Source organism: Dyella japonica DSM 16301 (genome assembly GCF_001010355.1).
Classification (GTDB): domain Bacteria; phylum Pseudomonadota; class Gammaproteobacteria; order Xanthomonadales; family Rhodanobacteraceae; genus Dyella; species Dyella japonica.
This window is the reverse complement of the sequence record NZ_JPLA01000030.1, coordinates 114,702-206,758: the sequence shown is the minus strand read 5'-3', so window position 1 is coordinate 206,758 and position 92,057 is coordinate 114,702. Positions and strand designations below refer to the sequence as shown.

At 64.9% G+C, this 92,057-nt stretch carries 73 protein-coding genes, 1 other RNA gene and 1 pseudogene (1 of these 75 only partly in view); 22 read left to right on the top strand and 53 right to left on the bottom strand.

Features of this window, described 5'->3' with window-relative positions; all coding sequences use genetic code 11:
* Positions 1-425: 425 nt before the first annotated feature.
* A complete protein-coding gene (locus Y882_RS12665; protein WP_052949978.1) occupies positions 426-1,043 on the bottom strand; it encodes a hypothetical protein in 618 nt (205 codons plus the stop codon).
* Between the two features lie 331 nt (positions 1,044-1,374).
* Here Y882_RS12665 and Y882_RS12660 point away from each other — a divergent pair, with 331 nt between their 5' ends.
* The gene (locus tag Y882_RS12660) at positions 1,375-2,187 is read left to right on the top strand and encodes an SDR family NAD(P)-dependent oxidoreductase (RefSeq protein WP_046972273.1); all 813 of its coding nucleotides are present in this window, start codon (positions 1,375-1,377) and stop codon (positions 2,185-2,187) included.
* A 126-nt stretch (positions 2,188-2,313) separates the two neighbouring features.
* Complete coding sequence (locus tag Y882_RS12655) at positions 2,314-2,727, top strand: DoxX family protein (RefSeq protein ID WP_046972272.1); 414 nt, start codon at positions 2,314-2,316, stop codon at positions 2,725-2,727.
* 62 nt (positions 2,728-2,789) lie between these two features.
* Here Y882_RS12655 and Y882_RS12650 read toward each other — a convergent pair whose 3' ends face one another.
* The 15 genes from Y882_RS12650 to Y882_RS12580 form a co-directional block, all read right to left on the bottom strand.
* A complete protein-coding gene (locus Y882_RS12650) occupies positions 2,790-5,258 on the bottom strand; it encodes a tetratricopeptide repeat protein (protein ID WP_046972271.1) in 2,469 nt (822 codons plus the stop codon).
* A gap of 116 nt (positions 5,259-5,374) precedes the next feature.
* Positions 5,375-6,712 carry a BatD family protein gene (locus tag Y882_RS12645; RefSeq protein WP_082121099.1) on the bottom strand — a complete coding sequence of 446 codons (1,338 nt, stop codon included), beginning with the start codon at positions 6,710-6,712 and terminating at the stop codon, positions 5,375-5,377.
* Positions 6,709-8,328 carry a VWA domain-containing protein gene (locus Y882_RS12640; RefSeq protein ID WP_046972269.1) on the bottom strand — a complete coding sequence of 540 codons (1,620 nt, stop codon included), beginning with the start codon at positions 8,326-8,328 and terminating at the stop codon, positions 6,709-6,711. The genes Y882_RS12645 and Y882_RS12640 overlap by 4 nt, the downstream gene beginning before the upstream one ends.
* Position 8,329: 1 nt before the next feature.
* On the bottom strand, positions 8,330-9,352 hold the full coding sequence (locus Y882_RS12635) for a vWA domain-containing protein (protein WP_046972268.1): 1,023 nt from the start codon (positions 9,350-9,352) through the stop codon (positions 8,330-8,332).
* Positions 9,339-9,839 carry a DUF4381 domain-containing protein gene (locus Y882_RS12630; RefSeq protein ID WP_052949974.1) on the bottom strand — a complete coding sequence of 167 codons (501 nt, stop codon included), beginning with the start codon at positions 9,837-9,839 and terminating at the stop codon, positions 9,339-9,341. Before Y882_RS12630 ends, Y882_RS12635 begins: the two co-directional genes overlap by 14 nt.
* A 3-nt stretch (positions 9,840-9,842) precedes the next feature.
* Positions 9,843-10,793, bottom strand: coding sequence for a DUF58 domain-containing protein (locus tag Y882_RS12625; RefSeq protein WP_046972267.1), 951 nt, complete (start codon positions 10,791-10,793; stop codon positions 9,843-9,845).
* A 16-nt stretch (positions 10,794-10,809) separates the two neighbouring features.
* The gene (locus Y882_RS12620) at positions 10,810-11,790 is read right to left on the bottom strand and encodes an AAA family ATPase (RefSeq protein ID WP_046972266.1); all 981 of its coding nucleotides are present in this window, start codon (positions 11,788-11,790) and stop codon (positions 10,810-10,812) included.
* Between the two features lie 28 nt (positions 11,791-11,818).
* Positions 11,819-14,341 carry a fused MFS/spermidine synthase gene (locus tag Y882_RS12615; RefSeq protein WP_169748745.1) on the bottom strand — a complete coding sequence of 841 codons (2,523 nt, stop codon included), beginning with the start codon at positions 14,339-14,341 and terminating at the stop codon, positions 11,819-11,821.
* A gap of 202 nt (positions 14,342-14,543) precedes the next feature.
* Complete coding sequence (locus Y882_RS12610; protein WP_052949972.1) at positions 14,544-16,214, bottom strand: arylsulfatase; 1,671 nt, start codon at positions 16,212-16,214, stop codon at positions 14,544-14,546.
* A gap of 99 nt (positions 16,215-16,313) precedes the next feature.
* Positions 16,314-17,351: an HAD family hydrolase gene (locus tag Y882_RS12605; RefSeq protein WP_244466338.1), complete on the bottom strand. Its 1,038-nt coding sequence runs from the start codon at positions 17,349-17,351 to the stop codon at positions 16,314-16,316.
* A gap of 355 nt (positions 17,352-17,706) precedes the next feature.
* Positions 17,707-19,143 (bottom strand): DUF1254 domain-containing protein, encoded by a 1,437-nt coding sequence (locus Y882_RS12600; RefSeq protein WP_052949967.1) that lies wholly within the window; start codon positions 19,141-19,143, stop codon positions 17,707-17,709.
* A 108-nt stretch (positions 19,144-19,251) separates the two neighbouring features.
* The gene (locus Y882_RS12595; RefSeq protein WP_052949965.1) at positions 19,252-20,781 is read right to left on the bottom strand and encodes a CehA/McbA family metallohydrolase; all 1,530 of its coding nucleotides are present in this window, start codon (positions 20,779-20,781) and stop codon (positions 19,252-19,254) included.
* 77 nt (positions 20,782-20,858) lie between these two features.
* A complete protein-coding gene (locus Y882_RS12590; protein ID WP_244466337.1) occupies positions 20,859-23,657 on the bottom strand; it encodes a TonB-dependent receptor in 2,799 nt (932 codons plus the stop codon).
* Between the two features lie 129 nt (positions 23,658-23,786).
* Positions 23,787-24,902: a FecR family protein gene (locus Y882_RS12585; RefSeq protein ID WP_046972265.1), complete on the bottom strand. Its 1,116-nt coding sequence runs from the start codon at positions 24,900-24,902 to the stop codon at positions 23,787-23,789.
* On the bottom strand, positions 24,895-25,410 hold the full coding sequence (locus Y882_RS12580) for an RNA polymerase sigma factor (RefSeq protein WP_082121098.1): 516 nt from the start codon (positions 25,408-25,410) through the stop codon (positions 24,895-24,897). The genes Y882_RS12585 and Y882_RS12580 overlap by 8 nt, the downstream gene beginning before the upstream one ends.
* Before the next feature lie 183 nt (positions 25,411-25,593).
* Between Y882_RS12580 and Y882_RS12575 the strand changes: the two genes are divergently transcribed.
* Positions 25,594-26,139, top strand: a complete 546-nt coding sequence (locus Y882_RS12575; protein ID WP_211259172.1) for a gluconokinase — start codon at positions 25,594-25,596, stop codon at positions 26,137-26,139.
* 553 nt (positions 26,140-26,692) lie between these two features.
* On the top strand, positions 26,693-28,405 hold the full coding sequence (locus tag Y882_RS12570) for a phospholipase D-like domain-containing protein (RefSeq protein WP_046972262.1): 1,713 nt from the start codon (positions 26,693-26,695) through the stop codon (positions 28,403-28,405).
* 84 nt (positions 28,406-28,489) lie between these two features.
* Here Y882_RS12570 and Y882_RS12565 read toward each other — a convergent pair whose 3' ends face one another.
* The 13 genes from Y882_RS12565 to Y882_RS12510 form a co-directional block, all read right to left on the bottom strand.
* Entirely contained in the window at positions 28,490-29,041 is a 552-nt protein-coding gene (locus Y882_RS12565) for a cytochrome b (protein ID WP_046972261.1), read from the bottom strand.
* A 342-nt stretch (positions 29,042-29,383) separates the two neighbouring features.
* Positions 29,384-29,953, bottom strand: coding sequence for a single-stranded DNA-binding protein (ssb, locus tag Y882_RS12560; RefSeq protein ID WP_046972260.1), 570 nt, complete (start codon positions 29,951-29,953; stop codon positions 29,384-29,386).
* Positions 29,954-30,184: 231 nt separating this feature from the next.
* On the bottom strand, positions 30,185-30,877 hold the full coding sequence (locus tag Y882_RS12555) for a response regulator (protein ID WP_046972259.1): 693 nt from the start codon (positions 30,875-30,877) through the stop codon (positions 30,185-30,187).
* Positions 30,874-33,540 (bottom strand): sensor histidine kinase, encoded by a 2,667-nt coding sequence (locus Y882_RS12550; RefSeq protein WP_046972258.1) that lies wholly within the window; start codon positions 33,538-33,540, stop codon positions 30,874-30,876. Before Y882_RS12550 ends, Y882_RS12555 begins: the two co-directional genes overlap by 4 nt.
* 546 nt (positions 33,541-34,086) lie before the next feature.
* Positions 34,087-34,656 carry a potassium-transporting ATPase subunit KdpC gene (gene kdpC / locus Y882_RS12545; RefSeq protein WP_046972257.1) on the bottom strand — a complete coding sequence of 190 codons (570 nt, stop codon included), beginning with the start codon at positions 34,654-34,656 and terminating at the stop codon, positions 34,087-34,089.
* A gap of 10 nt (positions 34,657-34,666) precedes the next feature.
* Positions 34,667-36,160, bottom strand: a complete 1,494-nt coding sequence (locus Y882_RS12540) for an outer membrane beta-barrel protein (RefSeq protein WP_156171457.1) — start codon at positions 36,158-36,160, stop codon at positions 34,667-34,669.
* 81 nt (positions 36,161-36,241) lie between these two features.
* A complete protein-coding gene (locus Y882_RS12535; RefSeq protein ID WP_046972256.1) occupies positions 36,242-36,442 on the bottom strand; it encodes a hypothetical protein in 201 nt (66 codons plus the stop codon).
* Positions 36,443-36,489: 47 nt separating this feature from the next.
* The gene (gene kdpB / locus Y882_RS12530) at positions 36,490-38,571 is read right to left on the bottom strand and encodes a potassium-transporting ATPase subunit KdpB (RefSeq protein ID WP_046972255.1); all 2,082 of its coding nucleotides are present in this window, start codon (positions 38,569-38,571) and stop codon (positions 36,490-36,492) included.
* A 24-nt stretch (positions 38,572-38,595) separates the two neighbouring features.
* The gene (gene kdpA, locus Y882_RS12525) at positions 38,596-40,398 is read right to left on the bottom strand and encodes a potassium-transporting ATPase subunit KdpA (RefSeq protein WP_046972254.1); all 1,803 of its coding nucleotides are present in this window, start codon (positions 40,396-40,398) and stop codon (positions 38,596-38,598) included.
* Positions 40,395-40,487, bottom strand: coding sequence for a K(+)-transporting ATPase subunit F (kdpF, locus tag Y882_RS19350; RefSeq protein WP_082121097.1), 93 nt, complete (start codon positions 40,485-40,487; stop codon positions 40,395-40,397). Before kdpF ends, kdpA begins: the two co-directional genes overlap by 4 nt.
* 375 nt (positions 40,488-40,862) lie before the next feature.
* Positions 40,863-41,837 (bottom strand): VTT domain-containing protein, encoded by a 975-nt coding sequence (locus tag Y882_RS12520; RefSeq protein WP_046972253.1) that lies wholly within the window; start codon positions 41,835-41,837, stop codon positions 40,863-40,865.
* Between the two features lie 104 nt (positions 41,838-41,941).
* Positions 41,942-43,681: a gamma-glutamyltransferase gene (gene ggt, locus Y882_RS12515; protein WP_046972252.1), complete on the bottom strand. Its 1,740-nt coding sequence runs from the start codon at positions 43,679-43,681 to the stop codon at positions 41,942-41,944.
* A 191-nt stretch (positions 43,682-43,872) separates the two neighbouring features.
* Positions 43,873-45,090 (bottom strand): MFS transporter, encoded by a 1,218-nt coding sequence (locus Y882_RS12510; protein ID WP_046972251.1) that lies wholly within the window; start codon positions 45,088-45,090, stop codon positions 43,873-43,875.
* Between the two features lie 136 nt (positions 45,091-45,226).
* On the opposite strand from Y882_RS12510, the gene Y882_RS12505 reads away from it, so the two are divergent.
* The gene (locus Y882_RS12505; RefSeq protein WP_046972250.1) at positions 45,227-46,228 is read left to right on the top strand and encodes a polyprenyl synthetase family protein; all 1,002 of its coding nucleotides are present in this window, start codon (positions 45,227-45,229) and stop codon (positions 46,226-46,228) included.
* Positions 46,229-46,327: 99 nt separating this feature from the next.
* Here the strand turns inward: Y882_RS12505 and Y882_RS12500 are convergent, their stop codons facing one another.
* Genes Y882_RS12500 through ubiH form a run of 3 tightly spaced genes read right to left on the bottom strand, consistent with a single transcriptional unit; the run spans position 46,328 to position 49,597 of the window.
* Positions 46,328-47,116, bottom strand: coding sequence for a dienelactone hydrolase family protein (locus Y882_RS12500; protein WP_046972249.1), 789 nt, complete (start codon positions 47,114-47,116; stop codon positions 46,328-46,330).
* Between the two features lie 34 nt (positions 47,117-47,150).
* A complete protein-coding gene (locus Y882_RS12495; protein WP_046972248.1) occupies positions 47,151-48,371 on the bottom strand; it encodes an FAD-dependent oxidoreductase in 1,221 nt (406 codons plus the stop codon).
* Positions 48,368-49,597: a 2-octaprenyl-6-methoxyphenyl hydroxylase gene (gene ubiH / locus Y882_RS12490; RefSeq protein WP_046972247.1), complete on the bottom strand. Its 1,230-nt coding sequence runs from the start codon at positions 49,595-49,597 to the stop codon at positions 48,368-48,370. The genes Y882_RS12495 and ubiH overlap by 4 nt, the downstream gene beginning before the upstream one ends.
* A gap of 145 nt (positions 49,598-49,742) precedes the next feature.
* Here ubiH and Y882_RS12485 point away from each other — a divergent pair, with 145 nt between their 5' ends.
* Genes Y882_RS12485 through Y882_RS12475 form a run of 3 tightly spaced genes read left to right on the top strand, consistent with a single transcriptional unit; the run spans position 49,743 to position 51,863 of the window.
* On the top strand, positions 49,743-50,348 hold the full coding sequence (locus tag Y882_RS12485; RefSeq protein ID WP_046972246.1) for a membrane protein: 606 nt from the start codon (positions 49,743-49,745) through the stop codon (positions 50,346-50,348).
* An 18-nt stretch (positions 50,349-50,366) separates the two neighbouring features.
* The gene (locus tag Y882_RS12480) at positions 50,367-50,933 is read left to right on the top strand and encodes a cob(I)yrinic acid a,c-diamide adenosyltransferase (RefSeq protein ID WP_046972245.1); all 567 of its coding nucleotides are present in this window, start codon (positions 50,367-50,369) and stop codon (positions 50,931-50,933) included.
* Between the two features lie 6 nt (positions 50,934-50,939).
* Complete coding sequence (locus Y882_RS12475) at positions 50,940-51,863, top strand: histone deacetylase family protein (protein WP_046972244.1); 924 nt, start codon at positions 50,940-50,942, stop codon at positions 51,861-51,863.
* Positions 51,864-51,871: 8 nt separating this feature from the next.
* On the opposite strand, the gene msrB is transcribed toward Y882_RS12475, so the two are convergent.
* Positions 51,872-52,276 carry a peptide-methionine (R)-S-oxide reductase MsrB gene (gene msrB / locus Y882_RS12470; RefSeq protein ID WP_046972243.1) on the bottom strand — a complete coding sequence of 135 codons (405 nt, stop codon included), beginning with the start codon at positions 52,274-52,276 and terminating at the stop codon, positions 51,872-51,874.
* A gap of 92 nt (positions 52,277-52,368) precedes the next feature.
* Here msrB and Y882_RS12465 point away from each other — a divergent pair, with 92 nt between their 5' ends.
* The 6 genes from Y882_RS12465 to Y882_RS12440 all read left to right on the top strand — a co-directional run bounded on the left by Y882_RS12465 (position 52,369) and on the right by Y882_RS12440 (position 59,367).
* Positions 52,369-54,855 carry an LPS-assembly protein LptD gene (locus Y882_RS12465; RefSeq protein WP_046972242.1) on the top strand — a complete coding sequence of 829 codons (2,487 nt, stop codon included), beginning with the start codon at positions 52,369-52,371 and terminating at the stop codon, positions 54,853-54,855.
* 39 nt (positions 54,856-54,894) lie between these two features.
* The gene (locus tag Y882_RS12460; RefSeq protein ID WP_046972241.1) at positions 54,895-56,247 is read left to right on the top strand and encodes a peptidylprolyl isomerase; all 1,353 of its coding nucleotides are present in this window, start codon (positions 54,895-54,897) and stop codon (positions 56,245-56,247) included.
* Positions 56,248-56,254: 7 nt separating this feature from the next.
* Positions 56,255-57,265, top strand: coding sequence for a 4-hydroxythreonine-4-phosphate dehydrogenase PdxA (gene pdxA, locus Y882_RS12455; RefSeq protein ID WP_244466335.1), 1,011 nt, complete (start codon positions 56,255-56,257; stop codon positions 57,263-57,265).
* Positions 57,262-58,047: a 16S rRNA (adenine(1518)-N(6)/adenine(1519)-N(6))-dimethyltransferase RsmA gene (gene rsmA, locus Y882_RS12450; protein ID WP_046972240.1), complete on the top strand. Its 786-nt coding sequence runs from the start codon at positions 57,262-57,264 to the stop codon at positions 58,045-58,047. Before pdxA ends, rsmA begins: the two co-directional genes overlap by 4 nt.
* A gap of 88 nt (positions 58,048-58,135) precedes the next feature.
* Positions 58,136-58,519, top strand: a complete 384-nt coding sequence (gene apaG, locus Y882_RS12445) for a Co2+/Mg2+ efflux protein ApaG (protein WP_046972288.1) — start codon at positions 58,136-58,138, stop codon at positions 58,517-58,519.
* Entirely contained in the window at positions 58,519-59,367 is an 849-nt protein-coding gene (locus Y882_RS12440; protein ID WP_046972239.1) for a symmetrical bis(5'-nucleosyl)-tetraphosphatase, read from the top strand. Before apaG ends, Y882_RS12440 begins: the two co-directional genes overlap by 1 nt.
* A 155-nt stretch (positions 59,368-59,522) precedes the next feature.
* Here Y882_RS12440 and secA read toward each other — a convergent pair whose 3' ends face one another.
* Together secA and Y882_RS12430 are read right to left on the bottom strand one after the other, a co-directional pair.
* A complete protein-coding gene (gene secA, locus Y882_RS12435; RefSeq protein WP_046972238.1) occupies positions 59,523-62,258 on the bottom strand; it encodes a preprotein translocase subunit SecA in 2,736 nt (911 codons plus the stop codon).
* Between the two features lie 243 nt (positions 62,259-62,501).
* Positions 62,502-63,431 (bottom strand): M23 family metallopeptidase, encoded by a 930-nt coding sequence (locus Y882_RS12430; protein ID WP_046972237.1) that lies wholly within the window; start codon positions 63,429-63,431, stop codon positions 62,502-62,504.
* A 30-nt stretch (positions 63,432-63,461) separates the two neighbouring features.
* Between Y882_RS12430 and Y882_RS12425 the strand changes: the two genes are divergently transcribed.
* Complete coding sequence (locus Y882_RS12425; protein WP_046972287.1) at positions 63,462-63,944, top strand: DciA family protein; 483 nt, start codon at positions 63,462-63,464, stop codon at positions 63,942-63,944.
* A 234-nt stretch (positions 63,945-64,178) separates the two neighbouring features.
* Here Y882_RS12425 and lpxC read toward each other — a convergent pair whose 3' ends face one another.
* The 17 genes from lpxC to rsmI all read right to left on the bottom strand — a co-directional run bounded on the left by lpxC (position 64,179) and on the right by rsmI (position 82,587).
* Positions 64,179-65,093 (bottom strand): UDP-3-O-acyl-N-acetylglucosamine deacetylase, encoded by a 915-nt coding sequence (gene lpxC / locus Y882_RS12420; protein WP_046972236.1) that lies wholly within the window; start codon positions 65,091-65,093, stop codon positions 64,179-64,181.
* A 461-nt stretch (positions 65,094-65,554) separates the two neighbouring features.
* Complete coding sequence (ftsZ, locus tag Y882_RS12415) at positions 65,555-66,739, bottom strand: cell division protein FtsZ (protein WP_046972235.1); 1,185 nt, start codon at positions 66,737-66,739, stop codon at positions 65,555-65,557.
* Positions 66,740-66,855: 116 nt separating this feature from the next.
* Positions 66,856-68,088, bottom strand: a complete 1,233-nt coding sequence (gene ftsA, locus Y882_RS12410; RefSeq protein ID WP_046972234.1) for a cell division protein FtsA — start codon at positions 68,086-68,088, stop codon at positions 66,856-66,858.
* A complete protein-coding gene (locus Y882_RS12405) occupies positions 68,085-68,822 on the bottom strand; it encodes a cell division protein FtsQ/DivIB (RefSeq protein WP_046972233.1) in 738 nt (245 codons plus the stop codon). The genes ftsA and Y882_RS12405 overlap by 4 nt, the downstream gene beginning before the upstream one ends.
* A complete protein-coding gene (locus tag Y882_RS12400; RefSeq protein WP_046972232.1) occupies positions 68,819-69,754 on the bottom strand; it encodes a D-alanine--D-alanine ligase in 936 nt (311 codons plus the stop codon). Before Y882_RS12400 ends, Y882_RS12405 begins: the two co-directional genes overlap by 4 nt.
* Complete coding sequence (murC, locus tag Y882_RS12395; protein ID WP_046972231.1) at positions 69,751-71,190, bottom strand: UDP-N-acetylmuramate--L-alanine ligase; 1,440 nt, start codon at positions 71,188-71,190, stop codon at positions 69,751-69,753. Before murC ends, Y882_RS12400 begins: the two co-directional genes overlap by 4 nt.
* Positions 71,187-72,260: an undecaprenyldiphospho-muramoylpentapeptide beta-N-acetylglucosaminyltransferase gene (murG, locus tag Y882_RS12390; RefSeq protein ID WP_046972230.1), complete on the bottom strand. Its 1,074-nt coding sequence runs from the start codon at positions 72,258-72,260 to the stop codon at positions 71,187-71,189. Before murG ends, murC begins: the two co-directional genes overlap by 4 nt.
* Entirely contained in the window at positions 72,257-73,495 is a 1,239-nt protein-coding gene (gene ftsW / locus Y882_RS12385; RefSeq protein ID WP_046972229.1) for a putative lipid II flippase FtsW, read from the bottom strand. The genes murG and ftsW overlap by 4 nt, the downstream gene beginning before the upstream one ends.
* 1 nt (position 73,496) lies before the next feature.
* Positions 73,497-74,597: a phospho-N-acetylmuramoyl-pentapeptide-transferase gene (gene mraY / locus Y882_RS12380; protein ID WP_046972228.1), complete on the bottom strand. Its 1,101-nt coding sequence runs from the start codon at positions 74,595-74,597 to the stop codon at positions 73,497-73,499.
* On the bottom strand, positions 74,587-75,957 hold the full coding sequence (locus Y882_RS12375; protein ID WP_046972227.1) for a UDP-N-acetylmuramoyl-tripeptide--D-alanyl-D-alanine ligase: 1,371 nt from the start codon (positions 75,955-75,957) through the stop codon (positions 74,587-74,589). The genes mraY and Y882_RS12375 overlap by 11 nt, the downstream gene beginning before the upstream one ends.
* Positions 75,954-77,426, bottom strand: a complete 1,473-nt coding sequence (locus Y882_RS12370) for a UDP-N-acetylmuramoyl-L-alanyl-D-glutamate--2,6-diaminopimelate ligase (protein ID WP_046972226.1) — start codon at positions 77,424-77,426, stop codon at positions 75,954-75,956. Before Y882_RS12370 ends, Y882_RS12375 begins: the two co-directional genes overlap by 4 nt.
* The gene (locus Y882_RS12365; RefSeq protein ID WP_046972225.1) at positions 77,423-79,234 is read right to left on the bottom strand and encodes a peptidoglycan D,D-transpeptidase FtsI family protein; all 1,812 of its coding nucleotides are present in this window, start codon (positions 79,232-79,234) and stop codon (positions 77,423-77,425) included. Before Y882_RS12365 ends, Y882_RS12370 begins: the two co-directional genes overlap by 4 nt.
* Entirely contained in the window at positions 79,231-79,494 is a 264-nt protein-coding gene (gene ftsL / locus Y882_RS12360; RefSeq protein ID WP_169748746.1) for a cell division protein FtsL, read from the bottom strand. The genes Y882_RS12365 and ftsL overlap by 4 nt, the downstream gene beginning before the upstream one ends.
* Positions 79,495-79,499: 5 nt before the next feature.
* Positions 79,500-80,423 carry a 16S rRNA (cytosine(1402)-N(4))-methyltransferase RsmH gene (gene rsmH, locus Y882_RS12355; protein ID WP_046972223.1) on the bottom strand — a complete coding sequence of 308 codons (924 nt, stop codon included), beginning with the start codon at positions 80,421-80,423 and terminating at the stop codon, positions 79,500-79,502.
* A 56-nt stretch (positions 80,424-80,479) separates the two neighbouring features.
* Complete coding sequence (mraZ, locus tag Y882_RS12350; protein WP_046972286.1) at positions 80,480-80,926, bottom strand: division/cell wall cluster transcriptional repressor MraZ; 447 nt, start codon at positions 80,924-80,926, stop codon at positions 80,480-80,482.
* Between the two features lie 312 nt (positions 80,927-81,238).
* Positions 81,239-81,605, bottom strand: an RNA gene (gene rnpB, locus Y882_RS18950) — RNase P RNA component class A.
* Positions 81,606-81,759: 154 nt separating this feature from the next.
* Positions 81,760-82,587 (bottom strand): 16S rRNA (cytidine(1402)-2'-O)-methyltransferase, encoded by an 828-nt coding sequence (gene rsmI / locus Y882_RS12345; protein ID WP_046972222.1) that lies wholly within the window; start codon positions 82,585-82,587, stop codon positions 81,760-81,762.
* 93 nt (positions 82,588-82,680) lie between these two features.
* Between rsmI and Y882_RS12340 the strand changes: the two genes are divergently transcribed.
* From Y882_RS12340 to Y882_RS12325, 4 genes are all read left to right on the top strand, one after another.
* Positions 82,681-84,534 (top strand): penicillin-binding protein activator, encoded by a 1,854-nt coding sequence (locus tag Y882_RS12340; RefSeq protein WP_046972221.1) that lies wholly within the window; start codon positions 82,681-82,683, stop codon positions 84,532-84,534.
* Positions 84,535-84,549: 15 nt separating this feature from the next.
* Positions 84,550-84,906: a YraN family protein gene (locus Y882_RS12335; RefSeq protein ID WP_046972220.1), complete on the top strand. Its 357-nt coding sequence runs from the start codon at positions 84,550-84,552 to the stop codon at positions 84,904-84,906.
* 95 nt (positions 84,907-85,001) lie between these two features.
* Complete coding sequence (locus Y882_RS12330; protein WP_046972219.1) at positions 85,002-86,495, top strand: alpha/beta hydrolase; 1,494 nt, start codon at positions 85,002-85,004, stop codon at positions 86,493-86,495.
* Between the two features lie 47 nt (positions 86,496-86,542).
* Positions 86,543-87,913, top strand: a complete 1,371-nt coding sequence (locus Y882_RS12325; RefSeq protein ID WP_046972218.1) for an FAD-binding oxidoreductase — start codon at positions 86,543-86,545, stop codon at positions 87,911-87,913.
* Between the two features lie 253 nt (positions 87,914-88,166).
* On the opposite strand, the gene rhtC is transcribed toward Y882_RS12325, so the two are convergent.
* Positions 88,167-88,790: a threonine export protein RhtC gene (rhtC, locus tag Y882_RS12320; protein WP_046972217.1), complete on the bottom strand. Its 624-nt coding sequence runs from the start codon at positions 88,788-88,790 to the stop codon at positions 88,167-88,169.
* Between the two features lie 141 nt (positions 88,791-88,931).
* Here rhtC and Y882_RS12315 point away from each other — a divergent pair.
* The 3 genes and pseudogenes from Y882_RS12315 to Y882_RS12305 all read left to right on the top strand — a co-directional run.
* Positions 88,932-90,278, top strand: a pseudogene (locus Y882_RS12315) (nucleoside permease); the annotation flags it as partial.
* A gap of 139 nt (positions 90,279-90,417) precedes the next feature.
* Entirely contained in the window at positions 90,418-91,404 is a 987-nt protein-coding gene (gene dusB / locus Y882_RS12310; RefSeq protein WP_046972215.1) for a tRNA dihydrouridine synthase DusB, read from the top strand.
* Between the two features lie 135 nt (positions 91,405-91,539).
* A protein-coding gene (locus tag Y882_RS12305) for an alpha/beta hydrolase (protein WP_244466334.1) crosses the window boundary here: on the top strand, positions 91,540-92,057 show its 5' portion. 337 nt of this gene lie beyond the right edge of the window; the window shows 518 of its 855 coding nt (coding positions 1-518); it begins with the start codon at positions 91,540-91,542; the stop codon falls past the right edge of the window.

Sequence of the window (92,057 nt, the reverse complement as noted above, 5' to 3'; positions counted from 1 at the left end):
CCGCTTTAAGTCCTCAGCGATTCGGGCGCGTTGCGCAGCGCTTTGAGGTACCCCTGTGTACCCTCGGAGGTTGTCCCCTGACGGCCTGCCTCAAGCGTTCGGGCTTATCCCAGCACAATGCTGCGGGCGTTATCAGGCCATTCTCTTTGGGTTACTTTTCTCTTGGGCCAGCAAGAGAAAAGTGACTCGAGCGGCGGCAGCCGATCGAAACGCCCGCCGCGTAGGCGGCCAGATCGCGGTAACGCGACAACCGAGCGCAAAGTCACTGGATGACCAGCCATCCGGCTGTTGAAAAGCGCCTCCTGCTTTCGCAGGAATGACGAGCAAAAGAGCCGCCCGCGTCGGGGCGACGACCAAAAAAGCCACCCCCTCCCGCGCAACCCCAAACAAGAAAGGGCCGCCAAGCGGCCCCCTCCAGCACCCTCTTACTTCGCCTTCCCCTTCGGCGTCACCGTCAACGCCAACGCCTCAACATACGTGACGACCATCATGTCGCCTACCTTGAGCTTGCTCATCTGCGCCTGACGCTCCGGATCCTTTACTTCGATCGTGCGGCTCTTGCCGTCGGGGCCGGCCACGGTGATGGTGTGATGCTTGAGGTCCACGGCGGTCAGTCGGCTCGTCACCGTGACGGTCTGGCTGGCCTTGGCGCCCGGTTCGCTGCCCTTGGGTGCGGATGACTGACCTGCCGAGTAGTCCACGCCCGGTTGTGCGCTGTCGGCCGGCATCACCTGCAAGGCCACGGCTGCCTGATAGTGCGCCGTCACCTGGTCGCCGGCCTTCACTTTGTCGAGGTTCTGCACATCGGGGCCAGCCTGCACCGTGACTTCCTTGCCCTTGGGGCCCTTCAGAGTGACCAGGCGTTTTTCCTGATCCACCGAGACGACGGTTGCGGTGATCGTCTTGTCCTCGCGGCCCAGCTCATGCACGGTGGAATTGACCGCCGATTCGTTGGCCGCCTGCTGTGCCGACGCGAACATCGGCGCCGAGATCGCCATCGCCGCGACCAGCAGGCATGCCGTGGAATGCTGGAATGTCTTCATGATGTTGACTCCTTTGGGTGTCGATCGCCGGACGGCGAGTGCTGCGTGAGTGGGTCGATGCGCTGCCTGGGCCAAGCATTGGTGGAGGGCTCGCCCGCCGTCTGCGTGACGGGGTTTCGCGCAGGTCGGACGGGCGTCCCCTCGCCCGATCATGTTCGGTCAGGACGCAGCGGCTCACGAGCGTAAAACCACCCAAGAGTGCTACGTACTTTTACGGCTCGTGCAAATGCGCTGGAGGCGTGACAGCGTCGCGCGCCGAGCGCAAGCTTGTCCGCACGCCTCATGGCGCGCCCTCGCGATCACCTCATACTTGTTTGCGGAGTCATCTCTCATGTCCGTCGCGGAACCGCTCGACACCGTCCTGATCACCGGCGCCTCCACCGGCATTGGCGCCACGTATGCCGATCGTTTCGCCCAGCGCGGCCATCCGCTCGTGCTGGTGGCGCGCAATGCAGGGCGCCTGGAAGAACTCGCCGCGCGGCTTTCCCGTGAATATCACGTGAAAGTGGACGTGTTGGTGGCCGACCTCACTTCGCACGCCGACCTCGGCAAGGTCGAACAGCGCCTGCGCGAGGACGAGGCCATCGGCATCCTGGTCAACAACGCAGGCCGCAGCGGCGGATCGGTGCTGGCGCAGACGCCGCCCGATGTCGTGCAGGCCATGATCGAGCTCAATGTCACCGCGCCCTCGCGACTGGTGGCCGCCCTGCTGCCGCGACTGCTGACGCGTGGCCGCGGCAGCATCATCAATATCGCGTCGGCGCTGGCCATTGCGCCGGAGTTGTTCGGTGGCGCCTATGCGGCCAGCAAGAGCTATGTACTGACCTACACCATCGCGCTGCACAAGCAGGTGGCCGAACACGGCATCCGCGTGCAATGCGTGTTGCCCGGCGTGACGCGCACGGAGATCTGGAGCCAGGCCGGTGGCCTGGACGCCATTCCCGCGCACATGATCATGGAAGTGGACGAGATGGTCGACGCCGCGCTATCGGGCTATGACCAGGGCGAACTGGTGACGATACCCTCGCTGCCGGATATCGAGGAGTGGAACCGCTACGACGAGGCGCGCCGGCGCATGGCGCCGGAGCTGTCGCGCGACGTGGCTGCCGATCGCTACAAGAGCGATATTCCCGAAGACGCCTGAACTGAGAACACCGGCTACGCCATTGCACGCGCGCGGGCTTATAGTGTGGTCGACCGTACCGCGTGTTGGTGCGGTCCACGCGGGCCTTCACCCGCATGCCTTGCGTAGAGTCATGGGAGAACGACCATGCGATATACGTTACTGGCAGACAGCAGGGACGGCATGCTACTGCTTGCCCGTCTTTTGCTCATGGTTCTGTTTGTTATCTTCGGATGGAACAAGATCGAGAGCTTTTCCGCGACCGTCGCCTATATGGGCTCCGTTGGCGTTCCCATGCCAGCGGCCACGGCCGGCATCGCGGTGATCATGGAGTTCGTGGTGGGCCTGGCCATCGTGGTGGGCTTCTATACGCGGCCACTGGCCCTGCTGTTGGGCTTTTATACCTTGGCTGCCGCGGTGATCGGCCACCAGTTCTGGCATATGGTCGATCCCGAACGCATCGGCACGATGATCAATTTCTACAAGAACGTGAGCATCGCCGGTGGATTGCTGTTGCTGGTCATTGCCGGCCCCGGGAAGTACTCGCTGGACAAGCGATAACGCGGGCAACGTCTCTATCGACCCTGGCGCGACGGTGCGCGCCAGGATGCAGCTGGGCCCGGTCAATGGAACACGGGCGTGCTGTCGCCGCCCAGACTCTGCAGCAGTTCGTGCGCTTCGCGCGAACGCGGAGCCACCGCCACCAGCCGCTCGGCGTACTCGCGGGCCTTGTCCGCGTGGCCTGCATCGCGCTCCGCACCGGCCAGCGCAAACAGCAGCGATGCATCGTAGGGTGAGGTGCGCAGGCTCGCTTCCCACAGCGTGCGCGCCTGCTCGCCCCTGCCTTCGGAATTCAAGGCCACGCCATAGACGTAGGCGAAGCGGGCATTGTCCGGTTCGGCGCGGTGGGCGCGCTCGAGCCATGTCATGGCCTCCTTCGTCTCGTTCTGCCGGATCAGCGACAAGCCCTTCGCATGCAGGAGGTTCGCGTTGCCGGGAACGGCGCGCAGCCCCTCATCGATGACGCCTTCGGCCTGCGCCTCGTGGCCACTGTTGCGATACATGTCGGCGAGGTTGATGTAGGCCGGCACAAAATCCGCCTGCAGCTTGAGCGCCTGGCGAAACGCCTGTTCCGCGGCCGCCGTGTCGCCGCGTTCAACGTAAACCACGCCGAGGTTGTAATGCGATTCGGGACGGTCGGCGATCGCCGCCTGCGCCTGCTGGTAGGTGGCAAAGGCGCGATCGCGTGCGCCGCGCTGGGCGACATCGAGCTGGTCATCGGGCACGCCGGCCAGCACGCGGCCCGCCTTCACGCGCACCGCGAGCACCGCATCGTCGGCGAGCGGCGCGGCCAGTGGTCCGCGCACCTGGGTGGGGAAGGCCAGCAAGGCATCGAGGGCGGCGGCGCGCAGCAGCGGATCGGTATCCGCCAGCGCGGTCTGGATGGTGGGCAAGGCATCGGGACTGGCGTAACGGTGGAGCTCGTTGACTGCGGTGGCGCGCGCGATCGCCGGCGAGCCGGCATCGGCGGCCAGCGTGGTCAGCAGGGCTGACGCACCCGGCTTGCCGCGACGCGCGGCATCCAAGGCCTCCACGAAATGCTGATAGCCCTTGCGCTCGGGACCATGCGCCTTGGCGATCGCGTCGGCGGCCCACTGCGCACCCTTGTCGGCGTGGCAGTTGGCGCAGGCATTGGGCACGCCGTATTGCACGCTCAGATCCGGACGCGGCACGCGGATCGAATGATCCGGACGTGCATTGATCACCATGTAGTTCTTCGATGGCATATGGCAGGCCACGCACTGCGAACCGGCGCTGCCTTCCTTGTGCATGTGGTGCGCCGCGGTGTCGTAGACCGCCGGGGTATGGCAGCTCTCGCACAAGGCATTGCCTTGCGCACGCGTCTTGCCGGTGTGCGGATCGTGGCAGTCGCTGCAGGTCACGCCCTTGGCGTACATGCGGCTCTGCAGGAAGGAGGCGTAGATATACACCTCATCCAGTTGCTGACCATCTGCGTGGTAGCGGCCTTCGGCCAGCAGCACGGGATCGTGCGTATCCATCAGCCGGCCGGTGGGTGCGGTGTCCTTGGCGATGATGCTGCGGCGCGAATGGCAGACCGCGCAGGTTTCCACTTCGCGATGCGTCGCCAGCGGCGCGCTGCGCGCCGGGTTGCCGCTGACAGGATTGGGAATCCAGTGCACGCCTTTGCGCTCGTCCAGCGCGATCGTGAGGCCCATCGATGGATCGGCATGCTGTGCCGCCTGCCCCGCCTTCGACCAATCGACATGGCGCGAGCCGGGGCCGTGGCAGGCTTCGCAGGCTACGTTGAGCTCGTTCCAGCTGGATTTGAAGGTATTGCTTGCCAGGTCGAAGTTGCGCTGCACGTTGGTGGAATGGCAGTCCGCGCACATGTAGTTCCAGTTCTGATTCAGGCGCGTCCAGTGCAGCGTGTCGTGCGCGTCGATGTGCTCGCCCGGATACAGGTTGAACCAGCGCTGGCCGCCTTCGGCTGCCGGACGCGCATCCCACGACGCACGCAGCGCCTGCAGGCGGCCATCGGGAAACTCGACCAGATACTGCTGCAGCGGATAGACGCCGAAGGTGTACTTCACCTCGAACTCGGTGGGCTTGCCGTCGGGCCCATCGGTCTTGACCACATGAGCGTTGCCGCGCCTGGAGAAACTGGCGACGGCCCCGTCTTGCTTCAGCGCGCCTTCGAAATGGCCTTCGATGGTTTGATCATTGGCCACCTGCATGGCCAGCGCGTGATGCGACGACTGCCAGGCCTGCGCTTCTTTCGCATGGCATGACGCACAGGCCTGCGCGCCCACATAGTGGGCCGGCGGCAACGCGGCAGCAGGTGGCGTGGGTGCGGTAGCCACGGATGCCACGGGCGTGGTCGCCACCCCCGGCGACGGCACGCGCAGCCACCAGATGCCCAGCACCACCAGCACCAGCACGGCCACGCCGAGTGGAAGCCACCAGAGCCCGCGACGCTCCTGTGTCGATACGGGCGCGCTTGCAGGTGCGGCGGGACGCGCGGATGCACCCTTACCAGAGCGCTTGCCGTGGCTCTTCCTGGAACGCCCCATGCCCTCTCCCCAAGCCTGTACGAGTGTATGCGCCGCTTCCCGTGGCGCTGTGTTTCAACAGCCGCGCGGGCATGGTAGCGGGTGTGTGCGATGACGCCGTGAATGCGCGGCACGCTTCACGCGGCGGGATTGAGCGGCGGCAAGGCCGGCGGTTGTCGCCAGCGCCAGCGGCTGCGCTTCCATTGGCTCCTGGCGTCGGCCAGTCCATCGACCAGCGCCTTGGCGGACCACGAGCTGCCGTTGGCGCCATACAGGGAATCCTGCAGCGCGTTCCACTGATCGCTCAGCGCGGCATCGCCGTAGCGCGCCATCCAGCCGCCGATACTGTCGGGTGCGCCATCGTCCGCGACCCGGCGCACCCATGCGTCGATGGTTTGCGCAAGCGCGGCAGCTGATGTCTCGCTGTGTCGACGGCGAACAGCACGGAAGGCGACGGCTTCGCGATGGCGCCACCGATATCGCCAATCCATCCAGCGCCGCCATTGCCGCGTGCACCAGGCGCGGAAATACCAGGCAAGCCCCGCCAGTACGGCCAGCATCACCAGCGCCAGCCCCGCATCGCTGGAGAACCAGCCGAGCAGACGTGGCATGAAGCCGCGCTGCGGCAACGCAAATCGCGGCTTGTTCGGGGCTCCCCACCAGGCATGGAAATGCACGGCGGGCACGCTGCTCTCGCGCCATTGGCGCGTGCGAATGTCCATCCAGCGCACGCTGATCGGCGGCAAGGTGTAGCGGCCTCGGTGGTCGATCACGTAGCTGGCGGTGTCCACGCGCGTGCCCCCGACGAAGCCGCCGTGGTTGTCCACCGCATCGCGCACCACCGGCGAGGCCGGATACAAGGTCAGGCCGTCCACCGGCGCGAAGCGGCTGGGCGGCAACATCATCGCCGGCGCACCTTCGGCGGCTATCTCGATGCGGCGGGTCAGCGTGTCGCCGACATGCAACCCGCCGTCGTCCGGCGTGATGGTCTGGGTGATCTTCAGCGAGCGGGCGATCAGCGCTTCGGTGACGCCCTGCGGCAGCACCAGGGCCTGCACCTGCAGGGACAGCGGCTGCGTCTGCACCGTGACCGGTGTGTGTTGCGCGCCGAGATGGGCGGTGATCTCGAACGAGGGTATCGCCATCGTGCCCGACATCAGCGGCGTGATCAGATAGGTGCGTGAGACACCCGACCAGGTCTGTCCGTCCACCGTCTCGACCAGGTGTCCCGGCGTCTCCGCCGACAACGACAGATAGGCGCCGTCGACGTGCAGCTCCGGCAACACCGGTGCGTCGATGAAGAAATCGGAGGTCAGCACGTCCACCACGATGCGGGCCGTTTCTCCCTGCATCAGCGTACCGGCCGGCTCCTGGTGCGCGCGCACCCGCATAGGCGGCGCCGTTGGTGCCGCTGGCTCGTCGGCATGGGCGATGACCACGCCCAGACACAGCAGGCATGCCATCAACCATTTCATGGTGGCGTTCCCCCTGCGCTGCTCGCTGGCGCGGGCGCCGGCTGGCCGTCTTCGACGCTGAACTTGGTGCGCAGGAAATCGGCGGGCGACACGCTCAGGTTGCGCATCCACACATCGGCGGGCAGTTGCGTGGGACGCTTGCCCATCACCTGCATCTGGCCTTTGCCCTTGGCGCCTTCCTTGTCCTGCTTGACCTGGTCGGGCCGGCTTTCATCGTCCTGGTCTTCAGCCGGCACGCTCTCGCGCTGCTTCATCAGCGTGACCATCAGGCGCAGGTTGGCCTCCGCTTCGGGGAAGGGATGACGCATGCGCAGCGCCTCGTCGTAGGCTTCCTTGGCTTCCTCGTACTCGAACTGGTGGGCGTAGCTGTTGCCGGTCATGAACTTCGCGTCCGCACCCGGCAGGGTTTCGAAGATCTTGCGCGCGTCATCCCAGCGGCCGTGCTGGTACAAGGCCCAGCCCTTCCAGGTGGGATCCTGGAAGCGCTGTGCCGCCTTTTCGAAATCGCGATGCTCGTAGTACCAGCGGCCCTGCTGGTCGGGAGTGAAGAACCAGTCGGCCACCTGCCAGTCCGCCGCCATCGCCGAGGTCGGATGCATCGCGAGCCCGGCAAAACCGAGCACGAACACCCAGCGCACCATCCAGCCGCGCCGGAACCAGAACAGCGCGATAAGCACCAGGGGATAGCACAGGAAGTAGCCGTACTCCTTCCAGTGCACCGACGAGTTGTCCTTGACGATCTGCAGGTGATGCACGGCCTCGCGCTGCACCCATTGCATGTCCTCGTTGCCGGAGGTGACGCTGGCCAGCGGGATATGCGCCTGGGTGGAGAGTCGCTGCAGCGCCGCGTCGTCCAGCTTGGCGTTGACGGGTGCGCCATCCGAACCCGTCTGGATCTGGCCATTGGCGCCGCGCAACGGGCCGCCCTCGGTGGTGCCCACGGCCAGCATCAATACCTGTTGTCGCGAATGTTGCCGATGTGACACGAACGCCGGGATCTGCGCATCGTCGAAGCCGCTGGTGAAGAAGACGATGGTGCCCGGATCGCTCTCCGCGTTGAGCAGCTTGTCGGCCAGGGTGAGCGCCGAGCCTGCGTTGAGTCCCTTGCCGGCGGGCAGCAGGTCGGTGCTCAACGCCGCGAGGAACATTTCCATCAGCGCCGCATCGTCCGTCGGCGGCAGCACCATGTGGGCCGAACTGGTGTAGACGATGAGGCCGGTGCGGCCGCCCACGCGCAAGGCCATCAGGTCGCGCACTTTCTGCTTGGCGCGTTCCAGCCGCGTGGGCGACACATCCATCGCGTTCATCGCCGCCGAAAGATCCATCGCCACGACGAGCGGCGCGCGATCCTCCGCGAACGGTGGCGATTCCAGTTCCCAGGTGGGGCCGGCACAGGCGATGCTGCCGAGCACGAGCACGGCGCAAACCAGATGTATGGGCCGCGGCCGCCAGCGTTCGCTGTCGCCCACCACCAGATGCGCCAGCAGATGCGGCGCAATCATGCCCTTCCAGCGCTGCAGCGGATCGTTGCGGCGGCCCCACCACCACAGCAGCAGCGGTCCCACCGGCAGCAACAGCAGCCATAGCGGTCGGATGAAATGGAAGCCTTGTTCCATCTCAGCTCTCCGACCCGCCGGGCGCCAGCTGCGACAGCGCGCGACGACGTGCCAGCGGCGCCAGCACGCCCAGCATCAGCAGGTGATAGGCGATCATCAACAGCAGGGCCGCACCCAGCGGCACGTAGTAGAGCTTGAGCTTGGGCCGATAGACCGAATGCTTCACCTTGCTCGGTGTCACGCGGTCCAGCAGCGCGTAGATGTCGGCCAGCTGCTCGCGGTTTTCGCCACGGAAACTGCGCCCGCCCGTGGCGCTGGCGATACGCTGGAGTGCTTCCAGATCCACGCGGTTTTCGCCTTTCGCGGCGGGATCGCCGATGCCGATGGTATGGATCACGATATGGCCGGCCTTGGCGATCTCGGCGGCCTTGTCCGCGGGAATGCGGCCCGCCGTATCGTTGCCGTCCGTCAGCAGGATCAGTACGCGCTCGCGCTGCTGGGAGTGCTCGGTCATCTTCACCGCCACGCCGATGGCATCGCCGATAGCCGTCTGTTCGCCCGCCATGCCCACGCGAAGTTCATCGAGCAGTTCGCGCACAGCCACGTGATCGAGCGACAGCGGCGCCTGCGGAAACGCGTTGGTGCCGAACACGATCAGGCCGATGCGATCGGTGGTGCGATGGGCGATGAAATCGTCGACCACACCCTTCACTGCGCTCAAGCGATCGATGCGCTGCCCTTGCGGATCCACAAAATCGGGTGTCGCCATCGAGCCTGACAAGTCGATCGCCAACAGCAGGTCGCGTGCCGATTCGGTGCGTTCGATCGGCGGTTCCAGATGCTGCGGTCCGGCCAGGGCCAGCACCACCAGCACCCAGCACAACGGTGCCAGCACGCGACGCAGCCAATTGCCACGCAAGACCACGGCGCCGCGCGCAGGCGTCTGCCCGGTGGCCTTGGTCAGTTCGTCGAAGAACGGCACGCGCACGGCGCGCGTGCGTTCGCCGTACGGCGGCAACAGCCACCACACCAGCAGCGGCAGCGGCAACACCAGCAGCAGCCAGGGATGCTCAAGCTGCCACATGGTCGTCGATCCAGTGATGCAGCAGTGCTATCAGGGCATGGAGTTCGTCTTTGCTGATCTGACCCGGCCCGTAAGCCAGTGCGTCGAGCTGGCGTCCGGGGCCTTGCACGAAACCACCTTGCGGATAGGTGCGATCGAGATAACGCAGCCACGCTTCGCCGCTGAGCGGCGCCACCTCCTGCCGTGGCGCCCACGACAGCACCGTGCGCTTGACCAGCGCGGGGAGCGCCGCCAGCGCCTCCTCGCGCGTGGCCGCATTGCTGGCCGCACGCTCGATGGCATCCAGTTCGGCCTGCGCTTCGCGCCGATAGCGATTGCGCCGCCACCTGCGCCAACGAAGGAACGCATACACCAGTACGCCAAACACGATCAGTCCGCCGACCACCCACCATCCGGCCGTCTGCGGTGCGTAGGACACCGGCGGCGGCGCGGGGATGTCCTTGAGATCGGCAATCGAGGCCATCGGCTTGTCGGGAAGCAGCAGCACGGCCTACCTCCCACGCCAGGCGAAGTGGCCAAGCATGTGCGCCACCTGCAGCAGCGTCGGCTGTTCGGTATCGATGGCCAGCATGGGCACGCCGCAGCGCTGCACCAGTTCCACGGTTTCCTGCAGGCGCTGGTCGAACATGGTGCTCAGCGGCTCGCGAACCGTCTTGCGATCAAAATCCAGCTCCACCTGCAACTCGCCCTCGGTGACGACGATCTTGCCCCGGTCCGGCAGCGATCGAGCGGATGGATCGAACACCAGGGCCGCCACCACATCGTTGTGCGTGGCCAGTTCGCGGATCAGCTGCAGGGTCTGTTCGTCCGCCCCCAGGAAATCGCTGACGATGAAGACCAGGTAATCGTGCGTCGCCAGGTGCAGCGCTGCCCGCAAGGCGGCATCCAGTTGCCCGGGATTGATGCGCACCGGATCGTCCGCACGCAACGCCTGGTTGCTGCGCGCCAGCGCGCCGAGCACCGCGAGCACGCGCGAGCGGCTGCGATGGGCGCGGATGCTCTGGATATGGTTGTCGTCGAACACCACCGCGCCGGCACGGTCGCCGGCCTGGAACGACATCCACGCACCCAGCGCGGCCAGCTCCGCCGCGACCACCGACTTCATCGCACGACGCGTGCCGTAGAACATCGAAATGCGCTGGTCGACCACGAACAGCGCGGGGCGGTCGCGCTCTTCCGTATACGAACGCACCAGCGCGTGACCGACGCGTGAGGAAGCCTTCCAGTCCAGATGACGAAGATCATCACCCGGCACGTAGGCGCGGATCTCTTCGAAATTCAAGCCACGTCCGCGCAGGCGCGAGGCGTGACGGCCCGCAAGGATGCTGTGGTGCGGTCGATGCGGTGTGGCGCGCAGGCGGCGCGCATCGTATTCCATCCGCGCCAGGTACGCCGGCGTGACATAGACCGTACCGACGTCTTGGTCCGCCACGTCAGCCATCGCTCAAACCTCCCGCTCAGGCCGGCACGGCCACCAGCTCCAGAATCTTGTCGATCACCTGATCGGCATGGATGCCTTCGGCGCTGGCGTCGTAGGAAAGGATCAGGCGATGGCGCAATACCGGATGCACCATCGCGCGCACGTCGTCCGGCGTGACATGGTCGCGACCTTCCAGCCACGCATGCACGCGTGAGGTGCGTTCCAGCGCAATGCCGCCGCGCGGGCTGGAGCCGACCTGGATCCAGGTGGCCAGCGTCTTGTCGTAGTTGGCCGGATGCCGCGTGGCATCGACCAGGGCCATGATGTACTGCTCGATCGCCGGCGCCACATGCATGCCATGGATCTCGCCGCGCGCTTCGAACACGCTGGCGGGTGCAATACGCGTGGCCTGCTCCGCACCCGAGCCCTGGGACGCACCCACTTCTTCGCTGCGCACCAGCTCGAGCACGCTGACTTCGCTGTCCTTGTCCGGGTAGTCCACCAGCACTTTCATCAGGAAGCGGTCGAGCTGGGCTTCGGGAAGCGGATACGTCCCTTCCTGCTCGATCGGGTTTTGCGTGGCCATTACGATGAACAGGTCGGGCATCTTGTGCGTGGTGCCGGCGACGGTAATCTGTCGCTCTTCCATCGCCTCAAGCAGGGCGGCCTGCACCTTGGCGGGCGCACGATTGATCTCATCCGCAAGAATCACGTTGCCGAAGATCGGTCCCGGCTGGAACTGGAATACGTTCTGGCCGTCCTTCTGGTGCAGCACTTCCGTGCCCGTGATGTCCGATGGAAGCAGGTCTGGCGTGAACTGGATGCGGCGCATCTCGGTGTCGAGGTTCCTGGCCATGCTTTTCACGGCACGCGTCTTGGCCAGGCCGGGCAGGCTTTCGAGCAGCAGATGGCCATTGGCCAACAGGCCCACGATCATCTGACGGATCAGTTCGCGCTGTCCGATGATGGAAGTTTCCATCTGCGCCTGCAGCGTCGCCACGGCCTCTTTCGCATTCATGTCCACTCGCTCTCCGTCGCTGGCCGCATCACGGTCCGCCGCCCGCGATCCAGCGGTAGTAGGGATTTTGACCGTCCGCGTGCATCACCAGGCCGAGTGCTTCGGACCATTGGTCGCGATCGCCCTGGTATGCCGCCAACCCTGACGCGTAGAAGGTGAACAGTACGTCGCGCTCGTGATGCATCGCATCGATGAGCTGCGGATCAGCTCCGTGCAGCGGTGGCTCGGTGCGCAACGTCGCCAGTTCCGGCAGTACGCGCACAATCTCATTACGCCGCAGCCACGAGCCATATTCGATGCTCGGCCAATCGTCGGTCACTGCGGGCGTGTTACCGGCGTAGCGCTCGAGGCCCGCCCGACCGGTGACCCACGTCGCCAGCAGCGCAGCAGGCGTAGCCACACCGACCTCGCCGAGTGCCCGTGTCACGGACGGTTGGTTGAAGCGCTGCGCGATGCGTGCCGCGTCCAGCTCGATCGGCTCGTTGGACCCGACCAACAACATCTCATGCAGCTCGGTGGTCCACAGCGTGGCGTGCGGGAAGGCATCGAGGAAGGCACGCACCATGGCGCGCGAATCCTCATCGTTCTGCGTGGCGATGGGCCACCATTGCGCGAGGATGCCGCCGGGCGCGAGGCGCCGCGATGCCAGCTGGTAGAAATCGCGCGAATACAGGTTCACCACGCCCGCAGCCGAAGGCGGCGGCGGTTCCAGCGTGATCACGTCGTAGGTCTGCGGGCTGACCAACAGCTCGCGGCGTCCGTCGCGCAGACGGATATCGAGACCCGGATCGCTGCCCGCCCGGTAGTTGCCCTTGAACTGCGCCGATGCATTCACCACGGCAGGCAGCAGTTCGGCGCACACGCGCGTGGTCAGCCCCGGATACTGCGACAGCGCACCGGCCGTGATGCCCGTGCCGAAACCGATCACCAAGGCCGAATGCGGCTCGCCGCGATGGATGAGCAACGGCAGCAAGGCCTGCAGCCGCATATAACGCTGCGAAGGCAGGGTATCGCCGGAATTGGATACACCCTGGATATAGAGCCGATGGAAACGGTTGTCGCCCTGCCCCTGCGCCAGCACGGCGACCGTGCCGCCGCGGCTTTCCTGGTAGTAGGTCAGTTCGCCGCCACGCGCCTGCGATAACAAGGTCGCCAGCTTCTGCGGCGGCGTCAGCATGGCGACCGCCACGGTACAGACGCCCACGGCGACCACGATCCAGCGCGACCGTTCGCGCGAAGCCGAACCCGCAAAGACCGCGGTCACGCCGACCACCGCCGCCGCGAGGGCAAGCAAAGCGAGCGAGCGCACCAGTCCAAACGTCGGCACCAGCACGAAGCCCGTCAAGGCAGTACCCGCAATGCCGCCCAGTGTATTGACCGCCACCGCGAAACCCACGCCGCGGCCGCTGTGTCCGGGTTGCGCACAGAGGCGCAGCACCGCGGGAAATGCCGCGCCAAGCAACAGCGTCGGCAACAACACCACCACGATGGCGGCGACGGCGAAGCGCGCGCACATCGTGGCGAGGCGACTGCCGGTGAGGCTCGTCAGCAGATCGGCTGCCTGACTCTGCAACGCCGGCATCCAAGCGCCCAGCACGCTGACCTGCAGCAAGGCCACCAGGCCTGCGAGCGCGATCAGTATGCCGAAGGCGAACCAGCCGTTGCGCACCCGATCGGCGAAGCGCGCGTGGATGGCGCTGCCCAGCATCAAGCCGAGCAGATAGACGGCCAGCATCATGGCAAACGCAAAAGCGCGCGTCGTCATGAACTGCACCACGGTCTGCGACCAGATCACTTCGTAGCCCAGCGCGATGCCGCCGGCGATGGCATAGAGCGTCAGCGCGAGGCGCGCGCCGCGAGGGGACGCTACCGGCCTTTCCTTGTTGTCCGGCGGCACGGAGGCATAACGACGATCCAGCATCCACGCCACAGCCGCAGCCAGCGCATTGACAGCGGCCGCTGCCAACGCGGTGCCCTGCACGCCGAGGGCGGGAAGCAACACAAACGGCGCGGCCAGCACGCCGGCAATCGCTCCCGCCGTATTCGCCGCGTAAAGGCGCCCGCCCGTGCCCGCCACGCTGTCGCTGGCGCTGGCACGCACCAGCACAGGCAGCGTGCCTCCCATCGCCACCGCGGGTGCGCCCACCAGCACGAAGGGAAGCAGCCACGCGAGCCAACCGACTCGTTGCTCCAGCTGCGCGAAGAGCTCGGCACTGTGCGGCAACAGCAAGGTCGCCCCAACGCCGAGCACACCGACCGCCACTTCAAGCCATGCGTATAGACGCAAGGGATGGGAGAGCCCATCGGCGGTACGTCCCCACCACGCACCGCCGATGGCCAGTCCCGCGAAGAACGCGCTCACGGCAATGGTGACGGCATAGACCTCCACGCCCACCACCAGCGAGAGCTGCTTGATCCACAACAGTTGATACACCAAGGACGCGGCGCCCGAGCCGAACAACAGCAGGGCCGACCAGCGTGCGGTGGCGGCGTTGACGGGCAACGCCACAAAGGCATGTTTTCCAACGCGTGGCGGCTTCATGGCGGGCATGGATCTCGCGCGGGATGGATTGTCTTTTGAGTATAGGGACCCAGCGCGCTGCGTAGAGCTACTTAAGTAATCGCGGGCAGATACGCCTTGCGCACCGCCCTGTCGAAGACCAGGCCATCCAAAACGCAGACTGCCCGCACGGATGCGGGCAGCCTGCCTTTGGCTTGCGAGTAGTGGCACGAAGGCCGCCCTTCGCCAGTCCTTACTTGCCCTGCTTCTGCAGCTCCATCTTCAGCTGTTCGACCGCCTTGTCGATGGTGAAGGAGTCAGGCGACTGGCTCGGCGGATAGTCCTTGAACGTCGCCAGGAACCGGGCCGCGCGCAGGTTGGCTTCGATGGCAACGTACGCGTTCTCCGTCTCCCAACGGTAATAGCCGGTGGTAGGACCGATGTCAGCGCGCTCGTACGGATCCATGCGCAGGTTGTACAGCTTGGGCAGACGCAGACAGGTGAACGGTTCCATCCAGATCTGCAAACCGCCTGGCGCGCGCTGTTCGCAGAACACGGCCTTCCACGCGTCGGGCGTGACCGCGCCCGGTGCCATGGGATCCCAGCGCACGGCGACCAGTTGCGCATCGTCGTCGAAATAGAAGAACTCATCGCGTGGTCGGGTGTTGGTCTGACCGGTCAGATACGGCAGGAAGTTGTAGCCATCCAGATGCACCTTGAACGACTTTCCGCCGATGCTCAGGCCCTTGGCCAGCTTGCTCACGATGTCGGTCTCACCGGTTGCCGCCACCAGGGTCGGGAACCAGTCCAGCCCAGACATCAGCGCATTGCTTACCGTATTGGGACGGATATGCCCCGGCCAACGGATCATCGCAGGCACGCGGAAGGCGCCTTCCCAATTCGAATCCTTCTCGCTGCGGAACGGTGTGTTGGCGGCGTCCGGCCAGGTGAAGAAGTTCGGGCCGTTGTCGGTGGTGAAGATAACGATGGTGTTCTTGGTGATGCCCGCGTCATCGAGTGTCTTGAGCAACTTGCCGACGTTCTGGTCCATCTCCCACATGCCATCGGCGTATTCATGGCCCTTGCCCAGGCCTGCCTTGCCGATGTACTCCGGACGCACATGGGTAAAGATGTGCATGCGCGTGAAGTTCATCCAGACGAAGAACGGCTGCTTGGCCTGCGCCTGCTTCTGGATATAGCCGATCGCCGCACCCGTCGTTTCGTCGTCAATGGTTTCCATGCGCTTGACGTTGAGCGGACCGGTGTCCTGGATCTTGCCATCCGAGAAGGTGTGCATCACACCGCGCGGGTTGTAGACCTTGAGGAAGGCCGGGTCATTCGACGGCCAGTAGGGACGCTCCGGCTCTTCTTCGGCATTGAGGTGGTACAGATTGCCGAAATATTCGTCGAAACCATGCTTGGTCGGCAGGAATTCATCGCGGTCGCCCAGATGGTTCTTGCCGAACTGTGCCGTGGCATAGCCCTGGCCCTTCAGCGCCTGGGCGATGGTGACATCGCGATCCTGCAAACCGGCCTTGGCGCCGGGCATGCCCACCTTGGACAGACCCGTACGCAACACGGTCTGGCCGGTGATGAAGGTCGAACGACCAGCCGTGCAGCTGTTCTCGGCGTAGTAGTCGGTGAAGATCATGCCCTCGCGGGCGATGCGGTCGATGTTGGGCGTGCGATAGCCCACCAGGCCCATCGAATACGCACTGATGTTCGACTGACCCACGTCGTCGCCGAAGATCACGAGGATATTGGGCTTGCCGTTGTCCGACTGGCCCTGCTGCTGGTCCTGTGCCGGCGGCTGTGCCTTTGCCGTGGGCGGTTGAATGGTCACGGCGGCCACGACGAGCAATGCCGTCGCGACCACCGTGGTGATTGATGTCAACAATCTGCTGCGCTGCCACGGGCGAAACATGGGAACCTCCTCATGTGCTTCACGACTGCGCAAGGCAGCCAACGGTGACCACATCGTTCATGCCGCAACGGCGTCCAATGCCCAACGCCGTCTCTTGCGCTACTGCTTTTCAGCGGGGTAGATGACTTTCCAATCCTTCTTCATGTCCACCACGGTCCAGTCCTTGGCCGTGGCCTCATCCAGTGCCTTGTCGAGCTTGCCGATCTTCGACTGGCGGTCGTACGACCACTCGCGCGCCGCGTCGGTGTGATGGACCAGGCCGGCGAAACGCGCGCCATCGCCCGACGTCGTCCACTCGAGCATTTGCTGGTCGCCGTCGGAGTTGCCGAAGGCGAAGATGGGTTTCACGCCGAGCGATCGCTGGATGCCGACGGGCTTACCCGGGCCGTCATCGATCAGCGCCACCTTGGGCAGCTTGATCAGCACCGGCTTGCCGTTCTGCAGCTCGTACTTCAGCTCACCCTGGCTGCCGACAATCTGTTCGGGTGGAATGCCGTACACCGCAGGCACCCAGGCGCGCATGAAGTCCTGCCCGCCGCCGGACACGATGTAGGTCTTGAAGCCGTTGTCGCGCAGGTAGTGCAACAGCTCGAGCATGGGCTGGTACACCATCTCGGTGAACACCCGGTGCGACTTTGGATGTTGCGCGGTGGACACCCACTGGTTCACGTTGCGCGCGAACTCATCGGTGGTCATGCCCGAATGCGTGGCGGCCACCAGCTCGAGCACGCCCTTCTCACCCGACGCCGCCAGACCCTTCATGTCGCCGGCAAGCGCGGATTTGAACGGCTCAGTGGTTTTCCATTCCGGGTGCTGGGGCGACAGGGCCTTGAGCTGATCCAGCGCAAAGAAGAATTCAAAATAGGCCGGCTGCTCCGCCCACAAGGTGCCATCGTTGTCGAACACGGCGATGCGTTTGGCCGGATCGACGAAATCGGGCGAGCCGCTGGTGGTGACTTTCTTGACGAAGCTCTCGATCTGCTGCTTGGTCGCGCCGTCGTTCCATGAAGGCAATGGGTCCTGCGCAGCCATGCAGACCTGGCTCCACGCCAGGGCACCGAGCAGGCACAGCACGGCCCAGCCGCAGGCGAACATTCTGCGCGCCGGCGCTCCGCCAGAGCGGGCTGAATCGTGCATTCCCAGTACTCCCGACATGGTCGATCCTTCGCTGCATCAGGCGGCCGCCGTGCAAGCTGACCGCTGATATCCGTGATGCGCGCGGCCCAGGCCTGGAGCACCCAGTGCACAGGCAACGTGCCAGCTATCACGGTCGCGAATTTGGCGGGGTCTGACAATCCGAGAGACTACGTACAAGGTCTACGTAAATTTACTCGGCACATGCCTTGCGACGCATCGCGCGGGACTTCCCGTCGTCGGGGCGCGGGACGCAAGAATTTGATCGCCTGTTCGCGACAGACCTCGACAATCGGGCCCTGTCCTGCGCTGGCTTGATGCGGGCGTCTGCCTGGTACCTCGTGCGAGCCGCAGGCCCTTACGGCTGAGGCTCGAGGTCCGTCAACTTCCAGGCTTTGTCGAAGAACGCTTTCTCCGGCCCATAGAAGCGGAACAGCAGTTCGAACGGACGCGCGGGATCAGTGGGCACCCAATTGGCCTCCTTTCCATTGGGCGCCTTCGCACCGAAATAGATATCCACCGAACCATCCGCATTCGTCTGCAGGCCCGGGGTATTCGAGCCGCGGCTTGCCCAGCGCATGTTGCGGATCAAGGCGTGCGTCTCGCCGTCGTACGCTGTCACCGACCAATAAAGCCTGACGGGCACCTTGGGCGGCACATGCAGGCGATAGTTTTTACCACCGTCCATGCGCTTGCCCTGCGCGTCCTTGATCGTGAGCAGATAGAACTGCCCGGTACCCAGGTGCTTGGTACTGAAATACGCCATGGAGTAAATCACGGCGCGACCATCGATCGGGTAGCTGTCGGGGTTGCTGAAGGTGGTCATCATGCCTGCCAGCGTTTCCTGCGCGGCGGGCAGCGCCCAATGCGTGTTGTCGAAGAACGGCGGCACGAACACCTGCTCATAGCCCAGGTCGATCGCCGCTTTGGCCTCCAGCGCAGCAGCGTCCAAGGCCTGCCTGGTCTCGGCGGAAGGATTGAACGGCTTGCCCTTCTCGATACCCAACGACTTGAGCATGTCGATCATCGCCTTGTCGCGCGTGGCCCAGGGCTCGGCCTGCACGAAACGATTCAATGCCTCGAAGAATCGACTGTCGTAAGGGATGGTGGCATCGAACGGTTTGTCATACACATCCACGAACTTGGTGTCGGGGCCGCCGCTCTTGTTGGCTGCCGACAACGGATAGAACTTGACGCGCTTGCCGTACGCGACGGCCTTGTCGATATCGGCGTCGCTGCCGCTCTTGAGGTTGGAGCGCAGGATCGCAAAACCGCGATACGTGTCCGACGCCATCGGGATATAGCCCGCCGGCACCTTGTCCTTGTAGCCCGGGGGAAGGATCAGATACTTGCCGCCCTTGCCCTTGTCCACGCCGGCCGGGCCGACATCTTCCAGCGCATTTTGCCAACTGTCGTCCACGCTGCCGGTAATGGAAGCGCCTTCCTCGGCCGGCGGAATTTCCATCACCACGGGGCCGATCCTGGTGTCGTAGAACGGCATGAAGTAGATGGTGTCGGGGTTGGGTGTGAGCGTCTGGTCCTTCCAGTTGACCGGCCGCGACCAATAGGCGACCTGGTTCATGCCGCCCTGCAGCTGCTCGAACGCGTCCTGCATCAACTGATAGTTGACCGCCGGCATGCCCCAGATCACCGCTTCGGTAGCGCGGCGGGCAACCGTGCGTTGCTGGATGTCCTTGGGGCTTGGCGCTTGCGCGGCGGCGTCTGCGCTCCATGCCGCCACGGGAGCAAGCGCCAAGGTGGAGGACATCGCGATCGACAGTAGCAACGCTTTCATGGCCTGGATCCTCGTCATCCAACGAGCTGCGCGTCCGGTCGTTTTAACCGAGCCGTCCGGATCGCGCCTCCGTAGTTTTACCTAGCCAGGTAGCGTCGATGCACGCCATCAGTTGAAGTAGATCGGATTGCCAACGATCAACAGGCTGCCATCGGCACCGCGGACATTGGCGCGCAGCCAGTGTCGCCCGCCATCGCTGGGCCAATCGAACGACAAGGTCTGCTTCGCGCCACCAATGACCAGCGCATCCTTCGTCTGCAAGGGCTTTCCATCCACGATGATTTGCGCATGCGCCTGGTCCAGCGCCTCGGTATGCAAAGTGATGCGAACCGTGCTGCCGGCCGGCGCGCTCAAGGCATCGCCCATTTCCGCCGAGTGGTCGCCCACGGTCGCCACGACATCGATGGCGCGGTCGCGGGTGCCTTGTACGTCTATGAACACATGCCCGGCGCGAATCGCATCGAGGATGGCCTTCATCGACAGCTCACTGGCGTGAACCACGGTGGTCGGCAGGCCGATGGCCATGCTGCCGCCGGGGAACGGCAACGCCACTTTCGCATTGTGGTTGTCGCTGCCGCCGATACCGGTGAGATGGAAGCCCTGGTTGAGCTGCGCCTCCCAGAACGGGATGCCGGTGTGCTGCGGGCTCATGGCGTCGATGCCATTGACCGCCTCGATGGCCTGCACCAGATGCATATCGACCGGCTTCGCGGGCGTCCAGCCGCAGCCCATGCAGGTTTCGTCGTTGGGGCGGATGGGATGGTTGATCGAGAACACGCCGTGCAAGGCGGTGGCCTGCGTCAGCAAGGCGTTCCAGTCAGGAACCGACTTGCTGCCCAGACGGAAATCCAGCGGCTCGGTGGTGCCGAACAGATTCGCATGCCCCTGGAAAGTGGTCACCTCACGCGCCGGTATCAGCAGCAGGTGATCGAAGTACGGCTGCAATTCGCGGATGTCGTTGGCCTGGGACACCGTGTTGTGATCGCTGAGCGCGATGAAGTCCAGTCCGCGTCTGGCCGCCTCTTCCACGGTGAAGATCAACGGACACGGTGCACGTCCGTCACCGCTCTGCGTCGGACAGCTGCCGTCGCTGTGCGCGCCGTGCATATGCAGGTCGCCGCGATACCAGGCCATCTCCTTGCGCAAGGGCGGATTGAGCACAGCCGGCAACCACGCCGGATCGCCCGGATGGCCAAACCAGATCCTGGCGGTGTATTCCGCCTTCGAGGCGGGACGGATATTGGGAATGCCCAGCAGCAGGGCCCAGCGGCCCGGCTGGATCGGCCCTGGCGCAAATGACGGCGTCGCGTCGACCGCACCCACGGTGAACAGCTGCTTGCTGCCGCCCGTCCAGCCGCGCAGGCCTTGTTGACCATGGAAACCGGTGGGATCTTCCAAACCAAGATCGATGGTGGTGTGCTCGGCGCGCCCCGTGGATTCAAACTGCACGGTGATCCGATTGACACCCGTCGGCACCTGGAACGGCACCTCGCGATAGCTGTGGTTGTCGCTGCCCGTCAACTGCCCCTGCAGCACCACATCCGGCGCACGGTCCGTGGCACACGCCACGCCCAACACGGCCAGCCACAGCGCCACCAGCGCCAGATACCCGAAACGACTGCGCGTATTCTCATTCATCGCTTGCTTCCCGAAGCAGGACAACCGTCCCGCGCGCCGCCATGCGGAGCGGCGCGCAGGACGTCCGCCAAACACAATCAGAACCGGTACATGACCGAGGCGCGGAAGGAGCGACCGAGCAGCGGTCGCGCAATGAACACGCTCTTGGTGGCGTCGCTGCTCGCCAGTTCGCCGGCACGCGGATTGCCCTCGGTCAGACCCAGCGAGTTGTTGAGGTTGTCGGCATACAGGAAGAACGAAAGCTCCGGCGTCATCTGGTAGCGCGCGCTCAAGCCGATCGTGTGGTACTGCGGCAATACGACCGAGTTGGCCGTATCCACATAGCGGCGGCCTTCGTACTCGTAGGACATCTGCAGGCGCAGCTTGTCGTCGAACAGATTCACGCCCGGCACCACGCGAAAGCTGTTCTTGGGCACGCGGATCAGCTGATTGTCGTCATAGTCGAGCAGCACCGGCGCGCCTGCTGTCACCGTCGTATAGGTCAGGCCCTTGTACTTGGGATCCTGCACGGTCGCGGTGTACTGCACGTCGAAATACTTGGACGGATAGAACGTGCCTTCCAGTTCCAGACCATAGGTCTCGGTATCGGCGTAGCCCGTCTGCGGCGTGGACACACCGGTGTTCGGGTCGAACACATAGTTGCTGAAGCTCACGTTGTTGTACTTGGTGTAGAACAGCGTGGCGTACGCATCCATGTAGCGGTTGCTGTACTTGTAGCCCATCTCCGGCAGGATCATCGTCTGCGTGATCGGCGTGGCCGTCGGCGTGGTGATGTACGAGCTCAGGTTCGGCAGGCGAAAGGTGGAGGTGTAACGCGCAAACACACCCTGGTGCTCGCTGAACTGGTAGTTCGCACCCAGCGTCCAGCCAAGCTTGCTGAAGCTGTGGTCGTAATCCACGAACTGGCCGGTGCCGGTGAGGATGTTGTTGGTCGGCGGCGTACCCAGATTCACGTTGTGCGACAGCTCAGTCCAGCCGGTGGTGTTCACCCGCTCCCAACGCGCACCGCCGTCGATGCGCAGCTGGTCGTTGATCTGCCATTCGTCGGACGCATAGAACGCATTGGTGCTGGACGTGCCGCTGGCATACGCCCACTCGTAACCGTAACCGTAGATACCGTTGTTGGTCAGCTTGCCCAATGTATTGCCGGCACCGTCCACGGCCACCACGTCGAGCAGGCGCGCATTGTCCGTCGCGGTGAGGATGGCGGTGGACGAATAGCGGTCGAAATCCTGGTTGAAGTGCGCGTAGTAGTAACCGAACGTCACATCGTGCGTCTGGTCGCCGAACTCGAACTTGCGCAGCAGGCGGGTGTCGCTGGTGAGCTCGGTCATCGGCATGGTGATGCCGCGCAAGCCGCCCGTCACGACCAGGCCGTTGTTGGGACTGGCGTTGTAGGTCTGGCCGTTGTCGACATACTGCAGCTGCATGCCGGCCGCGTTCGGGTAGTACTTGGTGAGCTGCTTCTGTGCCGTGGTGAAGAAATCGCCCGTGGTCTGCACCGCGTTCGGATAGACGCCGTTGCGCACCGTATCCGTATCGCTGTAGCGCAGGTCCTCGGCAACCTTCCAGCCATCGCCGAGGTTGTAGTCGAACTTCACCGTGAACTGCGTGCGCTTGACCTGGGTGCCGAGGCTATTGTCGAAGTTGTACAGGCTGCCGTTGCCCTGGATCATCTGGACGTGTTCGGTCTCCGGACCGGCCAGCGTGCCGTAGTTTCCATTGAAGCCCGGCACCGCCCGCAGATCGCCACTGGCATTGCGATACATCGGGATACCAAGATCCAGCGCGACCTTGTCGTCCAGGCGCTTGATATCGAAACTGAGGCTGCCGTTCTCGAACTGCTTGGACAGCGTGGCGCGCAGCTGGCCACCCTGATCGTTGGTAAAGCCCGGGCTGCGGATGCCATTGTCCTGGCGATAGAAACCACCGGTGCTCAGCTTCCAGCCGTCGCCGATCGGCGTGCCGTACCAGAAGTCCAGACGGTTGAGTCCGTAGTTGCCCAAGGTGTACTTCACCAACCCCTCGGCCGTATCGCCCACCTGGCGCGGAATGAAGTTGATCGCACCGGCCGGCGCATTCGAATAGAAGATCGACGACGGGCCACCACGCACCACTTCGATACGATCGATCGTTTCATCCAGACGAAACGCCTGGTCCGCATTGAGATAGCCAAGCGCGGGATCGTGCTGCACGGGGATGCCGTCTTCGAGCAGGTTCACCGAACCAAAGCCGTCCACCGGGATGCCGCGCGCGCGGATATTGCCGCTCGCTTCGCCACCGGACGCTTCCACCCAGAAACCCGGCACCGACTTCAGTGCCTCGGTGACGCTGGTGGGGTTCTGCATGCGCAGGCGATCTTCATCGATGGTGGTGATCGAGTAGCTGGTCTGTGCCTTGGTGCGTTCGTCCACACCCGAGCGCGCGGTCACCACGACCTGATCGAGATCCTTGGTCGTCTTGCCATTGCCGGATGCGACCGTCGCATCGCTCGTCGCTGCCGCGCCTGCACTACCGGCCATCGTCACCGCAGCGGAGGCCGGATTGCCCGCATTGGCTGCCACGTTTCCCGGGACGATCGTCACCGTGTTCGGCGTGACCAGGCGGTAGCTCAGGCCGGTGCCTGCGAGCAACTGACGCAATTGCTGCTCCGGCGGCAAGCCGGCATCGGCGCCGGGACTGCGGATGGTGTCGGAGATCTCCGAACCATAGACCACCTGCATGCCCGCCTCGTGTGAGAAGTTCTCCAGCGCCTTGGCCAGCGGCATCGCCGCGATGGCGGTGGTGTGCACGGTGGCGTTGGCTTGGGCGAACGTGGCCAGGGGAAGACTGACGCCGAGCACGAGGGCGATATGTAAAGCCAAACGATTGCGCATGAGGGGTAACAACCTTGAGTGAGGTAGACGGCTTGCCGGCGATCAACGCTCGCTGCGTTTTTTCCGGCCTATACCTTTCAAGAGCCTCGTTTTGCGCAACCGGGCACCTCCGATTGCATGAATCTTTTCTTACAGGTGCCCGGCTTTCGTGTCAGTTTGATTCGAGGCGATGATGCGCACGCGGTCGCGCTCCTCCACCACACGCACGTCCGGCAGCGTGGCCAGATAGGCCGCGAACGCCTGCGGGTTGTCCGCGTGGAAGATGCCGCTGATGCGTTCATCGGCAATGCTGCCGTTCTCGATCACCAGCGGCTTGCTGGTGTACGCATTGAAGCGCCGCGCCACGTTGCCGATGGTTTCGTGCTGGAAGCGGATCTCCGACGGCAGCCACGCGGTGACCTTGGCCACCTGCGCAGGCTGCTTGATGCTCACGCCCGATACGCTCAGTGAAATCTGCTGGCCGGTGGTGAGATCGGCGACCGGATCGGCGCTCAACAGCGCCGCGATGCCGCCCTGCTTCGATTCGTCGGCGGCATTGAGCACGCGCACGCGACCGCTGATTACCGTGAGCGTGTCGCCGCTGGCATCGCGCTTCACGTCGAACACGGTGCCGATGTCCTGCAATACATGGCCGCCCACATTCACCAGCATGGGCCGACGCATATCCTTGCCCACGTCGAACAAGGCATTGCCCTTGATGACTTCGATGCGCCTGAAGCGTTTATCGAAGTGCACATCGATCACGCTGTTGCGATCGAGCTGTACCAACGTGCCGTCGGGCAGGGTCACGGCGCGCACGGCCGCGACATCTCCCTGGAAGCTCCGCTCCACCAATCCGTTCGCATCGCGCCAGTAACCGATGCCCAACCAGGCCATCATCGCCGCCGCCGCGAGCCCGCCTGCACGCATCGCCATCCGGCGCGCACGTCCTGGCCGCGCGACATGTTCCTTGCGGATCGCGCTGCCCACCATCGGGAACATCACCACCGGATTGTCGCGGCCAGCCTGATCCACCAGCTGCTCCACCGTGAGCGTCTTCAGCGCAGCGGCGGCCTTGAAGTCGCCATGCATCTGCACCACCGCGAAGTACTCCGCGACATGACGCGGCGAAGCGCGCAGCCAGGCGAGGAAGGCCACGCGCTGGCGTTCGGTCAGTGGCTCCTGTTGCTCGATGTACCAGGACACCGCCTGCTCGGTGATGCGACGCGCCTGCCGGGCAGCGTCGAACTGCGTGGAATTATTCATAGTCGGCCATCCTTTGCCGGCACGCCGCCAGGCCTTTCACGACGTATTTCTTCACCATGCTGGTCGAGATGCTCATACGCTCGGCGATCTCGCGATAAGACATCTCATCGCGATAATGCATGATCAGCACCGCCTTGCACTTGGGCGACAGCCGATCGATCAGCACGCCGAGGCGTTGCTGGCGCAGATCGCTGTCCATGTCCGCTTCGAGATTGGTCGGCGCTGCCAGCTGCTCCACCACCTGCTCCAGCTCGTCACTGCCCAGCGGCGCCTGCTGGCGCAGCACGGCATGCTCCTTCACCAGGTTCGCGGCCACCGTGAACAGGTAGGCCTCGGGGCTGCGGATGTTCGCGGCGTCCGCCGGCTCGATCCGCAGCAGGCGCAGATAGACCTCCTGCACCAGGTCCTGCGCATCCCAGCGATGCGCCACGCGGCGCAGGAAGTACTTGCTCAGCGTCGCGCCCTTTTCCGCGAACAACGCCGACCACGCCCCATGCTTTTCCCGCACCGCTCCTCCTTCCACCGTGTTCGCCGAGGAAGGCTACGGCACTCAGACGGCACGGAGCCTAGGGTGGTGGTGTGACCGCTTTGTGACTTCGCGCGCCCGCGCATGACAATCGTGGCGCCGGTCACAGTATCCTCAGCTGGGCATCAGGCGCGAAGCGCGTGATGGCCTCCACTCCATCACAGGATGCAATGCATGCAGGAACCGATGCGCGCAATCGTCGTCATGGGCGTCTCTGGCTGCGGCAAGAGCAGCGTGGCCAAGGCGCTCAGCGAACGCATCGGCGCACGCATGATCGAAGGCGATGCCTACCATCCCGAACAGAACGTGCAAAAGATGAAGGCCGGCATCGCACTCACTGATGCCGACCGCCAGGGCTGGCTGGAGCACCTGTCTGGAGAGCTCGCCAAGGTCGTGGCCAGCGGTCACATCGCCGTGCTCGCCTGCTCGGCGCTCAAGCGCCGCTATCGCGACACCTTGCGCAGCGGTGTGGCCGAACTCGGCTTTGTCTTCCTAGACGTGTCACCGGAGGTCGCCCTCCAGCGCGTCGGCTTGCGCTCCGATCACTTCATGCCGGCCACCTTGGTCGAGAGCCAGTTCCGAGATCTGGAGCCTCCGACAGGCGAAGCACGTGTATTGCGCGCCAACGGCAACGAACCACTACAACTGATCATCGATCAAGCGCTGCACTGGTGGAACACAAGCAACGGGCCCAACCGGATCGATCGCTGACGCGATATTTCGTCCTCGGTCATTTAGACGCACCTGACCCCGCTGCTGATCCGTACCAAACCAACGCGAATAGACATGACAATGGTGGGCAATGCCGGCCCATACGACGTTGCTTCCACCTGTTTCTATAAGCCAAAGGCCTAGTGGATTTCGCAGAGTCCGGCGCCTATCGTCGACGGCGTTGCGCAGCGAGTGGACGATGCGCCCATCGTGCTCTGCGATCTCCTTTGCCACGGCCACGATGCTGCTGGGCACCGCCGCCTCGACCAACATCGCTGCTTCAACCTCGAACAGATGACAGCTGTCTGCCATTGACCGGAAAGTTACTGGCCAAGCAACCAGGCAATGTCACCCATTTGTAAGAAAAGTTGACTTAGTTCGATTCAAGAGCCCAGGCATTCGTCACGCGAACGCGCCCATATGCGGCCACGTTGGGCAGCCCGGTCTCCACGAGCGTCGCGGCGATTCAATTTTTGGGGAACCACCATTTTGGAATCGCCCGCATTGCCGGGGCAGAACCCCGCGTTGCATCAAGGAATCCAGGAGTGTCGTCATGCGCAAACGCATCTCCAAGAGTGGACTGACCGTCAACGCCATTGCCGGGTCCTACGTCGTCGTGCTCGGCCTGGACATCAGCGATGCAAAGCGGAAAGGGCTACTCGGCTTCGCAATCAAGCGAACCGACAAGACCGAGGGTGAAAGCTATTGGATGAGCGGCACCAAGACATTCGAAAGTGTCGAGCCCCATCCCGCGCCTGGCGGGCAGTATTCGAGCCATGTCCACCCGTTCCAGTCGTTCCAATGGTCCGACTACTCCGCGAAACCGAACCATTCCTACACCTATACGGTTATCGCCATGTACGGGCCGGTAACCGACCTCAAGGAAGGCGTGAGCATCGACGTCTCGGTCACCACTGAGCCAACGGAAGGTGCCGAGCACACCATCCATTTCAATCGAGGCTCCGTAGCCACGCAGGAGTACGCGAGGCGCTTTCAGAACATTCCTCCGACGCCATTGAAAAAGGGCGGACCGAGCGCGGGACAGGCGGCATTCGACTGGCTATCCCGCGGGCTGATCGAGGGAATCATCGAGTTCATCCGCCGGGCTGAAGGAGAAGGTTATGCGTTAAAGGGATGCTTCTATGAATTCCAGTGGGCGAGCGTCCTGGACGAACTACGGAGTGCGAAAGGCCGCGGCGTTGACGTGACGATCGTCTACGACGACATCGACAACGCCACTGGCCCGCACAAGAAGAACGAGGCCGCCATCAAGGCCGAAAAGGTCAAGACGCTGACGAAGCCACGCCAGAACGGCACGTTGATGCATAACAAGTTCATCGTACTGACGAAGAACGACAAGCCTGTCGCCGTGCTGTTTGGATCCACCAACCTGACATTGAACGGCTTGTTCGGTCACGCCAATTGCATACACGTCGTGGAAAACCCGGACATCGCGACCAAGTATCTGGACTTCTACGCCAAGCTGCATACTGACCCGGTGACCACTCGCGGCAACACCTATAAGCAGTGGACGATCGACCAGACCCCAGCCCCGGCGGCGGCCACGGATTTCATCGATGACATGGCACCCGTATTCTCGCCGCGCGCCAATAGCGATGCTCTTGACTGGTACGGAAGCTTGGCAGGCGCAGCCAAGAACGCACTCTTCATGACATTTGCGTTCGGCATGAGCGACGTCTTCCGCAATGTCTATGAGTTGAAGGACGAAGTGCTGCGCGTCGGCTTGATGGAGAAGGAATGGAACGGCCGCAATAAGGAGGCGCAGATCGAGGCCATTCGCAAGATCCAGGCGTTGCCGAACGTGGTCATCGCCATCGGCAACAGGATCCCGCTCAATGGCTTCGATCAGTGGCTTGGCGAGATCGACAAGATCGACAAGGATGCGCACGTGCTATGGGTGCATTTGAAGTTCATGCTGGTCGACCCGCTGTCAAAACATCCCATCGTTGTCACCGGATCGGCCAACTTCAGCGACGCCAGCACGACCAAAAACGACGAGAACATGCTGGTGATCAAGGACAACACCCGCGTTGCCGACATCTATCTTGGCGAGTACATGCGACTGTATTCGCACTACGCCTTCCGTGAGGCGGTTGCCATCTTCCTGCAGAAGAATCCTGGCGCCACCCCCGAAAACATGAAACTTGGCTTCCTGAAGGAGGATGACGATTGGACGGCAGATGCCTTCAATCCAAAGGACAGGACTGCACGCCGGGCGCGGCGACTCTATTTTGCAGGGTCGTGAGTACGAGCCCGAAACGAATGGGCGACCACCGTCATCTGTTTGATGGCAGAAGATGGTTCCGCCCCTTATTCGCCTGCGCCCCGATCACAACATCCGCTTGGCCACACCGTCGCGATTGATCACAAGATGCTTCAGTACGGCGCCCAGATGAAGGATCAGCAAGCCGCCAAGCGCCAGGGCGAGATCGACGTGAATGGTCCCGAACAGGACGCGTAGCGACTCGTTGGGTGCGAAGAGATCAGGCCAGTTCCATAGACCGAAGAAACTGACCGGATGGTTCCCCGCGACGCGATGCGCGTAGCCGGCAAGCGGCAGTATGAGCATGGCCAGATAAAGCAACCCGTGGACGCTGTGCGCTACCCACGCTTGCCAGCGCGGCATGCTGCCCGGCAGGGGAGGCGGTCGGTGGCCGACACGCCAGATGATTCGCGCTATAGCCAGCCACAGCACTACGGCGCCGATCGAGCCGTGCCAGAACAAGATGCTGTTCCACTCGGGCGACTTGTGCGAGTAGCCAGGGAAGCGCTCCATGCGCAGGCCAATGACCAAGTTGGTCAGTATGAACAGGGCCACCAGCCAATGCAGAACCTTGGCGGTGCGTGTGTAGCGCGGGGCGGCAGATACGGGAACCAGCATGGACGTAGGACCTTGTTGAATGGACTAAGCGCCAAGCCCTTCGATGCGAGGCGCTATCCACATAACTAGGCTGCGGTCCGTTTTATTCCATCAAGCGCAATCGCGGCTGAGCGCGCGTCCGTGATGGGGTCGAGTACCTACGGCGCGTGACACCTTGATAGAACGCTGGCCGTTGTAAAGGCGAGCTGCGACAGGCTCACCTGCCGCCAGCGGAACTTTCAGCCTGCATCGGAGTGAAGATCGACAGCGGCCGAACGAGCTGACGGACCAACAGTCCACAAAGAAAAAGCCCGCGAAATCGCGGGCTTTCACAACACTCAACAACGATATGGTTGGCGCACTTCAGAACGGAATATCGTCATCATCAAAGCTGTTGTTCTGCGCCGGCGGTGCCGACTGGCGCTGCTGGTTGCCGTAGTTGTCGCCGCCGCGCGGGGCGCCGCCGAAGTTGTCGCCGCCGCGGGCCTGGCCGCCACCGTAGTTGCCGCCGCCCTGCTGACGCGACTGGCCGCCGCCACCGCCGCCACCCTGGGCGCGCTGGAAGTTGCCGCCACCGCCGCCTGTGCCGCCTTCCGTGCCGCCGCCGAGCATCTGCATTTCGGCCGCGATGATGTCGGTGCTGAAGCGCTCGACGCCATCCTTGTCGGTGTACTTGTCGGTGCGCAGCGAGCCTTCGATATACACCTGGCGACCCTTCTTGAGGTATTCGCCGGCGATTTCAGCGAGGCGGCCGAACAGCTTCACGCGGTGCCACTCGGTGCGCTCCTGCTTTTCGCCGCTCTGCTTGTCGGTCCAGTTCTCGGAGGTCGCGATGCGGATGCTGGTAATGGCGGTGCCATTGCCGGTGTAGCGGGTTTCCGGGTCGGCGCCGAGGTTGCCGACGATGATGACTTTGTTGATGCCACGTGCCATGGATGGGTTTCCTCTGTGAGCCGGCGCTGCGTTCTTGGGCAGTCAGCACCGGGATGTTGGTCCGGCGGCCATCATAACCGTGCCCCGGGCGTGGAAGACAGGATTGACCTGCGCCGGGGAACCGTGAATCGGGCCAGCCTTCGCCCTGCCCCAACGTACGGGGTTGGCGAAAAACGTCCGGGAATCAGACCACTAAACACTCTCACAGGCTGCGACACCCGGTCAGGCCGCTCAGACCCCGCTGATAAAGCGGTAGCCCACGCCGGGCTCGGTCTTCAGCCAGCGGGGTGTGGTCGGATCGTCGCCGAGCTTCTGGCGCAGCTTGCCCACCACGATGCGCAGATAGTGGCTGTCGTGGGTATGGGTAGCGCCCCAGATCTCGCGCAGCAACTGCTGCTGGGTCACCACGCGCCCGGCGTGGCGCAGCAGCAGCGCGAGCACGGCGTACTCCTTGCGCGTCAGGGAGAGCTGCGCGCCGTCCAGCCACACTTCGCGACGACCGAGGTCGATCACAAGGCTGCCGTCGTCGTAGCGCTGCATCGCCTCGGGCTCACCCTGCCGGGCACGCAGCAGGGCGCGCAGGCGCGCCATCAGCTCCTGGATGCCGAACGGCTTGGTCACATAGTCGTTGGCGCCGGCATCGAGCGCCTTCACCTTTTCGCTTTCCGCATCGCGCACGGAAAGCATGATCACGGGCACGTGCGTCCATTGGCGCAGCTCGGCGAGCACGTCGTGCCCTTCGCGGTCCGGCAGGCCGATGTCGAGTATCACCAGATCGGGTGAGCGCGTGGCGGCCAGCGCCAGGCCTTCGGCCGCATTCGCCGCAAGCAGCACCTCGTAGCCCTCGGCGCGCAGGCCGATGTCGAGGAATTTGCGGATCTGTGCCTCGTCATCGATGACCAGGACACGTGCGGCGGAGGTCATACGTGGTTGGTCGGCGGCGCCGGCAGCGGCAAGGTGATGCGAATGGTGGTGCCAACGCCGTCGCCCGGCAAGGCCTCCACGCTGCCGCCGTGCGCGCCGATCATGCCGCGGCAGATGGCCAGACCCAGGCCAGTGCCCTGCGGCGCGCGATCACCGCGCGAGACGGAATAGAACATGTCGAAGATGCGGGCGCGTTCGTCTTCGGGGATGCCTGGTCCGCGATCGATCACATCGATCTGGATCTGCTCGCCCTTGGGCCGCACCACCACGCGCACGGCCTGCCCCGGCGGCGAAAAGCGCGCCGCGTTTTCAAGAATGTTGAACAAGGCCTGCTCGATCAGGGCGGGATGCACGTAGAGCAGCAAGGTCTGCGGCGGCAGCTCGATGTCGACCTTCAGATCGGGAAACAGCTTGCGCAGGCGTGTGGTGGCCGCCGCGACGATTTCGGCGGCGTCGGTCCAGTCGCGATTGAGCTTGAGCGTGCCGTGACCCAGCTTGGTCATGTCGAGCAGGTTCTGGATATAGCGGTCCAGCCGCTGCCCTTCGCCCAGGATGGCTTCCAGCAACTCCTGGCGTTCGCTGGCCGGCAACTGGTCGCCATAACTCGACAACGTACCGGCCGAACCAATCATCGAGGCCAGCGGCGAACGCAGGTCGTGCGACACGGAGGAAAGCAGCGCATTGCGCAGACGTTCGGTCTCGCCCTGCACGCGTGCGCCCTCCAGCTCCTCGGCCAGCCGCGCACGCTGCAGCGCCTGGCCGATGTCCTGCACCATGGTCAGCGCCAGGCTGCGTTCATCGGTGGCCGGCTCGCCCTGCCCCGGCGGGAGGCGCAGGGCCGCCACGCCGAGGTGGTTTTCGTCGCTGCCCAACGGCAATACCCAGCAAGGCGCCGCGTTGAGCGTGTCGGTGAAGCGGCCCGCCTGTTCCGCGTGCTTTTCGCTCCATTCGGCCGCACCCAGATCCTGCGAGGTCAGATCGAAATCGCGCGGCGATGACGCCACCACACGCAACACCTGGCTCGCGTCGCGCGCCAATACCGCCACCTCGCAGCGCATGACATGCGCCAGTGCGGCAGCGCCCACGCGACGGATGCCCTCGGCATCCGTACTGGTGGAAAGCCGCTGCCCCAGCGCGAGCAAGGCGCGCGCCTGCGCATGGGCCGTGCGCAAGGACTCGACCTGGCTGGCCAGCTTGGTGGCCAAGCGGCTCGCCACCAGGGCCGCGACGAGGAACAGGCTTACCGCCAGCACGTCGTCGAAGTTGGCAATCATCAACGTGTAGCGCGGCGGCGCAAAGAAGAAGTTGTAACCGAGGAAGCACAACAACGCCGTATAGACGGCCACCGCCATGCGCGTCCTAACCGCCACCACCAACACAGCGGTGAGGAAGATCAGCGAGAGGTTCGCGACCGACAGATAGCGATCGGCGATGAACGACAGACCGAACGCCACCAGCGTGGCGAGCGTCGCATAGATGTATTCGCCGCGACGGCCCGAGCCTCCGGGCATGCGCAGGCGCAGACGCGACTTCGCCCGCTCCGCCGGCGTGGCGATGATGGTGAGTTCCAGATGTGCGCCACGGCGCAACAACAACTGGGTCAGCGAACGGCCAAGCATGCGCGCCAGCGGGCGTTCGCGCGTACGGCCGAGGATGATCTGGCCGATGCCTTCGCGATCGGCGTGGGCGATGAGTTCATCCGCGATGGCGTGCCCTCGCAACACGACCGTGTCGCCACCGAGGCGTCGCGCAAGGCGCATGGCGGCGCCCAGCCGCTCGCTGCGGGCCTTGTCCAGCGTAATGCCGGTATCGACGAAGGCCACGCTCCAGGGCGCGCCACGTCGTTCGGCAATGCGACGGGCGATCCGGACGAGATATTCGCTCTGCGACTGGCCGTCGATGGCGGCAAGTACGCGCCGCCGCACCGGCATGGCGCCGCCGCGCGCGAGCATGTGCTCGCGCAGGTCGCTGTCCACGTGACCGGCGACGGTATCCACCGCCAGCTCGCGCAGGGCGACCAGGTTGGTCGGCGAGAAGAAGGCATCGAGCGCCGCGGCCGCCGTCTCCGGCACATAGACCTTGCCCTGCTTCAAGCGCTGGATCAGCTCGCGCGGCGGCAGGTCGACCAGCACGATGTCGCGTGCGCGATCGAGGAAGGCATCCGGTACCGTTTCGCGCACAGTGACGTTGGTGATGCGCCGCACCTGGTCGTTGAGGCTTTCCAGGTGCTGCACGTTGAGCGCGGAATACACCTCGATGCCAGCTTCGAGCAGCTCGGCAATATCCTGCCATCGACGCTCATGGCGACCACCCGGCAGGTTGGTATGCGCCAGTTCGTCGACCAGGATGATGTCGGGACGACGCGCCAGCGCCGCATCGAGATCGAACTCGGTGAAGTCGCGCCCCTTGTAGTTCACCTTGCGGCGCGGCAGCTGCTCAAGCCCTTCGAGCAGCGCGGCCGTCTCCTGCCGCCCATGCGTCTCCACCAGCCCGATCACCACATCGATGCCCTGCCGTTTGAGCTCCCTCGCCGCGGACAACATGGCGTAGGTCTTGCCCACGCCCGGCGCCGCACCGAGGAAAATCTTCAAGCGACGCGTGCGCTCTTCCTGCATGGCATCCAGCAGGGCATCGGCACGTGCTTCGCGAGTCGGTTCGGACATGGGTGTCGTTGGGGAGGTGGTGGGATAAGGGTAGGACTTGGGGTTCGGGGCGGATAGTGCACCAAGCAGATAGCAACGCTGCCGCGAGCACCCGCCCCTCACCCCAACCCTCTCCCCGCAGGGGAGAGGGAGAAGTGATGTGCACCGCACTGCACGGGGCGATGCGAAGCGAGCCTCCGCTTTAAGTCCTCAGCGATTCGGGCGCGTTGCGCAGCGCTTGGAAGTATCCGCTGTGAACCCTCGGAGGTTGTTCCCTGACGGCGTGCCTCGAGCGCTCGGGCTTATCCCAACACAATGCTGCGGGCGTTATCAGGCCATTTCTTTGGGTTACTTTTCTTTGGGCCAGCAAAGAAAAGTGACTCGAGCGGCGGCAGCCGATCGAAACGCCCGCCGCGTAGGCGGCACGCTGGCGGGAACGCAACGATCGAAGCTCACTGCACCTGGATCCCGGCCTGCGCCGGGATGACGGCAATGATGAAACGTTCCCGCGAGCACCCGCCCCTCACCCCGGCCCTCTCCCCGGCGGGGAGAGGGAGAAGTGATGGCTCATCGTCCATCCAACGCCAAATTCAGCTTAAGCACATTGACCCGTGCCTCCCCCAACATCCCAAACTGCCGCCCCGTCGTCGCCATGATCACCATCGACCTCACCTGCGACTCACTCATGCCCCGCAACCGAGCCACCCGCGACACCTGATAAGCCGCCGCTGCCGGCGAGATCTCAGGATCCAGTCCGCTGGCCGAGGCCGTCACCAGATCCACCGGCACGGCCGCCGTGTTGCCTGGATCCACCGCACGCAGCGCTTCAATGCGCTGCTTCACGGCATCCGTCAGGGCCGGATTGGTCGGCCCCAGGTTCGAGCCCGACGACGACAGCGCGTTGTTGGGCTGCGGCGAGGTGGCCGAAGGACGACCCCAGAAATACTTGGGGTCGTCGAACGACTGGCCGATCAGCGTGGAGCCGATCGGCTTGCCTTCCCTGTCGATCAGGCTGCCGTTCGCCTGCGACGGGAACAGCACCTGGGCTACACCGGTGACCACCAGCGGGTAGGCCACGCCGGTGATCACGGTCATCAGGAGCAGCATCACGATGGCGCTGCGAATCAGCTTGCCCATGGATTTCACCTTAGTAGTGGAGGATCGCGTCAACCAGCGCGATCGCCTGGTAGTTCTTCTTGCCGGCGTTGTACGCATTCACGTCGTAGGAGTGCTCGTAGCGGATCTCCGGACGGATCTCCAAGTCCGACGACACCCAGTGCGTGAGGCCCAGCGTGTGGCTGCTGTACTTGGTGGCGTAGCCGGTGCGCTGGCCCTTCTGGTCGTTGTAGAACTCGTTGCGGAACGAAATCATGTTGCTCGAGTTCAACTCGAAGTTGAGGTAGTTCACCACGCCGTACTCGCCCGCCTTGCCCGGATACGGCGAGGAGGCAACCACGCCCGGTTCGCCATCCGGCCCGAAGCCCGGGATATTGCGGCCGTACATGTAGTAGGCCTCCGTCTGCATGTGCACGCTCTGGCTGAAGCGGTGGCCCCAGGTCATCACGTACATCTGCACGTTGTTGTAGTTGTAGTCGGAGGTGTTCCAGTTGTTGACGCAGGGGTACAGCATGTCGTTGTTGTCTTTCGACACCCAGCGCACGCAGGCCTGCAGCGAGGGGCGTGCCGAACGGTTCCACGGCGCCGTGTCGTTGCTGGCGTTCACACCCAGCTGCAGCGTCCACTGCTGGCTGAGCTTGGTCGTGGTCATGATGCCGGTCTGGGTATACGGATCGACCGTGTACAGGATCGAGTGCGTGACCAGGTAGTTCTGCGGCGAGAACTGCGCTTCGATATCGGGCAGCGACAGGTAGCGGCCGATGCGCACTACCATGCCCTCGGCCACCGTAGGGATGTACAGGTCGTAATAGAACAGCATCGGATCGATGCCGTAGACCTTACCCGGCAGCGGGCCGTTCGAATTGGGATGATTCAGCAGCTGGTTGCTGAACACGCCCTTGGTCACCGTGTAGTGATAGTCGTAGCCGTACAGCGTGGAGATGTTGAAACCCCAGTCCACGTGGTCAGTCTGCACGGTATCTTCGACGCGCGTGATGTTGAACACGAACTGGTCGAATTCCACGCGATTGGGACGCGTCGCATACGACAACGGATAGTTGGTGAAGCTCGACGAACTGACATTGGCCGAGGGATTGATCCAGCCATTGACCTCGATGCGGTTGCGCTTCATCCAGTTGCCGAGCTTGGTGCACGACAGCGCTTTCTGCAGCGGATACTGACCATAGGCCACCGGCACACCGATGGGTGCGGCCACGCCGCCGAGCTGCCATTCGCCATTGGGGAACGGCGGGGAATCCAGCGGCGCATCCATCGCGCGCCGCGGAGCGGCAGGCGCGTTCGGGTCGGCCGGCTGGGCATCGGCGCGATAGGCCGCGCCCAGGCGGGAGAAGAAACCCTGCGAGCAGTCGTCGCTGCCAGCCGCCGGCGCACCGGCCGAGCCGTCATCGAGACCTGCCGCCGGCATCACGTCGGTGCCCGCCACCGGCGCCGCCGCAGCGGCCGCTTCGCCTGCGGGGGCGAGCGCCAACAACAATGCAAACGAAAGAAGCTTCTTGGACATCATGGGTGTTCCTGAAACCGGCTCGGGGCGAGCCGTCCTTTTCTGTGGGTAGAGAGGGTGGGGCCGCTGTTCCGCGGCTTTGCATCAGATGCCGGCGTAACCGCCGAGCACGTATTCGTCTTGCTCGCTGTTCGGCGTTTCGCTGCTGCGCACCGGTGCGCGCGGACGACCCTGCACCGGCAGTGCGATCACCACATCGCAGGCGGAGTCGTCTGATGAAAGACGCAGCTCCATGTCTGGGTGAGTGTCGTCGGGCAGCGAAACGGAAAGCTTGAGTACTTGCATGGCAAAGAACTCCGGAGATTCCAGTAGTGCGTCAGTAATGAGTGGACTTAGACAAGACCGCAGAGCACGAGCAACATGTCGATCAGCTTGATGCCGAGGAAGGGCACCACGATGCCGCCCAGGCCGTACACCAGCAGGTTGCGACGCAGCAGCGCACCGGCGCCCAGCGCACGGTATTTCACGCCTTTGAGCGCCAACGGAATGAGAAAGATGATGATCAGCGCGTTGAAGATCACCGCCGAAAGAATCGCGCTCTGCGGCGTGGCGAGTTTCATCACGTTGAGCGTATTGAGCGCCGGGTAGGTCGTCGCAAAGGCCGCTGGGATGATCGCGAAATACTTGGCCACGTCGTTGGCGATCGAGAACGTGGTGAGCGAGCCGCGCGTGATCAGCATCTGCTTGCCGATCTCCACCACTTCAATGAGCTTGGTGGGATTGGAGTCCAGATCGACCATGTTGCCGGCTTCTTTGGCCGCCTGGGTACCGGTGTTCATCGCCACCGCCACGTCGGCCTGGGCCAGTGCCGGTGCGTCGTTGGTGCCGTCACCGCACATCGCCACCAGGCGGTTTTCGGCCTGGATTTTGCGGATCAGCTTGAGCTTGGCTTCGGGCGTGGCTTCGGCGAGGAAGTCGTCGACGCCTGCTTCCGCAGCAATGGCGGCGGCAGTCAACGGATTGTCGCCGGTGATCATGATGGTCTTGATGCCCATGCGACGCATCTCGGCGAAGCGCTCGCGGATGCCGCCCTTCACGATGTCCTTCAGTTCGATCACGCCCAGCGCCGTGGCAGCTTCGGTGACGATCAGCGGCGTGGCGCCGCGACGCGCGATGTCCTCGGCCATGCGCTTGACCAGCGGCGGCAGGTGGCTGCCGTTGGATTCCAGGTAACGCTCCACCGCGTCCAGCGCGCCCTTGCGGATCTGGCGCTCGCCGAGATTGACGCCGCTCATGCGGGTCTGCGCGGTGAACGGCACGAACTCGGCGTGACCTTCTTCCAGCTGGCGCTCACGGATGCCGAAGCGCTCCTTGGCCAGCACCACCACGCTGCGGCCTTCCGGCGTTTCATCAGCCAGCGAAGCCAGCTGCGCGGCATCGGCCAGCGTGTGTTCGTCCACGCCCGGCGCCGGCAGGAAGGCCACCGCCTGGCGATTGCCCAGGGTGATCGTGCCGGTCTTGTCGAGCAGCAGCACGTCCACGTCGCCCGCCGCTTCCACCGCACGACCCGAAGTAGCGATGACGTTGGCGCGGATCATGCGATCCATGCCCGCAATACCGATCGCCGACAGCAGCGCGCCAATGGTGGTCGGAATCAGGCACACCAGCAGCGCCACCAGCACGGTCAGCGTGATGGGATTGCCCGCGCCCGCCGCCTGCACGCTGTAGATCGAATACGGCAGCAGCGTGGCGCAGGCGAGCAGGAAGATCAGCGTGAACTTGGCCAGCAGGATGGTGAGCGCGATCTCGTTCGGCGTCTTGCGGCGCGAGGCGCCTTCGACCATCGCGATCATGCGATCGAGAAAGCTCTCGCCCGGGTTGCTGGTGATGCGCACCACCAGCCAGTCGGACAGCACCCGCGTGCCACCGGTGACGGCGCTGCGATCGCCGCCGGACTCGCGGATCACCGGCGCGGATTCACCCGTGATGGCGCTTTCGTCGACGCTGGCCGCGCCGACCACCACTTCGCCATCGCCAGGCATCTGCTCGCCCGCTTCCACCAGCACGTGGTGACCCACGCGCAATTCGGTCGACGGCGTATAGGTGATCGGGGCGTCCTTGTACGGCGCGGACAGACGCTTGGCCACCACGTCCTTGCGCGAGCCGCGCAGCGCAGCGGCCTGCGCCTTGCCGCGACCTTCGGCCAGGGCCTCGGCGAAGTTCGCGAACAGCAGCGTGAACCACAACCAGATGGTCACCCAGAAGATGAAACCGGTGGGCGCCTCGCCGTGGCCGGTCAGCGCCTGCACCCACAGCAAGGTGGTCAGCACGCTGCACACGAACACCACGAACATCACCGGGTTGCGGAACTGCTGCTTCGGCGAGAGCTTGCGGAACGAGTCGGCGATCGCCTTGAGGATCAGGTCGCGATCGAAGCTGCGAACGCCGTGCACGGGGGTATGAGTCGTTGTCATGGATTTGCTTCCTTGGTGCGCTGATCAGCGCACCGACATCAGGAATTCGGCGATCGGACCCAGCGCAAGCGCAGGCAGGAAGGTGAGCGCACCCACCACCACCACGACGCAGGCAAGCAAGGTGACGAACAGCGGTGTGTGCGTGGGCAGCGTGCCGGCCGAGGGCGGCACGTGGCGCTTGGCAGCGAGCGAGCCGGCCATGGCGAGCATGGCAATGGCGAGCAGGAAGCGCGACAGATACATGCACACGCCCAGCAACACGTTCCAGAACGGGGTGTTGGCGGACAGTCCACCGAACGCGCTGCCGTTGTTGTTCGCAGCCGACGACACGGCGTACAGCACTTCGCTGAAACCATGCGCGCCCGGGTTGGCCACACCGGCCACGCCGGCTGGCGTCATCACCGCGATGGCCGTGCAGATCACCACCAGTGCGCACGGCACCAGCACGGCGAGACTGGCCATCTTCATTTCGTGCGCTTCGATCTTCTTGCCGAGGTATTCCGGCGTGCGCCCCACCATCAGGCCGGCAATGAACACCGCGACCACGGCGAACGCGAGCATGCCGTAAAGACCCGAGCCGACACCGCCGAAGATCACCTCGCCCAGCTGCATCAACCACATCGGCACCAGGCCGCCCAGCGGGGTGAGCGAGTCGTGCATGGCATTCACTGCGCCGCAGGAGGCTGCCGTGGTGATGGTGGCGAACAGGCCGCTGGCAGCGATGCCGAAGCGCGTTTCCTTGCCTTCCATATTCCCGCCCGCCTGGAAAGCGGAGGCTTGCTGATCCACAGCCAGTCCGTGCAGCGCAGGGTTGCCGGCCTGTTCTGCAGCGATGGCGCCCAAGCACAGCGGGACAAAGATAAGCAGCATGGTGGCGAGGATCGCCCAGCCCTGGCGGCGATCGCCCACCATGCTGCCGAAGGTGTAGCAAAGTCCCCCAGGAATCAGAAAGATCGCCAGCATCTCGATGAAGTTGCTGAACGGCGTGGGGTTCTCATACGGATGCGCGGAGTTCGCATTGAAGAAACCGCCGCCGTTGGTGCCCAGCTGCTTGATGGCGATCTGCGAGGCAGCCGGACCCATCGGCAAAGTCTGCGTGGTGACCGTGGTGGACTTGGTCATGTCCTTGCCGGCCGCATCCTTCACCGTGTTGCCGGCGGCGTCCTTCACCGTTTCCACGGCCGTGGTGTTCTGCACCAGCGGCACGTCGACATAGGCCTTGAAGTTCTGCACCACGCCCTGCGAGGACAGCAGCAGCGCAATGACCAGCGAGAACGGCACCAGCACGTAAAGCGTGGTGCGGGTCATGTCGACCCAGAAGTTGCCCACGCTGTCGGCGCTGCGACGCGTGAAGCCACGAACCACCGCCAGCAACACCGCGATACCGGTGGCCGCCGAGAGGAAGTTCTGCACCGCCAGGCCCAGCATCTGGGTCAGGTAGCTCATGGCGCTTTCGCCGCCGTAGGCCTGCCAGTTGGTATTGCTGGCAAAGCTGATCGCGGTATTCATCGCCAGGTCCGGCGACAGCGCATCGAAATGCTGCGGGTTCAGCGGCAGCCACTGCTGCAGTCGCTGCAATGCGTAGACCGCAAACAGGCCGAGCATGTTGAACACCAGCATGGCGATGGCGTAACGGCGCCAGCCCATCTGCTCATCGCTGCGCACGCCGGCGAGGCGATAGAGCAAACGCTCCAGCTTGCCACCCACGCGATTGACGCCGTTGGGGGTATCGGCAAACGCCATGGCCATATAGGCGCCGACCGGCTTGATCAGCACGAGCAGCACGCCCAGGAAAAGGATGACCTGGAAAATATCGAAGCTGGTCATTCGAACCACTCCGGCTTGAGCAAGGCCACGCACAGGTAGCCCGTCAAGGCCACCGCGATCACGGCAGCCACAATGTAGAAAGCGTTCATGGGTGGATCTCCCGCAGGAAAGACGCGCGCCGGTGACCTCGCCGCCGGAGGCGACGAGCAGCGATCAGGGACGGCGGCCGAGGCGGTCGCAGATCAGCAGAAAGCCGAGCGCCGCCGCGAACAGCACGAGGGAAAAAAGGATGTAAAGGGCGTCCATCGAAGTCCGACTCACCGTCTTGGTTAACGGGTGCTAGTGTCGGAAGGGGCGCATAAGAAAGGGGTAGCGAATTTACCCTGCCGCGTATAGAAGCCGTAAAAATTTGCCCCGGGGCGCTGCAAAACCTTTGTAGGAGCGCACCCTGTGCGCGAACGCGGCCGAACAGGCCGCCCTACGGTCGGCGATCGCGCACAGGGTGCGCTCCTACACGGCCAGGATCAGACGGCGTGGGAAATCACGTTGCCATCATTCGCCGCCGGCGCGCGATTGACCGGGTAGCCGGCCTCATCCCAAGCATCCAGCCCACCCAGCAACGGACGCACCCGTTTATACCCACGCGACATCAGCGCCTTGGCCACCAGGGCGGCCGAAGCCTCGTTCGGGCAGGTGCAATAGATCACCAGCTCCGCATCCAGCGGCACCGCATTGACGATCAGGTCGACGCTGTTCACATCGGCCAGCAGGGCGCCGGGGATGACGCGCGAATCGAGTATGCGCGCCGCTTCCGAACGCACGTCCACGATGGCCGGAGTGCGGCCCTTGTTCAATTCGTCGTTGAGTTCCTGCACGGTGATGCGCGCCATGCGCAAGGCGCGGATCAGGCGATGGCGCTGCCACCACTTCATGATGATGTAGAGCACCAGCAGGCTGCCGATCAGCATCAGCGCCACGCTGCCGGCATTGGCCAGGGTGACCAGCAGGTCATCGATCTGGGTCGAGAACACATAGCCCAGGCTCACCGCCACGCCGACCCAGAGCAGCGATCCCACACCATCGAAAAACACGAACGGTGCCGTCCGCAGTCCCATCGCACCAACCAGCGGCGGCGCCACGGTAGAGAGACCCGGCACGAACTTGGCCAGCAGCAGCACGCCGCCGCGCCAGCGCTGGAAGCGCAGCTCCGATTGCTTCACGCAGGAATCGGGCGACAAGGAGATCCGGCACAGCGTGCGCATCACCCCGCCGCCAAAATAGCGGCCCGCCGCATACCAGGCATAGTCGGCCAGCAGGCAGGCCAGCACCGCCACCGCGACCACGCCGCTCAACGGCAGGCGCTCGGTCGAGGCCAGGGCGCCGGCGACGATCATGGTCGGCACGGCCGGCAACGGCACACCGGCCTGCTCGATCAGCACGTTGACGAACACCAGCAGCAGCCCGTATTGGGCGATGAGCTCGATGATGTGGTGGGCCATGACTAACCTCGACCGATGACATCTTGCGGCCCCTCCATCATTGGGGCCGGCGCTCGTAAAAACAATCGACTCTTTCGGCTAACCGGGCTGCCCCGAGCGCAGCCTCAGTAGCCGACCACCTCGCCATCCTTGCGCATTTCGGTGGCGCCCCAGTACACCCGCTGCTTCGGGTCGAACAGGATGGCCTCGTAGCCACCGAAATTGCCCGTGCCCGGCTCGATCGTATAGCCGCGTTGTGTCAATTGCGCCTTCACATTGGCGTCAAAACCCGACTCCATCTCGACTTTGCCGATGCCGAGCGAGGGCTCGCCGGTCGGCTCGGCGTTGCCGTAGTGGCGCCAGCGCGCAGCGTCGCCGGCGTCCTGCACGTTCATGCCGAAATCGATGATATTGGTCAGCACCTGCACATGGGCCTGGGGCTGCATGTCGCCGCCCATCACGCCGAACGCCAGCCACGGCTCGCCATCCTTCATGGCAAAGCCCGGGATGATGGTGTGGAACGGCCGCTTGCCCGCGGCATACACATTGGCGGCCTTGGGCTTGAGCGAATACAGCTCGCCGCGATCCTGGAACATGAAGCCCAGTCCGTCGGCCACCAGGCCCGAGCCCATGCCGCGATAGTTGGACTGGATGATCGATACCATCATGCCGTCCTTGTCCGCGGTGGCGAAATACGTGGTGTCGCCATTGAACAGGCGCGGATCGCCGGGACCGATCGAAGGATTGGCGTGATCCAGATGGATCTCCTTGCGCCGCTGCTCGGCGTAGCCTTCGGAAATCAGGCCCTTCATCGGTACCTTGACGAAGTTTGGATCGGCGTAGAACTTGGCCAGGTCTTCATAGGCCAGGCGCTTGGCTTCAAGCATCGCGGTGATGGCGTCGGCGCTGCCCACGCCCATCTTGCGCAGGTCAAAACCCTTGAGTATCTGCAGCATTTCCAGCGCCGCGAAACCCTGCCCGTTCGGCGGCAGTTCGTAGACATCGACACCGCGATAATTCACCGACTGCGGCGTCACCCACTCGCCGTGGTAGCTGGCGAAATCGTCGTAGCGCAGGTCGCCGCCAATGCGCTTGAAATAGGCGTCCATGGTGTGGGCGATGGCGCCCTTGTAGAACGCGTCGCGGCCGCCCTCGGCAATCATGCTGAGCGTGCGGGCAAGATCGGGATTGCGAAACACCTCGCCTTCGGCGGGCGTGTGCCCGTCGATGAGATAGGTGTGGCGGGCGTTGTCCAGTTCCTCGATCAAGCCCTTCTCGCGCTCGAACGCGGCGAAGTTGCCCTTCCAGTATTTGGCCACCAGCTGGGTGATGGGAAAGCCGTCCTTCGCATAGGCGATGGTGGGCGCCAGATCGTCGGCGATGGGCAGCTTGCCGAACTTCTCGTGCAGCGCGAACCACGCATCCACCGTACCCGGCACCGTGATCGGGAGTGAGCCCACCGAAGGAATGTGATCCTTGATCGGCATGCCGGCCTTGGCATAGGCGGCCTTCACCTCGGCCTGCATCCTGGCCAGATCGCGCCCCTTGGCCGACGGGCCGGAGCCGTTATAGCCGTAGAGCTTGCGCGTCTTGGGATCCCACACGATCACGAAGCAGTCGCCGCCGATGCCGTTGAGCACCGGCTCCATCAGGCCCAGCGCAGCATTGGCGGCAATCGCCGCATCCACCGCGCTACCGCCCTTCTTGAGGATGTCGATGGCGACCTGCGAGGCGAGCGGCTGCTCGGTCGCGGCGATGCCGTGCTGCGCGATCACCGGCGAGCGCGAGGCCCAGCTGTTGCCCGAGTAGCGATCACCACGACTGATGTCCTCGGCCGCGGCGTGCCCCACGTAAAAGCTCGTCATCGCGGCGAGGACCGTGACGGCGTAAAGACGCGAACAGCGGGATGGGCGTGCGGACATGGGCGGCCTCGTCGATGGACAGATCGGGCGACGGCGGCAAGCGCAGCTGCCCCGTCACGTCAGCCCGACGTCATACACTGCCGGGCGATCCGATGCCAAGGAACGGCGCCGCATCTTTGAGTTGAGTGGGTGCGTTACGCGCCACCGACAGCCGGCGCCGCTTCCAAACCTGCCCGGCCTGCCTCGATACGGCGGGCGCCGAGCCATACCAGCGGCAGCCACACCAGGGTGAGCGCGGCCGCGCACAGGAACACGCCGTCCGTGCCCAGCCGGCCCAGGGCGATGCCGCCGACGGCGCCACCGACGAAGGCGCCCAGGAACTGACTGGTCGAATACGCACCCATCGCGGCGCCACGCATGGAGTCGGGCGCCAACTGCGACACCAGGCTGGGCAGCGCCGCTTCCAGCAGGTTGAAGGCGGAGAAGAACACCGCCGCCGCCACGCCCAGCACTGCCACGTGCTCGCCCGACAGGCCAAAGCCCAGCAACCCCAGCCCCGTCGCGACGACACATACGGCTACCAGCTTCAGGCTTTGCGCGAGATCGCGCATGCGGTGCAGACAGGCGCCCATGACAAAGGCCGCGATCACCATCACCGGCAGGTAAAGCTCCCAATGACGAGACACCGGCAAATGCAGTCGATTGGCCAACAGCAGCGGCAGACCCACGAAGCTGGCCGTCAACAGCAGGTGCAGAAAGAACACCGAACCGTTGAGCACCAGCATGCGGCCATCACGCAACATCGACAAAACGCCGGCCCAGCTGGCCGCTGCCGGTGCGGACGCCTGTTCGGGCGTGGGCACGATCAGCCACAGCAGCACCAGCGCCGCCAGGGCCAGGATGGAGGTGGCCGCGAACAGGCCGGAAAGCCCGGCCACGGCCTCCAGCGGCGGGCCGAGGATCAACGCCAGCAGAAAGGCCACGCCGATCGATACGCCGATGATGCCCATCACCTTGCTGCGGTTCTCGTGGCGGGTCAGGTCGGCAGCCAAGGCCGTGCCCGCACCCGCCACCGCGCCCATGCCCTGCAGGGCGCGCCCGATCACGATGCCCAGCAGGCCGTGCGACATGGCCGCCACCAGCCCACCGACGGCAAATACCAGCAGGCCCAGGGTGATGGCCGGCTTGCGGCCGATACGGTCGGACAGCAGGCCCAGCGGTATCTGCAGCAACACCTGCCCCAGGCCATAGACGCCCAGCGCCAGCCCGATCAGCCACGGCGTGGCGTCCGGCATCTGCTGCGCATACAGCGAAAACACCGGCATGATCAGGAACAGGCCAAACAATCGCAGGCTGATCACACAGGCCAGGGTCAGCGCGCTGCGTCGTTCGAGTGGGGAGAGTTTGCTCACCGGGGCTTCTTAAAAGGGTCGCATGAGTCACCGATTATACGTTTGACCCCAAAAAACCAACCGTGGTGCCGTGTCGCGGCGGTTTCTTGCGCCCAACTCTCTCTATAATCCCGTGATACGACGCTACGATTGCCTCATGACCACGACCCAAGCCGACACCCGCCGCTCTGCCGACTTTGCCGCCGTTCGCGGGCTCGCCGCTGCAGACATGCACCGGGTCGACTCCCTGATCCGCCAGCGCCTCTCGTCGGACGTGGTGCTGATCAACCAGATCGCCGACCACATCATTGCCGGTGGCGGCAAGCGTCTGCGCCCGATGCTGCACGTGCTGGCGGCCAACGCGGCCGGCTATCACGGCGAGCACCACATCAAGCTGGCCGCGGTGATCGAGTTCATCCACACCTCGACCCTGCTGCACGACGACGTGGTGGACGAATCGGACCTGCGCCGCGGCCGCAAGACCGCCAACGCCCTGTGGGGCAACGCGGCCAGCGTGCTGGTGGGCGACTTCCTCTATTCGCGCTCGTTCCAGATGATGGTGGAGCTCGATGACATGCGCATCATGCGCATCCTGGCCGATACCACCAACACCATCGCCGAGGGCGAGGTGCTGCAGCTGCTCAACATCGGCAATGCCGACGTGGACGAGGCCTCGTACCTCAATGTGATCGAACGCAAGACTGCCGTGCTGTTCGCCGCCGCCACCGAGCTGGGCGGCCTGCTGGGCGGCCTGCCGGTGGAACAGTGCACCGCCCTGCGCCGCTACGGCATGCAGCTGGGCTATGCCTTCCAGATCGCCGACGACCTGCTCGACTACACCTCGGACGCCGGCACCCTGGGCAAGAACATCGGCGACGACCTGGCCGAAGGCAAACCCACGCTGCCGCTGATCTACGCGCTGCAGCGCGCGGATGCCGAACAGAAGCAGTCGTTGCGCCACGCCATCGAACACGGCGGGCTGGATTCGCTGGACCGCATCATCGCCGCCATCCGCGATTCGGGTGCGCTCGAACGCACCCACGAACGCGCGGTGATGCATGCCGATGCCGCGCGCGATGCGCTGCGTGCCCTACCTGATTCACCGTGGCGCGAGGCCATGGCGACGCTGGCGGATTATTCGGTGCAGCGCAGCTTCTGAGTTCTTCGCAAGATTGAGTCGCGCACAGGGTGCGCTCCCACAGTGGTGGTGGTATCCCTGTGGGAGCGCACCCTGTGCGCGACTCGCCCCGCGATAACGTTACGGCGTGTTGCTAAACGCACCCTTCAGCCAATCGCGCATCAAACGATAACTGCGCTGCGCTGCACGCTCGTCATACGCACAACCGGCACTGTGCTGGTCGGTCTCGGTAAAGCAATGCACCGCATTGCCCAGCACCACGAACTGCCAGTCGGCCTTGCTGCCGCGCATTTCGTCCATGAACTTGTCGGCATCGGGCATGGTGCCCTTGTCGTCGGCGCCGTTCATCACCAGCACGCGTGCCTTGATGTTCTTGGCCAGCGAGGTGTCGTCGGTCTGCAGGCCGCCGTGGAACGAGGCGACGGCCGCGATATCCGCGCCGCTGCGTGCCAGATCCAGTACGGCGGTGCCACCGAAGCAGAAACCGATGGCGGCCAGCTTGGTGAGGTCGATCGGTGCGCTCTTGGCCTGCGCTTTGAGCTGATCGAGCGCCATGTTGGCGCGCTTGCGCATCAGCACGCGGTCGCCATACAGCGGCTTGATCGCGGCCTTCGCCTCATCGTCGTTCTTGGGGCGGATCTTGTCGCCGTACATGTCGGTGAGCAGGATCACATAATCCTTGCCCGCGATCATCTCCGCCTTCTTGACCGCCAGGTCGTTGACGCCATACCAGTTGGGCACCATCACCAGGCCGGGACGCTTGGTGGTGACGGCGTCGTCATAGACCAACACGCTATGGAAGGTCGTGCCGTCCTGCGTCCATTCGACCGGCTTCTCCACCATCTTCGCCTGCGCGGCGAAGGCAGCTCCTGACAGCAACAGCAAACTGCAAAGACGGGCAATGCGCATGACGTCCACTCCTGGTTGCGAGGTTTCGAACGATCTACAGGCCGGCGGCGTGTTCCGCGAGTCTGCGTTTGATGGGTGACAACTTGTCGATGAGGCGCACGCCCAGGCCGCGCGCGGCGATCAGCGGCGGTGCCTGCCACGCATAGATGCGCGCCAGCGCGTCGAAGCCCAGCGCATCCATGGTGTCCGCGCTGCGGCGGCGACGCGCATAGCGGCGCAGCACGTGCGGCGCGGCGATATCGCTGCCGGCATCGCGCGCCGCGACGAGCGTGTTGCGCAGCTCGACCACATCACGCAGACCCAGGTTCACGCCCTGGCCCGCCAACGGATGGACCGCATGGGCGGCATCGCCAAGCAGCACGAAGCGTTCGGCCTGATAGGTTTCAGCCAGCTGCAGGCGCAATGGGAAGGCTGCCCGCGCCGTGGCGCCGGTGATGCGGCCCAGGCGGAAATCGCTGGCCACACCAAGCTCGTCGAAGAACGCCTGATCATCGAGCGCGAGCACGCGTTGCGCCTCCGCTTCCGGCAACGACCACACGATCGAACTGCGCCCATCCGCCAGCGGCAGCAAGGCCAGCGGTCCGGTGTCGAGAAAGCGCTGCCACGCCGTACCTTCGTGCGCGCGCTCAGTAGTGACATGCGCCACCACGCCACGCTGCGCATAGTCGCGCCCATGGGTTTCGATCCCGGCCATCGCACGCAAAGGTGATGCAGCGCCATCGGCGGCGACCAGCAGGCGTGCAGAGATCGTCTCTGCCTCCGCGCCGTGCAGGGTCAGCTGCACGCGATCCTCGAGCACCTCGTAGCCACTGACCTGCGCCGGACACAGGCGACGCACGCCCGCGGACTCCAGCGCCTGCCACAGCTGCCATTGCACGAGATTGTTCTCGACGATGTAACCGAGCAGGTCGCGGTCCTGTTGCGCGGCATCGAAGTGAATGGCCGCGCCGCTCGCAGCGTCCCACACATGCATCTGCGCATAGGGACTCGCGCGCGAGCTGCGGATGGACGTCCACACACAAAGCTCGTCGAGCAAAGCGATGGATGATGGGGCAAGCCCCACCACGCGCAGATCCACTTCGTCCTGCACCGACCACGGCGCCGGTGCGCGCGCTTCGAGCAGAGCCGTGGCAAAGCCGGCACGCGCCAGCGCCAGCGCCGTCGCCGCACCCACCATGCCGCCGCCGACAACGGCAACGTCAAGCGCAGGACCGCGACGACGCGACTCGCCACGGGCGATCGAGGTCGCGCTCATGGCAGCCGCTCCAGTACCGCCTTGGGTGGCTCGCCGCGGAAACCCATGCCACGTCGCGCCAGCAGACGCTGCAATGGCGGCAGGCGATCGAACGCGAGCATGGCGATCGATCGCAACGGCGCCAGCAAGGGCTGCGGCAGGCAGGCCAGTTGCACCAGTCCATGGCTCATCGCCATGGTGCCCTCGCGATCCGGCGCGCGGCGAGCCGCGTAATTCGCCAGCAAATCCTCGGAACCCGGATCGGCGACATCAGTCAGCATTTCGGCCAGCGTCAGCGCATCGCGCAAGCCCAGGTTGAAACCCTGCGCACCAATCGGATGCACCGTTTGCGCGGCGTTGCCCACCAGCACGGCCCGCGTGGAAACCAGCGAACGCGCCGCCACCCGCTGGATCGCATAAGGATGGCGTTTGCCCGGACGGCTCAACCGCCCCAGCCGCCATCCGAAACGCTCTTGCGCCAGCCCGATAAAGGCATCGTCGTCCATCGCTTCGACAGCCTTGGCTTCGGCTTGCGACACGGTAAGCACCAGTCCGCATCGACGATTGGCCAGCGGCAGCAGGGCAATCGGTCCGTGATCGGCAAAGCGTTCGTAGGCACGCTGCGCGTGATCGCGCTCCGGCGTCACGGTGCAGACAAACAAGGTCTGGCGGTAATCGTGGCGTTCCGCCTCGATGCCCAGCCGATCGCGCACGAACGAAGCGGTGCCGTCAGCGCCGACCAGCAGCGGCGTTTCGATATCCACCACCTCGTCCTGGCTGTGGATGCGCACACGCCAACCGTCGGCCACGGGCTCCACGGATTCCACCCGCGCGGGTGCCAGGCGCCGCAGGCGCGTGCACTCGTCCAACCGTCGCAGCAATGCGGCGCCCAGTTCGCGCGCAGGCAAGGTCCAGCCCAGCGCATCGACGCCCTGCTTTGCCGCATCCATTTGCACGCTGCCGAACTCGCCGGCCCGCGTGACGTGGATGTGACGGATCGGCGTGGCCTGGGCCGCTGCGTGCTTCCACACGCCAATGGCCGTGAGGCCGTTGACGGTGGCGCGCGCCAGGGCGAGGTTGCGTTCGTCGTAGCTGGGCTGGTCGCCGATGCGCGGCGCCGCCGCTTCGACCATCACGGCGTCGATGCCGGCCGCGTCCAGGGCGATGGCCAGGCTCGCGCCGACCAGCCCGCCGCCGACGATGAGCACCGGCCGCGGGGCGGCAGCCTGGGAGGATGAGTTCGTCATGGCGCCGCATGATACGCGCCGGGGATGCTCTGAACTATGACGTGTGCAAGGCCAGGCATCAGCGCGCCCGGGACCCCGGGCCTGACTCCGTTCAATTGCGATAGACTTGGCGCTTGCATTTCACGCGACCTTTTTGGAGCAGCTCATGGCTAAGACGCAGACCCAGCGCCTAGGCATCTTCCTGGCCTTGGCCGTGGTGATGGCCGCGACCCGTATTCATCTCTCGCTGTTCCACCATGATGTGTGGGACGCGTCGTGGGGCATCTTCTTCCTGGCCGGTTTCTGGCTGCGCGGTTCGGTGCGCTGGGCCCTGCCCCTGCTGCTGGTCGAGGCCGTGCTGGTCGACTATCTGGTGATCAGCAACCAGGGCATCAGCTTCTGGGATCACTACTGCGTTTCGGCGGCCTACTGGTTCCTGGTCCCGGCGTACGCCAGCCTGTGGCTGGGCGGCAGCTGGCTGGCCGGCCAGAAGCTGGGCCTCAACGCGCGCAGCCTCGGCCTCACCGTGGGCGCCATGCTGGTCAGCTGGCTGGCCTGCTACGTGATCTCCAACGGCAGCTACTACTGGCTGAGCAGCACCGTGCCGCAGCCGCGCAGCTTCGCCGCGTGGTTCGAGAACATGGTCGACTGGTACGGCTTCTTCCTCGAGACCACCGTGCTTTATGTGGCGCTCGGCCTGGTGGTGCATGGCCTGGTGGTGCAGCTGTCGCGCATGCTCGGTCATGCCGATTCGTCCAAGCTGTCGCACTGATCTCGTTAGGCAGAAACCATGGGTAACCGCCTTTCGAAGATCTATACCCGCACGGGCGACGACGGCAGCACCGGTCTGGGCGACGGTTCGCGCGTCGCCAAGGATTCGCTGCGCGTTGGCGCCTACGGCACGGTCGACGAGCTCAACAGCACCATTGGCATGGTGCTGGCCTCCGATGGCGTGAGCGACGATGTGCGCGAAACGCTGACCCAGGTGCAGCACGACCTGTTCGACCTGGGCGGCGAGCTTTGCATCCCGGGCATGGCGATGGTGCATGACGCGGATATCGAGAGCCTCGAGCAGGTGCTCGACCGCTTCAACGATCCGCTGCCGCCGCTGAAGGATTTCATCCTGCCGGGCGGCGGCATGGCGGCCTCCTGCTGCCATCTCGCCCGCACGGTGTGCCGACGCGCCGAGCGCGAAGTGATTGCGCTCGCGCGCGTGGAAGAAGTACGTCCGCAGGCGCAGCGCTATCTCAATCGCCTGTCCGACCTGCTGTTCGTGCTGTCGCGCGTGCTGGCCCGCGCCAGTGGTCACGGCGAAGTGCTGTGGCAGCACGAGCGACGCCGCAAACCGCAGGCGTGATCCTCGATGCTGCGGCTCTACACCCACGCCAGCTGCCTGCAGCACGATCCCGGTCCGGCCCAGCCTGAATCGCCCGCGCGCCTGCGCTCGGTGCTGCAAGCGCTGGATCAGGACCGCTTTGCGGCGCTCGATCGGGTGGAAGCACCGCGCGCCACGCGCGAACAGTTGCTGCGGGTGCACACGCCCGAGCATGTCGACCGCATTCTTGCAATCACGCCCGATGAAGGCACGGTTCGTCTGGACGAAGACACCTTGATGTCGCCAGGTTCCGCCGAAGCCGCGCTGCGTGCCGCCGGCGCCGTGGTCGCCGCGGTGGACGCGGTGCTCGGAGCCGAGGGCGGCAAGGCCTTTTGCGCGGTGCGTCCGCCGGGCCACCACGCCACACCTGATCGGGCGATGGGTTTCTGCCTGTTCAACAACGTGGCCGTCGGTGCCGCGCATGCGATCGCCGCGCACGGACTCAAGCGCGTCGCCATCGCCGACTTTGACGTTCACCACGGCAACGGCACGCAGGACATCTTCGCCCGCGAGCCGCGCGTGATGTTCATCTCCAGCCATCAGATGCCGCTCTATCCGGAAACCGGCGGCGCGGACGAACACGGCGTGGGCAACATCATCAACGCGCCGCTATCCCCGGGCGATGGCTCCTATGAATTCCGGGAGCTGTGGGAGGGCGCGCTGATTCCGAAGCTGCACGCGTTCAAGCCGCAGCTGCTGCTGGTGTCGGCGGGTTTCGACGCCCATCGCAACGATCCGCTGGCCGACCTGCGCCTTGGCAGCGAGGACTACGCCTGGATCACCCAGCGCCTGGTCGACGTGGCACACGCGCACGCACAAGGTCGCATGGTGTCGACCCTGGAGGGTGGCTACAACCTGCTCGCCCTGTCCACCAGCGTGGCCGCCCACGTGGGCGAACTGCTCGACGCCTGAGCCTGCGGTCAAGCGCCGGACGGCGTGAAATCCAGCGCCACCGAATTGATGCAATAGCGCAGGCCGGTCGGCTTGGGACCGTCCGGAAAGACGTGCCCCAGATGCGACTCGCAGGCCGCGCAACGCACCTCGGTGCGGCGCATGCCGTGCTTGTCGTCCTGCACCAGGCTGATCGCCTTGCGCGCCAGCGGCTGGAAAAAACTGGGCCAGCCGGAGCCCGAATCGTACTTGGCCTCCGACGCGAACAAGGGCGCCTGGCAGGCGACGCAGACGTAGGTGCCTGCGACCTTGTGCCGGTACCACTTGCCGCTGAACGGCGGCTCGGTGGCCGAACACCGGCACACCGCATATTGCTGCGGCGTCAGCTCGGCCCGCCACTGGTCGTCGCTCTTGCCCGTTTTCTGCTCGCTCATGCTGAATCCTTCTCCCGGCGTGCGCTATCCAACTGCCGTCCACGAGGCCTTTCTGCTAGTTTTACGAGCCTCACAGCCGACAGACTGCCATCGTGACGCCCAAGCTGCCTCCGCGCCACCTGCCCCCTCGCCGCCTGCTGGCGGTCGCCGCTGCCCTGGCCTTGTTCGGTGGCCCGGCTGAGGCCCAGTCGGCAGCCGAAGCGCAACCCGCGCCCAGCCAGCCCAACGCCCCCACCACGCCGAGCGTGGCGCCCGCGGCGGTATCCAACTGCCCGCTGGGCGCGTACCGCTGCCCGACCCGGCCGCTGAACTACAACATGTGTCACGCGAACGCGATGCTGTCGTTCTACGACCCGACCATGAGCAAGGACAGCTCGGTCCGCGAGACTTCCAATACCTATGTCGCCGCCCAGCGCGTGGACAGCTCCAACCAGAGCGTCTATCACCTGGAAGGCGACGTGAAGATGGACCGCGCCGACCAGCGCATGCAGGCCGACGTCGCCGACTACAGCGACGACACCACCGACTACGACGCGCGCGGCAACGTGCGCTATCAGGAGGTCGGCCAGCTGGTCTCGTCCGAGCATATGCGCGGAAACCAGAATGCGAGCACGTCCATCGCGGACAACGTCAGCTACCAGATGCTGACCAATCGCGGCAACGGCGTGGCCACCCAGGGCCAGATGCTGGACGACCAGCGCACCCGCTATTTCAACGCCACCTATTCCACCTGCGACGTGGGCAACCACGTGTGGGAACTCCATGCGAAGGACATCCGCATGGACAAGGAAACCGGCGAAGGCGTGGCGCACGACGCCACCATGTACCTGTACAACGTGCCGTTCTTCTGGCTGCCCACCTTCACCTTTCCGATCAACGATGATCGCAAGAGCGGCTTCCTGACCCCGACCGTCGGCAACTCCAGCCGCTCGGGCTTCATGATCAGCGCGCCGTATTACCTGAACCTGGCGCCGAACTATGACGCCACGCTCGACCCGCGCATCTACACCGATCGTGGCGTGATGCTGGCAAGCGAGTTTCGCTATCTCGTGCCGGGCAGCAGTGGCCAGTTTAACTTCGAGTATCTGCCGAACGATCAGGGCGCCAACGATCCCGACAGCACTGAAAAGACCAAGGGCGCCGACCGCTGGCTGCTGAAGTACTACGACTCCACCCATCTGTACGGGCCGTGGTCGCTCTACGCGGGCATCAACCTGGCATCAGACCGCAATTATCTGCGCGACTTCGGCAACGACTTTTATACGACCACGACCAGTCAGCTGACTTCCTCGACGTATATCAATGGCGCAGGCAAGTGGGGCGCGGCGTTCTGGAACGCCAGCTTCGGCGCGGACTACTACCAGAACGCCGACTACTCGCTGCCGGACACGTCAGTGCAGTACAAGCGCTGGCCGCGCGCGACATTTAATGTCGACTACCCGCTCAACCGCTGGCTGGATGTGGGCGCCAACACCGAAGCGGTCGCCTTCCGCAAGGAAGACTCCATTGAGGGAAATCGCCTCGATCTGTATCCATATATCCAGGCCGACTTCCGTGGCGCAGCGTGGTTCGTGAAGCCCCGCGTAGCCTATCGCTATACGGGCTACGACCTCACCGGCAACTCTCAGCAATACGGTTACTACGGCCTGCTTGGTTCCACTGATACGTCACCGTTCACCAGCAACTCGCCCAGCCGTTCTCTGCCCATCGTCAGCGTGGACAGCGGCCTGATATTCGATCGCAGCACCTCGCTGTTTGGCACCAGCTACACGCAGACGCTCGAACCGCGCCTGTATTACCTGTACGTGCCGTACCGCAACCAGAACAACCTGCCGTTGTTCGACACCAACCTGATGTCGTTCGACACCTGGGAGCTGTTCACGCCCAACACGTTCTCCGGAGCCGACCGCCAGGAGAACGCGAACAACCTCAGCGCCATGCTGACCACGCGATTGCTGGACGACAACGGCGTTGAACGTCTGTCGGCGAGCTTCGGCCAGATCCGCTATCTGACCCAGCAGCGGGTGCAGATCCCGGACAGCAACACCACGGTCCCTGGGCCGACCAACTGGTCCGGTTCCGACTACATCATCGACCTTAGCACCCAGCTCAATGACGACTGGAAGTTGATGTCGCAATACCAGTGGAATCCGGCCCTGGGGCTCACCGACCTGGGCGCCGTCACGGTACAGAAGCGCATCAAGACCGACGGCATCCTCAATTTCTCGTATCGCTACCGTCGCAACCCCGGCAGCACGCTGGCCCAGAAAACCCCGCTGCTGGAACAATACGACGCTTCCATTGTCTATCCCGTCTCCGACCGCTGGCGCCTGATCGGCCACTGGACCTACTCGGTGCTCGACAAGAGGACCGTGGAGGCCCTGGCCGGCGTGGAGCACGACAGCTGCTGCGTGGCCCTGCGCCTGGTGGCACGCCACTACGTGAATACCTACGACACCACCACCGCACTGGGCAACGCCAACACGGCGATCATGTTCGAGGTGGAGTTCAAGGGCATGGGTGGCTTTACCGGCCAGTCGGAAAACGCCATCCGCAATGGTATTCTTGGTTATCAATAACTTCCCCTATCGCCCACGGCGATCGAAGGCCCCGTACTGATGAAGCAGCCTCTCGCGTTGTTCCTGCTCGCGGTCGCCACCGCGACCGCCCTGCCCGCTCATGCCCAGCTGCTGCCCCAACAGGGCGCCGCCGAGGGCAAGCAGCCGCTCGACCGTATCGTGGCGGTGGTGGACGAGGGTGTGATTCTGCAGAGCGAGCTGAACGAGGCCGTCCGTTCGGTCCAGCAGCAGTACGCCAGCAACCCCGGCCAGCTGCCGCCGATCGACGTGCTGCGCCGCCAGGTGCTGGATCGTCTGATCCTGATGAAGCTGCAGGTGCAGCGCGCCGACGACCAGGGCATCCGCGTCTCCGATGCCGACGTCGACCAGGCTGTGAATGCCGTGGCGCAGCAGAACCATATGACGCCGGAACAGCTGCGCGCCGCCGTGGAAGCGGACGGCAACAGCTTTGCCGCCTTCCGCCGCCAGCTGTCCGACCAGCTGGTCGCCCAGCGCCTGCATGACAGCGTGGTGCGCGACCAGGTCAGCATTACCGACAGCGAAATCAACAACATGCTGGCCAGCCCGTCCTACAAGGCGGGTGAAGTCCACCTGGCTCACATCCAGGTGAGCCTGCCGGCCGGCGCCACCGCCGCCGACATCAAGGCAGCGCAGGACAAGGCCAACCAGGCCACCGATGCCATCAAGGGCGGCATGGACTTCCACGCCGCGGCCATCCGCTACTCCGATGCCCAGGACGCGCTCGACGGCGGCGATCTGGGCTTCCGCCGCATGGACGAGATCCCGCCGGCGTTTGCCGACGCGGTCGGCAACATGAAGGCGGGCGACGTCTCGCCGGCCATGCGCGGCCCCACCGGCTTCCACATTCTCAAGCTGATTGAGCAGCGCGCGCCGAGCCGCCAGGTCGTGCAGGAATACCATGCCCGCCAGATCCTGATCCGCCCCAGCGAACTGCTGACCGCCGAGCAGGCGCACCAGAAGGCCGAGGACATCTACAGCCGCCTGGTCAACAAGCATGAGGACTTCGCCAAGCTGGCGAAGGAGAACTCCAAGGACGACACCACCGCCAACAATGGCGGCGACATGGGCTGGTTCATGCAGAACGACTGGGGCTCGACCATCGCCCAGCACCTGGGTGAGCTCAAGGACAACCAGGTGTCGCCACCGTTCCAGAGCGAAGCCGGCTGGCACATCCTCGAGCGCCTGGGCACCCGCCAGAGCGACCGTACCGATGAGCTGTCACGCAACCAGGCCCGCCAGGCGATCGGCAACCGCAAGGCCGAGCAGGCCTATGAGGACTACCTGCGCGACATGCGTTCCAGCGCCTACGTGAACATCCTGGTGCCCGAGCTGCGCGACCCCAACGCGCCGCAGCCCCAGAAGTCCTCCTGAGGTCGCATTGAAGACCCAGACCCTGCCCCGACTGGCCATCACCGCAGGTGAGCCAGCGGGGATCGGTCCCGAGCTTGTCATCCGATTGGCCGCCACTCCGCTGGCGGCCAATTTCGTTGCGGTGACCGATCGCGGCCTGCTGGAACGCGCTGCGCAGCGCTGCGGGCAGACGATAGAGCTAATCGACGACGATGGCAGCGACCTGGCCGAGCGCCAGCCCGGCCAATTGCGCGTCCACCATATCGCGCTCGGCGCCACCGAGACGCCAGGCGTGCCCGATCCGGCCAATGCGCGGCACGTGCTGGCCACCCTGGCCGAGGCGGCCGATGGCTGCCTGCAGGGCCGCTACGCCGCCATCGTCACCGCGCCGCTGCAGAAGGCGTCGATCAACGAGGCCGGCATACCCTTCAGTGGCCACACCGAATTCTTCGCCGAACGCGCGGGCGCCGAGGTGGTGATGATGCTGGCCAGCCCCGAGCTGCGTGTGTCGCTGGCCACCACCCACCTGCCGCTGTCCGCGGTGCCCGCGGCGATCACGCGCGACGTGCTGGTGCGCGTACTGCGCATCGTGCATCGCGAGCTGCGCGAAAAATTCGGCCTAGCCGAGCCGCGCATCGCCGTGCTTGGACTCAATCCGCACGCCGGCGAAGGCGGCCACCTCGGCCACGAAGAACTGGACACGATCATTCCTACGCTTGAGTCGCTGCGCGCCGAAGGCATGCACCTGCTCGGCCCGCTGCCTGCCGATACCGCCTTTGTACCGGCGCTGCGCGAGCGTTACGACGCGGTGCTGGCGATGTACCACGACCAGGCGCTGCCGGTGCTCAAGAGCGAAGCGTTCGACCGCACGGTGAACCTCACCCTGGGCCTGCCCTTCATCCGCACTTCGGTCGACCACGGCACGGCGCTCGATCTGGCCGGCACCGGTCGCGCGGATCCGGCCAGCCTTATCGCAGCCACCAAGATGGCGCTTGAGCTCGTCGCACGACGCCGCGACGGCTCGCAAGGACATTCATGAACGCCCGCCCCAAGAAAAGTTTTGGCCAGCACTTCCTGCACGAGAAGCGCTACATCGAGCGCATCGTCAGCGCCATCTCGCCGCGCGCGGATGATTTCGTGGTTGAGATTGGCCCCGGCGAAGGCGCGCTCACGCTGCCACTGCTCGCGGCGGCCGGCAAGCTCACCGCGATCGAACTCGATACGGACCTGATCCCCGGCCTGCAGGCGCGCGCCGCCAGCGTCGGCGAGCTCAGCATCATTCATTCGGACGTGCTGAAGGTGGACTTCACTGCGTTGGCCCATCGCCACGGCGTGGAGCGCCTGCGCGTCGCCGGCAACCTGCCGTATTACATCTCCAGCCCGATCCTGTTCCATTGCGTGGAACACGCCGCCGCGATCCAGGACATGCACTTCATGCTGCAGAAGGAAGTGGTCGATCGTATGGCCGCGGAGCCGGGCAGCAAAGTCTACGGACGTCTGTCGGTGATGTTGCAGCTGGTCTGCCGCGTCGAGCCGCTGTTCGTGGTGCCGCCGGGCGCGTTCCGGCCACCGCCGAAGGTGGACTCGGCCGTGGTGCGGCTGGTCCCGCTGGGGCCCGACCAGTTGCCCGATGCCGATCCCGAGCGCATCCATGCAATTGTGAAGGCCGCTTTCGCGCAGCGCCGCAAGACGCTCAGCAACGCTCTGAAGAACGTGATGGACTCCAACGCGATCATGGCTGCCGATGTGGATCCCAAGGCCCGCGCCGAAACGCTTTCACCCCAGGACTACGTCCGTCTCGCCCGCGTCCCGCACGGCTGATGCGCGAGCCGTCGCTCGATGGCCCGCGATGCCATCGAGCGGCCTCAAGGCTTTACCCATGCGCCCCGACAACCCGTACAATCGGGGCATGAATGAAAGATCTTCCTACACGATCGACGTGCAGGTCGAACCCCGCTTTGTCCCCGACCAATCTCGTCCCGGCGACAACCGCTACGTTTTCGCCTACACGATCACCCTGCACAACGCTGGCGACATCGCCGCGCGCCTGTTGACGCGCCACTGGGTCATCACCGACGCCAACGGCAAGGTCGAGGAAGTCACCGGTGAAGGCGTGGTGGGCGAGCAGCCGTGGATCCGTCCCGGCGACGAATACGAATACACCTCGGGCGCGGTGCTGGAGACCTCGGTGGGCATCATGCAGGGCAGCTATCAGATGCTGGCCGATGACGGCACCCACTTCGAAGCGGCGATCCCGCCGTTCACCCTGTCGATACCGCGTACCCTGCACTGATGGCTACGTACGCAATCGGTGACGTGCAGGGCTGTCATCCCGAACTTGTACGCCTGCTCGACAAGATCCGCTTCGATCCCTCGGTGGACAAGCTGTGGTTTTGCGGCGACCTGGTCAATCGCGGCGGACAGTCGCTGCAGACGCTACGCCTGATCCACAGCCTGCGCGAGCAATCGATCGTCACGCTCGGCAACCACGACCTGAGCCTGCTGGCAATCGGCCAGCGCCGCCCCGAAGCGCAGTCCAAGGTGAATCCGGAACTGCGCGAAGTGCTGTTCGCCGACGATGCACCGGTGCTGCTGGAGTGGCTGCGCTCGCAGAAGCTGCTGCATCACGACGAGCAGCTCAACTGGACCATGGTGCATGCGGGCCTCGCGCCCATGTGGACACTGCGCCAGGCCCAGCGCTCGGCGCAGGAGATCGAACGCGAACTCGGTGGCCCGCGTCATCCGCGGTTGCTGAAGAATCTGTTCGGCAATCGCCCCGCCGCATGGAACAGCCGGCTGCAAGGCGTCGAACGCATGCGCGCGTCGATCAACACGCTCACGCGCATGCGCTACTGCGATATCCAGGGCCGCATCGACTTCGAGAGCAAGGGTGTGCCCGGCACGCAGAAGCCCGGCATGTACCCGTGGTTCGAAGTGCCCGGCATGCGCCGGCGCGAGACGCGCATCGTCTGCGGTCACTGGTCGGCGCTGGGCCGTTTCGCGGGCATCGGCATCTTTGCGATCGATACCGGTTGCGTGTGGGGCGGGCAGCTCACGGCGCTGCGCCTCGATACGGAAGAGCCGCAGTACATCACCGTCAATGCCGAGCCATATCGGAAGAAGATGCCTGGCGGGGATTGAACCTTGCCTGCAACCTGTGTGGGAGCGCACCCTGTGCGCGACTGCGGCATGGCGCCAGGGACGCTCCGTTGGCTGTCGCGCACAGGGTGCGCTCCCACAGTAGAGCGAAACAAATCAGGCCAAAAAAAACCCCGCCTAGGCGGGGTTTTTCTTTATCAGCTCAGCTGACCGTGGCAATGCTTGTACTTCTTGCCGGAACCACACGGGCAAGGATCATTGCGACCGACGCGCGGACCGTCCTGCTGCGGCGCACCGGCCGGTGCAGCCATGCTGCCGGCGGCCACCGCTTCGGCGTCCATACCCAGCGCACCTACCGGCGCACCGCCGCCGCTGGCGAGCATCTGGCGCTGCAAGCGATCGGCCAGGCGCTGCTGCTCGGCTTCCATCGCGGCGACTTCTTCCTCGCTGCGCACGCGCACGCGCGCGAGCATCTGCACGACTTCGGCCTTGATGCGGTCGAGCATGCTGGAGAACAGCTCGAACGATTCGCGCTTGAACTCCTGCTTGGGCTGCTTCTGCGCATAGCCGCGCAGATAGATGCCCTGGCGCAGGTAGTCCATGCTCGCCAGGTGTTCCTTCCAGGCGTTGTCCACCACGCTGAGCATGATGTGCTTTTCGAGCTGACGCATGGTCTCCACGCCAGTCTGCTGTTCCTTCGCCTTGAACAGCTGCTCGACGGCCTGGCGGACGTGCTCCAGGATCATCTTGTCGTCGATCTCGTGCTGCTGGTCGATCCACGCCTTCAGGTCGATCGACAGGCCGAACTCGCTTTCCAGCTCGCGATCGAGACCTGCGATATCCCACTGCTCGTCGATGCTGTCGGCCGGCACGTGACGATGCACCAGCTCGCTGACCACGTCATCGCGGATATCGGCGATGGTGTCGGACACGTCATCGACCACCAGCAGTTCGTCGCGCTGCGCGTAGATCACCTTGCGCTGATCGTTGGCGACGTCGTCGAACTCAAGCAGGTGCTTGCGGATGTCGAAGTTGTGCTGCTCGACCTTGCGCTGCGCCTTTTCGATCTGGCGGCTGACCATGCGGTCTTCCAGCGCGTCTTCTTCCTTCATGCCGAACATGCGCATCCAGCGGCCGACCCAGTCGCCGGCGAAGATGCGCAGCAGGTTGTCTTCCAGCGACAGATAGAAGCGCGAGGAACCCGGATCGCCCTGACGGCCCGAACGGCCGCGCAGCTGGTTGTCGATACGACGCGATTCGTGACGCTCGGTACCCACGATATGCAGGCCGCCGGCAGCGAGCACCTTCTCGTGCAGCTTCTTCCACTCGGCCTTGACCTTGCTGCGGTCGGCGTCGGTCGCATCTTCCGGCAACTGCGCAAGCGCAGCTTCCAGGCTGCCGCCGAGCACGATGTCGGTACCGCGGCCGGCCATGTTGGTGGCGATGGTGACCGAGCCAGGTGCACCGGCCTGCGCCACGATATGCGCTTCGCGTTCGTGCTGTTTGGCGTTGAGCACTTCGTGCGCAATCTTTTCCTTGCGCAGCAGATCGGACAGCAACTCGGACACTTCGATCGAGGTGGTACCCACCAGCACCGGCTGTCCGCGCTTGTGGCAATCCTTGATGTCCTCGATCACGGCGCGGTACTTGGCCTGCTGGCCAAGGAAGACCATGTCGGAGTTGTCCTGGCGGATCATCGGCTTGTGGGTGGGGATCACCACCACTTCCAGGCCGTAGATCTGCTGGAATTCGTAGGCTTCCGTATCGGCCGTACCGGTCATGCCGGCCAGCTTCTTGTACATGCGGAACAGGTTCTGGAAGGTGATCGTGGCGAGCGTCTGGTTCTCGCGCTGGATCGGCACGCCTTCCTTCGCTTCCACCGCCTGGTGCAGGCCATCGGACCAGCGACGACCCGCCAGCGTACGGCCGGTGAACTCATCAACGATGATCACTTCGCCATCGCGCACGATGTAGTCGACGTCGCGGTGATAGATCGCGTTGGCGCGCAGCGCGGCATTGAGGTGATGCACGACGGCCAGGTTCTTCGAATCGTACAGGCCGCTGTCGGCGTCGATCACGCCGGCCTGGCGCAGCAGTTCGTCGGCGTGCGACATGCCCTCTTCGGACAGGTGCACCTGCTTCTGCTTCTCGTCGACGAAGTAATCGCCGGCGCTGTCTTCCTTCTCCTGGCGGATCATCTTGGGCACGATCTTGTTCACCGCCAGGTACAGCTGCGGGGAATCCTCGGCCGGGCCGGAAATGATCAGCGGCGTGCGCGCTTCGTCGATCAGGATGGAGTCCACCTCGTCGACGATGGCGTAGTGCAGGCCGCGCTGGTAGCGCTGGTCCTTGCTGAGCGCCATGTTGTCGCGCAGGTAGTCGAAACCGAATTCGTTGTTGGTGCCGTAGGTGATGTCGGCCGAGTAAGCCACGTGCTTGTCGGAGTGATCCATGCCCGGCCACACCACGCCGGTGCTCAGGCCGAGGAAGCCGTACAGCTTGCCCATCTGCGCCGAGTCGCGGCGAGCAAGGTAGTCGTTCACCGTGACCACGTGCACGCCCTTGCCTTCGAGCGCATTGAGGTAGACCGGCAGCGTGCCGACCAGGGTCTTGCCTTCGCCCGTGCGCATTTCGGCGATGCGGCCCGAATGCAGCACCATGCCGCCAATCAGCTGCACGTCGTAGTGGCGCATGCCGAGCACGCGCTTGGCACCTTCGCGCACCACGGCAAAGGCTTCCGGCAGCAGCTTGTCCAGCGACTCGCCCGCAGCGACGCGCTGCTTGAACTCGTCCGTCTTGGCGCGCAGCGCCTCGTCGCTCAGCTTCTCGAACTCGGGTTCCAACGCATTGATGCGCGCGACATTTTTGGAGAGCTGGCGCAGCACACGTTCGTTGCGGCTACCAAAAAGGCTCGTCAGGGCACGGTTGAGCATCGATCTTCCGGATCTAAGATTCATGAACGGCCTGCCCGGCAAATCCAGGCAGGACGAAAGGATTGATGATACTAGGGTCGGCGGGCTATCCCAAACGGCGCGTCGCCACAGGCGTCGGCCGGCACCGAGACGCAGCACCCCCTTACGGGTACGCCGCAGACTCCCCCATCATCGTCCCGTTCATGGAGTGGCGGCGCGCCAGAATGCTTTCAAGGGCAGCTTCAGCCGCCCTGGTCGGCGCGCTCAGCGATGGTTCTTCACGAAGGCCAGCGGATTGACCACGCGGCCCTTGTACCAGACCTCGAAATGCACATGGGAACCGGTGGAGCGGCCGGTGGAACCGGCTTCGGACACCACGTCGCCCACGTGTACGCGCTGGCCCGGGCTGACTTCCAGTCGGCTGTTGTGGGCGTAGCGGGTCATATAGCCATTGCCGTGGTCGATCTCGATGACCTCGCCGTAACCCGTGCGCTCGCCGGCATAGGTGACCATGCCCTCGGCCACGGCGTGGACCGGCGTGCCCTTGGGCGCGGAGATGTCCAGACCGGTGTGGTAGGCGCTATGACCGCTGAACGGATCCGGGCGACCACCGAAATAGGAGGAGATATAGCCTTCGACCGGCATCCCGGTGGGCTTGAGATTGGATTCGATCTTGGCGTCCAGCAGCAGGCTCTGCAGCGCGGAGAGCTGCGCCTGCTGGCTGTCGAACTGACTGGCGAGCTGGTTGATGCTGATGTCGAGGTTCTGCGGCAGCGAATAACCGGCGTCCGCGCTGTCTTCCACACCACCGACGGCCGGCTGCTCGTCGAAGTTGAATTCGCCATCGTCCAGCTTGCCGACCTGGGTCAGGCGCTCGCCCAGGGCGTTCAAACGGGTGGACTGTGCCTGCAGCTGGCCCAGCTTGACCGCCAGCGCGTCGATATCGCGCTGGGCGTCCTTGCGTACGCCGCCGAGTTGCTCGTTCTGCTGTTGCACCTGCTGCCGCAGGCGGCGGATTTCCGCCAGGGCGCGGTCATGCGGACTGGCTACCGCCATGGCCACGGCGCCGCCCAGACCCGCACAGGCGAGTACGCCCGCCGCGGCAATCGCAAACAGGCGCCAGCGCAGGCGTCGATCGGCGAGGTTCCAGGTTTTCGGCACCTTTTTGGTGCGGGACACAAGTATGATTTGCATATTGTTCTACGTCAGAAGATGTCGGCATCCATGCAGCGCGATGACCCTAAGCCTTATCGCCGCTCCGGTTCCGGCCTCAAAGCCATTACCGACTACGGCCCCATTGCCTCACTGGCTCGCAAAGCCCGTGAGCTTGATGCCTTGGATCGCGCACTGCGCCAGACGTTACCGTCACCACTCCGCGATCAGGTTCGCTTCGCCAACCTGAAAGACGGCCGCCTCGTTTTTCTGGCTCCCTCGCCGGCTCTGGCCGCCAGGCTGCGCCTGCTCCAGGCGCAAATCCTCTCGACCGCACGTGCCGTGGGCACGTACGCCAGTTCAGTCACCGTGAAAGTGGCCCCCCAACCACCGACAGAAAACGTGCCGGATCGGTCAAAACCGCTTTCGCCAGCTGCCGCCTCTCACTTGAGAGCCGCCGCAGCCTCAACCACAGACCCCGAATTGCGGGAACTGTTCCTCGAGTTGGCGTCCATCGCCGAAGTTTCTGATTCCCGATCCGACGAAACCCCCTGACGCTGGGTTCCGGCTTGCTACTCCATCGACGCACTTCCCAGGCACCGGCCCGGAGGTCGGTGCTCATGGGTTTATACCACGCCCCCACGGACCTGATAGACCCTGATGTCATCAGTACGTGAACAGCTGCCAATAGAAGGCGCGAGGTATATCACAAAACGAACGGCCGCGTCCCAGGGACGCGGCCGTTCAGTTTGTTCAGGTTTGTCGAGGACTTAGCTGATCGCGGGGCGATCAGATCGCCTGCGCCGGGTGGGCGTAGGAGATCGGCGAGGTGGCCGGATCGTCCGCGAAGCTGACCTCTTCCCAGGCCGTGGCGTCGGCCATCAGGGTGCGCAGGAGCTTGTTGTTGAGCTCGTGGCCCGACTTGTGGGCGTAGTAGGCGCCGACCAGGCTGTGGCCGAGCAGGTACAGATCGCCAATCGCGTCGAGGATCTTATGCTTGACGAACTCGTCCTCGTAACGGAGGCCGTCTTCGTTGAGCACGCGGTAGTCGTCCAGCACCACGGCGTTGTCCATCGAGCCGCCGAGCGCGAGGTTGTGTTCGCGCAGCATCTCGATGTCGCGCATGAACCCGAAGGTGCGGGCGCGGCTCACTTCCTTCACGAAGGAGGTGGTGGAGAAATCGATTTCAGCGCGCGAGGTGCGCTTGCTGATGATCGGGTGGTTGAACTCGATCGAGAAACCGACCTTGAAGCCTTCGAACGGCTCAAAGCTGGCCCACTTGTCGCCGTCCTGCACCTTGATTGGCTTCTTGATGCGGATGAAGCGCTTGGCGACGTTCTGCTCTTCGATACCGGCCGACTGCAGCAGGAACACGAAGGGACCGGCGCTGCCGTCCATGATCGGCACTTCCGGAGCGGAGAGGTCGACGTAGGCGTTGTCGATGCCGAGGCCTGCCATCGCCGAGAGCAGATGCTCCACCGTCGAAACGCGGACTTCGCCATTGACCAGCGTGGTCGAAAGACGCGTGTCGCCGACATTGTCGGGGCGTGCGTAGATTTCGACCGGCGGATTGAGATCGGTACGGCGGAACACGATGCCCGTATTCGGGGCAGCGGGACGTAGCGTCATGTACACCTTGTCGCCGGTATGCAGACCGACGCCGGTGGCGCGAATGATGTTCTTGAGCGTACGCTGCTTGATCATTTTTTTGGTACCTGTAAGGGGCAGCAGCCAATTTAGGGAACGGATGCTAACACAGTCTTAACCTGTGAAAAGGCGATCCGCGCCACACACACTGTTCACCCTTTCATGCTCCTTTCATTCACGAACGATTTCCGTTCGTGGGGTGCGCAGCATTTATTCAAGTACTTTCAATGACTTAACTGAAGCGCAACGCCCCGAACCGGGACGGGATCCGGTTTCGGGGCGTCGGACCAGTCCAGGAATCCATCCTGGCCGGTCATGCCCATCCATGAGGCATGGCCCTACTACTCAAGAACGAGCACCGGAACGCCGTCAGTCAAGCCACCTCCCGTCCCGAAGGGCGGAAAAGCTGGCTCGGGCAAGGGTTCCGCCGAGGCGGATCCCATGCGCGATTCGTTACTGACAAGTGAAACCGGCGATTTGTTCAATTTTTCTTCAAATTATTTGCCCAGTCAGTTTGTTCAGTCCGCCTGACGGCGCAGGAACGCCGGGATGTCCAGGTAATCGAAGCTGGGGTCGGCGCTCTTGGCCGGGCCGCCGGTTTCGACGCGGCTGGTGGTGGTGACTTCCGGCTGGGCGTAATCGACCACTTCGTTGCCGGTGCCGGTGCGCAGCACGACCGGACGCGGCCGCTGGCGCATTTCCACCTGCTGGGCGACCACCGGACGCTGCGGCTGACGGGCGGCGGCGGCGCGGTTGAGGCCGGTGGCCACCACCGTGACGCGCACGTCGTCCTGCATTTCCGGGTCGAGCGAGGTGCCCATCACCACGGTGGCGTCTTCGCTGGCGAAGTCATGGATGATGCGACCGATCTCGTCAAATTCGCGCATGGTCAGGTTGGGACCTGCCGTGACGTTGACCAGGATGCCGCAGGCACCGTTGAGATTGACGTCTTCCAGCAGCGGGTTGTTGATGGCGGCCTCGGCGGCGGCCTGGGCGCGGTCGTCGCCACGGGCGGTGCCCGAGCCCATCATGGCCATGCCCATTTCGGACATCACCGTACGCACGTCGGCAAAGTCGACGTTGATCAGGCCCGGGGCGGTGATCAGGTCGGCGATGCCCTGCACGGCGCCCAGCAGCACGTCGTTGGCGGCCTTGAAGGCGTTGAGCAGGGTCACTTCGCGGCCGAGCACCGACAGCAGCTTCTCGTTCGGCACGGTGATCAGCGAGTCAACGTGCTGCGACAGGTCCTCGATGCCCTTGGCGGCGACCTGCATGCGGCGACGGCCTTCGAACGGGAACGGCTTGGTGACCACCGCGACGGTCAGGATGCCCTTTTCCTTGGCGAGCTGGGCCACGACCGGGGCAGCGCCCGTGCCGGTACCACCGCCCATGCCGGCGGTGATGAACACCATGTCCGCGCCTTCGAGCATTTCCTCGATGCGCTCGCGGTCCTCGAGCGCGGCCTGACGGCCCACTTCCGGATTGGCGCCGGCGCCCAGTCCCTTGGTGACGTTGGCGCCCAGCTGCAGGTGCGTACGCGAGCCGCAGCTCTTCATCGCCTGCGAGTCGGTGTTGGCGACGACGAACTCGACGCCTTCGATGTTTGCATTAAGCATGTGTGCCACGGCATTGCCGCCGCCGCCGCCCACGCCGATGACCTTGATTACTGCATTGGGTGCGAGTTTTTCGATGAGTTCAAACATTTCCCGTCCTCCGTAGAGCATCGTTGTCGTTGTAACCGCGGGTGCTGACGTTCCTGTCGCCCCGAGGTGGCGGACGAACATCCATTCGTCCTAGGCCAGGCTTCATGCCCAGCCCATTAAAAATTCTTGGTAATCCAGCCGCGCAACTTGTCGACCAGGCCGCCCACGCTGCCGCCGCTGGGGCCGCTCACGCGCATGCCGCCCGAACGCGAGCCGTGCAACAGCAGGCCAACGCCGGTGGAATGCAGCGGATTGGCGACGACCTCGCCCAGGCCGCTCACGTGCTGCGGCACACCGATGCGCACCATCTTGTGGAAGATCTCCTCGGCCAGCTCCAGCGCACCTTCCATGCGCGAGGCGCCGCCGGTGAGCACCACGCCGGCCGCCACCAGGCTTTCGTAGCCGGAGCGGCGCAGCTCGTCCTGCACCATCTCGAAGATTTCCTCGTAGCGCGCCTGCACCGACTGGGCCAGCGACTGGCGGGCGAGACGGCGCGGCGGACGATCGCCCACGCTCGGCACCTGGATGGTTTCCTCGGCATGGGCCAGCTGCGCCAGCGCGCAGGCGTACTTGATCTTGATCTCTTCGGCATGCGCGGTCGGCGTATGCACGCCATAGGCGATGTCGTTGGTCACCTGGTCGCCACCCACCGGCAGCGACTTGGTGTAGCGGATCGCGCCCTGCGTATAGATGGAGATGTCGGTGGTGCCGGCACCGATGTCGACCAGGCACACGCCCAGCTCGCGCTCGTCGTCGGTGAGCACGGACTTGGCGCTGGCCACGGCGGACGGCACCAGCTCGTCGACGGTGAGACCGCAGCGCTGGATGCACTTGCTGATGTTCTGCACCGCCGCGGCGGCGCCGGTGACCAGGTGCACACTCGCTTCCAGGCGCACGCCGCTCATGCCGACCGGCGAGCGGATGCCGTCCTGGCCGTCGATGCGGTATTCCTGCGACTCCTTGTAGAGCACCTTGCGGTCCGCCGGGATCGCCACCGCGCTGGCGGCTTCCAGCACCTGCTCCAGGTCGCCCGGGGTCACTTCGCGATCGCGGATCGGCGCGGTGCCGTGCGAGTTCTTGGTTTCCAGATGGCTGCCGGAAATCGAGGCGTAGACGGAGCGGATATCGCAACCCGCCATCAGCTCGGCCTCTTCCACCGCGCGCTGGATGGAGTGCACGGTCGATTCGATATCCACCACCGAGCCGCGCTTCATGCCGCGCGACACATGCGTGCCGATGCCGATCACTTCGATCGGTTCGCCAGGCTCGTACTCGCCCACGATCGCCACCACTTTCGAGGTGCCGATGTCGAGGCCGACGACTAGCTGCTTGTCGTTCTTGGTCTTCATGTGCGGGGTGAGCCTCCAGCGTTCACGGTGTTCGCCTGGGGCGGCCATCGAACGGCAAATCCATTGGTGTATCGAAGATCGGCGTAGGCGAAGCCCTCGGAGTGGCCCGCCATCAATTGGGGATAGACATCGAGGAAGCGGCGCAGGCGACGGCCCGCCTGTTCGCGATCGCCGATGACGATCTGCGCGCCGCTGCTCGTGGTGAGGCTCCAGCTGCCACGCTCGGTGAGCGAGACGCCGGTGATTTTCAATTTGGTGTTGGCGAACGCCTTCTGCGTTTCCGCGTAGAAGCTCACCACTTCGGCCAGGCGCGCATCCGGCCCGCGCAGATCCGGCAGATCGCTGTTGGCCGACACGTCCGGCACGTCGAACACCAGGCCCTGGCGGCTGATCAGCTGCTTCTCGTTCCAGCGCGCGAACGGCTGGCGTTCGTAGATGCGCAGGATCAGCGTGTCGGGCCAGCGCTTGCGCGCCTCCACCGACTCCACCCACGGCAGCGCGGACACGGACTTCTGCACACCATCGATATCGAGCGCGAAGAACCCTTTGCCGAGGCGCGGCATCACCACCGAACGGAGCGAGTCCTCGGTGACGTGCTTGAACTCGGCTTGCACCATCAACTGGGTCACCGGCCAACGATTGGCCGCAAACCATCCGCGCAGCACGCCGACGATCGGCAGCGCCACGAGCGCGATGGCCAAAACCCAGGCAACGAGGCGGACGGTTCCCCTCACACGCCCTCCCGGAAGCTCGTTTCCAGCACACGCCAGCACAGCGTCTGGTAGTCGATGCCGGCGACCGCGGCCGCCTTGGGCACCAGCGAATGCGAGGTCATGCCCGGCGCGGTGTTCACTTCCAGCAGCCAGTTGCGGCCCTGCTTGTCGCGCATCACGTCCACGCGGCCCCAGCCGGAGCACGCCAGCGCGTCGAATGCGCGCAGCGCCAGTTCCTGCATCTCGCGCTCGTCGTCGCCGCGCAAGCCCGGGCAGATGTACTGCGTGTCTTCGGCGATGTACTTGGCGTTGTAGTCGTAGTACTCGCCCTTGGGCACGATGTTGATGGTGGCCAGCACCTGGCGATCGAGCACGCCGACGGTGTACTCGCCGCCCTCGATCAGCGTTTCCATCAGCATGTCGCCGGGATAGCGCTGGGCGAGCGCCACGGCCTCGTCGAGGTCTTCTTCCTTGAACACGCGCGAGACGCCCACGCTGGAACCTTCCCACGCCGGCTTCACGATCAGCGGGAAACCAATCTCGCGTGCGGCAGCGTGCACGTCGGCGCCGCGCGGCAACGCCTTGAACTTCGGCGTGGGCAGACCGAGCGCCTGCCACACCAGCTTGGCGCGGATCTTGTCCAGCGAGAGCGCCGAGCCCAGCACGCCCGAGCCGGTGAACGGCACGCGCAGCGACTGCAGCGCGCCCTGCAGCTCGCCGTTCTCGCCGCCACCGCCGTGGAGAATATTGAACACGCGGGCGAAGTGACCGGCACGCACCGCATCGAGCAGCGCCGGAATGCCATCGATGGCATGCGCGTCCACCCCGCGCGCCTGCAGCGCCGCGAGCACGTTGCGGCCGGAGTCCAGCGACACTTCACGTTCGGCCGAACTGCCACCCATGACGACGGCGACGCGGCCAAACTGTGCGGGATCGGTAATCGTCTTGCTCACTTGTGGGTCCTCAGATTGCCGGCGTTGGCCAGCTCAACCGCCGCAGCGCCGATATCGCCGGCGCCAAGCAGCAGCAACAGATCGCCGTCGCGCAGCAGCGCGGGCAGCGTTTCCTTGAAATCGCGCGGATGATCGATCAGCACCGGATCAACCTTGCCGCGTGCGCGCACGGCGCGCGCGAGGGCGCGGCCATCGGCGCCGGCAATCGGCGCTTCGCCGGCCGCATAGACTTCGGTCAGCACCAGCACATCGGCCTCGGCCAGCACGTTGGCAAAGTCGTCGAGCAGATCGCGCGTGCGGCTATAGCGGTGCGGCTGGAAGCCGACCACCAGGCGACGATCCGGCCAGCCACCGCGTGCAGCGGCAAACACGGCCGCCAGTTCGCGCGGGTGATGGCCGTAGTCGTCGACCAGCAGGACATTGCCCTGGTCCAGCGCGATCTCGCCGCGGCGATGGAAACGGCGGCCCACGCCCTGGAAAGCTTCCAGCGCACGTGCGATCGCTTCGGCTTCCACGCCCAGCTGCCAGCCGATGGTGGCGGCGGCCAATGCGTTGAGCACGTTGTGGCGACCCGGCAGGTTCAACTTGACGTGCAGCGCCTCGTTGCGGCCCGGCAGCCACAGGTCGAAATGCATTTCGAAACCGTGCTGCGCGAGGTTGCTCGCACGCACGTCGGCATCCTTGGTGTCGATGCCGTAGGTCATCACGCGACGCGTGGTCGACTTGGCCAGCGCGGTCACTTCCGGATCGTCCACGCACAGCACGGCCAGGCCGTAGAACGGCAGGCGATGCAGGAAGTCGTCGAAGGCCTTCTTCACCTGCGCGAAGTCGTTGTTGTAGTTCTCCAGATGATCCGCGTCGATATTGGTGATCGCAGCGATCACCGGCGACAGCATCAGGAACGAACCATCCGATTCATCGGCTTCGGCCACGATGTACTGGCCCGTACCGAGGCGCGCGTTCGCGCCAGCTGCGTTGAGCTGGCCGCCGATCACGAAGGTCGGGTCGTAGTTCGCTTCGGCCAGCACGCTGGCGGCGAGACTGGTGGTGGTGGTCTTGCCATGCGTGCCGGCAATGGCGATGCCGCGGCGGAAGCGCATCAGCTCGCCCAGCATCTCGGCACGCGGCACCACCGGAATACGCGCGGCACGCGCCGCCTGCAGTTCCGGATTGTCGGCCTTGATGGCGCTGGAGGTGACGACCACGTCGGCGTCGCCGATGTGCTCGGCGGCGTGACCCACGTGCACCACGATGCCCAGGCTGGAGAGGCGCTGCGCGGTCGGCGAGTTGGAGCGGTCGGAACCGGACACGGCATAGCCGAGGTTGTGCAGCACTTCGGCGATGCCGCTCATGCCCACGCCGCCGATGCCGATGAAGTGCACGCGGCGGAAGGTGGTCATCAGATCTTCGTGCGCGAGCAGGCGACGCGGCGTCATGCGGCCACCTCCATGCAGGCACGGGCGATCACATCCGCGGCATCGGGCTTGGCCAGCGTGCGTGCGGCCTCACCCATCGCGATCATGCGCTCACGATCATCCAGCAACGCTTCCAGGCGCTGCGCCAACTGCTGTACGTCCAGATCCTTCTCCTGCATCAATTCGGCCGCGTGCGCGGCGACCAGTGCCTCCGCATTGCGGGTCTGGTGGTCGTCCACCGCATAAGGGAATGGCACGAGCACGGCGCCGAGTCCGGCAGCCGTGAGCTCGGCCAAAGTCAGTGCGCCGGCGCGGCATACGGCGAGATCCGCCCAGGCGTAGGTGCCGGCCATGTCTTCGATGAAGGGCACGATCTGCGCTTCCACGCCGACCTTCGCATAGGCCGCGCGCGCCTCGTCGATGCCGCGGTTGCCGCACTGATGCAGCACTTCAGGGCGCTGCGTCGGCGACATCAAGGCCAGCGCCTGTGGCAGCGCGATATTGAGAGCGCGTGCGCCAAGGCTGCCACCGAGCACCAGCAGACGCGGGCGGCCCGTACGACCGGCCATGCGCTCGCGCGGCGACGGCAGGCTGGCGATGGAAGCGCGCACCGGGTTACCGACCCACTCGGCGTTCGGCAAGGTATCGCTGAAGCCGGCGAGCACGCGCTGCGCGTGAGCGGCCAGCTTGCGATTGGTGAAACCGGCAACGCGGTTCTGCTCGTGCACCAGCAGCGGGCGATGGGTCAGACGCGCCGCGACGCCACCGGGCCCGGCCACGTAGCCACCCATCGATAGCACGCTGCGCGGCTTGATCCGGCGCAGGGCGGACAAGGACGAAAGCAGTGCGCGCGCCAACATCAGCGGCGCCATCAGGCGCGTCTTGAGGCCTTTTCCACGCAGCCCGCCCACCGGCACGGTGACCAGCTCGATGCCGTGCGCCGGCACCACCTTGGTTTCCATGCCGCCTTCGGCGCCCAGCCAGACTACGGGCACGCCCTGCGCACGCAGCGCGTCGGCCACGGCCAGACCGGGGAAGATATGGCCACCGGTACCGCCGGCCATGATCAGCACGGGACGCTGCGCGCTCATGCGGTCACCGCCTCGCGCCCGGGTGCCGCGGCAGCGGCATTTGCGTCGGGCACGGCGTTGGCCGGCATGCGCGTCGCCATCTGTCGCGCATCGATCGCGCGATTGATTTCATAGGTCGTACGCAACAGCACGCCCGCCATCGCGCAGGTGAGCACGATGGACGAACCGCCGTAGCTGATCAGCGGCAAGGTGAGGCCCTTGGTCGGCAAGGCGCCCAGGTTCACGCCGATGGACACCATCGCCTGCAGGCCGATCATCATCGAGATGCCGCAGGCCACGTAGCCGGCGAAACGCTGGCCGATCTCCATGCCCTTGGCGCCCAGGTACAGGCCACGCCCCACGGCAACACCAAACAGCAGCATCACGAACAGGATGCCGGCCAGGCCGAATTCTTCGGAGATCACCGCAAAGATGAAGTCGGTATGCGCTTCGGGCAGGTAGGACAGCTTGAGGACGCTGGACCCCAGGCCCACACCCGTCCACTCGCCGCGGCCAATCGCCATCAGCGACTGCGTGAGCTGGAAACCGTCGTTGAACGGATCGGCCCACGGATCGACGAAGGAGGTCAGGCGACGCATGCGGTAGGGCTCGAACTTCGCCACGAACCACAGCAGTGCGACCACCGGCAGGCCCATGCCGCCGAGATAGACCGGATTGGCGCCGCCCATCCAGATCATGCCGATGGTGACGGCGATCATCAGCGTGGCGGAACCGAAGTCCGGCTGCACCAGCAGCATCACCACAAACAGGCCCGCCACCATGATCGGCTTGAACAGCCCCCAGAAGCTGGTTTCCACGCTTTCGCGATGGCGCACGAGATAGCTGGCGACGTACACCACCAGGATGAGCTTGACCGCCTCCACCGGCTGAAACGTGGTGATGCGGAAGTTGAGCCAGCGGTGTGCGCCATTGAGCCTCATGCCGACCCCGGGCACGAACACCAGCACCAGCAGCAAGACCGCGCCGCCGAACATCATCCACGCGTGCTTTTCAAGCACTTTCAGTTCCGTGCGCATGGCGAAGGTCGCCACGATCGCGCCCAAACTCAGGAACAACAGATGCTTCTTCAGATAGTAGAACGCGCCAATGTGCTGGCTGTCCGCCACCGCGATGGAACTGGACGTGACCATCACGACGCCCACGCAGGCCAGACCGACGAGCGCGATCACCAGCAGCATGTCGAAGCTGCCGCGGGGTCCCTGTCGTCGTTTGGCTTGGGTGGCGTCGAAGATCATCTCAGCGCACCTTCAATGTGGCGAGGCCGATCAGCACCAGCACGACGCTGATGATCCAGAAGCGCACGATCACGCGGGGCTCGGGCCAGCCCTTGAGTTCGAAATGGTGATGGATCGGCGCCATGCGGAACACGCGCTTGCCGGTCATCTTGAAGCTGGCCACCTGGATCATCACCGAGGCGGTTTCCATCACGAACACGCCGCCCATCACCAGCAGCACGATTTCCTGACGCACGATCACGGCGATGGCCGCGAGCGCCGCGCCGATGGCGAGCGCGCCGACGTCGCCCATGAACACCTGGGCGGGATAGGTGTTGAACCACAGGAAGCCCAGGCCCGCACCGGACAGCGCGCCGCAGAAGATCGCCAGTTCACCCGCACCCGGAATCGACGGGATGCCCAGGTATTCGGAGAACACGCGGTTGCCTGCCAGATAGGCGAACACGCCGAGCGCACCCGAGACCAGCACGGTCGGCATGATGGCGAGACCGTCGAGGCCGTCGGTGAGGTTCACCGCATTGGAGAAGCCCACGATCATGAAGTAGGCGACCACCACGAACAGGATGCCCAGCGGCAGCGCGACCTGCTTGAACAGCGGCACGTACAGCGCCGTTTCGGCGACCGGAGCACCGCCGGTGCCATGCGGCGCCGTGTAATAGAGGAACAGCGCCGCCGCGAGACCGAACACCGACTGCCAGAAGTACTTCCAGCGCGAGGCCAGGCCACGGCTGTCCTTCAGCACCAGTTTCTTGTAGTCGTCGTAGAAACCGATCACGCCAAAGCTCAGCAGCACCGCGAGCACCAGCCACACGTAGCGGTTGTGCAGGTCGGTCCACAACAGCGTGGAAAGCGTGACGGCGAGCAGGATCATCACGCCGCCCATGGTCGGCGTGCCGGCCTTGGACAGATGCGTCTGCGGGCCATCCTTGCGCACCACCTGCCCGGCCTTGAGATCGGCGAGCTTCTGGATCAGCGTGGGGCCAAACAGCAGCGACATGGACAGCGCGGTGAGCGCGGCCATGATCGTGCGAAACGTGATGTACTGGAACAGATGCAGGGCGGTGAAGTGCCTACCCATCCAGTCTGCGAGTTCAAGCAGCATCGGATGCGCCCTCCCCATTTCCCTTACTGCCGCGCAGTGCGGCTACGACTTGATCCATGCCGGCGGAACGCGAGCCCTTGATGAGGCAGGTGACGCCACCGTGCAGTTGTTGTTTGAGTGCGGCGGTCAACGCCGCCTTGTCGGCGTAGTGTTCGCCGCGTTCACCGAACGCCTTGATCGCCGCGGCGCTCAGCGGGCCCACGGCGAACATGCGATCGATGCCCTGCTGGCGGGCGCGCTCGCCGATGCCGGCGTGCAGCGCCATCGCGTTGTCGCCGAGCTCCGCCATGTCGCCCAGCACCAGCCAGCGCTCGCCGTCGGCCAGCGCCAGCGTGTCGATGGCGGCGCCGACCGAACCGGGGTTGGCGTTGTAGCTGTCGTCGATCAGCGTCCAGCCGGCGGGCATGCGCTCGAGCTGCAGGCGACCGGCAACACCCGGCACCTGCTCGAGGCCTTCCACGATGGTGTCGAGCGGCACGTCGAGCGCCAGCGCAATGGCGGCGGCCGCCAGTGCATTGGCGATGTTGTGGCGGCCGGCCAGCGGCAGGTGCACGTCCGCATCGCCCACCGGCGTGCTCAGCACAAAGTGCGAGCCATCCACGCGCTGGTCGACGATGTCCGCGCCGATATCCGCCTTGTGGGCCAGACCGAAGCGCAGCTGGCGACGCGACCCGGCCAGCCCGGCGAAGAAGCTGGCGAATGCGTCGTCGGCATTGATGATCGCCACGCCGTCGACCGGCAAGGCCTGATAGAGCGCGCCCTTGGTTTCGGCCACGCCTTCCACGCTGCCCATGCGCTCAAGATGCGCCGGCGCAATGGTGTTGACGAGGCTGATATCGGGCCGCGCGATGGCAGCCAGATAAGCGATATCGCCCGGCTTGCCTGCGCCCATCTCGAGCACGGCGTACTCGGTGTCCTGCGGCATCGCCAGCAGGGTCAGCGGCAAGCCGAGCTCATTGTTGTAGTTGCCGGCGTTGACATGGGTGCGGCCGTGGCGCGAAAGGATCGACGCCGTAAGCGTCTTCACCGTGGTCTTGCCATTGGAACCGGTGATGCCGATCACGCGCACATTGCTCTGCGCGCGCATCGCGCTGGCGAGGTCACCCAGCGCCAGCGCTGTATCGTCCACCACCACCTGAGGCAGCGGCGAATCGACCTTGCGCGTCACCAGTGCGGCCGCGGCGCCGCGAGCCATGGCATCGGCCAGGAAGTCATGGCCATCGACGCGCTCACCCTTGATGGCGACGAACAGATCGCCGGCCTGCACCTTGCGCGTATCGATGGTGACCTGCGCGACGTCCACATCGGCACCGATAAGGTGGCCGCGTGCCCACAGGGCGATGGCGCTCAGACGCATCATGCGCGCACCTCCAGCGCCTGGCGTGCAACGGCCAGGTCGTCAAATGGGCGCTTGCCGTGGGCGCCTTCCTGATAAGTCTCGTGACCCTTGCCGGCGATCAGCACCACGTCTCCTGCCTGTGCCGACGACAGCGCCAGCTGGATCGCCTGCGCGCGATCGCGCTCCACCTTGGCCAGGTCGGGCTTGCGCAGGCCGGCCACGATCTGCGCCACGATGAGGTCGCCGTCTTCGCCGCGCGGGTTGTCGTCGGTGACGATGATGCGGTCGGCCAGGCGTTCGGCGATGGCGCCCATCTGCGGACGCTTGCCCGCATCGCGCTCGCCGCCGCAGCCAAACACGCAGATCAGCTGGCCTTCGCAGTGCGCGCGCAAGGCGCTGAGTGCCTGCTCCAGCGCATCGGGCGTGTGGGCGTAATCGACCACCACCAGCGGCAGCTGCGAAACGCCGCCCAGGCGGTTCATGCGTCCGTTGATCGGCTCCAGCGATGCCACCGCCTCGACGATGCGCTCGAAGGCTTCGCCCAGCGCGCCCAGGCAGGCGATCACCGCGAGCAGGTTGGCGACATTGAAGCGGCCAAGCAGGCGGCTGCGCACCGCATGGGAGCCCCACGGCGTTTGCACGTCGAAGGCCAGACCTTCGGCCGAAGTGACGATGTTCTGCGCGCACACGTCGGCCTCGGCGTGATTTTCCGCGCTCAGGCGCAGCGCCTGCACGCCCTCTGGCAGACGCTGGGCGAGCGTGCGGCCAAACGCGTCATCGATATTGATGGCGGCCGCCTGCAACGTGGGCCACGCGAACAGCTTGGCCTTGGCTTCGCCATAGGCTTCCATGCTGCCGTGGTAATCGAGATGGTCGCGGGTGAGATTGGTGAACGCGGCGACGTCGAACGCCACCGCGGCCACGCGCCCCTGCTCCAGCGCGTGCGAAGACACTTCCATCGCCACATGGGTCGCGCCGTCATCGCGGAACGAGGCCAGCAGGCCTTGCACGTTGATCGCATCCGGCGTGGTGCGCTCGCCTTCGTTGAGGCGGCCATGCAGGCCCGCGCCCAGCGTGCCGATGGTGGCGGCGCGATGGCCCAGATACTCCAGCGCCTGCGCCAGCAGCTGCACGGTGGAAGTCTTGCCATTGGTGCCGGTCACGCCAATCACGCGCAGCGCTTCGGACGGGCGGCCGAAAAAGCGCGAGGCGATCTCGCCCACCTTGCCGTGCAGGCCATCGACCCACAGCACCGGCACGTCCAGTCCTTCAACATGCGCTGCGGGCGCTTCGGCCAGGACGACGCGCGCACCGCGCTCCGCTGCGCCGCGCGCAAACGAGATGCCGTGCTCGCGCGTGCCGCGCAGCGCGAAGAACGCATCGCCTGGACGCACCTGGCGCGAATCCAGCGTGAGGCCTGAAACGACGATATCGCCGACACCAGGGGTCTCGGCGATGCCTTGCAGCAGCTGATCGAGGCGGGCGCTCATTGCGGTGCCTCGTCGACCGGTGCGTCATCCACGGTTTCGACCGTAGGCGGCTTGTTGCCGGTCAGGCCGTTCTGTCCCTGCAGCGGCCCGCCGACATACCAGCGACCAATATTGTCCGGCGGCACGTCCAGCAAACGCAGTGCGCCATCGAGGACTTTGGAGAACACGGGGCCGGACACCAGCGCGCCGTAGTAACTGCCCTTGCGCGGATTGTCGACGATCACCACCGCCGCCAGGCGCGGGTTGGACGCGGGCACGACGCCTGCAAAGGCGGAACTGTAGTTCTTCTCGGAATAGCCGCCTGCGGTCGCCTTGTGCGCCGTGCCGGACTTGCCGGCCACGCCATAGTTGGCGATCCAGGCATACGGCGCGCCGGTACCGCCCGGCTGCGTCACCGCCACCATCATCTGCACCAATTCGTTCGCAACCTTCTGATCAATGATCTGCTTGGCCTCGTTGTCCGAGCCCTTCACGAAGGTGGGCAGGTGCATCACGCCGTTGTCGGCGATGGTGGCGTAGGCGTTGGTCAGCTGCAGCGGCGTCACGTTGAGCCCGTAGCCATAGGCCAGAATGGCCTTTTCCAGCATGCCCCAGCTCTTGCCCGGCCGGAGATAGCCCGAGGCTTCGCCCGGGAAGCCGCTGTTGGTGCTGGCGCCAAAGCCAAACGCACGATAGGTCTGGTACATCAGATCCGTATCCAGGGTCAGCGCGACTTTGGCGGCGCCGATGTTGCTGGACTTGGCGATGATGCCGGTGGGCGACAGCATGCCGTTCGAGTGCGTGTCGCGAATATCCTTGCGGATATAGAAGAAGTGACCGTTGCCGGTGTCGACCATCGGACTGGTCGGCGTGTACTTGCCGCTGGACAGTGCGGCGGCCATCAAGACCGGCTTGATGGTGGAACCCGGTTCCACCACGTCGGTCATCGCGCGATTGCGACGGCTGGACGGGTTGCTGCCGCGCAGCGCATTCGGGTTGTACGTGGGCCAGTTGACCATGGCCAGCACTTCGCCGTTGCGCACGTCGATGATCACCATGGAGCCGGAGTCGGCTTCCGACTGCTCGATGGTGTTCTTCAGCTCGTTATAGGCGAGGAACTGGATGCGGCGGTCGATGCTCAGGGTGATGTCGCGACCCGGCTGCGGCGCGCGCACCAGGTCCAGATCCTCCACCACGTGACCTTGGCGATCGCGGATGACGCGCTTGCGGCCTTCCTTGCCGGCCAGCCAGTCATCGAACGCCAGCTCCAGACCTTCCTGGCCGTGATCGTCGATATTGGTGAAGCCGAGCACGTGCGCGGTCACCGGGCCGGAGGGATAAAAGCGGCGGAACTCGCGCCGCCCGTCCACGCCCGGCACCGCCAGATCGAGCACCACCTGTGCGGCATCGGGCGACATCTGGCGCTTCAGATAGACGAACTCGCGCTCGGAGCGCTGCGCCAGATACTGCTTGAGCGCGTCCGGATCCATGCCGATGGCCTTGGCCAGCGCCGGCAGCTTGTCTTCGTTGTCGAGCACTTCGGCCGGGTTGGCCCAGATCGATACCACCGGCGTGGAGACCGCGAGCGGCTCGCCGTTGCGATCGAAAATGGTGCCGCGCGATACCGCGATGGGCACTTCGCGCAGGATACGGGCGTCGGCCTGGTTCTGATAGAAGTCCTTGCGCACCACCTGCATGTCGAACGCGCGCGCCACCAATCCCAGCGACGCTGCCGCCAGCACACAGCTCACCACCAGCATGCGGCGGCGGGCGCTGGGCGCCACGCCGTTGCGGCGGGAGGACGAGGAGGTGCGCTGGCGCGGCTTCATCGGCGCACCAGCTGAATGTCTTGCGGCTTGGGATTGAGCATGCCCAGCGCCTGGCGCGCTTCGTCGTCGACGCGACGCGGCTCGGCCCAGGTGGCCTGCTCCAGTTCCAGTTTGCCGTATTCGATGTTGAGGTCGTCGCGCTGGTTCTGAAGGCGGGTCAGCTCGACAAACAACACGCGGCTCTCGTGACGCGTCCACACCACCGCGATGGCGCTGGAAAGCACCGCCGCCAGGAGGATGAACATGAAGAGGCCGCCCAATACCTTCATGCGAGTTTCTCCGCCACGCGCAGCACCGCCGAACGGGCGCGCGGATTGACGGACAGCTCCGCATCGGAAGGGAACTGGGCCTTGCCCACCGCCGCCAGACGAGCGGGCGCGGCGGCCACCGGCGGACCACGGCGGCTGCCCTGCACGCGACCGGAGTGGTCGCGGATGAACAGCTTCACCGCGCGGTCTTCCAGCGAGTGGAAGCTGATGATGGACAGGCGGCCGCCAACCTTGAGCAGCTCGAGCGCCGCCTTGAGGCCATGCTCCAGCGCGTCCAGCTCGCCGTTCACATGGATGCGCAGCGCCTGGAAGCTGCGCGTGGCCGGATGCTTGCCCGGCTCGCGGCGGCCGATCAGGCGCTCGATCAGCGAGGCCAGCTGGCCGGTGCGGGTGATCGGGTTTTCCACGCGGTCTTCGACGATGGCGCGGGCGATCTTGCGGCTGAAGCGCTCGTCGCCGTAGTTCCACAGCACGTCGGCGAGTTCTTTCTCAGAGGCATGCGCCAGGAAGTCCGCAGCGCTTTCGCCCTGCGTGGTGTCCATGCGCATGTCCAGCGGCGCGTCGGCCATGAAGCTGAAGCCGCGGGCGGCTTCATCGAGCTGGGGCGAAGACACGCCCAGGTCCAGCAGGATGCCGTCCAGGCCTCCGGCGGTCTGGTCCCACTCGGCCATGCTGGAAAAATTGGCGTGGCGAATCGACACGCGCGGATCGCTGGCAAATTCGGCCTGGGCGGTGGCAATGGCCTGCGGATCGCGATCCATCAGCAGCAACCGACCGTCGGGGCCCAGGCGTGACAGCACCGCGCGAGCGTGACCGCCGCGTCCGAAGGTGCCATCGAGATAACGCCCGCCAGCCTGCACGGCGAGTCCCTCCACTGCTTCACCCAGCATCACCGGGATGTGCACTAACTGCTCGGCCATGCCGCCGCACTCCCGCTCCCGTCCCGTTCCATCCGCCGCGCTGCCACCGTCGCCGGTTACAGCTGCAGCTCCGCCATCTCGTTGGTGATCTCGTCTTCGCCGATGGTCTGGCGGATCTTGGCCAGGTGAGCCTGCTCGCTCCAAAGCTCGAACTTGTTGCCCATGCCCAGCAGAACCGCTTTCTTCTCGATGCCCGTGGTCGCCCGCTGGCTTGCCGGCAGCAGGATGCGTACAGCCGAATCGGGCTCGACTACCGCCGCGGCACCGACCAGCTTCATCTGCATGTCGCGATGAGCAGCCTTGACCTTGGGAAGCGCGTTGACCTGGTCGCGCACCTTTTCCCACTCCGCGTAGGGGAACAGCCACAGGCAGCCCGACTCGAAGGGGTTGTAGGTGATCACCAGACGATTGGCGCAGGCGTCGGCCACCAACTCGCGATACGCGGTCGGTATGGCCAGCCGGCCTTTGTCGTCAACAGTGATGGCGGTTTCGCCCTGGAACACGGCCAATAGACTCCACGAATTCCCACGATTTCACACAGGAACCCACGATAGTCTCGCCCCCTGAGACTGTCAAGGAAATTTTTCTTGTGAATCAATGAGAAAGGCAATGATCTGGCAGTAATTCCAGCCCTTTCTGAGGAAACACTCGAAGGTGTTTGAAAGGTTAGGTTTTTTTACTTTTCAACCATGCCATCCGTCACGCTCGACGAGGCCTTTGAGGCGATCGGAAATGAATCGCCGTTCATGGCCCTGCCGCACGGCCGCCACCACCCCGCCGATGACGGCGAGAGGGGTGACGACCGGTCGTGAAGGAGGTGGAGTCGGCCTGTAAGCCGGGTTCTGTACGCCTTGCGGCGCGACAGTCATTCCTCTCGGCCTGGCGTCACCGCCAGGCTCCAGCAACCTACCCGGGAACAACGCGGGCCGCGTTATCGTTCCCCTATTTGGTCTTGCTCCGAGTGGGGTTTACCGTGCCACGCGACGTTAGCCCCGCGTGCGGTGCGCTCTTACCGCACCCTTTCACCCTTACCACGCACATCCGAAGATGCCGTTCGGCGGTCTGCTCTCTGTTGCACTGGCCGTCAGCTCACGCTGCCCAGGAGTTACCTGGCACTCTGCCCTATGGAGCCCGGACTTTCCTCGATGCGCTTGCGCGCGACGCGACTGTCCGGCCGACTCCGTTGGCGATTCTAGAGGAAGATGGCGCTCAGTGCGTCTGAGAAACGATGGCGTGCCTCTTGTAGGAGCGCACCCTGTGCGCGAACCGCGCAGCGCATGGCGGCCAGAATCACGCTACGCGGTTCGCGCACAGGGTGCGCTCCTACAAATAGAGGTTAGCCTTCGTAGAGCAGCTTGCGCGGCGCGCCGGTGATCGCGGCGGCCAGCTTGGCGGCTTTTGCCGGCGGCAGCTCTTCGCGCAGGATGGCGAACACGCGTCGACCCTCCGCTTCGCGCTCGTTGGTCTCTTCGCCGCGCCCCGCCACCAGTATCACGATTTCGCCGCGCTGCTGATTCGGATCGCTGGCCACGCGCGCGGCCAGCTCGCCCAAGGGTTCGCCAATCACGGTCTCGAACAGCTTGGTCAGCTCGCGCGCGAGCACGCCTTCCCGCGCCTCACCAAAGACGTCGCGCATGTCGGCCAGGCTCTCGGCCACGCGATGCGACGACTCATAGAAAATAAGCGTGCGGCTATCGCCCGCAAGTTCCTGCAAACGCGTGCGGCGCGCCGCGGCCTTGGGCGGCAGAAAACCCTCGAACACGAAACGATCGCTGGGCAGCCCCGCTACCGAAAGCCCGGCGATGGCCGCGCAGGCACCGGGTACCGGTGCACAGCGGATGCCCGCTGCGCGCGCCGCACGCACCAGGCGAAAACCCGGATCGCTGATCAGCGGCGTGCCCGCATCGGAGATCAGCGCCACCGATTCGCCACCCTGCAGTCGACGCACGATGGCATCCACCACCTCGCGCTCATTGTGTTCATGCAGCGCCACCAGCGGCGTGCCGATGTTGTAGTGCATCAGCAAGGGGCGGCTGTGGCGGGTGTCCTCGGCCGCAATCACCGCCACCGATCGCAGCGTCTCGATGGCGCGCGCGGAAAAGTCATCGCGATGACCAATCGGCGTGGCGACCACCCATAGCAGACCTGGCTGAATCTGTGACATCTTGCTGTTTCCTATGCATCGGGGCGGCAACCCAATGGGCTATCATCGCCCATCCGCCGACCATGTCGTCAAAAAGCTCGAAGGGATTTGGCCATGCGCTTGACCCGCGCCGCAGGCGTTGCCCTGCTGATTTCACTGGCACTGAGCGGCTGCGTGCCGCCGGCCGCGCAAAAATCGCCAGCCGAGATCGCTGCCAGCCAGCAAGCCGACACGCTGGTGCAGCAAGGCAAGTTCGACGAAGCCGCCCAGGCCTATCTGGCACTCGCCCAGACCGGCAGCAACCGCGACCACTATCAATTGCTCGCCGCCGAAGCCTACCGACAGGAAGGCCAGCTCGATCGCGCCGCGCCGCTGCTCGACGGCATCCGCCGCCAGCGACTCACGGGCGACGAGCCCTCGCGACTGGATCTGTTGCAGGCGGAAATGGCGCTGAAGCAGCACAACGCGCCGCGCGCACTGCAACTGACCACCCAACCCAATATCAGTGTGCCGCAGGCACTGCAGCTGCGCCTGCTTGAGCTGCGCTCGCAGGCCATGCAGCAGACCGGCGACCTCTGGGGCGCGGCCCGCACGCGCGTGGAAATGGACGGCCAATTGAACGGCCTCGACCAGGCGCAGAACCGCAAGCAGGTCGTCGCCCTGCTCACCCAGCTCGGCGTCGATCCCCTGAAGCAGCGCGCCGCGGCCATGCAGCCCGGCGACCGCATGCTGCCGTGGGTCAACGAAGCCCTTACCCAACTCGGCGTCGCCGTGGCGCATCCGGCGCCCGCGCTGGAACAGGAAGTAGGCACGCTGATGCCGGGCGAAGGCGCCAATGTGCGTGAAGGCTTCAAGATGCCGGCGCACGTCGCGTTGCTGCTGCCCACCAGCGGCAATCTCGCTGCCGCCGGCACCGCGATCCGCGAAGGCTTCTTTGCCGCCTATGCCGATTCCGCGCACAACCATATGCCGCGCCCGCCGGTGAAGGTCTATGACAGTGCCGGCACCTCGGCCGGCGCCATCAAGGCGTATCAGCAAGCGGTGGACGATGGCGCGCAGCTGATCATCGGGCCGCTGACGCGCGGCGAAGTCTCCGCGTTGTTCGGCCTGCCGCAGCTGCCGGTGCCGTTGCTTGCGCTCAATCACCCTGACGACAAGAGCCTGCCGGCCAGCGGCGTGAGCGAGTTCGGCCTGCTGCCCGAAACCGAAGGCGCCCAGGCCGCCGACCACATGGCGGACAATGGCATCGTCAATGCCTTCGTCATCGTGAGCAATGACGACTTCGCGCAGCGCGCGTCCAAGGCGTTCAAGGCGGAACTCGAAGCGCGCGGGGGCAAGGTCGCCGGCGTGGGCAGCCTGCCCGGCAGCGGCGTCAACTTCGCCTCGACCATTTCGGGCCTGGGCATGCCGACCGACAGCGGCGACGCCAGCGCCAACAAGGACACCGGGATCTTCATCAGCATGCGTCCGCAACAGGCGCGCCTGCTGCTGCCGCAGCTCAAGCTGGCCAAGATCAATCTGCAGGTGGACGGCACCTCGCACATCTATGCCGGCGTCGATGACGCAAGCGCCAACCGTGATCTCGAAGGCGTCGAGTTCTGCGATTCGCCGTGGCTGTTCGATGTGCAACCGGGCCTGCCCAATCACGGTGATATCGCCGGCCAGCTGCCCGCCGCACGCGGCACGTCAGCGCGCCTGTTCGCTTTCGGCATGGATGCGTGGAATCTCGCGCCCTACGTCGACTGGCTGCGCGCGCATCCTGGCAGCTATCTCCCAGGCGCCAGCGGACAGCTGACCTCCGACCAGTTCGGCCGCGTCCGCCGCGTGCTGGTATGGGCCAGGTTCCAGGATGGCCTCGCCCGCCCGCTCAATGGCAGCCTGCAGATGGATAGCGCACCGGCCATGGCGCCGCCGACCGACGCCGGCTCCTCGCCGCAGCTCCAGCCCGAGCAGTCCACCACCCACTGAAGCGCGCCCTCGCTGATGCGCTCTGCCGGCGCCGTTTTCGAACAACGCGCCTGCGCCGAACTGCAGCGCGCCGGCCTCAAGCTGCTGGCGCGCAACTACACCACGCGCTATGGCGAGCTGGACCTGGTGATGATGGACGGCGCCACCGTGGTGTTCGTCGAGGTGCGCCATCGCCTCAGCAGCGGCTGCGGCAGCGCGGCGGCCTCGGTCAACGCCGGCAAGCAGGGCAAACTGATCCGCACCGCGGAACTGTGGCTGGCCGACCATCCGCAGCACGCCCATCGCGCCTGCCGGTTCGACGTCGTGGGCTACGACGGTCCGGTGGATCGTGCCCAGATGCGCTGGTGGCGCAGCGCGTTCGAGGCCGGCTAGGCTGGCGCCTCGTCGTCGACGGTTTGCACATATTTGGCGGCGCACACTGGCTGGGAGCAGTCGCCATCCGGTGACGCCAGGACGCAGGGGGCATCATGGTTCGCATGCTGATCGGCATCGGCAAATGGACGGCCATCATCGTCCTGGTCTTCCTCGTCTCGCTGCTGGCCATTCGTGCCTGGGATTCGCAGCAGGGCGATCCGCTTGCGCCCTGGCAGACTTTTGTTCCCGATGAGCTCTCGCCCTCACAGCTCGATGCCACCGACTGGGCGGGCTATCTGGCCGCGGAGCAAAAGGCGTTCGCTGATGTGAAAACGCAGGTCACCGACAAGCTGGAGCCGGCGCAGCGCGTCGTGGTCAACCGCTACTTTGATGGCGCACCGATGTATCCGGGGCATTTCGCGCACGACTGGAATCGTTCGTATGTGCTGGAACCGACGGGTACGCCGATCGGCGCCGTGGTGCTTATCCATGGCCTGAGCGATTCGCCGTATAGCCTGCGCGATATCGCGCAGCTGTACCGCGCCCATGGTTTCGTCGCGATCGGCCTGCGTGTGCCGGGCCATGGCACGGTGCCGGCGGGACTGACCACGGCGGACTGGCCCCAGTGGCTGGCGGCGACACGCCTGGCCATGCGCGAAGCGCGGCGCCGCGTGGGACCTGACCTGCCGATCCATATCGTCGGCTATTCCAACGGCGGCGCGCTGGCGGTGAAGTACACGTTGGATGCATGCGAGCACAGCGAGCTGACCATGCCGACACGGCTGGTGCTGCTGTCGCCGATGATCGGCGTCACCAGCTTTGCACGCTTCGCCGGGCTGGCTGGCCTGCCTGCGCTGCTGCCACGTTTCGCCAAGGCTGCATGGCTGGATCTGCTGCCCGAATACAACCCGTTCAAGTACAACTCGTTCCCGGTGAACGCGGCGCGGCAGTCCTATCTGCTGACCGATGCCATCCGCGGCCAGATGTTGCGCATGGCGCGCGACCGCCAGCTTGGCCGCTTGCCGCCCATCCTCAGTTTCCAATCGGTGGTGGACGATACGGTGAGTGCTTCGGCCGTGATGCATACGCTTTACGCGAACGTGCCCGCCAACGGCAGCGAAGTGGTGCTGTTCGATGTCAACCGCAATCAACGCTTCGACACGCTGCTGAAGCCGAGCGCGCTCACCGCAGTCAATCGCATGCTCCCGTCCGGGCCGAAGGCCTATCGCAGCACCGTCATCGCCAACGCGGCGGTGAATGATGACCACACCGTGACACGCACGACGGAGGCCGGCCAGGGCACGGTCAGTACGGCGCCGCTTGCCATCCTTTACCCGGACACCATCTTTTCGCTGTCGCATATCGCGCTGCCCTTTCCGCCCAGCGATCCGCTGTATGGAACCGCGCCGGATATCTCCGAGAACTTCGGCATTCGTCTGGGCACCCAGGCGCCCCGCGGTGAGCGAGGTGCGCTGATTCTCAATTTCGATGCAGCACTGCGCATCAGCTCCAATCCGTTCTATCCCTATGTGCGCGATCGCATCGAGGCGCTGCTTCCGGCCGCCGCCGCGCAGCCAACGGCGAAACTGGCCGAACCCGTGCATTGAGCGGTGCATCGAGGGCAACCGGCAGCAGACAGTGGGATACTGCCGGCATGAATCTTCCCGATGCCCTGCTCGATACGCTACGCGCGCATTTCCCCGGCGAAGCCATGGCCACCGGCATGGCCGAGCGACTTGCCTATGCCTATGACAACTCGCGGCGCAATGCATTGCCCGACGCGGTGGTGTTTCCCACCACGCACGAACAGACCGAGGCCTTGATCCGCGCCTGCCGCGAGCATCGCGTGCCCGTGATCGGACGCGGCCGCGGCACCAATACCACCGGCGCCACGGTGCCCGTCGAGGGTGGCGTGGTGGTGAGCTTTGAGCGGATGAACCGCATCCTGCGCATCGATCCGGACAATCGGCTCGCCGTGGTCGAGCCGGGCGTGCTCAACGGCGATCTGCAACAGGCCTTGAAGCCGCACGGCTTCTTCTGGCCGCCCGATCCGTCGTCATCGCCCTGGTGCAGCATCGGCGGCAATCTCGCCTGCAATTCGGCCGGTCCGCGCACGGTGAAGTACGGCAGCCCGCGCGAGAACACGCTGGGTTTGCGCGCGGTGGCCGGTACCGGTGAAGGTTTCCGTTGCGGCACGTACACGAGCAAGGGCGCGACGGGCTACGACCTGACGCGCTTGCTGATCGGCTCCGAGGGCACGCTGGCGCTGATCACCGAAGCCACGCTCAAGCTCACACCCAAGCCCTCCGCGCAGCGCACCATTCGCGCCACCTATCGCGATGTCTCGGCAGCGGCACGCGCCGTGGCGCGCATCATGGCGCAGCCAGTTACGCCGTGCGCGCTGGAATTCATCGACGACGTGGCCTTGAAACTCGCCCGCGACTACGGCGGCGACACGGTGCCGCTGGCGGGCGCGATGCTGATGATCGAAGTGGACGGCGAGCCGGAGACTCTGCCAAGCGCCGTTGAGGCGGTTTCGCGCGCCGCTCGCGGCGACGGCCTGGAAGACCTGCGCGTGGCCGAAACCGCCGAGGAAACGCAGGCGCTGTGGTCGGCACGCAAGGCGCTCTCGCCGGCCCAGCGCACCATTTCGCCGAACAAGATCAACGAGGATGTGGTCGTGCCCGTCAGCCGTCTGCCTGAGCTGGTGGATGGCATCAAGCAGCTGGCGAAGAAGCACGACGTGTTGATCGTCAGCTTCGGACATGCCGGCAATGGCAACCTGCACGTGAACCTGTTGCCGCGCGATGAAGCAGAGCGCGAGCGTTCCCATGCCTGTCTGGCAGAAGTATTCGCGCTGGTGATTTCGCTGGAAGGCACGCTGTCAGGCGAGCACGGGATCGGTCTGGTGAAGAAGGAATTCATGCCGCTTGCGTTGGAGCCGTCAACGCTGCAGCTGATGCGTAATGTGAAGGCGGCCTTCGATCCCGAGGGCATCCTCAATCCGGGCAAGTTGTTGCCCTGACTTGCATCGACGCGGCATTACCCTTGTAGGAGCGCACCCTGTGCGCGACCACCCTCCACTGAGCGAAATTGGGTGACGCTGCGGTCGCGCACAAGGTGCGCTCCTACAGGGGTTAGGCTCCGAGTTCGGGCGAAGTCTCACCCCTGTGGGAGCGCACCCTGTGCGCGACAACCCTACGGAGCGGCAGATCGCCAGGGGACGGTCGCGCACAGGGTGCGCTCCCACAAGGTGAAAGTGAGGTACGGGTTTTCGGTTACGCCTTGCGCGCAAAAATCAGGTGCAAACCAAACGCCACGAACACCGCGCCGGCAAACCCATCGATCCAACGCGACAGCCTGAGATAACCACGGCGCATCGCCGGCAGCGCGAACACGCCCGCCACAAGGGTGAACCACACGAAGGTCTCGACGATGACCAGGGTCCACAGGCCCCAGCGCGTGGCGGTGTCGACGCGGTCACCCAGAAATGCGGAAAACACACTGCCGAAATAGATCACCACCTTCGGGTTGGAGAGGTTGGTCAGCAGCCCTGCACGCAAGGTGGCCCAGTCACTCTGCTGCAGCACGGCGCGCGGCTCGCCCGTGGCCACCGGCGCCTTGATCGCGCCGCGCAGCATCTTGATGCCCATCCAGGTCAGATAAAGGCCGCCGGCAATCGCGATCAGGCGCTCCAGCCAGGCCAGCCGCTGCAGCAGCAATTGCAGGCCTGCCAGGGCCAGCGCGGACCACACGACCACGCCCAGGGTGATGCCCAGCACGCCGAACATCGCCTGCCGACGCGTGCGGCTCACGGCGGTCTGCGACACAAAGAAAAAGTCCGGACCGGGGCTCAGCAGGGCCACCAGATGCACCAGGGCAATGGTCAGGAACAGGCTCACGGGCGTCTCCTCGGGGAATGGGGCCGGGTGCTTCGTGGCGGCGCAGCTTGTCGCCACCGCAGTGGTCCTCTAGTCTGCCCGTTTTGACACGGCCTTGGGACGTCCCAAGCCCTCTCAGGGGGATCACCGGCTCGTCCACACAGGTCCGGCTCGCGCCCGCCCTGGGAGGATGGTCGCGCCGCCCTCACCCGTCACCGCTACACACACAGACATACGCTGATGAATCTGCGACTGCGCCTGATTGCCATGAACTTCCTCCAGTTTTTTGTGTGGGGATCGTGGCTGCTCACCATTGGCGCGTACTGGTTCCAGACCAAGCAGTGGTCGGGCGCGCAGTTCGGCGCGATCTTCTCGACCATGGGCATCGCCTCGCTGTTCATGCCTTCGATCGCCGGCGTGATTGCGGACAAGTACATCAACGCGGAGAAGCTCTACGGCGTGTTCCACATCGGTGGCGCCTGCGTCTTGTTCTGCGTGCCGATGGTGCAGTCGCCCGGCCTGATGTTCTGGGTGATGCTGATCAACATGATGTTCTACATGCCGACCATCTCGCTCTCGATTGCGGTGGCGTACAACGCGCTCAAGAGCGACGGCAAGGACATCGTGCGCGACTACCCGCCAATCCGCGTGTGGGGCACGGTGGGTTTCATCGGTGCGCTATGGACCATCAGCCTGCTGCGCCTGGAAACCTCGTCGGGCCAGTTCTACGTGGCCTCGGCGGCAGCACTGCTGCTGGGTCTCTATGCATTTACGCTGCCGGCCTGTCCGCCGCGCTTCCAGCGCCGTGACAACCAGTCGTGGCTGGATACCTTCGGGCTGACCTCGTTCAAGCTGTTCCGCGATACGCGCATGGCGGTGTTCTTCATCTTCGCCATGCTGCTGGGCGCGTCGCTGCAGCTGACCAATGCCTATGGCGATACGTTCCTGCACGACTTCGCCAAGATGGGCCCGTACAAAGACCTGGTGGCGGTGCGCTATCCCGCCATCATCATGTCGATCTCGCAGATCTCCGAAACGCTGTTCATCCTGGCCATCCCGTTCTTCCTGCGCCGTTTCGGCATCAAGACGGTGATGCTGATCAGCATGCTGGCGTGGACGCTGCGCTTTGGCCTGTTCGCCTATGGCAACCCCGGCGGCGGCCTGTGGATGATCGTGCTGTCGTGCATCGTCTACGGCATGGCGTTCGACTTCTTCAACATCTCCGGCTCGTTGTTCGTGGAAGGCCAGAGCGATCCCTCCATCCGCGCCAGCGCGCAGGGCCTGTTCATGCTGATGACGAACGGCATCGGGGCGGTGCTCGGCAGTTCCATCAGCGGTCTGGTGATCGAGGCGTTCTTCACCTATCCGGACCAGAGCAAGGACTGGCGCGGCATCTGGATCACCTTTGCCAGCTATTCGTTCATCGTGGCCCTGTTGTTCATGGTGCTGTTCAAGCACAAGCATGATCGGGCGGCGGCGGAAGCATTGGCGGCGAAGCTGGCGCACTGAGCCAAGCCTTCCTCTCCCTGTGGGAGCGCACCCTGTGCGCGACAGCCCAGCGGAGCGGTAAGCGGCCAGGGGACGGTCGCGCACAGGGTGCGCTCCCACACACCGGGCGCGGGAATTTCCGACCGGGTACAATGGCTTGATGCAGATCGGCCCCTACCGTATCGACCCGCCCGTGGTGCTTGCGCCCATGGCCGGGGTCACCGACAAGCCTTTCCGCCTGCTGTGCAAACGGCTGGGCGCGGGTCTGGCCGTGTCGGAGATGACGAATGCCGATCCCCGCCTGTGGCGCACGCGCAAGTCGCTGCAGCGGATGGACCACGAGGGCGAACCCGAACCGGTGAGCGTGCAGATCGCCGGCTATGACCCGGCAATGCTCGCGGAGGCCGCGCGCTACAACGCCGACAACGGGGCCCAGATCATCGACATCAATATGGGCTGCCCGGCCAAGAAAGTCTGCAACGTCTGGTCCGGCTCGGCCCTGCTGCAGGACGAGCCGCTGGTGGCGCGCATCGTGAAGGCCGTGGTCGATGCCGTGGACGTGCCGGTCACGCTGAAGATCCGCACCGGCTGGGATCGCCAGAACAAGAACGCGCTGACGATTGCGAAGATCGCCGAAGACGCCGGCATCGCCGCGCTCGCCGTGCATGGCCGCACGCGTGCGGACAAGTACGAAGGCGAAGCGGAGTACGAGACCATCGCCGCGGTCAAGGCCAGTGTGCGCATTCCCGTGCTCGCCAATGGCGACGTGGTGACGCCGCAGCAGGCCCGGCATGTGCTCGACGTCACCGGCGCCGATGCGGTGATGGTGGGGCGCGGTGCACAGGGCCGGCCGTGGATCTTCCGCGAAATCTCCCACTTCCTCAGCACCGGCGAGACGCTGCCGGAGCCGACGCCCGCCGAGGTGCGCGACATCCTCGTGCATCACCTGGAACACCTCTACGCGTTCTACGGCGAACTGCAGGGCGTGCGCATCGCGCGCAAGCACCTGGGCTGGTATGCCAAGGACCGGGCGGAAAACGCCGCGTTTCGCCATGTGGTGAACAAGGCCGAAAACGCGCTCGACCAATTGCGCCTCACGCGCGATTACTTCGATGGCTTGCAGGAAGGCACGCGCCTGGCGGCTTGAGTCCGCCGCAAGCCTTTGCGCGAGGCTTCAGGGCATGATGGGCAGGTCTCACCATCATCGCCTTCCATGACACTGCCGCTGTCGTACAGGTCATCGTCCATCCGACTGTTGCGCCCATGCCTCCTGCTGGTGGTCATGCTGCTCCTGAGCGGCTGCGAGGCGACCTTGTTCGCGGGTCTCAATGCCACCGATCAGCATCGCGCCATCACGCCACGTACCGATGTCGTCTTCGACAGCGAGCACCGCCTGGCCTTGGACGTCTATGCACCGGCGCAAGCCAGTCACGCACCCATCGTGGTGTTCTTCTATGGCGGCACCTGGGTGCGCGGCGAGCGCGCGTGGTACCGCTTCGTGGGCACGGCGCTGGCGGCGCATGGCGTGATCACCGTGATACCCGACTACCGCAAATACCCGCAGGTGACGCTCGATGGCTTCATGCACGATGCCGCCGACGCTGTCGCCTGGGCCCACGCGCATGCAGCGGAGATCGGCGGCTCGCCGGACGACATCTTCGTGATGGGGCACTCCGCCGGTGGGCAGATCGCCGCGCTGCTGTCCACCGATCCGCAATGGCTGGCTGCGCACGGCATGAAGCCGACCGATCTTGCCGGATTCATTGGTCTGGCCGGTTGCTACGCTTTCGTACCGGTGCC

Excerpts from the sequence above, each read along its gene's own strand:
- Y882_RS12665 (WP_052949978.1), bottom strand. The coding sequence starts at position 1,043 with ATGAAGACATTCCAGCATTCCACGGCATGCCTGCTGGTCGCGGCGATG.
- Y882_RS12660 (WP_046972273.1), top strand. The coding sequence starts at position 1,375 with ATGTCCGTCGCGGAACCGCTCGACACCGTCCTGATCACCGGCGCCTCC.
- Y882_RS12655 (WP_046972272.1), top strand. The coding sequence starts at position 2,314 with ATGCGATATACGTTACTGGCAGACAGCAGGGACGGCATGCTACTGCTT.
- Y882_RS12650 (WP_046972271.1), bottom strand. The coding sequence starts at position 5,258 with ATGGGGCGTTCCAGGAAGAGCCACGGCAAGCGCTCTGGTAAGGGTGCA.
- Y882_RS12645 (WP_082121099.1), bottom strand. The coding sequence starts at position 6,712 with ATGAAATGGTTGATGGCATGCCTGCTGTGTCTGGGCGTGGTCATCGCC.
- Y882_RS12640 (WP_046972269.1), bottom strand. The coding sequence starts at position 8,328 with ATGGAACAAGGCTTCCATTTCATCCGACCGCTATGGCTGCTGTTGCTG.
- Y882_RS12635 (WP_046972268.1), bottom strand. The coding sequence starts at position 9,352 with ATGTGGCAGCTTGAGCATCCCTGGCTGCTGCTGGTGTTGCCGCTGCCG.
- Y882_RS12625 (WP_046972267.1), bottom strand. The coding sequence starts at position 10,793 with ATGGCTGACGTGGCGGACCAAGACGTCGGTACGGTCTATGTCACGCCG.
- Y882_RS12620 (WP_046972266.1), bottom strand. The coding sequence starts at position 11,790 with ATGAATGCGAAAGAGGCCGTGGCGACGCTGCAGGCGCAGATGGAAACT.
- Y882_RS12615 (WP_169748745.1), bottom strand. The coding sequence starts at position 14,341 with ATGCCCGCCATGAAGCCGCCACGCGTTGGAAAACATGCCTTTGTGGCG.
- Y882_RS12610 (WP_052949972.1), bottom strand. The coding sequence starts at position 16,214 with ATGTTTCGCCCGTGGCAGCGCAGCAGATTGTTGACATCAATCACCACG.
- Y882_RS12605 (WP_244466338.1), bottom strand. The coding sequence starts at position 17,351 with ATGCACGATTCAGCCCGCTCTGGCGGAGCGCCGGCGCGCAGAATGTTC.
- Y882_RS12600 (WP_052949967.1), bottom strand. The coding sequence starts at position 19,143 with ATGAAAGCGTTGCTACTGTCGATCGCGATGTCCTCCACCTTGGCGCTT.
- Y882_RS12595 (WP_052949965.1), bottom strand. The coding sequence starts at position 20,781 with ATGAATGAGAATACGCGCAGTCGTTTCGGGTATCTGGCGCTGGTGGCG.
- Y882_RS12590 (WP_244466337.1), bottom strand. The coding sequence starts at position 23,657 with ATGCGCAATCGTTTGGCTTTACATATCGCCCTCGTGCTCGGCGTCAGT.
- Y882_RS12585 (WP_046972265.1), bottom strand. The coding sequence starts at position 24,902 with ATGAATAATTCCACGCAGTTCGACGCTGCCCGGCAGGCGCGTCGCATC.
- Y882_RS12575 (WP_211259172.1), top strand. The coding sequence starts at position 25,594 with ATGCAATGCATGCAGGAACCGATGCGCGCAATCGTCGTCATGGGCGTC.
- Y882_RS12570 (WP_046972262.1), top strand. The coding sequence starts at position 26,693 with ATGCGCAAACGCATCTCCAAGAGTGGACTGACCGTCAACGCCATTGCC.
- Y882_RS12565 (WP_046972261.1), bottom strand. The coding sequence starts at position 29,041 with ATGCTGGTTCCCGTATCTGCCGCCCCGCGCTACACACGCACCGCCAAG.
- ssb (WP_046972260.1), bottom strand. The coding sequence starts at position 29,953 with ATGGCACGTGGCATCAACAAAGTCATCATCGTCGGCAACCTCGGCGCC.
- Y882_RS12555 (WP_046972259.1), bottom strand. The coding sequence starts at position 30,877 with ATGACCTCCGCCGCACGTGTCCTGGTCATCGATGACGAGGCACAGATC.
- Y882_RS12550 (WP_046972258.1), bottom strand. The coding sequence starts at position 33,540 with ATGTCCGAACCGACTCGCGAAGCACGTGCCGATGCCCTGCTGGATGCC.
- kdpC (WP_046972257.1), bottom strand. The coding sequence starts at position 34,656 with ATGGGCAAGCTGATTCGCAGCGCCATCGTGATGCTGCTCCTGATGACC.
- Y882_RS12540 (WP_156171457.1), bottom strand. The coding sequence starts at position 36,160 with ATGATGTCCAAGAAGCTTCTTTCGTTTGCATTGTTGTTGGCGCTCGCC.
- Y882_RS12535 (WP_046972256.1), bottom strand. The coding sequence starts at position 36,442 with ATGCAAGTACTCAAGCTTTCCGTTTCGCTGCCCGACGACACTCACCCA.
- kdpB (WP_046972255.1), bottom strand. The coding sequence starts at position 38,571 with ATGACAACGACTCATACCCCCGTGCACGGCGTTCGCAGCTTCGATCGC.
- kdpA (WP_046972254.1), bottom strand. The coding sequence starts at position 40,398 with ATGACCAGCTTCGATATTTTCCAGGTCATCCTTTTCCTGGGCGTGCTG.
- kdpF (WP_082121097.1), bottom strand. The coding sequence starts at position 40,487 with ATGAACGCTTTCTACATTGTGGCTGCCGTGATCGCGGTGGCCTTGACG.
- Y882_RS12520 (WP_046972253.1), bottom strand. The coding sequence starts at position 41,837 with ATGGCCCACCACATCATCGAGCTCATCGCCCAATACGGGCTGCTGCTG.
- ggt (WP_046972252.1), bottom strand. The coding sequence starts at position 43,681 with ATGACGAGCTTTTACGTGGGGCACGCCGCGGCCGAGGACATCAGTCGT.
- Y882_RS12505 (WP_046972250.1), top strand. The coding sequence starts at position 45,227 with ATGACCACGACCCAAGCCGACACCCGCCGCTCTGCCGACTTTGCCGCC.
- Y882_RS12500 (WP_046972249.1), bottom strand. The coding sequence starts at position 47,116 with ATGCGCATTGCCCGTCTTTGCAGTTTGCTGTTGCTGTCAGGAGCTGCC.
- Y882_RS12495 (WP_046972248.1), bottom strand. The coding sequence starts at position 48,371 with ATGAGCGCGACCTCGATCGCCCGTGGCGAGTCGCGTCGTCGCGGTCCT.
- ubiH (WP_046972247.1), bottom strand. The coding sequence starts at position 49,597 with ATGACGAACTCATCCTCCCAGGCTGCCGCCCCGCGGCCGGTGCTCATC.
- Y882_RS12485 (WP_046972246.1), top strand. The coding sequence starts at position 49,743 with ATGGCTAAGACGCAGACCCAGCGCCTAGGCATCTTCCTGGCCTTGGCC.
- Y882_RS12480 (WP_046972245.1), top strand. The coding sequence starts at position 50,367 with ATGGGTAACCGCCTTTCGAAGATCTATACCCGCACGGGCGACGACGGC.
- Y882_RS12475 (WP_046972244.1), top strand. The coding sequence starts at position 50,940 with ATGCTGCGGCTCTACACCCACGCCAGCTGCCTGCAGCACGATCCCGGT.
- msrB (WP_046972243.1), bottom strand. The coding sequence starts at position 52,276 with ATGAGCGAGCAGAAAACGGGCAAGAGCGACGACCAGTGGCGGGCCGAG.
- Y882_RS12460 (WP_046972241.1), top strand. The coding sequence starts at position 54,895 with ATGAAGCAGCCTCTCGCGTTGTTCCTGCTCGCGGTCGCCACCGCGACC.
- rsmA (WP_046972240.1), top strand. The coding sequence starts at position 57,262 with ATGAACGCCCGCCCCAAGAAAAGTTTTGGCCAGCACTTCCTGCACGAG.
- apaG (WP_046972288.1), top strand. The coding sequence starts at position 58,136 with ATGAATGAAAGATCTTCCTACACGATCGACGTGCAGGTCGAACCCCGC.
- Y882_RS12440 (WP_046972239.1), top strand. The coding sequence starts at position 58,519 with ATGGCTACGTACGCAATCGGTGACGTGCAGGGCTGTCATCCCGAACTT.
- secA (WP_046972238.1), bottom strand. The coding sequence starts at position 62,258 with ATGCTCAACCGTGCCCTGACGAGCCTTTTTGGTAGCCGCAACGAACGT.
- Y882_RS12430 (WP_046972237.1), bottom strand. The coding sequence starts at position 63,431 with ATGCAAATCATACTTGTGTCCCGCACCAAAAAGGTGCCGAAAACCTGG.
- Y882_RS12425 (WP_046972287.1), top strand. The coding sequence starts at position 63,462 with ATGCAGCGCGATGACCCTAAGCCTTATCGCCGCTCCGGTTCCGGCCTC.
- lpxC (WP_046972236.1), bottom strand. The coding sequence starts at position 65,093 with ATGATCAAGCAGCGTACGCTCAAGAACATCATTCGCGCCACCGGCGTC.
- ftsZ (WP_046972235.1), bottom strand. The coding sequence starts at position 66,739 with ATGTTTGAACTCATCGAAAAACTCGCACCCAATGCAGTAATCAAGGTC.
- ftsA (WP_046972234.1), bottom strand. The coding sequence starts at position 68,088 with ATGAAGACCAAGAACGACAAGCAGCTAGTCGTCGGCCTCGACATCGGC.
- murC (WP_046972231.1), bottom strand. The coding sequence starts at position 71,190 with ATGACGCCGCGTCGCCTGCTCGCGCACGAAGATCTGATGACCACCTTC.
- murG (WP_046972230.1), bottom strand. The coding sequence starts at position 72,260 with ATGAGCGCGCAGCGTCCCGTGCTGATCATGGCCGGCGGTACCGGTGGC.
- ftsW (WP_046972229.1), bottom strand. The coding sequence starts at position 73,495 with ATGATCTTCGACGCCACCCAAGCCAAACGACGACAGGGACCCCGCGGC.
- mraY (WP_046972228.1), bottom strand. The coding sequence starts at position 74,597 with ATGCTGCTTGAACTCGCAGACTGGATGGGTAGGCACTTCACCGCCCTG.
- Y882_RS12375 (WP_046972227.1), bottom strand. The coding sequence starts at position 75,957 with ATGATGCGTCTGAGCGCCATCGCCCTGTGGGCACGCGGCCACCTTATC.
- Y882_RS12370 (WP_046972226.1), bottom strand. The coding sequence starts at position 77,426 with ATGAGCGCCCGCCTCGATCAGCTGCTGCAAGGCATCGCCGAGACCCCT.
- Y882_RS12365 (WP_046972225.1), bottom strand. The coding sequence starts at position 79,234 with ATGAAGCCGCGCCAGCGCACCTCCTCGTCCTCCCGCCGCAACGGCGTG.
- rsmH (WP_046972223.1), bottom strand. The coding sequence starts at position 80,423 with ATGGCCGAGCAGTTAGTGCACATCCCGGTGATGCTGGGTGAAGCAGTG.
- rsmI (WP_046972222.1), bottom strand. The coding sequence starts at position 82,587 with ATGTCACAGATTCAGCCAGGTCTGCTATGGGTGGTCGCCACGCCGATT.
- Y882_RS12340 (WP_046972221.1), top strand. The coding sequence starts at position 82,681 with ATGCGCTTGACCCGCGCCGCAGGCGTTGCCCTGCTGATTTCACTGGCA.
- Y882_RS12335 (WP_046972220.1), top strand. The coding sequence starts at position 84,550 with ATGCGCTCTGCCGGCGCCGTTTTCGAACAACGCGCCTGCGCCGAACTG.
- Y882_RS12330 (WP_046972219.1), top strand. The coding sequence starts at position 85,002 with ATGGTTCGCATGCTGATCGGCATCGGCAAATGGACGGCCATCATCGTC.
- Y882_RS12325 (WP_046972218.1), top strand. The coding sequence starts at position 86,543 with ATGAATCTTCCCGATGCCCTGCTCGATACGCTACGCGCGCATTTCCCC.
- dusB (WP_046972215.1), top strand. The coding sequence starts at position 90,418 with ATGCAGATCGGCCCCTACCGTATCGACCCGCCCGTGGTGCTTGCGCCC.